Source organism: Maricaulis alexandrii (genome assembly GCF_005871165.1).
Taxonomy (GTDB): domain Bacteria; phylum Pseudomonadota; class Alphaproteobacteria; order Caulobacterales; family Maricaulaceae; genus Maricaulis; species Maricaulis alexandrii.
The window spans coordinates 447,408-562,750 of the sequence record NZ_SWKP01000005.1 but is presented as its reverse complement, the minus strand read 5'-3'; the positions used below and the strand labels follow the sequence as shown (position 1 = coordinate 562,750).

Annotated in this window: 95 protein-coding genes (2 of these 95 cut by a window edge); 33 read left to right on the top strand and 62 right to left on the bottom strand. The window is 63.7% G+C overall.

The features are described 5' to 3' along the window. The 3 genes from FCS99_RS05990 to FCS99_RS05980 form a co-directional block, all read left to right on the top strand. Positions 1 to 1,458 carry the end of a translocation/assembly module TamB domain-containing protein gene (locus tag FCS99_RS05990; protein ID WP_138511161.1) on the top strand. Its footprint begins 2,613 nt before the window's first position, so the window shows 1,458 of its 4,071 coding nt (coding positions 2,614-4,071); its start codon lies beyond the left edge, outside the window; it ends in the stop codon at positions 1,456 to 1,458. 83 nt (positions 1,459 to 1,541) lie between these two features. Then, on the top strand, positions 1,542 to 2,510 hold the full coding sequence (locus tag FCS99_RS05985; protein ID WP_138511160.1) for a mechanosensitive ion channel family protein: 969 nt from the start codon (positions 1,542 to 1,544) through the stop codon (positions 2,508 to 2,510). Further along, positions 2,503 to 3,480 (top strand): zinc transporter ZntB, encoded by a 978-nt coding sequence (locus FCS99_RS05980; protein ID WP_138511159.1) that lies wholly within the window; start codon positions 2,503 to 2,505, stop codon positions 3,478 to 3,480. The genes FCS99_RS05985 and FCS99_RS05980 overlap by 8 nt, the downstream gene beginning before the upstream one ends. A 57-nt stretch (positions 3,481 to 3,537) precedes the next feature. On the opposite strand, the gene FCS99_RS05975 is transcribed toward FCS99_RS05980, so the two are convergent. From FCS99_RS05975 to FCS99_RS05945, 7 genes are all read right to left on the bottom strand, one after another. Further along, positions 3,538 to 5,868, bottom strand: coding sequence for a putative bifunctional diguanylate cyclase/phosphodiesterase (locus FCS99_RS05975; RefSeq protein WP_138511158.1), 2,331 nt, complete (start codon positions 5,866 to 5,868; stop codon positions 3,538 to 3,540). Positions 5,869 to 5,875: 7 nt separating this feature from the next. Further along, entirely contained in the window at positions 5,876 to 6,460 is a 585-nt protein-coding gene (locus tag FCS99_RS05970; protein ID WP_138511157.1) for a cupredoxin domain-containing protein, read from the bottom strand. 40 nt (positions 6,461 to 6,500) lie between these two features. Continuing rightward, positions 6,501 to 7,013 (bottom strand): group I truncated hemoglobin, encoded by a 513-nt coding sequence (locus FCS99_RS05965; RefSeq protein WP_138511156.1) that lies wholly within the window; start codon positions 7,011 to 7,013, stop codon positions 6,501 to 6,503. A gap of 9 nt (positions 7,014 to 7,022) precedes the next feature. Next, on the bottom strand, positions 7,023 to 7,907 hold the full coding sequence (locus FCS99_RS05960; protein ID WP_138511155.1) for a DUF3034 family protein: 885 nt from the start codon (positions 7,905 to 7,907) through the stop codon (positions 7,023 to 7,025). A gap of 98 nt (positions 7,908 to 8,005) precedes the next feature. Next, complete coding sequence (locus tag FCS99_RS05955; RefSeq protein ID WP_138511154.1) at positions 8,006 to 9,973, bottom strand: BCCT family transporter; 1,968 nt, start codon at positions 9,971 to 9,973, stop codon at positions 8,006 to 8,008. 29 nt (positions 9,974 to 10,002) lie between these two features. Next, positions 10,003 to 11,949, bottom strand: coding sequence for a sulfotransferase (locus tag FCS99_RS05950; RefSeq protein ID WP_138511245.1), 1,947 nt, complete (start codon positions 11,947 to 11,949; stop codon positions 10,003 to 10,005). Between the two features lie 147 nt (positions 11,950 to 12,096). Next, positions 12,097 to 14,637 carry a TonB-dependent receptor gene (locus tag FCS99_RS05945; RefSeq protein WP_138511153.1) on the bottom strand — a complete coding sequence of 847 codons (2,541 nt, stop codon included), beginning with the start codon at positions 14,635 to 14,637 and terminating at the stop codon, positions 12,097 to 12,099. Between the two features lie 350 nt (positions 14,638 to 14,987). Between FCS99_RS05945 and FCS99_RS05940 the strand changes: the two genes are divergently transcribed. Further along, the gene (locus FCS99_RS05940) at positions 14,988 to 15,458 is read left to right on the top strand and encodes a MarR family winged helix-turn-helix transcriptional regulator (protein ID WP_138511152.1); all 471 of its coding nucleotides are present in this window, start codon (positions 14,988 to 14,990) and stop codon (positions 15,456 to 15,458) included. Beyond that, on the top strand, positions 15,455 to 16,621 hold the full coding sequence (locus tag FCS99_RS05935; protein ID WP_138511151.1) for a CaiB/BaiF CoA transferase family protein: 1,167 nt from the start codon (positions 15,455 to 15,457) through the stop codon (positions 16,619 to 16,621). Before FCS99_RS05940 ends, FCS99_RS05935 begins: the two co-directional genes overlap by 4 nt. Before the next feature lie 144 nt (positions 16,622 to 16,765). Here FCS99_RS05935 and FCS99_RS05930 read toward each other — a convergent pair whose 3' ends face one another. Continuing rightward, the gene (locus tag FCS99_RS05930; RefSeq protein ID WP_138511150.1) at positions 16,766 to 18,805 is read right to left on the bottom strand and encodes a 3-hydroxyacyl-CoA dehydrogenase NAD-binding domain-containing protein; all 2,040 of its coding nucleotides are present in this window, start codon (positions 18,803 to 18,805) and stop codon (positions 16,766 to 16,768) included. Positions 18,806 to 19,049: 244 nt separating this feature from the next. On the opposite strand from FCS99_RS05930, the gene FCS99_RS05925 reads away from it, so the two are divergent. Both FCS99_RS05925 and FCS99_RS05920 read left to right on the top strand, forming a co-directional pair. Further along, positions 19,050 to 20,837, top strand: a complete 1,788-nt coding sequence (locus FCS99_RS05925; protein ID WP_138511149.1) for a class I adenylate-forming enzyme family protein — start codon at positions 19,050 to 19,052, stop codon at positions 20,835 to 20,837. Positions 20,838 to 20,913: 76 nt separating this feature from the next. Further along, complete coding sequence (locus FCS99_RS05920; protein ID WP_138511148.1) at positions 20,914 to 22,065, top strand: DUF3089 domain-containing protein; 1,152 nt, start codon at positions 20,914 to 20,916, stop codon at positions 22,063 to 22,065. Between the two features lie 78 nt (positions 22,066 to 22,143). On the opposite strand, the gene FCS99_RS05915 is transcribed toward FCS99_RS05920, so the two are convergent. The 5 genes from FCS99_RS05915 to FCS99_RS05895 all read right to left on the bottom strand — a co-directional run bounded on the left by FCS99_RS05915 (position 22,144) and on the right by FCS99_RS05895 (position 26,622). Continuing rightward, the gene (locus FCS99_RS05915; RefSeq protein ID WP_233352675.1) at positions 22,144 to 22,920 is read right to left on the bottom strand and encodes a thioesterase family protein; all 777 of its coding nucleotides are present in this window, start codon (positions 22,918 to 22,920) and stop codon (positions 22,144 to 22,146) included. Then, entirely contained in the window at positions 22,917 to 23,864 is a 948-nt protein-coding gene (locus FCS99_RS05910; RefSeq protein ID WP_138511146.1) for an aldo/keto reductase family protein, read from the bottom strand. Before FCS99_RS05910 ends, FCS99_RS05915 begins: the two co-directional genes overlap by 4 nt. A 68-nt stretch (positions 23,865 to 23,932) precedes the next feature. Then, entirely contained in the window at positions 23,933 to 24,769 is an 837-nt protein-coding gene (locus tag FCS99_RS05905) for an SDR family NAD(P)-dependent oxidoreductase (RefSeq protein ID WP_233352674.1), read from the bottom strand. Then, entirely contained in the window at positions 24,766 to 25,527 is a 762-nt protein-coding gene (locus FCS99_RS05900) for an SDR family NAD(P)-dependent oxidoreductase (protein ID WP_138511145.1), read from the bottom strand. The genes FCS99_RS05905 and FCS99_RS05900 overlap by 4 nt, the downstream gene beginning before the upstream one ends. Positions 25,528 to 25,572: 45 nt before the next feature. Continuing rightward, positions 25,573 to 26,622, bottom strand: a complete 1,050-nt coding sequence (locus FCS99_RS05895) for a phosphotransferase family protein (protein WP_138511144.1) — start codon at positions 26,620 to 26,622, stop codon at positions 25,573 to 25,575. Between the two features lie 266 nt (positions 26,623 to 26,888). On the opposite strand from FCS99_RS05895, the gene FCS99_RS05890 reads away from it, so the two are divergent. After that, positions 26,889 to 28,145, top strand: a complete 1,257-nt coding sequence (locus tag FCS99_RS05890) for a TetR/AcrR family transcriptional regulator (protein WP_138511143.1) — start codon at positions 26,889 to 26,891, stop codon at positions 28,143 to 28,145. An 83-nt stretch (positions 28,146 to 28,228) separates the two neighbouring features. On the opposite strand, the gene FCS99_RS05885 is transcribed toward FCS99_RS05890, so the two are convergent. From FCS99_RS05885 to FCS99_RS05850, 8 genes are all read right to left on the bottom strand, one after another. Next, positions 28,229 to 31,144, bottom strand: a complete 2,916-nt coding sequence (locus tag FCS99_RS05885; RefSeq protein WP_171036252.1) for a TonB-dependent receptor plug domain-containing protein — start codon at positions 31,142 to 31,144, stop codon at positions 28,229 to 28,231. A 168-nt stretch (positions 31,145 to 31,312) separates the two neighbouring features. Next, a complete protein-coding gene (locus tag FCS99_RS05880) occupies positions 31,313 to 32,626 on the bottom strand; it encodes an MFS transporter (protein ID WP_233352673.1) in 1,314 nt (437 codons plus the stop codon). Continuing rightward, on the bottom strand, positions 32,623 to 33,738 hold the full coding sequence (locus FCS99_RS05875) for an acyl-CoA dehydrogenase family protein (protein ID WP_138511141.1): 1,116 nt from the start codon (positions 33,736 to 33,738) through the stop codon (positions 32,623 to 32,625). Before FCS99_RS05875 ends, FCS99_RS05880 begins: the two co-directional genes overlap by 4 nt. 14 nt (positions 33,739 to 33,752) lie before the next feature. Continuing rightward, on the bottom strand, positions 33,753 to 34,961 hold the full coding sequence (locus FCS99_RS05870; RefSeq protein ID WP_138511140.1) for an acyl-CoA dehydrogenase family protein: 1,209 nt from the start codon (positions 34,959 to 34,961) through the stop codon (positions 33,753 to 33,755). A 2-nt stretch (positions 34,962 to 34,963) separates the two neighbouring features. Continuing rightward, positions 34,964 to 35,362 (bottom strand): Zn-ribbon domain-containing OB-fold protein, encoded by a 399-nt coding sequence (locus FCS99_RS05865; RefSeq protein ID WP_138511139.1) that lies wholly within the window; start codon positions 35,360 to 35,362, stop codon positions 34,964 to 34,966. After that, positions 35,359 to 36,516 (bottom strand): thiolase domain-containing protein, encoded by a 1,158-nt coding sequence (locus FCS99_RS05860; protein WP_138511138.1) that lies wholly within the window; start codon positions 36,514 to 36,516, stop codon positions 35,359 to 35,361. Before FCS99_RS05860 ends, FCS99_RS05865 begins: the two co-directional genes overlap by 4 nt. A gap of 27 nt (positions 36,517 to 36,543) precedes the next feature. Further along, entirely contained in the window at positions 36,544 to 38,013 is a 1,470-nt protein-coding gene (locus tag FCS99_RS05855; RefSeq protein ID WP_138511137.1) for an MFS transporter, read from the bottom strand. Between the two features lie 143 nt (positions 38,014 to 38,156). After that, positions 38,157 to 39,470, bottom strand: a complete 1,314-nt coding sequence (locus FCS99_RS05850; RefSeq protein ID WP_138511136.1) for an acyl-CoA dehydrogenase family protein — start codon at positions 39,468 to 39,470, stop codon at positions 38,157 to 38,159. A gap of 359 nt (positions 39,471 to 39,829) precedes the next feature. Between FCS99_RS05850 and FCS99_RS05845 the strand changes: the two genes are divergently transcribed. Continuing rightward, a complete protein-coding gene (locus FCS99_RS05845) occupies positions 39,830 to 41,002 on the top strand; it encodes an acetyl-CoA C-acyltransferase (protein WP_138511135.1) in 1,173 nt (390 codons plus the stop codon). Positions 41,003 to 41,096: 94 nt separating this feature from the next. On the opposite strand, the gene FCS99_RS05840 is transcribed toward FCS99_RS05845, so the two are convergent. Further along, positions 41,097 to 42,008 (bottom strand): acyl-CoA thioesterase, encoded by a 912-nt coding sequence (locus FCS99_RS05840; protein WP_138511242.1) that lies wholly within the window; start codon positions 42,006 to 42,008, stop codon positions 41,097 to 41,099. A gap of 100 nt (positions 42,009 to 42,108) precedes the next feature. Continuing rightward, a complete protein-coding gene (gene proB / locus FCS99_RS05835; protein WP_138511134.1) occupies positions 42,109 to 43,266 on the bottom strand; it encodes a glutamate 5-kinase in 1,158 nt (385 codons plus the stop codon). 300 nt (positions 43,267 to 43,566) lie between these two features. On the opposite strand from proB, the gene FCS99_RS05830 reads away from it, so the two are divergent. The 3 genes from FCS99_RS05830 to FCS99_RS05820 are packed head-to-tail and all read left to right on the top strand — an operon-like array spanning position 43,567 to position 47,356. After that, a complete protein-coding gene (locus FCS99_RS05830; RefSeq protein ID WP_138511133.1) occupies positions 43,567 to 44,346 on the top strand; it encodes a pyrroline-5-carboxylate reductase family protein in 780 nt (259 codons plus the stop codon). 50 nt (positions 44,347 to 44,396) lie between these two features. Then, positions 44,397 to 45,653 carry a glutamate-5-semialdehyde dehydrogenase gene (locus tag FCS99_RS05825; protein WP_138511132.1) on the top strand — a complete coding sequence of 419 codons (1,257 nt, stop codon included), beginning with the start codon at positions 44,397 to 44,399 and terminating at the stop codon, positions 45,651 to 45,653. A gap of 53 nt (positions 45,654 to 45,706) precedes the next feature. After that, positions 45,707 to 47,356 carry a sodium:solute symporter family transporter gene (locus FCS99_RS05820; protein WP_138511131.1) on the top strand — a complete coding sequence of 550 codons (1,650 nt, stop codon included), beginning with the start codon at positions 45,707 to 45,709 and terminating at the stop codon, positions 47,354 to 47,356. A 70-nt stretch (positions 47,357 to 47,426) separates the two neighbouring features. Here the strand turns inward: FCS99_RS05820 and FCS99_RS05815 are convergent, their stop codons facing one another. Genes FCS99_RS05815 through FCS99_RS05805 form a run of 3 tightly spaced genes read right to left on the bottom strand, consistent with a single transcriptional unit; the run spans position 47,427 to position 50,003 of the window. Continuing rightward, positions 47,427 to 49,175, bottom strand: a complete 1,749-nt coding sequence (locus tag FCS99_RS05815) for a sensor histidine kinase (protein ID WP_138511130.1) — start codon at positions 49,173 to 49,175, stop codon at positions 47,427 to 47,429. After that, positions 49,157 to 49,765, bottom strand: a complete 609-nt coding sequence (locus FCS99_RS05810) for a sigma-70 family RNA polymerase sigma factor (RefSeq protein ID WP_138511129.1) — start codon at positions 49,763 to 49,765, stop codon at positions 49,157 to 49,159. The genes FCS99_RS05815 and FCS99_RS05810 overlap by 19 nt, the downstream gene beginning before the upstream one ends. Continuing rightward, positions 49,758 to 50,003 (bottom strand): NepR family anti-sigma factor, encoded by a 246-nt coding sequence (locus FCS99_RS05805; protein WP_233352671.1) that lies wholly within the window; start codon positions 50,001 to 50,003, stop codon positions 49,758 to 49,760. Before FCS99_RS05805 ends, FCS99_RS05810 begins: the two co-directional genes overlap by 8 nt. 179 nt (positions 50,004 to 50,182) lie before the next feature. Here FCS99_RS05805 and FCS99_RS05800 point away from each other — a divergent pair, with 179 nt between their 5' ends. Further along, positions 50,183 to 50,971, top strand: coding sequence for a response regulator (locus tag FCS99_RS05800; RefSeq protein ID WP_138511128.1), 789 nt, complete (start codon positions 50,183 to 50,185; stop codon positions 50,969 to 50,971). 234 nt (positions 50,972 to 51,205) lie between these two features. On the opposite strand, the gene FCS99_RS16090 is transcribed toward FCS99_RS05800, so the two are convergent. Then, positions 51,206 to 51,508, bottom strand: coding sequence for an EF-hand domain-containing protein (locus FCS99_RS16090; protein WP_171036251.1), 303 nt, complete (start codon positions 51,506 to 51,508; stop codon positions 51,206 to 51,208). A 202-nt stretch (positions 51,509 to 51,710) separates the two neighbouring features. On the opposite strand from FCS99_RS16090, the gene FCS99_RS05790 reads away from it, so the two are divergent. Beyond that, complete coding sequence (locus FCS99_RS05790; protein WP_138511126.1) at positions 51,711 to 51,947, top strand: hypothetical protein; 237 nt, start codon at positions 51,711 to 51,713, stop codon at positions 51,945 to 51,947. A gap of 45 nt (positions 51,948 to 51,992) precedes the next feature. On the opposite strand, the gene FCS99_RS05785 is transcribed toward FCS99_RS05790, so the two are convergent. Both FCS99_RS05785 and FCS99_RS05780 read right to left on the bottom strand, forming a co-directional pair. Further along, the gene (locus FCS99_RS05785) at positions 51,993 to 52,760 is read right to left on the bottom strand and encodes a LytR/AlgR family response regulator transcription factor (RefSeq protein WP_138511125.1); all 768 of its coding nucleotides are present in this window, start codon (positions 52,758 to 52,760) and stop codon (positions 51,993 to 51,995) included. Position 52,761: 1 nt separating this feature from the next. Then, positions 52,762 to 54,393 carry a sensor histidine kinase gene (locus tag FCS99_RS05780; RefSeq protein ID WP_171036250.1) on the bottom strand — a complete coding sequence of 544 codons (1,632 nt, stop codon included), beginning with the start codon at positions 54,391 to 54,393 and terminating at the stop codon, positions 52,762 to 52,764. A 272-nt stretch (positions 54,394 to 54,665) separates the two neighbouring features. Between FCS99_RS05780 and FCS99_RS05775 the strand changes: the two genes are divergently transcribed. Continuing rightward, positions 54,666 to 57,635: a TonB-dependent receptor plug domain-containing protein gene (locus FCS99_RS05775; RefSeq protein ID WP_138511123.1), complete on the top strand. Its 2,970-nt coding sequence runs from the start codon at positions 54,666 to 54,668 to the stop codon at positions 57,633 to 57,635. A gap of 75 nt (positions 57,636 to 57,710) precedes the next feature. Here the strand turns inward: FCS99_RS05775 and FCS99_RS05770 are convergent, their stop codons facing one another. Beyond that, the gene (locus FCS99_RS05770; RefSeq protein WP_199288119.1) at positions 57,711 to 58,502 is read right to left on the bottom strand and encodes a 2-keto-4-pentenoate hydratase; all 792 of its coding nucleotides are present in this window, start codon (positions 58,500 to 58,502) and stop codon (positions 57,711 to 57,713) included. Between the two features lie 248 nt (positions 58,503 to 58,750). On the opposite strand from FCS99_RS05770, the gene FCS99_RS05765 reads away from it, so the two are divergent. From FCS99_RS05765 to FCS99_RS05750, 4 genes are read left to right on the top strand one after another with little or no spacing between them, the layout of a single operon-like run. Next, positions 58,751 to 60,286 (top strand): pectate lyase family protein, encoded by a 1,536-nt coding sequence (locus FCS99_RS05765; protein WP_138511122.1) that lies wholly within the window; start codon positions 58,751 to 58,753, stop codon positions 60,284 to 60,286. 27 nt (positions 60,287 to 60,313) lie between these two features. Further along, positions 60,314 to 61,297, top strand: a complete 984-nt coding sequence (locus tag FCS99_RS05760; protein WP_138511121.1) for a TRAP transporter substrate-binding protein — start codon at positions 60,314 to 60,316, stop codon at positions 61,295 to 61,297. After that, entirely contained in the window at positions 61,297 to 61,791 is a 495-nt protein-coding gene (locus FCS99_RS05755) for a TRAP transporter small permease (protein WP_138511120.1), read from the top strand. The genes FCS99_RS05760 and FCS99_RS05755 overlap by 1 nt, the downstream gene beginning before the upstream one ends. Positions 61,792 to 61,794: 3 nt before the next feature. Further along, positions 61,795 to 63,075: a TRAP transporter large permease gene (locus FCS99_RS05750; RefSeq protein WP_138511119.1), complete on the top strand. Its 1,281-nt coding sequence runs from the start codon at positions 61,795 to 61,797 to the stop codon at positions 63,073 to 63,075. Here FCS99_RS05750 and FCS99_RS05745 read toward each other — a convergent pair. The 3 genes from FCS99_RS05745 to FCS99_RS05735 form a co-directional block, all read right to left on the bottom strand. Continuing rightward, positions 63,072 to 63,533 carry an XRE family transcriptional regulator gene (locus FCS99_RS05745; protein WP_138511118.1) on the bottom strand — a complete coding sequence of 154 codons (462 nt, stop codon included), beginning with the start codon at positions 63,531 to 63,533 and terminating at the stop codon, positions 63,072 to 63,074. The two genes, FCS99_RS05750 and FCS99_RS05745, sit on opposite strands and share 4 nt — an antisense overlap. Positions 63,534 to 63,708: 175 nt before the next feature. Continuing rightward, positions 63,709 to 64,377, bottom strand: a complete 669-nt coding sequence (locus FCS99_RS05740; RefSeq protein ID WP_138511117.1) for a DUF1013 domain-containing protein — start codon at positions 64,375 to 64,377, stop codon at positions 63,709 to 63,711. 155 nt (positions 64,378 to 64,532) lie between these two features. Then, complete coding sequence (locus FCS99_RS05735; protein WP_138511116.1) at positions 64,533 to 65,519, bottom strand: NAD(P)H-quinone oxidoreductase; 987 nt, start codon at positions 65,517 to 65,519, stop codon at positions 64,533 to 64,535. On the opposite strand from FCS99_RS05735, the gene FCS99_RS05730 reads away from it, so the two are divergent. Both FCS99_RS05730 and rcdA read left to right on the top strand, forming a co-directional pair. Beyond that, a complete protein-coding gene (locus tag FCS99_RS05730) occupies positions 65,499 to 65,774 on the top strand; it encodes a DUF1192 domain-containing protein (RefSeq protein WP_233352670.1) in 276 nt (91 codons plus the stop codon). The genes FCS99_RS05735 and FCS99_RS05730 overlap by 21 nt on opposite strands. 79 nt (positions 65,775 to 65,853) lie before the next feature. Beyond that, complete coding sequence (gene rcdA, locus FCS99_RS05725; RefSeq protein WP_138511115.1) at positions 65,854 to 66,378, top strand: protease adaptor protein RcdA; 525 nt, start codon at positions 65,854 to 65,856, stop codon at positions 66,376 to 66,378. A 5-nt stretch (positions 66,379 to 66,383) separates the two neighbouring features. Here rcdA and FCS99_RS05720 read toward each other — a convergent pair whose 3' ends face one another. From FCS99_RS05720 to rpmE, 4 genes are all read right to left on the bottom strand, one after another. Next, positions 66,384 to 67,004 carry a helix-turn-helix domain-containing protein gene (locus FCS99_RS05720; RefSeq protein WP_138511114.1) on the bottom strand — a complete coding sequence of 207 codons (621 nt, stop codon included), beginning with the start codon at positions 67,002 to 67,004 and terminating at the stop codon, positions 66,384 to 66,386. A gap of 55 nt (positions 67,005 to 67,059) precedes the next feature. Further along, positions 67,060 to 67,521 carry a BLUF domain-containing protein gene (locus FCS99_RS05715; protein WP_138511113.1) on the bottom strand — a complete coding sequence of 154 codons (462 nt, stop codon included), beginning with the start codon at positions 67,519 to 67,521 and terminating at the stop codon, positions 67,060 to 67,062. Then, entirely contained in the window at positions 67,521 to 68,879 is a 1,359-nt protein-coding gene (locus tag FCS99_RS05710) for a globin-coupled sensor protein (RefSeq protein WP_138511112.1), read from the bottom strand. The genes FCS99_RS05715 and FCS99_RS05710 overlap by 1 nt, the downstream gene beginning before the upstream one ends. A gap of 229 nt (positions 68,880 to 69,108) precedes the next feature. Then, complete coding sequence (gene rpmE / locus FCS99_RS05705; RefSeq protein ID WP_138511111.1) at positions 69,109 to 69,327, bottom strand: 50S ribosomal protein L31; 219 nt, start codon at positions 69,325 to 69,327, stop codon at positions 69,109 to 69,111. Positions 69,328 to 69,526: 199 nt separating this feature from the next. On the opposite strand from rpmE, the gene FCS99_RS05700 reads away from it, so the two are divergent. Next, positions 69,527 to 69,790, top strand: a complete 264-nt coding sequence (locus FCS99_RS05700) for a type II toxin-antitoxin system CcdA family antitoxin (protein WP_138511110.1) — start codon at positions 69,527 to 69,529, stop codon at positions 69,788 to 69,790. After that, on the top strand, positions 69,790 to 70,095 hold the full coding sequence (locus FCS99_RS05695; RefSeq protein WP_138511109.1) for a CcdB family protein: 306 nt from the start codon (positions 69,790 to 69,792) through the stop codon (positions 70,093 to 70,095). The genes FCS99_RS05700 and FCS99_RS05695 overlap by 1 nt, the downstream gene beginning before the upstream one ends. A 6-nt stretch (positions 70,096 to 70,101) precedes the next feature. Here FCS99_RS05695 and FCS99_RS05690 read toward each other — a convergent pair whose 3' ends face one another. Continuing rightward, the gene (locus FCS99_RS05690; protein ID WP_138511108.1) at positions 70,102 to 71,091 is read right to left on the bottom strand and encodes a peptidoglycan-binding protein; all 990 of its coding nucleotides are present in this window, start codon (positions 71,089 to 71,091) and stop codon (positions 70,102 to 70,104) included. Between the two features lie 3 nt (positions 71,092 to 71,094). Further along, positions 71,095 to 72,090 carry a hypothetical protein gene (locus tag FCS99_RS05685; protein WP_138511107.1) on the bottom strand — a complete coding sequence of 332 codons (996 nt, stop codon included), beginning with the start codon at positions 72,088 to 72,090 and terminating at the stop codon, positions 71,095 to 71,097. A 235-nt stretch (positions 72,091 to 72,325) separates the two neighbouring features. Here FCS99_RS05685 and FCS99_RS05680 point away from each other — a divergent pair, with 235 nt between their 5' ends. Next, positions 72,326 to 72,934, top strand: coding sequence for an FMN-dependent NADH-azoreductase (locus tag FCS99_RS05680; protein WP_138511106.1), 609 nt, complete (start codon positions 72,326 to 72,328; stop codon positions 72,932 to 72,934). Between the two features lie 6 nt (positions 72,935 to 72,940). Here FCS99_RS05680 and FCS99_RS05675 read toward each other — a convergent pair whose 3' ends face one another. From FCS99_RS05675 to thiE, 4 genes are all read right to left on the bottom strand, one after another. Further along, positions 72,941 to 73,735 carry an inositol monophosphatase family protein gene (locus FCS99_RS05675; RefSeq protein ID WP_138511105.1) on the bottom strand — a complete coding sequence of 265 codons (795 nt, stop codon included), beginning with the start codon at positions 73,733 to 73,735 and terminating at the stop codon, positions 72,941 to 72,943. Between the two features lie 6 nt (positions 73,736 to 73,741). Continuing rightward, on the bottom strand, positions 73,742 to 74,308 hold the full coding sequence (gene efp, locus FCS99_RS05670) for an elongation factor P (RefSeq protein WP_138511104.1): 567 nt from the start codon (positions 74,306 to 74,308) through the stop codon (positions 73,742 to 73,744). Positions 74,309 to 74,426: 118 nt separating this feature from the next. Then, on the bottom strand, positions 74,427 to 75,572 hold the full coding sequence (locus tag FCS99_RS05665; RefSeq protein ID WP_138511103.1) for a tetratricopeptide repeat protein: 1,146 nt from the start codon (positions 75,570 to 75,572) through the stop codon (positions 74,427 to 74,429). Positions 75,573 to 75,634: 62 nt separating this feature from the next. Beyond that, positions 75,635 to 76,252 carry a thiamine phosphate synthase gene (thiE, locus tag FCS99_RS05660; protein ID WP_138511102.1) on the bottom strand — a complete coding sequence of 206 codons (618 nt, stop codon included), beginning with the start codon at positions 76,250 to 76,252 and terminating at the stop codon, positions 75,635 to 75,637. A gap of 154 nt (positions 76,253 to 76,406) precedes the next feature. Between thiE and FCS99_RS05655 the strand changes: the two genes are divergently transcribed. Next, complete coding sequence (locus FCS99_RS05655; RefSeq protein ID WP_138511101.1) at positions 76,407 to 76,871, top strand: peptidase S1; 465 nt, start codon at positions 76,407 to 76,409, stop codon at positions 76,869 to 76,871. Positions 76,872 to 77,012: 141 nt separating this feature from the next. On the opposite strand, the gene FCS99_RS05650 is transcribed toward FCS99_RS05655, so the two are convergent. From FCS99_RS05650 to gap, 3 genes are all read right to left on the bottom strand, one after another. Further along, positions 77,013 to 78,050 carry a class I fructose-bisphosphate aldolase gene (locus FCS99_RS05650; protein WP_138511100.1) on the bottom strand — a complete coding sequence of 346 codons (1,038 nt, stop codon included), beginning with the start codon at positions 78,048 to 78,050 and terminating at the stop codon, positions 77,013 to 77,015. Positions 78,051 to 78,238: 188 nt separating this feature from the next. After that, positions 78,239 to 79,450, bottom strand: coding sequence for a phosphoglycerate kinase (locus FCS99_RS05645; RefSeq protein ID WP_138511099.1), 1,212 nt, complete (start codon positions 79,448 to 79,450; stop codon positions 78,239 to 78,241). A 24-nt stretch (positions 79,451 to 79,474) separates the two neighbouring features. Next, positions 79,475 to 80,488, bottom strand: a complete 1,014-nt coding sequence (gene gap, locus FCS99_RS05640) for a type I glyceraldehyde-3-phosphate dehydrogenase (protein ID WP_138511098.1) — start codon at positions 80,486 to 80,488, stop codon at positions 79,475 to 79,477. A 400-nt stretch (positions 80,489 to 80,888) separates the two neighbouring features. On the opposite strand from gap, the gene FCS99_RS05635 reads away from it, so the two are divergent. Next, on the top strand, positions 80,889 to 82,100 hold the full coding sequence (locus FCS99_RS05635) for an NAD-dependent epimerase/dehydratase family protein (RefSeq protein WP_138511097.1): 1,212 nt from the start codon (positions 80,889 to 80,891) through the stop codon (positions 82,098 to 82,100). A 61-nt stretch (positions 82,101 to 82,161) separates the two neighbouring features. Here FCS99_RS05635 and FCS99_RS05630 read toward each other — a convergent pair whose 3' ends face one another. The 5 genes from FCS99_RS05630 to FCS99_RS05610 all read right to left on the bottom strand — a co-directional run bounded on the left by FCS99_RS05630 (position 82,162) and on the right by FCS99_RS05610 (position 85,919). After that, positions 82,162 to 82,551, bottom strand: a complete 390-nt coding sequence (locus tag FCS99_RS05630) for a hypothetical protein (RefSeq protein ID WP_138511096.1) — start codon at positions 82,549 to 82,551, stop codon at positions 82,162 to 82,164. A gap of 3 nt (positions 82,552 to 82,554) precedes the next feature. Further along, entirely contained in the window at positions 82,555 to 83,715 is a 1,161-nt protein-coding gene (gene argE, locus FCS99_RS05625) for an acetylornithine deacetylase (protein WP_138511095.1), read from the bottom strand. 74 nt (positions 83,716 to 83,789) lie between these two features. Then, positions 83,790 to 84,203 (bottom strand): TadE/TadG family type IV pilus assembly protein, encoded by a 414-nt coding sequence (locus FCS99_RS05620; RefSeq protein ID WP_138511094.1) that lies wholly within the window; start codon positions 84,201 to 84,203, stop codon positions 83,790 to 83,792. After that, complete coding sequence (locus FCS99_RS05615) at positions 84,193 to 84,636, bottom strand: TadE family protein (RefSeq protein ID WP_138511093.1); 444 nt, start codon at positions 84,634 to 84,636, stop codon at positions 84,193 to 84,195. The genes FCS99_RS05620 and FCS99_RS05615 overlap by 11 nt, the downstream gene beginning before the upstream one ends. A gap of 5 nt (positions 84,637 to 84,641) precedes the next feature. Further along, the gene (locus FCS99_RS05610) at positions 84,642 to 85,919 is read right to left on the bottom strand and encodes a pilus assembly protein TadG-related protein (protein ID WP_138511092.1); all 1,278 of its coding nucleotides are present in this window, start codon (positions 85,917 to 85,919) and stop codon (positions 84,642 to 84,644) included. A 318-nt stretch (positions 85,920 to 86,237) separates the two neighbouring features. Here FCS99_RS05610 and FCS99_RS05605 point away from each other — a divergent pair, with 318 nt between their 5' ends. Both FCS99_RS05605 and FCS99_RS05600 read left to right on the top strand, forming a co-directional pair. Further along, positions 86,238 to 87,662: a TadE/TadG family type IV pilus assembly protein gene (locus FCS99_RS05605; RefSeq protein WP_233352669.1), complete on the top strand. Its 1,425-nt coding sequence runs from the start codon at positions 86,238 to 86,240 to the stop codon at positions 87,660 to 87,662. Between the two features lie 83 nt (positions 87,663 to 87,745). Continuing rightward, positions 87,746 to 89,299: a TadE/TadG family type IV pilus assembly protein gene (locus FCS99_RS05600; protein WP_138511090.1), complete on the top strand. Its 1,554-nt coding sequence runs from the start codon at positions 87,746 to 87,748 to the stop codon at positions 89,297 to 89,299. A gap of 9 nt (positions 89,300 to 89,308) precedes the next feature. On the opposite strand, the gene FCS99_RS05595 is transcribed toward FCS99_RS05600, so the two are convergent. From FCS99_RS05595 to FCS99_RS05585, 3 genes are all read right to left on the bottom strand, one after another. After that, positions 89,309 to 89,908 carry an FKBP-type peptidyl-prolyl cis-trans isomerase gene (locus FCS99_RS05595; protein ID WP_138511089.1) on the bottom strand — a complete coding sequence of 200 codons (600 nt, stop codon included), beginning with the start codon at positions 89,906 to 89,908 and terminating at the stop codon, positions 89,309 to 89,311. Positions 89,909 to 89,911: 3 nt separating this feature from the next. Next, positions 89,912 to 92,779: a M16 family metallopeptidase gene (locus tag FCS99_RS05590; protein WP_138511088.1), complete on the bottom strand. Its 2,868-nt coding sequence runs from the start codon at positions 92,777 to 92,779 to the stop codon at positions 89,912 to 89,914. 85 nt (positions 92,780 to 92,864) lie between these two features. Then, complete coding sequence (locus tag FCS99_RS05585) at positions 92,865 to 94,724, bottom strand: ABC transporter ATP-binding protein (RefSeq protein ID WP_138511087.1); 1,860 nt, start codon at positions 94,722 to 94,724, stop codon at positions 92,865 to 92,867. A 272-nt stretch (positions 94,725 to 94,996) separates the two neighbouring features. Between FCS99_RS05585 and FCS99_RS05580 the strand changes: the two genes are divergently transcribed. After that, positions 94,997 to 98,461 (top strand): PAS domain-containing protein, encoded by a 3,465-nt coding sequence (locus FCS99_RS05580; RefSeq protein ID WP_171036249.1) that lies wholly within the window; start codon positions 94,997 to 94,999, stop codon positions 98,459 to 98,461. Here FCS99_RS05580 and FCS99_RS05575 read toward each other — a convergent pair whose 3' ends face one another. The 3 genes from FCS99_RS05575 to FCS99_RS05565 are packed head-to-tail and all read right to left on the bottom strand — an operon-like array spanning position 98,462 to position 101,837. Then, positions 98,462 to 99,697, bottom strand: a complete 1,236-nt coding sequence (locus FCS99_RS05575; protein WP_138511085.1) for an ABC transporter permease — start codon at positions 99,695 to 99,697, stop codon at positions 98,462 to 98,464. Next, entirely contained in the window at positions 99,694 to 100,374 is a 681-nt protein-coding gene (locus FCS99_RS05570; protein ID WP_138511084.1) for an ABC transporter ATP-binding protein, read from the bottom strand. The genes FCS99_RS05575 and FCS99_RS05570 overlap by 4 nt, the downstream gene beginning before the upstream one ends. Then, positions 100,371 to 101,837 carry an efflux RND transporter periplasmic adaptor subunit gene (locus FCS99_RS05565; protein ID WP_138511083.1) on the bottom strand — a complete coding sequence of 489 codons (1,467 nt, stop codon included), beginning with the start codon at positions 101,835 to 101,837 and terminating at the stop codon, positions 100,371 to 100,373. The genes FCS99_RS05570 and FCS99_RS05565 overlap by 4 nt, the downstream gene beginning before the upstream one ends. 156 nt (positions 101,838 to 101,993) lie before the next feature. Between FCS99_RS05565 and FCS99_RS05560 the strand changes: the two genes are divergently transcribed. After that, on the top strand, positions 101,994 to 102,305 hold the full coding sequence (locus FCS99_RS05560; RefSeq protein ID WP_138511082.1) for a hypothetical protein: 312 nt from the start codon (positions 101,994 to 101,996) through the stop codon (positions 102,303 to 102,305). Here FCS99_RS05560 and FCS99_RS05555 read toward each other — a convergent pair. From FCS99_RS05555 to FCS99_RS05545, 3 genes are all read right to left on the bottom strand, one after another. Next, entirely contained in the window at positions 102,302 to 103,726 is a 1,425-nt protein-coding gene (locus tag FCS99_RS05555) for an efflux transporter outer membrane subunit (RefSeq protein WP_138511081.1), read from the bottom strand. The genes FCS99_RS05560 and FCS99_RS05555 overlap by 4 nt on opposite strands. Then, positions 103,723 to 106,920 (bottom strand): efflux RND transporter permease subunit, encoded by a 3,198-nt coding sequence (locus tag FCS99_RS05550; protein WP_138511080.1) that lies wholly within the window; start codon positions 106,918 to 106,920, stop codon positions 103,723 to 103,725. Before FCS99_RS05550 ends, FCS99_RS05555 begins: the two co-directional genes overlap by 4 nt. A gap of 121 nt (positions 106,921 to 107,041) precedes the next feature. Continuing rightward, on the bottom strand, positions 107,042 to 108,235 hold the full coding sequence (locus tag FCS99_RS05545; RefSeq protein WP_138511079.1) for an efflux RND transporter periplasmic adaptor subunit: 1,194 nt from the start codon (positions 108,233 to 108,235) through the stop codon (positions 107,042 to 107,044). Positions 108,236 to 108,379: 144 nt separating this feature from the next. Between FCS99_RS05545 and FCS99_RS05540 the strand changes: the two genes are divergently transcribed. Then, positions 108,380 to 108,952 (top strand): TetR/AcrR family transcriptional regulator, encoded by a 573-nt coding sequence (locus tag FCS99_RS05540; protein WP_171036248.1) that lies wholly within the window; start codon positions 108,380 to 108,382, stop codon positions 108,950 to 108,952. Here the strand turns inward: FCS99_RS05540 and FCS99_RS05535 are convergent. Further along, a complete protein-coding gene (locus tag FCS99_RS05535; RefSeq protein WP_138511077.1) occupies positions 108,949 to 109,725 on the bottom strand; it encodes an SDR family oxidoreductase in 777 nt (258 codons plus the stop codon). The two genes, FCS99_RS05540 and FCS99_RS05535, sit on opposite strands and share 4 nt — an antisense overlap. Positions 109,726 to 109,868: 143 nt before the next feature. Between FCS99_RS05535 and FCS99_RS05530 the strand changes: the two genes are divergently transcribed. Together FCS99_RS05530 and FCS99_RS05525 are read left to right on the top strand one after the other, a co-directional pair. Next, complete coding sequence (locus tag FCS99_RS05530) at positions 109,869 to 111,599, top strand: hypothetical protein (RefSeq protein ID WP_138511076.1); 1,731 nt, start codon at positions 109,869 to 109,871, stop codon at positions 111,597 to 111,599. Positions 111,600 to 111,696: 97 nt separating this feature from the next. Further along, positions 111,697 to 114,429: a M16 family metallopeptidase gene (locus tag FCS99_RS05525; RefSeq protein ID WP_138511075.1), complete on the top strand. Its 2,733-nt coding sequence runs from the start codon at positions 111,697 to 111,699 to the stop codon at positions 114,427 to 114,429. Between the two features lie 636 nt (positions 114,430 to 115,065). Here the strand turns inward: FCS99_RS05525 and typA are convergent. Beyond that, positions 115,066 to 115,343, bottom strand: the 3' portion of a protein-coding gene (typA, locus tag FCS99_RS05520) for a translational GTPase TypA (RefSeq protein ID WP_138511074.1). 1,549 nt of this gene lie beyond the right edge of the window; the window shows 278 of its 1,827 coding nt (coding positions 1,550-1,827); the start codon falls outside the window, past its right edge — the gene reads right to left on this strand; its stop codon occupies positions 115,066 to 115,068.

Sequence of the window (115,343 nt, the reverse complement as noted above, 5' to 3'; positions counted from 1 at the left end):
TGGCTGGAAGCGACCGAGCTGGTCGCGCTCACCGCCGACGAAATGGCCCCCGTCCGGATCCGTTCCGACATGACAATCACGCCGGAACGCCTGCGCGCGGAGACCCGGCTGACCGGGGCCGAACTGGAGACGACCAGCTGGTTGGAACGCGCCGGACCGACGCCGAGCCTCGCCGATCTGCTGGGCGCGGAGGATGCCGCCCTGACCGGACAATTGGAGACCCAGGGCGATCTGGCGACCATTGCCGCCCTCTTCCTGCCGGAGACCGTGATCCTGGAGCGGGCCCGGGTGGAGGGTGATGTCGATCTGACCGGGCAGCGCGGGGCGCCGGTGCTGGATGGCCGCATCGCCGTCAATGGCGGACAAACGCGCATCACCTCGACCCAAACGACCCTGCGCGGCATCCGCTTGCGCGCCCGGTTTGACGGCAACGGGTTCGACCTGGTCCGCTTCGAGGCCAATGATGGCCGCGATGGCGAGATCAGTGGCAGCGGACAATTGCGCCTGCCCGAAGAAGGCCCGCGCGGCGAGGCGAGCTTCACCTTCTCGCGCCTGCTGGCGACCCACCGCCCCGACATGACCATCCAGGCCAGTGGCGAGGCCGACCTGACCCTGGACGCTGCCGGACTGCTCATCTCCGGCGCCACCGAGCTGGACCAGTTGCGCGCCGAACCGGCGCTGAACGGGGCCGCCTCCATCCCGGAACTGGATGTGCGCGAGATCAATCTGCCCAAGAATCGCAGCGCCCAGACCCGCTCCGCCCTGCCCGTGCGGCTGGATTACGCCGTCACGGCGGACCGGAATGTCTATGTCAGCTCGCGCGCCTTTTCCTCCGAATGGGGTGTCGATTTGCGCGCCACCGGCCCTAGCGGAAAGCCGCAACTCAATGGCACGGCCAGCCTGGTCAGCGGCACCGCCTTCGTGCTCAATCGCCGCTTCACCCTGGATGAGGGCGAGCTGCGCTTTGACGGTTCGCCGGGCGATGCCCGGATCGACATCACCGCCTCGCACACCCGGACCGGGTTTGCCGCCCAGGCCCGCATCACCGGCCCGGTCGGCGCCCCGCGCATCACCCTGTCCTCCGAGCCCGCCCTGCCGGAAGACGAAATCCTGTCGCGTCTCCTGTTCGACGAATCCGTCAGCGAGCTGGGGGCCTTCGAAGCGGCCCAGCTGGCCGCGCAATTGTCCGGGCAGAACCTGCTCAACATTGTCGGCCAGCTGCGCGATTTCGCCGGTATAGACCGGCTCGACCTGTCGACCGACGAAGACGGCAATATCGCGGTGACCGGCGGACGGCGCTTTGGCGATGATGTCTATGTCGAGGTCGGCAGTTCCGGCGCATCCGCCCTGTCGCAGGCGCTGGTGGAATGGCAATTGACGCCGGAGCTGAGCCTGTTGTCGCGCATTTCCGCGGACACGAATGCCGAGGTCTCGCTGCGCTGGCGGCGAGACTATTAGACCGCCCCCGCTTGCCAGCTGCCGGGCAGCAGTCTACCCAGACTTACAAGATGTTGTGACATTCGGAGCCGCTGCAGACGCGCATGAAGTCCTTCCTGATCACCCTTATCAAGCCGACCGGCGCCTGGGCGCGCTGGCTGGTCTTCCTGATGCTGGCCGGCATCGTCGCCGCCGGGGTCACCGGTCATCTGGAAATTGCCCGGACCTATCTGGACACGGACAGCCTGACCTTCGAGGTCGGCAATGTGCGGATCAGTGCCTACACGGTGCTGCGGGCGCTGGCCGTTCTGGCGCTGGTCTTCTGGACCACGGCGATCATTGTCGATGTGGTCGACAGCCGGCTGGAAAAGCTGACCAAGATGCGGTCCACGACGCGCATCCTGGTGACCAAGGTCTTCCAGATTGCGATCTATGTCCTGGCCGGCCTGATCGCGCTGGACATGATCGGACTGGACCTGACCACGCTGACCGTGTTCGGCGGCGCGCTGGGTATCGGTCTGGGCTTCGGCCTGCAGAAGATCGCCTCCAACTTCATCTCCGGCCTGATCCTGCTGCTGGAACGTTCGGTGGAGCAGGATGATTTGATCGAACTGCCCGACGGGACCAGCGGTTTCGTGCGCCGCTCCTCGGCCCGCTACACGCTGATCGAGACCTTCGACGGCAAGGAAATCCTGATCCCGAACGAGGACTTCATCACCAATCGCGTCACCAACTGGACCCTGTCCTCCACCAAGGCCCGCATCCAGATCAATCTCGGCGTGGCCTACGGGTCGGACATCGAACAGGCGCAGGAGCTCATCCTGCAGGCCGCGCGCGAGCATCCGCGCTGTATCGACGATCCGGCGCCACAATGCTTCCTGCTGAATTTCGGCGACAGCTCGGTCGACTTCACCTTGCTCTTCTGGGTGGAGAATGTCGTGGATGGCCGCTGGGCGCCGCAGAGCGAGGTCATGTTCGCGATCTGGCGGAAATTCCGTGAGCACGGGATCGAGATCCCCTTCCCGCAGCGCGATCTGCATATCAAGTCCGGCGAGGTGAAGACCGATGCCTGACGCGACCGGCATTCTCTACGCCACCACGATTGACGGCCAGGGCGGCGGCGCTGCGCTGAGCCATGGCGATATAGCCGCGCACATCAAGGCGGACAGCCTGGCCTGGATCCATCTGGATGCGCTGCACGCGGATTCCCGCGACTGGATCAAGGAAGAGCTGGACTATCTCGATCCGCTGATCGTGGATGCCCTTCTGGCCGAGGAAACCCGGCCGCGCATGGTGGAGTTCGACCAGGGCGCGCTGATGATCCTGCGCGGCGTCAATCTCAACCAGGATGCCCAGCCGGAGGACATGGTCTCGATCCGGCTGTGGATCGATGCCCACCGGATCATCACGGTGCAGCGGCGTCCGCTCAAGGCGGTGAAGGACATCCAGGACCGCCTCGCCGCCGGCCAGGGCCCGAAGCATTCCGGCGATTTCATCGCCATGCTGTCGGCCCGCCTGTTCGAGCGGATGGAGCCGGTGATGACCGAGCTGCACACCGCCCTCGATGATGTCGAGGAAATGGTGATGGACGAGCCGAGCATCGAGGAACGCCAGACCATCAATACGCTGCGCCGCCAGGCCATCATTTTCCGCCGCTATTTCGCGCCCCAGCGCGATGTGATGGCGCAATTACGGACGATGGATTTCGTCTGGCTGGACCCGCCGGCCAAGCGTCGCCTGCAGGAAAATCTCGACCGGATCACGCGCTATCTGGAAGACCTGGACGCGATCCGCGAGCGGGCCCAGATCGTCAAGGACGAACTGGCCAATGGCCTGGCCGACCGGATGAACAAGAATCTCTACGTCCTGTCCCTGATCGCCGCCATCTTCCTGCCGCTGGGCTTCCTGACCGGCCTGTTGGGCATCAATGTCGGCGGTATTCCGGGCTCGGACCTGGGCAGCGCCTTCTGGTGGTTCGTCGGCATATTGACCGCGATCGGCATCGGCCAGGTCTGGCTGTTCCGGAAGATGAAATGGCTGTGACGGCGGCGGCCTGCGCCTGCTGATTGATCTGATCCGTGAATTGAAGCCGCTGGGGCTCTAGCTGGCCGCCCTGGAAGCCGGGCGCTGATCCGGGTCGCCGGACCGGCCCTTGAGCGAGGCGAGGAAGTCGCCCAGCGGGACGGGTCGTCCGATGTGATATCCTTGGGCATAGTCCGCGCCCATGCCCGCCAGCACGGCCACGGATTCCGCGGTTTCCACGCCTTCTGCCACCACTTTCAGCCCCAGCGAGTGCGCCAGGTCGATGGTGGACTTCACCAGCAGCCGGTCCTCGCGGGACTCATCGAGATTGAGCACAAAGGCCTTGTCGATCTTCAGCTCCTCGGCCGGGATCGAGCGCAGATAGGCCAGGGAGGACAGGCCGGAGCCATAATCATCGATGGCAATCACAATCCCCGCCTCCCGCAGACGCTCCATTTGCGCCAGCGCCTGGTCGGGATTGTCGATGACGGCGGTTTCGGTGATCTCGAAACAGATCCGGCCGGCGCGGCCGCGCAGACGGTCGAGCGCCGTGTCGATGAAGCGCGGATCGGAGATCAGGCGACCGGAGATATTGATTGCGATCTGGATGTCGAAACCCGCCGCTTTCAGGCGCACCTGGTCGGCAATGGCCCGGTCCAGCACCCATTCCGTCAGGGGCAGGATATGGCCGGTTTCCTCGGCCATGGGGATGAAGTCATCCGGACCGATGAAACCGCGCTCCGGGTCTTCCCAGCGGATCAGGGCCTCACAGGACCGGATGCTCCGGGTGCGAAAATCATATTTGGGCTGATAGCTCAGATAGAGATCCCCGGCGCTCAGACCGGCGGACATGCGGCTCATCAGGGAAAGCTTCCGGGTCGGATCGCCATAGGCGGTGCCGTCAAAACGGGCGAAACGCTGTTGCGCCTGGCGGGCCTGGTCGATGGCGACACCGGCGCACTCGATCACGGTCAGGCCAGCCTGCCGGGTATCCGCCAGCGAAGCGATTCCGATCGTGGCGTGCAGATCGACCGGCTCATCGCGCAGGGTGACCGGCGTATTGGCCAGGTCGACGATCTGGCGGGCGACGGCCTCCACGGTGGCAGCATGCTCGGCCCGCAGGACGAGACCGATGGAATCGGTGGCGACCCGGCCAAGGCAGACATCCGGACAGACCTGTTCCAGGCGCGCGGCCAGATCGACGATCATCTGGGAGGACAGGGCAAACCCGATCGCCCCGCGAACCTGGTGGAAACGGTCTATCCCCACCGCAATGGCGAAAACCTGCTCGGCCTCGCCCTGGTCGGACAGGTCGCGCACGGCCTGTTCCAGCGCCTGGAGGTTGGCCAGGCCGGTCTCCGGGTCATGCAGGGCCAGATGGGTGATGCGCTTTTCACGCGCGGCGATCTGTTCGCCCATCGTGTTGAAACTGTGGGCCAGGCGGGAAATCTCGTCCTGGCCGGGCGCGGCGACACTGGTGGCCTCGCCCTTGGCCAGACGGCCGGCGGCGGCCTCGAGCGCCTGCAGCGGCCGCGACAGGCCGCGGGCAATCAGCCAGCTGCCGACCAGGATGATGGCCAGTCCGGCCAGGCCGGCGGCGAGCAGACCCAGCATCATGGTGCGGAAAGGCGCCATGGCCTGGGCGACCGGGTATTGCAGGACAAGGACGGCCGACATCGTGTCGGAGAGACTGTCGACGGCAATGGCACTGACCAGATGCTCGCGATCCAGGGAATAGCCGACATCCTGTTCGCCGGGCGTCTCGCCCAAAAGGTTGCGCCAATCATCGCCATCGCTGCGTGAGGCCTGCCAGCCCGCATCGCCGGCAGACCAGAACAGGCGCGCCTCCAGCGGAATGGCAGACAGTTCCGTCAGGTCATTGAGGCCCTGGCTCGACAGGCTGTAGGCGAACACCACCCAGCCGACATGATCGGGCGCGCGTACCGGGCGGGCCACGGCATGAAAGGCTGATCCGTCCAGCACCACCACCCCGCCCGGCGTCTCGCGGGCTTCCAGGCTGGTCTCGATCAGGCGGATGGTCTCCCCCGACAGGATGTCGCCGGCACCGATGGCCTGGCCCTGCTGGTCGATAACGAAGGCAATGTCGAATTCAAAGCGCTGGCGCAGATTGTCCAGGGCCGACTCGATGGTCGGAACGTCGCGCGTCGCCACAGCAGCCCGGAAACCGAAATCCCGCGACAGGATGTCGGCGGCATCGCCCATCTGGCGGGCATTGAGGGCCCAGATCCGGTCGAACACGGCGGCCATGGCGGCCATCTCGTCCTGGACCAGCCGGGTCGCATTGCGCTGTACGGTATAGAAAGAGGCTGCTGCCGCCGCCAGCATGACGAGGGCGAACAGGCCCGCATAGATCACGGCGAGCTTGGTCCGGAGGGAGCGGAAGCGCATGGCGGACCTATCGCCGCCCGTGGACGTCGAGGGTCACATCCAGCGTGCTGCCATCGGCGGGCGCATCGAGGACGAGCCGATTGTTCTCGGCATTGGCATAAGGGTGCCAGACCGTGACGGGCCCGGCCGCCACACCCTCCAGAACCGCCACGCCGTCAGCATTCGTCACCACAGCGTGGGGCGTATCCACGACACGGATATAGGCGATCATATTGTCATGGATATTGCAGCCGATCGGGACATTGCCCTGGGCGTCGAAAACGACACTGCGTTCCTGCTCGCGGCCATAGAGTTCCAGCTCGAAGGCATTGTCGCGCGCGAAGGAATAGACGTGGTGCCGGACCCGGTCGCGATTGGGGAAGACCACTTCGGCCCCCTGCGGCACGACCAGGACAAAGGGATCAAACCGGAGGTCTTCCTGGGCCATTTCATGGACCACGTCCGCCGGCGAAGCGGGCAAGGCGCCCGGCAGGCTGACCACGGCATGGGCAACGGGCTCTCCGGCCGGCGTGGTGACCCGGACGGTCACGTCTTCGGCGGCGGCCTGACCGGACACAAGCAGCGCGGCCAAAAGGCTAAGCAAACGCATCATAGCCCCAATAGAGCAGAGCGGTCTTGAGATCGCGTAAAGCCTAACGGGTGACGACATCGCGATGCATCGGAGCAAGCCGGGCCAGAAGCCGGTTCTGGAGGGCGAAGGGAATGCCCTCGGCATCCATGGCATCCTGGAGATTCTCCACCAGCGCATTGAATTCGCGCGTGGTGATGCCGTGATCGCGGTGCACCGAGGCCATGTCACGACCGGTATAGGTGCAGGGCCCGCCGAGGATGTAGCAGAATTGCTCGATCAGGGTCCGGCGCAGGCGCGGCCAGTCGGAGGCCCGGAAAATGCCCTCGATCCGCTCATCCTCCCGGACCCGTTCCAGCAGGCCGTCGACCACGCGGGCAATCCCCGCCTCGCCGCCAAAGGCCACGAACACATCCGCATCCTCGATCGGATCGGCCCCGGCATTGGCGTCGGACACGGTATAGGGGTCCACTTCCAGCTCGCCCGGCTGGGCGTGGGGCGGATGCGACTGGGCCAGGGCAGCGGCAGACAGACCGGCGGAAAAAAGGCCCGCAAGCAACAGGGATCGGATCATCATCTCGGCCTCCTAGAAACCGGCCTGAATGGAAAAGTAGAGACCGCGCTGGTCCTCGAAGGTCACGATGGAGCCGAGGTCCACATAGGCGGCCGTCAGGGTGAGATGCTCATTCACGGCCCAGGCGGCAAAGACATCGAGCCAGTCATCCTCGCCGGCAAGGCCCAGATTGTCGGGCTTGAAGCGGTATTCCGCGCCGATCAGGAGACGGCGATTGACCAGATAGCCGGCGGAGAACTCGCCGGCCCACTGATAATCGTCCTCCAGATCCCCGCCGAAACCGAGAATGCCGAGCTGATTGGCACGGGTGGCCCGCACGGTGGCGTTCAGCAGGAGGGATCGATCAAGATAGAGCTTGGTCGCGGCCAGATAGAGATCGACGCCCTCATCATCCTGCGCCCCGATCGCGTTGAGGACAGCGGACTGGTTGTTGACCTTGTATTGCACGCCGGCGGCGATCTGGGGCAGCCAACTGTCCTGGTCATAAACCGCATCGCCGAACAGGCGCAGTTTCGCACCGAAGACATCCTGTTCGAAGGTGAAGCCCTGGCCGAGGCCGAGCGCAGCGCCCACGGCTTCGGTGTCGAAAGCCTGGCGCGTATAGGACAGTTCGAACCGGTCGTGGAAACCTAGGGCGACACCCTGGGCGGAAAAGCTGTAATCGGGCAGTTCGACCCAGCTGGCATGGGCGGTGCCGCCAATGCCGCGCTCGGTCTCATTGCCGGTGATCAGCGCCCAGCTCGCCAGGCCGCCGCCGCCCGCGCCCTCCACGGTGGAGATGCCGCGGGTCAGGAGCAGCTTGCCGCCCCACTCATCCGACCAGCCATTGGCCAGCGCAGACGGGCCGGCCAGCCCGGCCAGGACCAGAGCTGCGACCCATTGTTTTCGAAACGCCATGATTGCCCCTGCCCGGTTGCGGAACGGATGTCCCAATTCGGGCAGAGGCTAGATTGGTGCGCTTTAAAAACCCATTAATCCAGTCGGTTATTGCCGGATCAGGTATGCTCGATATGGTAGAGCCATTGCAGGTGACGCTCGAAATTGCGCAACACTTCGCGGATGATCTGCACTTTCGAGAATCCATAGACGCAATAGTGCTGCCCGCCATCGGAGAGGAAAACCTCGGCGCGAGCATAATCCTCGTCATTGTCGGCATTGGAACGCTCGTCATTCTCGACTTCCGGGGTCGAGAAATAGGGTGCGTCATAGAGGATGCGCTGGACCTTAAAGAGGAATTCCGGCTTCTCCGCATCCATCACCCGCAAGGAGGTCATGCCTTTCTCGCCCTCCTGCTCGACCTCATAGCCATAGGAGCGCAGCTCCTCGGCGACCTCGGTCAGCGCGTCGGTGGCGGTGCCGGCAATATACGCGTCGACCTCCTTGCCCGTGGGGCGGGAGAACATGTTCTTCAGCCGCGCCTTCCAGGGCATGGCCGCACCTTCGACCGGCAATTGGGCGGCCGTCTTGCGACCGGCCCGCCGCGCCGTTTCCAGCGACCAGGCCCGGATCAGACCGAAGAAGGAAAGGATGAGGACCAGGGTGAAGGGCAAGGCGGCGGCAATCGTCGCCGATTGCAGGGCCGCCAGGCCGCCGGTCACCAGAAGCACGGCTGCAACCACGCCTTCCAGCAGGGCCCAGAACAGGCGCTGGGAAACCGGCGGTTCCAGAGCCCCGCCGGAGGCCAGGGTCGATTTCACGAGCGAGCCGGAGTCCGAGGAGGTCACGAAGAAGGTGGCCACCAGGATCACGGCCACGGTCGAGATGATCGGCGTCAGCGGCAGGTGTTCGAAGAAGGCAAAGAGCGCCAGTTCACTGGTGCCATTGCGGACCGTGTCGAGCATGGCGTCGGCCTGTCCGGCCAGGGCCAGACGCAAGGCGCTGTCGCCATAGACCGTCATCCAGAAGAAGGTGAACAGGGTCGGGCCGATCAGAACGCCGAAGATGAATTCGCGCACCGTGCGGCCGCGCGAAATCCGCGCGATGAACATGCCGACAAAGGGCGACCAGGAAATCCACCAGCCCCAGTAGAACAGGGTCCATGATCCGACCCATTCCCCGTCACCATAGGCATCGAGATTGAAGGTCAGCGTGGCGAACTGGTCGAGATAATCACCGATATTCTGGACGAAGGCCGAGATCAGGAAGAGCGTCGGACCGACCAGGAAGACAAAGGCGATCAGGGCCACAGCCATGTAGAGGTTGAACTCGGAGAGGCGCTTGATGCCGGCATCCAGGCCCGCGACCACGGAAATCGTGGCCAGGCCGGTGATGATCGCAATCAGGATCAGCTGGACGGTTTCGGAGATCGGTATATCGAACAGCGTATTCAGACCGGCATTGATCTGCGTCACGCCGAAGCCCAGCGAAGTGGCAACACCGAAGAGCGTCCCGAGCACGGCGATCGTGTCGACCGTATGTCCCATCCAGCCATAGATCCGGTCCCCGATCAGCGGATACAGGGCGGAGCGGATGGTCAGGGGAAGGCCGTGGCGATAGGTGAAATAGGCCAGGCTGAGACCGACCACGACATAGATGCCCCAGGCATGCACACCCCAGTGGAAGAAGGTCAGGATGATCGCCTGGCGCGCGGCCTCCACCGTTTCCGGATCACCTTCCGGCGGGACCAGGAAGTGGGTCAGGGGTTCGGCGACCCCGAAGAACATGAGGCCGATCCCCATCCCGGCCGAGAACAGCATGGCGAACCAGGAGGCGAACCCGTATTCCGGCATGCTGTCGTCCGGCCCCAGCTTGATCCGCCCCCAGTCGGAGAAGGCGACGATCAGCAAGGCCACCAGGAAAAAGCCGACCCCGACCGTGTAGAGCCAGCCCGTGGTTTCGGTGATGGCGATCTGGATCTGGGAAAAGATGTGCTCGGCCTGCTCACCGGCGAGAACGGAATAGGCGACTCCCACAAACACAAGGATGGCAGCAGGGAAAAAGACGGCAGGTTCTATTCTTCGCATGGAGATCAATCCTCGCTTTCGCGTCGGTGTCAGGCGGGTGTGCGATAGGTCTCGAGCGCCGGGCCCAGCGCCTGTTTGAGCGGATCGAGATGCGCCTCGAAATGGCGCCATTGCTCGATCCCCTTCGTGTTGATGGGCTGGCGGACCTGTTCGGAACTGGCGGTGCGCACCGCCCGTTCGGTGGCGTGGAAATCCAGGCAGGCCTGTTCGAAGGGCAGGCCACAGAAATCCAGGATGCGGCGGACCTGGGTCTCCAGATCAGCCACGACATCCTCGTACTGCACGCGCAGGATCTCGCCGGGCAGGACCCGGTCCCAATGCTCCATCAGCTCGACATAGCCGCGGTAATAGCGGCCGACTTCCTCGAGCCCGTAGGTGAATTCCTGGCCCTCGGCGAAGAGCTGTTTGAAGCCGGAAAAGCAGCAGGCCATGGGCTCGCGGCGGGCATCAATGATCTTCGCATTGGGCAGGATCAGCTTGATCAGGCCGATATGCCGGAAATTGTTCGGCATCTTGTCGGTGAAGAAGGGCGCACCGGCGCGGTGGATGCGGGTATTCTCGATATAGTCCTCGCCCAGCTCGCGCAGCTGATCGGCCTCCAGCTCGTTCAGGATGCGCGGATAGCGCGTCCGGTCGGAGCGGTTGCGGCCACGCAGGCGGTGCGACAGGGCCAGGATGTTGGGCAATTCCAGCGTGCCATCGACCTGGCTGTGCGAGGCCAGGATCTGCTCCAGCAGGGTGGAGCCGGCCCGCGGCAGTCCGACAATGAAGATCGGGTCCGGCGCATCGCAGCCCTTGCCGCCCTGTTTGGCAAACAGGTCCGGCGTGCACAGGCTCGCCTGCGCCTCGAGCTCTTCGTCCATCTGCTCCGCCGTATAGCGGGTCTGGAGCTTTTTCAGCGCATTGCCGCGCTCGTAATAGGCAAAGGACGCGTCATAGTCCTTACGATCCTCGAAAGCCTTGCCCAGTGCAAAGCAGAGATGGATGCGATTGGCGAAGGTGAGATCGGGCGAGGCCTCCTGGGCCTGCATGCCGGCAATCTCCTCATCGGTGAAACGGTAGGTCTTCAGATTGGCGAGCCCGTACCAGGCATCGCCATAATCCGGCTGGGCGCTGTAGGCCCGGCGATAGGCCGCCACGGCTTCGTCCTGGCGGCCCAGCGTCTTGAGGGCATGACCGCGCGAGGTGTGCGTCGCCGGGTCCTGGGGCAGGCGTTCGAGCACCTGGTCGAACAGGTCCAGCGCGCGCTGGTAATGCCCGGTCTGCATGCTCTCGATGGCAAAGTGGGACTGGAAGAGCGGATTGTCCGGCTCGGTTTCGTAGAGATGCCGGGCTTGGGCCAGGGCGGCTTCGAACTTCTGCCGCTTGCGCAGGATCTGGATGTGGTCGAGCCGCAATTGCGGATTGTCCGGATCGAACTCGATCGCGCTTTCCAGCAGGAAATCCGCGTCCTCGAGCACGCCGAACCGGTTGCCCAGTTCCGCCAGGAGACGCATCCCCTCGACATGGTGCGGGGTTTTCTGGAGGAAGGCGCGGCAGAGCTTCTCCGCCTTGAGCAGCTTGCCCTCGTGCAGGAGATGGGTGACCGAGATCAGCTCGCGCGGCAGCGCGCTGACCCGATCAGCCTGGGCCGCAGCCAGCCGCGATTCCTCGGGACGGCCGGCAGCCTGGAGCAATTCGGCCTGGGCCCGCCAGCTGGCGATCAGGGCCGGATTGAACTGGCAGGCACGCTGATAGGCGGTCAGGGCACGACCGGTCTCGCCACGCTGGCGCAGGAGGTGCCCTTCTTCCTGGAAGGCGCGTCCGAAATCCGGTGCGGTCCGCTTGATCCGGTCAAGCGCCGCCTGGGCGGCATCGAATTGCTGGAGATAGCGGCAGCAAACCGCCTGCATGTAGAGTGCATCGGTATGATCCGGTTCTGCCTCGAGCACGGGCCGGAGCGTCTCCAGCGCGGCATCGAACCGGTTCTCATACATCTGTTTTTGCGCCGTATTCAGCGCCTGGACATGACTGTCCGTTTCCTCTGACACGCTATCGGGCTCCGCCGGTCTTGAAGAACGCAGAAAGCGTCCCCTTGCAGGGACGCTTTCCATTTTGGCTTTTGGCCAAGCTCTTGTCAGGGCCTAGTACTGCACCCCGACACGCACGCCGACGGTTCGCGGACGAATGATCGTCACCTGTTCGCGGTCGAAGACGAAATTGTTCGCCATCTCGCCACGCTCATTGGTGAGGTTGTCGGCGAAGACTTCGACCGACCAGTTGTCACCCGTCAGACCGGTGGAGAAGTTCAGCGAGGCATAGCCCTCGATCTCCGCCTTGTTGATCTCGATCACGTCGGACCAGCTGTCGTCGGTGATGGTGATCTGCGGCATCACGTGCGCCATCATGCCATTGTCCAGATACCACTCATAGCGGGCCCGGAGGTTGGCCTGATAGCTCGGCGCGAAGGCCAGCTCGGAACCGGCGACAACGTCATTGGTCGGCGTCAGGACTTCCGTGATCTCGGTGTCGAGAATGGAGAAGGCACCGACAACCGTCAGACCTTCAATGTCGGCCGGCGCCCAGGTCACGTCACCTTCGACACCGCGGATTTCGGCGTTGGCCGCATTATCCGAGAAGAAGAGGTTGGTGATGGACGGGTCGAAAATCGTGGTCTGCAGATTTTCGATCTCGACGAAGAAGGCGTTGCCGTTGAAGCGCAGCTGGTTGTCGAAGAGGTCAGTCTTCCAGCCAAATTCGTAATTGGTCACGTCATCCGTATCCAGGGCGTAGGGCACGGTGTAGCCACCGGGGCCTGCTGCGCCACCCGGACGGTTCAGGAGACCCGGACGGAAGCCTTCCGACACGGTCGCGTAGAAGAGCGTCGTATCGGTCGGGCGCCATTCCAGCGTCCCCTTGAAGATGAAGCCGTCAGTGGCGGCCGCATCCGGATTGCCGAACGGATTGTCCGAGGCATAGAGCGCGGAGATGTTCGTGCCGAACAGCTGGGCGTCCGTGGTCGCGCCGAAATTGCCAAAGGACGAGTTGGCGCTGCCCTGCAGGTCAACCTCGATGTCGTAATAGCGGGCGCCGACGGTCAGCGAGAACTGCTCGGTGATGTCGAACGTGGTCTCACCGAAGAAGCCGAACTGGGTGTCCGTGCGCAGCACGTCGTTCCGGAAGATCACACCGGCGGGGAACGGGCCCGGATCGGAGAAGTAGCCGTCCGAGGCGTCGCCGACAGGGCCGGTCGCGTCGATATTGGTCAGCGGATAGTTCGGACCGAAGCCGGTCGTCACGCCGTCAAAGGAAATGGCGTATTCGGACCCCGGATAGGTGAAGTCGTTCAGCTCCGCGATTTCCATGTCGGAGTAGAAACCACCGAAGGTCGCGCGGATGCGGCGATCTTCCGGCGTGTTGAAGCGCAGTTCCTGCGTGAACACGCTGGTATTCGTCCCGGAGTTCACGAACAGGTTCGGGGCCTGACACGTGCCCGACGGGGCGGCAGCGCCCGGATAGGTCACAGAGCCATCACAGATGTAATAGGGCAGGTACTGACCGACGAAGAGATAGTCGGTGTAGTCGACCCGCTGGTCGGTTTCACGGTCGGTGTAAGCACCGGTGTAGACCATTTCCAGGGCGCCGAGGCGGCCTTCCAGGGTCCAGCTCGTGTTGTGGAAGTAGTCGTCCAGCTCGTCTTCCTCGAAGCGCGAGACTTCCAGGTCGTCCAGGGTCGGATCGACGAAGAAGACGCCTTCGGAGTCCAGCTGCTGCTGCATGTGCATGACGGTCAGGGACCAGTCGGCATTGAAGTCATACAGCGCGCTGATGCGGAAGCCGGAATAGGTGGAATCGTTGAAGTTCTTTTCCAGCAGGTCCGAATTGTTGGCGTCCAGGAAGGTGACGCCGGACAGATCGGCGGTCGACTGGAAGCCGGCGCGCGTGGCGCTGACCGGAACGCCATTGGCGCGGACCGTGCCGGCCGGGCGGAAACGGGCCGATTCCGACGCGTTCACGACACCCGGGACATTGTCGATATAGCCGCCCTGCTGGTCGACATAGACGACACCGCGCAGTGCGAAATTGTCGGCGACCGGAACGTTCACGACGGCTTCGGCCTTGTTCGACATCTCACCGTCCTGCGTGAAGGACACGGCGAAGTTCGTGGAGGCGTAGAAGGCGGACGGATCCGGACGATTGGTGATCAGGCGGACCGTACCGGCCTGCGAGGATGCACCATAGAGCGTGCCCTGCGGTCCCGGCAGGACCTCGACGCGCGCCAGATCGGCGGCATAGACGTCCAGGTTACGGCCCGGCTGCGACACCGGCTGCTCGTCGAGATAGAGCGCCACGTTCGGGGCCAGACCGGCGACACCGGCCGTGGTCAGGTTCGGCGTGGTGGACGCGAGGCCGCGGATATAGATCGTGGACTGGCCGGGGCCGGAGCCGCCGGCGGTGACGCCCGGCAGTTGTTGCAGATAGTCGGTGAACACGTCGACGCCGAGTTCGTCCAGCGTCTCTTCATTCATCGCGTTGACGGCGAGCGGAATGTCCTGCGTGCTCGTTTCGCGCTTGGTCGCGGTGACGGTCACGACGTCGACCTGCGCATGAGCGGCAGCCGTCCCCAGGATGGAGAAAGCGGCGGCGGAGAGAATGGTGGTCGTCAGTGCTCTTTGCTTCAGCATGATGCGGATGCAGCCCCTGTTTTCACTGTTACGGTATGGAATTAACGACCGATCTAGCCAGTCCGGCCCGGCCTGACCAGACCTGCTTTGAGCTGGAAGCATTTCCGCACTTGCGAAAACTTAGATTTGATAACGAACCTCACGGGTTTTCCCGTTGATTTTGCTAAACTTTCCAGAAACCGTTACATGTATGCGACACCTAGTAACCAAATCACTGCTTCGACGCTGAAGGAAATTCGCATCGAAATATGCTGCGTGTTCGAAATATTTCCGGGCCTAGCGCGGTATGAGAGTTGGAAAGCCGGCAAAGCGGCGATAAAGGAAAAGAAAACAGGTTCAGCCAGGCAAGCATGAGCGATCACGACGAAATCCTAGTGGCCCTGCGCCGCATCACCCGCGCCATTGATCTCCAGTCCAAGCGCCTCGTGAAAGCGACCGGGCTGACGGCGCCGCAATTGGTGGTCATCGACACCCTGCACAAGCAGGGCGACATGTCGCCCAGCGCGATTGCGCGCGCCGTGTCGCTGAGCCAGGCGACCATCACTTCCATCCTGGACCGCCTGGTCCAGGCCGGTCTGGTGGAGCGGGTGAAGAGCGATACCGACAAGCGCGTCGTAATGGCCAAGCTGACGGCCAAGGGTATCGAGGCGAGCAAGAGTTCGCCCGAATTGCTGCAGGCCGGCTTCCTGCGCTCCTTCCGCACCCTGCAGCCCTGGGAGCAGAACATGCTGATCGCTTCGCTGCAGCGCATCGCCGAACTGATGGATGCCGAGGCGCTGGACGCGGCGCCCTTCCTGGAGCCGGGCGAGCTGCACCAATGAGCGGGACGCCGCTGGCGGGCCTGCGCGTCGTCGAACTGGCCCGCATCCTGGCCGGCCCGTGGATCGGCCAGACCCTGGCCGATCTGGGCGCCGATGTGATCAAGGTGGAGGCCCCCGCCGGCGACGATACCCGCACCTGGGGCCCGCCCTGGATCGAGCATGAAAGCGGGCGCTCGGCCGCCTATTTCCACTCCTGCAATCGCGGCAAGCGGTCCATGATCGCGGACTATCACGACGCGGAACAGCTGGAGACGGTGAAACGCCTGATCGACCATGCCGATGTGGTGATCGAGAATTTCAAGGTCGACGGGCTCGCCAAGTACGGGCTCGACTATGAGAGCCTCAAGGCCCGCAATCCGCGCCTGGTCTATTGTTCGGTGACCGGGTTCGGCCAGGACGGACCCTATGCACACCGGGCCGGCTATGACCTGGCCATCCAGGCCATGTCCGGCGTGATGGATCTGACCGGCGAGGCCGATGGCCCGCCCCAACGCCTCGGCGTCGCCTTCGCCGATGTCTTCACCGGGCTTTACGGCACGATCGCCATCCAGGCCGCCCTCGCCCAGCGCGAGCGGACCGGAAAGGGCCAGCATATCGACATGGCGCTGCTGGACACGATGATCGGTGTGCTGGGCAATCAGGCGATGAATTATCTCGCCACCGGCCGGACGCCGAAGCGCATCGGCAATGCCCACCCGTCCATCGTGCCCTATCAGGAATTTCCCTGCTCGGACGGACACATCATCATCGCCTGCGGCAATGACGGCCAGTTCGAACGCCTGGCGGACCTGCTGGAACTGGGCGAGGACGTCCTCGCGGCCAACCGCACCAATGCCCAGCGCGTGGAGAACCGGGCGGACATCACCGGCCGTATCGCGGATCTCATGCAGCACCGGACGCGCGAACACTGGCTGACCGCGCTGGAAGAGAAAGGCATTCCCGCCGGACCGATCAACACGGTCGAAGAGGCACTCCAGGACCCGCAGGCGGTTTATCGCGGACTGGTCATCGAGCGGGACGACATTCCCGGCATCCGCTCACCCATGCGCTTTTCCGATGCGCCGATTGGCGAAACCGGCCGCTGCCCGGGCCTGGGTGAACATACGGATGAGATTTTGGCGGAATTGGCGGCGCTGGAATCAAGCGCCCCACCTTCCCCTTGACGGGGAAGGTGGGTCGACACGAAGCGACGAGCCGGAAGGGGTGAAAGCGCAGAGCGCTTTCCAACTCTTTGACTGTCACCCACTCCACCGCGCATGCGCGCGGTCCCCCTCGCCCATCAAGGGCGAGGAGAAACCTCAGCAGTCCTAGTTGAACGTCTCGCCCTTGGCGGCCTTGTCTTCCAGGAGTTTGCAGACCTCGGCGCCCTGGGCCTTGAGGCCAGCGACAACCTTGTCGAGACCGATCGTGTCGGCCCAGAACATGGGACCACCCGTATAGGCCGGCCAGCCATAGCCATTGATCCAGACCGTATCGATGTCGGAGGCGCGCTGGGCCATGCCTTCTTCGAGAATCTTGGCGCCCTCATTGATCATCGGGAAGAGCAGGGCTTCGCGGATTTCATCCGGGGAGAAGCTGCGCTGTTCCAGACCGGACTTGGCGGCGAATTCCTTGATCACCTCGGCCACTTCATCGGACGGGATGGCGCGGCGGTTCTCGTCGTAATCATAGAAGCCCTTGCCGGTCTTCTGGCCACGGCGGTCGCGTTCGCAGAGCACGTCGCGAATGGTCTCGCTCTTGGAGTTGGCCTTGTCCCAGCCCAGGTCCAGACCGGCGAGGTCGGACATCTGGAAGGGGCCCATCGGCATGCCAAAATCGGTCAGCGCCTTGTCGACATCCCACGGCATGGCGCCCTGGAGCAGCATGGCCTGGGCGGCACGCTGGCGCGGGGAGAGCATGCGATTGCCGATGAAGCCGAAGCAGACCCCGGCCACGACGGCGACCTTGCCGATCTTCTTGGACAGATCCATCGCCGTCTTGAGCACGGCCGGCTCGGTCTTCTCGGCGCGGACAATCTCCAGCAGGCGCATGACATTGGCCGGCGAGAAGAAGTGCAGGCCGAGCACGGAGCCCGGACGTTTGGTCTCGGCGGCCATCTCGTCGACATTGAGATAGGAGGTGTTGGAGGCCAGGATCGCACCCTGTTTGACGATGCCGTCCAGCGTGCGGAAGACCTCTTTCTTCACATCCATGTTCTCGAACACGGCCTCGATGACCAGGTCGCAATCGGCCAGGTCATTATAGTCCAGCGTCGGGGTGAGCAGATCCATCGCGCCCTTGACCTGGGCCTCGGTGAAGCGGCCCTTGGCAGCCGAGCGCTCGTAATTCTTGCGGATGATGGCGACACCGCGGTCCAGCGCTTCCTGCTGCCGCTCGACAATGGTCACCGCATAGCCGGCGGTGAGGAAATTCATGGCGATGCCGCCCCCCATCGTGCCGGCACCGAGAATGCCGACCTTCTTGATCGGGATGAGCGGCGTATCCTTCGGGATATCGTCGATCTTGGCGGCCGCGCGCTCGGCAAAGAAGACATGGCGCAGGGCCTTGGACTGGGTGCCCGAGACCAGCTTGCCGAACAGTTCGCGCTCTTTCTTGACGCCCTCGGCATAGGGCAGGTCGATCGCGGCCTTCACGGCCTCGATGCAGGCTTCCGGAGCCTCGAACCCTTTCATGCGGCGCATCTGGGCCTTGCGGAACTCGTCGAAGAAATCGCTGTCGGACGGGATGTCCTTGATCTTGTCCGTGCGGGTGGAGGAGACCGGGTGATCACCCTTGTCCGCCACGGAGCGGGCGAAAGCGACGCCGGAACCAGCCAGGTCATCCTCGGCAACCAGTTTGTCGACCAGGCCGATGCCTTCGGCCTTGGACGCTGAAATCGGATTGCCGGTGACGATCATCGGCAGGGCGTCGGCGACACCGACCACGCGCGGCAGGCGCTGCGTTCCGCCGGCGCCCGGCAGGATGCCCAGCTTCACTTCCGGCAGGCCCAGCTTGGCCGAGGCTACAGCGATCCGGTAATGGCAGGCCAGCGCGACCTCGAGCCCGCCGCCCAGGGCGGTGCCGTGAATCGCCGCGACGACCGGCTTGGCGCTGGCTTCGATGGCGTCGACGACTTCCGGCAGGGAGGGGCCGACCGGCGGCTTGCCGAATTCGGTGATATCGGCGCCGGCGAAGAAGGTGCGGCCTTCGCAGGTGATCACGACCGCCTTGATGGCGTCATCGGCCGAGGCTTCCTGGATGGCCTCGGCGAGCCCGGCACGGACGGCCTGGCCCAGCGCATTGACCGGCGGATTGTTGGACGTAACGACCAGGACGTCCCCGTCCTTGCGAGTGGTGATCACGGACATGCCTGTCTCTCCCTCATCAATTCTTTTTCGACGGCGCAGCGCCTGAACTCAGCGGATAACGACCCCCAATATGGACGCGCAGGCGCGCCGGGGCCAATCAGCGAAGACGCATACCCTGTATTCGATACACAAAGCAAGCACCGACATTCATCGGCGTTGGGCATATTCCCTTGTAGGTTTTCAGGTCTCACCGTATTGTTTGCCCTACAAAGATAATAGCAAACCGAAAACAGGATTGCCGGGGATGGAAAAGACAGACGACGCGCCCGACGCGGCGCCAGCATACCAATTGCCCGAAGGTTGGCCCAAAGCCTCGCTGGACCAGATCCAGGACGCCTTGTGCGCACCGGAGATGCGGTTCGAGATGGAGACCGTGGAAATTCGCGGTGTTCCGACACGCACCTGGAAAAATGCGCTGCCTGCCCTGCCGGAACTGGCGCGCCATGGCGCCACGCATGGCGACCGGCTTTTCACCATCTATGAGGATGAGCGGGTCACCTATGCGGCCTGGTTCAAGGCCGTCGCGGCCCTGGCGCACGAGCTGCAGGAGCTGGGCGTCACCAAGGGCGACCGCGTCGCCCTGACGATGCGCAATCTGCCGGAATGGCCGGTCGTCTTCTTTGCCGTTACCAGCCTGGGCGCGATCATCGTGCCGCTGAATGCCTGGTGGACCGGCTCGGAACTAGCCTACGGGCTGAAGAATTCCGGTGCCAAAGTCCTGGTCTGCGATGCGGAACGCTGGGAGCGTATCGCCCCCAGCCTCACCGAACTGCCGGATCTGGAACAGGTCTTGGTCTCGCGCTCGGACGCGCCGCTGGCCGCACCGGCCCGCCGCCTGGAAGACGTGATCGGTGGCCCGAAGGATTATCCCGGCCTGAAAGACCAGGACCTGCCCCAGGTCGAGATCGCCCCGGATGATCCGGCGACGATCTTCTACACCTCGGGCACGACCGGAAATCCCAAGGGCGCGCTGGGCACACACCGCAATATCCTCACCAACATCCTGTCCTCGGGCTATGCCGCCGCACGCTCCTGCCTGCGCCGCGGCGAGATGCCGCCGGAACCGACGCCGAAAGTCTCCCTGACGGTGATCCCGCTCTTCCACGTCACGGCCTGCAATGCCGGACTGATGGGGACGATCTTCGCCGGGAATACGATGGTGTTCATGCACAAATGGGATGTGGTGAAGGCTTTCCAGATCATCGAGACGGAAAAGGTCAACACGACCGGCGGCGTCCCGACGATTGCCTGGCAATTGATCGAGCATCCGGACCGCGAGAAGTATGACCTCTCCTCGCTGGAAGCGATCGCCTATGGCGGCGCGCCCTCGGCGCCCGACCTGGTGCGCAAGATCAAGTCGGTCTTCGGCGCCCTGCCCGGCAATGGCTGGGGCATGACGGAAACCTCGGCCACGGTGACCAGCCATTCCTCCGAGGACTATCTCAACCGGCCCGACAGTTGCGGCCCGGCCGTCCCGGTGTCCGACCTCAAGATCATGAGTCCGGACGGATCGCGCGAATTGCCGGTCGGTGAAGTGGGCGAGCTGTGGGCCCGCGGGCCGCAGATCGTGGCGGGTTATTGGAACAATCCGGAGGCCACGGCAGAGACCTTTGTCGATGGCTGGATCAAGACCGGCGACCTGGCCAAGCTGGACGAGGAGGGCTTCTGCTTCATCGTCGACCGCGCCAAGGACATCATCATCCGCGGCGGCGAGAACATCTATTCCACCGAGGTGGAGAATGTTCTCTATGACCATCCCGCCGTGACCGATGCCGCCCTGATCGGCATCCCGCACCGCACGCTGGGCGAGGAACCCGCCGCCGTGGTCCACCTGGCCCCGGGCCAATCGGCGACCGAGGCGGAACTCCAGGCCTGGGTGCGCGAGCATCTGGCCGGATTCAAGGTGCCGGTGCGGATCCTCTTCTCCGAGGAGACCCTGCCGCGCAATGCCAATGGCAAGATCATGAAGAGCGACCTCAAACCCATGTTCGACGCCGAGATCGAGGCCCGCGAGGCCGCCGGGGTGGCCTGACCGCCTTTTCACACGAGAACGACCAGTCACCGGACCCGGAAAACCGGGCCGGTCTCATTCAAGGGGAGTGATACCAATGAGCCTGCTTGCCAGCCTTATGGCCGCCGGAGTGACCAGCCTGGCCCAACCGGCCGGATACATGCCGCCGGATTATGACGAAGCCAGCCACTGGCTGTGCCGCCCGGGCCGCGAAGATGCCTGCGCAGTGAATATCGATGCCACGGTGATCGAGGCCGATGGCAGCACCACCATCGAGCCGCACGTCATCGCCGAAGACCCGGCGATCGACTGTTTCTACGTCTATCCGACCGTCTCCAATGACGAGACACCGAACAGCGACCTCGTCGCCAATGACGAGGAAATGCGGGTGATCGAAGCCCAGTTCGCGCGCTTCAACTCGGTCTGCCGTCCCTTCGCGCCGATGTATCGCCAGGTCACGCTGACCGCGCTGCGCGCCATGATGGCGGGCAATACCGACACCGGCGCCGATGGCGTGATGGGCTATCTCGATGTTGCGGCGTCCTTCCGCCATTACATGGAAAACGACAATGATGGCCGGCCCTTCGTTCTGATCGGCCACTCCCAGGGCACGCGCATGCTGACCCAGCTGGTGGCCCGCGAGATCGACGGCACGCCGCTGCAGGACCAGATGCTGTCCGCCCTGCTGATCGGATTCAATGTGACCCAGCCGGTCGATGCGGCCACTGGTGGCTCCTTCCAGTCCGTCGCGCCCTGCACGGGTCCGGAAGATACCGGCTGCGTGATCGCCTATGTCAGTTTCCGCGCGGACGCGCCGCCGCCGGAAGGCTCGCGCTTTGCCAATTCCGGCGATCCGGACACCCGGGTGGTGTGCACCAATCCGGCCGACCTGCCGGGCACCGAGGGCAATGTGGAGTTCGACGCCTATCTCAACACGCGCAGCGCCTTCACCTCCTCCGGCGTGATGGGCGACTGGGTCGAGGGCGGTCCGGAGATCGAGACGCCCTTCGTCAAGGTCCCCGGCCTGCTCTCGGGCGAATGCCTGGACAATGAAAGCGGCCAGTATCTGGCGCTGACCGTCCACGGCGATCCGTCCGACCCGCGCACCGACACGATTGTCGGCGATGTGATGACTCCGGACGGAGCCATCCTGGCCGATTGGGGTCTGCACCTGATCGATTTCGGTATCGTCCAGGGCGATCTGATCGACTTCGTCGGTGCCCAGGCGGAGCTGCACGGCGCGGACTGATCCCTCCCCACGCCAAACAAGACGGGCGGCCCCTTGAAGGGACCGCCCGTTTTTTGTTGTTCGTCCGAGACGGTCGGGTCAGACGAAGATCGCGACGCTCTGCATGCCGGTGATGACCGGGGTGCGATCGGCATTCCAGACCTGCATGACCTGGCTGGAGGAGCCCTCCCGCGCCAGATCGGCCGTCGAACGGGTCAGCCACCAGCCATCCGTCGTCACCGGGTTCGGCGTGAGCAGATTGACCTGCCAGGTCATGGAACTGATCGGGCCGGGCTGTTTGAACAGGGCCATGGCCGCCGGCGGCATGGCGTCGCCAATGGCCATCATCTCGACCATGGGATGAAGCCCGTCGCGCTCTTTCAGCCGCACCCAGCGCATGAAGTCCGGCGCATGCCGTTCCTCGATCGGCAGGGCATGGCGGAATTCCATGTTGTTGGTGAAGAATTTCGGATCCGGATGGGTCGGCGCGGGAGCCGCGTCGGCAAAGTCCGGGGCCTCCGGCCGGGCCGTATCGGCATAGTCGATGGAAGACTCCAGCGCCGTCATGAAGACGAAGAGCGCTTTCAGACCCAGCTTGCCATCGCCATAGACATTGGCCTCGATGAAGGCCGCCGTCCGGCCGCGCCGGAGAAGCTCGGTCTTCACCTCGACCTCACCGGCCAGCGGCCCGACAAAAGCGATCTGTGCGGAGCGCAGGGGCGGCAAATCATCCTGGGAGCGCAAGGCCGCTTCCAAGGCGAGGGCTGCGCTGAGCCCGCCATAGGCCGTGCGGCCCTGCATCCAGTTATCGGGGATCCGCGCGGCCAGGCTGTTATCGCCGGTTTCCGCTGTGGACAGGATATCGACCAGGCTCACGATGCAGGTATCTCCTCTGCCAGGGCTTCGGCTTTTTCAAACAGGGCCGGATCGATCTTCAGGCCCGATGCCGCCGCATTCTGTTCCAATTGCTCGGGCCGGCTGACACCGACAATGGCGGCCGCAACATTCGGCTCGCGCAACACCCAGGCCAGGGCGAACTGTGCCAGGCTGACACCGGCTTCCTCGGCCAGGGGTTTCATCGCGTGGACCGCCTCGATCACTTCCGGCCGCAGCCAGTGCTCCATGCGCTCACCCATCGTGTCATGGGCCGCGCGGCTGTCGGCCGGCAGGGGCTGACCCGGCAGGTATTTGCCCGACAGTACGCCCTGGGCCAGCGGCGACCAGACGACCTGGGAAATCCCGTTGGCGGCGCACAGGGGAATGACCTTCTCCTCCGGCCGGCGCCAGAGCAGGGAGTATTGCGGCTGACTGGACACGAATTTCTCGACGCCGGCCAGGTCAAGGGCGGCCTGGATATTCGTGGGTGACCATTCGGAAAAGCCGATATAGCGCACCTTGCCGGATTTCACGGCGGCGGTGAGCGCCTCCATGGTCTCTTCCAGCGGCGTGTTCTTGTCATAGCGGTGGCACTGATAGAGATCGATGTAATCGGTGCCCAGGCGCTTGAGCGAGGCATCGAGCTGTTTCTCGATCTGCGCCCTGGACAGGCCGTACTCACCACCCTCCATCGGGAAAAAGACCTTGGTGCCCAGAACATAGCTGTCGCGGGCGCGGTCCTTCAGGGCCTCGCCGAGCAGGTTTTCCGCGGCGCCGGTTCCATAGACATTCGCCGTATCGATGAAATTGATGCCGAGATCGAAGGCCTTGTCGATACTGGCAATGGCCTGGTCGCGCTCGATGCCGACCCCGAAGGTCAGCCAGGTGCCCAGCGCGATCTCGGAAATCCTCAGATCACTGTCACCGAGTTGTCTGTACTGCATGGGTCAGACCTCCTGGGTCGGATTGGAAAGCAGGATGATGCCAGCGGGAGGGGTGATGATCCGGCCCCTCATGGTTCGCGCACCGTCTTCAGGCCCTCTTCCACCTCGCGCACCGTACCCGGCGCGACCGGGTGCGAGGATGACAGCCCGCCATCCACGGCAATCGCCTGTCCATTGAGATAGGAGGACGCATCGGAGGCCAGAAACAGCGCCATGGAGGCGATCTCCTCCGGCTGGCCGCCCCGGCGGAGCGGGTTGATCTGGCCGATCTTGTGTTCCTTGCCGGCGGCGCGGGCCATGTCATAGGCCGGCTTGGTCATGCCGGTCTCGGTCAGGCCGGGGCAGACCGCATTCACGCGCACCCCAGTGCCCGCCAGGCTCTGGCAGGCGGTCTGGACCAGATTGATCACGCCTGCCTTGGAGGCCGAATACTGGGCCGGGCCGGCGCCGAAGCGAAGGCCGGCCACCGAGGCCGTGCAGATGATGGAGCCACCACCGCGCTTCATGATTTCCGGTGCGCCATGCTTGATGGCCAGGAAGGGGCCGATCAGGTTGACCCGCAGCGTCTCGGCCCACACCTCCGGCGTGCCCTCGAAGAAACCCCGCAAACCACCGGTGATCCCGGCATTGGCGAACAGGACATCCAGTCCGCCATAGCTGTCGGTCGCGGCTTTCACGGCGGCGATGACATCGGGCTCTGATCCGGCATCCATGGTGACGGCCATGACTTCACCGCCGGCATCCCGGACCGCCTGTGCCGTCTCGTTCACGGCCTCGCTGAGATCGCAGGCGACGATCTTCGCGCCCGCCTCGGCGAACATCAGGCTGGCGGCCCGGCCAATGCCCGACGCCGCCCCGGTGATCAGGGCGACCTTGCCGTCCAGGCTCATCGCGGCGGCGCTCATATCGTGGAACCGCCGTCGACGACGATCATCTGGCCATTGACGTAGGAGCCGGCATCGGATGCCAGGAAGACCGCCGCGCCCGCCAGCTCGTCCGGCAGGCCGATCCGGCGCATCGGGTGACTGGAATTATAGGCTTTCTCGGCGGCGGGGTTGTCCCACAGCGCCTTGGCGAAATCGGTGCGGATCAGGCCCGGCGCGATGCAATTGGTGCGGACATTGTGCTGGCCGTATTCCACGGCGTAATTGCGCGCCAGCTGGAAGTCGGCGGCCTTGGAGACATTGTAGGCGCCAATCGTCGGCGAGCCGCGCAGACCGCCGATCGAGGAGACCACGATCAGCGATCCCTTCTTCTGCTCGATCATGTCGGGCAGACACATCTGCATGAGCCAGTGATTGGACAGGATGTTGTTGTCCAGGATCTTGCGGAACTGCTCGTCGGAAATTCCGCCGATCGGGCCGTAATAAGGGTTCGAGGCCGCATTGCAGACGCAGATGTCGATCTTGCCGAAGGCTTCGCGCGTCTTGGCGACCAGGGCTTCCAGCGCCTCCTTGTCCGAGATGCTGGCAGGGATGGGGATGGCCTTGCCCTGGCCCTTCTCATTGATGGCGTCGGCGACTTCCTCGCAGACCGGCCCCTTGCGGCTGGAGATCACGACATTGCCGCCCTGGGCCGCGAACTGTTCGGCGATGGCCCGGCCGATCCCGCGGGAGGAGCCGGTGATGATGGCGGTACGGCCTTCGAGGCTGAACAAGGACATGGAGGTCTCCCCTATCGATATTTTTTTGGATTTGGATCTGAGGCGCTATTTGGCGCCGGCCTGGCGGGCAAAATCCCAGGCGGCTTCGGCCAGCGGAACGACGCGGGCGGCGGCGGCCTCGGCCTGGTCGCTGGACGCATTGCCATCGATGATGCGCTTCTTGATGCCTTGGCAGATGCCGACCAGACGGAAGAGGTTGTAGCTGAAATACCATTCCAGCTGGGGCACGCCGTCGCGGCCGGTCAGGCCGCAATAGAGCTCCACCATCTCCTCCAGGGAGGGGATCCCGGTGGCAGCATGATCCACCCCGGCGAGCCCCGCCCCCTGACCGGAGGGCAGGAACCATTGCATGGCCAAATAGGTGAAGTCGGCAAGCGGGTCGCCCAGGGTCGACAATTCCCAGTCCAGCACGGCGCGGATATCGGTTCCGCCCGGGGCAAACATGGCATTGTCGATGCGGTAATCGCCATGGATGATGGAGACGCGCTCCTGCTCCGGCACGGTGTCGGGCAGGTATTCGATCAGCTTCTCCACTTCGGGAATATGGTCGGTTTCCGAGGCGCGGTACTGCTTGGTCCAGCGCCCGACCTGGCGGGCAAAGAAATTGCCCGGGCGCCCGTAATCGCCCAGCCCGATGGCCTCATGGTCGATAGTGTGCAGCTGGGCCAGGGTGGAGACGAGATTGCGATACATCGCCGTGCGCGCCTCGGGCGTCTCGTCGGGCAGGAGACCGTTGGCGAGCGAGCGGCCTTCGACCATTTCCATGACGTAGAACATGGAACCAATGACGCTGTCGTCCTCGCACAGGGCATGGGGCCGCGCCACCGGGAAACCGGTCGGGTGCAGGGCGGAAATGAGACGGTATTCGCGATCCACGGCATGGGCCGAAGGCAGGATCGGACCGAAGGGTTTGCGCCGCAGCACATAGTTGGCGGACCCGGCCTGCAGTCGATAGGTGGGATTGGACTGGCCACCGGGGAATTTGTGCAGGGAGACCGGACCGGAAAATCCGTCAATCCGGGTCGCCAGCCAGGCTTCCAGCTTGCCCACATCGATCTCGTCAGCCTGTAGCGGCGCTGCAGCATCCGATGCCATCGCCCCGTCCTCCCTTGTTCTTGTTCGCAAGTGCGGCGTATCGATGGGAGGCTACAGCATACCGGTTCCTCGGTAAACGATCAGAACCGGTATGCTGCACATGCGTTGTTGGGCGTTGAAACACCTAGGAACTCAGCTCTTTGACAGAAACTTTAAAGCGGGGAAGATTTCCATACCGTTTCTGCTATGATGACCAAAGCAAGGAATAGTCTAGAACAGTTCTCAGTTTACGTGACCGTCACGTCGAACTCTGCTAAGCGAATGATATGATTGCGACACCGAAAACCGCGGACAACGCGAAGACGCGCCGTTTCCAGGAAAAACGCGAACGGATTCTCGATGCAGCAGCCCTGCTGATCAACCGGCACGGCGTGCGCGGCATGACATTTGTCGACGTGGCGCAACTGGTCGATCTGAACACGACCAGCATCACCTATTATTTCAAGCGCAAGGAATTGCTCGCCGCAGCAGTGATGGAACGCTCGCTGCAGCGCATCGAAGCGCTGGTCGAGGAAGCCAGCCAGGGCAAGGACCCGCGCGAGCGGATTGCCCGCTATATCCGGCTCACCTTCGACCTGCAGGCCTCGATCGCCACGGACAATGACCGGCCGATCGCCTTCATCTCTGATATCCGCGCCCTCAATGAGCCGTTCAATTCCGACCTGACCCAGCGCTATATCCAGGTCTTCCGCAAGCTGCGCACCTTCTTCGAGCCGCCCAAGACGGAGACCGAGAAGACGCTGGGCACGATCCGGGCGCATGTCCTGGTGCAGAACATGTTCTGGCTGCCGGCCTGGATCTCGCAATACTCCACCGGTGACTATGAGCGCGTCTGCAACCGGATGATCGAGATTTTCGAGCATGGTTTCGCCAAGCCGGATTCGGCCTGGTCGCCGCGCCTGCTGCAGATCGATGAAAGCTCGCTGAAGGTCGGGATTGAAGGCATGCCGGGCAATTTTGCCCGCGCCGCCACCTTCCTGATCAATGAGCGCGGCTATCGGGGCGCCTCGGTGGAACAGATCGCTTCGGAGCTGAATGTCACGAAGGGCAGCTTCTATCACCATCTGGAAGCCAAGGATGATCTCGTCCTGGAATGCTTCAGCCGCTCCTATGGCCGGATTTCCCTGGTCCAGCGTGCGGCCGCCCGGGCCGATGGTGATCACTGGCAGCAGATCTCGTCCTCCATGGCGACCCTGCTGAACGCCCAGCTTTACTCGGAATTCCCGCTGCTGCGGACGACGGCCCTGCAGGCCCTGCCGACCCAGTTGCGCAATGATGTGATCGACAGCTCCAACCGCATGGCGCGCCGTTTTGCCGGCATGCTGATCGACGGCATCACCGAAGGCTCGATCCGCGCAATCGACCCGCTGGTCGCCTCGCAGCTAATCATGGGCTCGCTGAACTCCGCCTATGACCTGCGCAGCTGGGCCCAGCGGATCGCGCCGGAGAAGGCGCTCGCCCTGTACGGCTCGACGCTGGCCTATGGCCTGTTCGCCGACCCGGACACGATCTGCGCCGACTAGGTCCGGCTTCGCTTTTCTTGACCGCACAGAAAAAGGCCCCAGTCGGATGACCGGGGCCTTTCTCTTGGTCGGTTGGTGTTCGACTAGAACTCGGTGTTGAAGCCGACGCGGATCATCCGGCCGAGCGGATTACCCGTGAAGGGATCATAGTTGTAGTCGAGACGGGCCAGGGCCGGGTCTTCATCCGTGATGTTCAGCGCGGTGACCGAGAAGGTGGTCGCATCGCCGAAATTGTAGATCAGGTTGAAGTCCGTGGTGAACTGGCTGTCGATCGTCGCCCCCTGCATCAACACCGGATTGCCGGCGATGTAGGGGTTGGGTGCGAACGGACCGGTTCCCAGATCGGCACGCTGGTCACGATAGCTGTCGATATAGTTCATCGTCAGACGGGCATCGAAAGCCCCGACGGTGTACTCAACGAAGCCACGCAGCTTCCATTCCGGCACCGGATAAGCAGTGGTCTGGAAGTTGAGATAGCCAACGCCATCAAATCCATCCTGGACCTGGATGCCTTCGACCGTTTCCGGTCCCAGCTCATTGCCCAGCATGTAGGTCGCCGTGACACCGGCATTGAGCAGGCCGCCGGCCACATCACCGAAGTCATAGTTCAGGATGAAGTCGACACCGGAGCTGGTCAGGCTGCCGCCATTCACCCAATTGGTGCGAACGCGCGAGATGTTCGACGCCGCACAGGTACCCGCACCCGGGACACCGCCGCCATCATTGAACAGGAAGCGCTCGCGAAGGGCGTCAAAGGCTGCATCCGTGCAGTTCGCCGGATCGGCAAACAGGGTTTCCACCATGCCCGAGAGCGGTTCCACCGTGATGGTGTCTTCGATCTCATAGCGGAAATAGTCGACGCTGGCCGTGAACGGGCCGGTATCCACCAGGAAACCAACCGAATAGTTGGTCGCCGTTTCCGGGGCGAGGTTCGGATTGCCGTAGACATCGACCGGGCGGAAGCTCGATGCGATGACCTGCAGCGAGGTCACGTTGCGATCAGCCAGCTGTTGGGCCGGCGGGCCGCGGAAGGTCGTTGCCACCGAGCCGCGCAGGGCGAAGGTGTCATTGATCTGCCAACGGGCCGTGATCTTCGGGTCGAAGGTCGACCCCGTGCCACCGCCATAGTCTTCGAAACGGGCGGCCAGCTGGACGTTGAAGTCGTCCGTGATCGGCATCTGAAGCTCACCGAAGACGGCGTAGACATCATTGTCAGCCCGGGCGTTCGCATTGGACCCCAGGAAGGCCAGGGCACCATTGGCCGGGTTACAGGTCGTATTCCCGTAGACCGGCGTGTCGCGACACGGATTGACGGCGATATTGTTGTTGTCGCCATAGGTCGCCGCGAAGGTGTTCTGGCGGTATTGGGCGCCGACACCGAACATGACCGGACCACCGGCCAGTTCGAAACCGGTTTCACCGCTGAACGTGGCATCCAGCACGAAGAGTTCGGTCTCCAGCAGGGAGGTCGACTCGACGAAGAACCAGTTGATCAGCTCAGCGCTGTTCTGGTTCGGCTCGTCACCCGGACGGGCTTCACCGGTCACCGCATTGGTCGGTGCCTGGTTGCCGAACGGGTTGTACCACATACAGTCACCCGCCCCGGCCGGACCGGCAAACGGCGTACAGTTCGGACCACCATAGCCGAGCATGGCCAGCTGGACCCGGTCACCGAAGCTGTCATAGCCGGTGAAGTAGCGTTCGAAGCGGTGATAGGTTGCCGCCACGTCGAAATTGAGCGTGTCGCTCATTTCGAAGCTGAAGCCGGTCGACACGCGGAAACTGTCGTTTTCGCGGAAGCCGGTGGCCGATCCCATATCATTGTCGAAGGCCGGGTTGCCGCCTGCCAGCAGCGGGCGGAAGAGCAGGGTCGGGAACAGGGCCGCCACGGTCGTCGCCGGAACATAGCCCGGATTTTCCGTGACCATCTGGATGAAGCCCGGATTGTTGGCCGGCACGATGAAGCCACTCGGCGATCCACCGACAGACGCCGACGGCGGCTGGGTCAGCAGATACATCGGCGAGGTCCGGTATTCCGGAATCTCGTCATTGCCGTACAGGACGCTCAGATCCCAGGACACGGTGTCGGAAATGTCGACATTGTACTGGGCGTAGAGCTGGAAGCGGTCTTCTTCCTCAACCAGGTTGTCGAAGCCGGTGTACTGCGTGCGGCACCAACCGGCTGCCGTCACATAGCCGCCGAGGACGGCACAGTCCGGGTCGGCGCGAAGGCCGCCGATCGGAGCCACGCCGACGCCCGGGATGACACCGAGCGGCAGGAAGGTTGCGGGGTTGCCGCCACCGGTCCAGCCACCTTCCGGGTTTTCCTCGAAGGGGCGCACCGCGAAATCGCGGTCACGCGCCTGCAATTCGGACCGGTGCTGATAGCCGGCCGCCAGCAGAAGGTCCCAATTATCCCCGCCCTGGCCGAAGCTGGCCTGCACGGAATAATCGCCGTCACTATCGGAAATGAAGGTGTAGTCGCCGCCCACGCGGAAGCCATCCTGGCCCGTGCGGGTGATGAAGTTGACCACACCACCGACAGCATCAGACCCGTAAATGGCGGCGGCGCCGTCCTTCAGGATCTCGATCCGGCCGATCGCGGCATGTGGTAGCAGGTTCACGTCCACGAAGGGCGTGCCCGTGCCGGCCGAAACCAGGCGGCGATTGTTGAGCAGGACCAGGGTGCGCTGCGGGCTGAGGCCGCGCAGGTTGACCGAGGCCATGCCTTCCGTGGCCTGCGAGCGGCTGTCGAACTGATTCGTGTCCCCGATGACCCCGCTGGAAACCGGCAAGGCCTTGATGAGTTCGACGGGTGACGGGTTACCCAGACGGGCCAGTTCCTCGGCCGACAGTACGTCGACCGGAAGTGCCGCATCCTCGGGCGTACCCTGAATAACGGACCCTGTAACGATGATTACGTCTTCGTCTTGCGCGAGAGCAGTGGCACCAAGCCCCGCTGTCAACGCAAGGGCAGTCAGCGCGCTTGTCGCACGCATTAGACCCTTAACAGTCATTATCTCCTCCCAGACTGAGCGGTTGCTTGTTTTTTTGGCATACCGCACATTCGATTAGAGCAATGTGTTTTGGGCAAGTCAAGAAATCATAACGAGGTTTTCTTGATATAACTGGACGATCAGCCTAACGCTTCCGTAAACGTAAAGCGTCTACAGATGACGCGGCTCCCGTACTGCCAACACTAGAACGGCCAGCGCGACGGCCAGCGCCGCGATCGAAATCAGAAAGACCGGCACGAGGCCGAATACGCTTGCCACGACCCCGCCCATAATGGGTCCCAGGGTCGCGATACTGGTCTCCGCCGTGGTCGAGAAAGCCAGTCGCATCGGGATGTCATCCCGGTGACCGAACTCCAGAACCAGGGTCGTCACACTCATCATATTCCCGGACATGGCCGCACCCAATCCGAAAAAGGCGAGCAGGAAGTGCCAGGGTGCAGTGGCGAAAAGCATGCCGGTGAGGGAAATCAGCCACAGTGCGACCGTTCCGATGAAGGTGAGGCGGAAGCCATAACGGTCCCCCAGCGTGCCCCAGATCAGATTGGTCAGCGTATCCGCACCCAGAAAGGCGAGCGAGAGGAGGCCGATGGCCGTACCGTCGATATCCATCCGGCGCCCGGCCAGGATGATGCAGAAGGGGATGGCGATCCGGCCCATCGTCGCGAAAACCAGGGCAATCAGGAAATTGCGGTAGTCGCGATCCTCGAGCAGGACTGGAAACTCTTTCAGGCGCTCCATGAAGGGCATCTGCGCGCGCACCGTCGGACTGCTGGGCTCGCGCATGAAGACGTAAAGCGTCACCAGGCCGGCACTGGTCAGCAGGAAAGCCATCATGAAGGTGGTGGCATAGCCATTGCCGAAGACGTTCGGCCCGATGAGGTACACGCCCGCCCACCAGGACAGGCCGGCCGCGATCGCCCCGCCGGCGAGATTGCGCCAGGCCTGTAATCGACCCCGTAACCGGATCGGGATCACCTTGGCCAGAACGACCTGGAAGGCAACGCGCTGCGAGCCCAGGAAGAAACCGAACAGGAAGAGAAAGAGAAAGGTGGCGGCGAGCAGGAGCGAGCCGGTCAGGAACCAGCCGGCCAGCGCCAGGCCCAGCAATTGGACGCGCATCATCACGCCGATGGTCATGGCGGCCGGCATCACATGCCGGCGATGCTCGATCTGGGCCGCCCCCATGATCGGCGAGGCAATCGCCCCGGCCTGGATCAGCGCCTGGCCCATGCCGACCCAGAAGGCCGAGCCGGTCAGCATGTGCAGATAGGCCGGCACGAAGGTCGGTGCGAAGATCAGACGGAACCCCGTCATGCCCAGCATGCCGTGGGTGAAGTGCGCGAAATAATTCCGCCTCAGATTGCCTTCGACGAAGCGGTCATAGGCCCGTTCGCGATTTTCGACGCGGCCCGCCCGGCGCGCGGACGCGTCGGGCGGGAGCGTGGAAGACGGGTCTTGGCTCAATACCCACGCAGGCGCGCATAGCGCTCCCGATGGAAAGAGGCATTGCCCCAGGCATTCTCCAGGATGCGGGCCCGCTTGATGTAGAAGCCGGCATGATGCTCATCCGTCATGCCGATCCCGCCATGCAGCTGGATCATCTCGCGCGAGACCAGGTGGAGGGTGTCACAGGCCGTCGCCTTGGCCAGCGAGGCCAGCTGGGCGATATCATCCCGGCCGGCATCAATGGCCTCCAGCGCGCCTTCCACGGCCGAGCGCATCAGCTCGATCTGGGTGAATTGGTGCGCCATGCGGTGCTGAAGCGCCTGGAAGCGCGACAGGATCTCACCGAATTGCTCGCGGGTTTTCAGATAGGCCAGCGTGTCCTCGAAAGCCTGCACCGAAAGGCCCAGCATTTCGGCGGCCGTCCCGGCCCGGGCGCGGTCCAGGACCTGGTCGAGCAGGTCGGCGCCGTCGGCCGGACCGATCAGAGCATCGGCTCCCAGCTTGACCCCGTCAAAGGATACGGCGGCATGACTGCGGGCATCGACCATTTTGCGCGGCTTGCGCGTGACGCCGGACGCATCGCCCGGCACCAGGAAGAGGCCGACGCCGTCACCGGTCTGCGCGGCCACCACGAAGAGATGCGCGCTGTCGCCCTCGGCCACGAAGGCCTTTTCACCGCTGAGCGTCCAGCCATCGCCGGACTTGTCCGCCTTGGCTGCGATCTGGGTCGGATCATGGCGCGGACCTTCATCGACCGCGAGGGCGGCGATGACCTCACCGCTGGCGATCTTCGGCAGCCAGGCCTGTTTCTGGTCTTCCGAACCACCCAGCAGCAGGGCGCTGGTGGCCGCCAGGGCCGTCGTACCGAGCGGGCTGGCGGTCAGGGTACGACCGGTTTCCTCCAGCACGAGACCAAGGCTGAGATAGCCGAAATCGGACCCGCCATAGGCTTCCGGGATGATGACACCGGTCCAGCCCATCTCGGCCTGGGCGGCAAAGGCGGCCGGGTCGAACCCGATCGCTTCACCGGCATCGCGCACCTTGCGGAAGGCGGAGACCGGCGATTCATTCTTCGACCATTCGCGCGCCATGTCGCGCAGCATGGTCTGTTCTTCGTTCAGGACAGCCATTGTCTCAATCTCCCCTACTGGTGGTCCAGCATGCCAAGAATGCGCTTGGCCACGACATTGTTCTGGATCTCGGTGGTGCCGCCATAGATCGACACCGCCTTGCCCCAGAGCCAGCCGCGCGTAGCGCCGAGCTCGGCCGTATTAAAGCCGTCACCTTCCCAGCCCAGACCGTTCATCCCCATCATCTCCAGGGTCAGTTCGGCGCGTTCCTGGGTGATGCGGGCACCGACATTCTTCAGGATGGAAGAGGCCAGCGAGATATTCCCGCCCTTGGACTCCGCCATCACGCGGCGCGCCGTGAGCTGGAAGGATTTGGCTTCCATCTCATGCTTGATGATCTTGGTGCGCAGCTCGGAATCGGCGATCCGGCCTTCACTGTCGACGCCGACATAATGCTTGGCGATATCGGACAGGGACGGCCCCTGACCGCGGCTCATCGAGCCACCTCCAGAGAGATTGGTGCGCTCGTGCTGGAGCAGGCGCTTGCCGATCGTCCAGCCCTGGCCCAGCTCGCCGACCAGGTTTTCCTTGGGCACTTTCACATCGGTGAAGAAGGTCTCGCAGAAGGGCGAGGAGCCGGAAATCATGCGGATCGGCTTCACCTCGACGCCCGGCGTCTTCATGTCGAGCAGGATGAAGGAAATGCCTTCATGCTTCTTGGTGGTATCGGTCCGCACCAGGGCGAAGCACCAGTCGGCCCACTGACCACCGGAGGTCCAGGTCTTCTGGCCATTGATCAGGTAATGGTCGCCCTTGTCCTCGCACTTGGTCTGGAGGCTGGCCAGGTCGGAACCGGCACCCGGTTCCGAATAGCCCTGACACCAGCGGATCTCGCCGCGGCAGATCGGCGGGATGTGGCGCTGTTTCTGCTCTTCGGAGGCGAATTCCAGGAGCGTCGGCCCGAGCATCATGACGCCCATGCCACCGATCGGGTTCCAGGCGCCAATCTTGCCCATTTCTTCCTGCAAGACGCGGGCTTCCTTGAAGCTCAGCCCGCCGCCGCCATACGCTTTCGGCCAGGTCGGTGTGCCCCAGCCCTTGTCGCCCATGGCCTTCTTCCAGGCCTTGGCGTCGGGATCGGCCTTGGCCTCGCCCTCGACGGTGGCGAGGACGTTTTCCTTGCCGACCAGGGATTTCGGGAAATTCTCGGCCAGCCAGTCAGCGGCTTCCTTGCGGAAATCCTCCAGGGCATCAGCCGGGTTGGTGAGTTCTGCAGTCGCCATGACTAGCCTCCCCTTGGTGTGAACATGGGAACGGGTGGAGCCCCGTCTTCTGTCGGTGTGAAAACGACCTCGACGCGCTGGCCGATGGCCAGACTGTCGAGATCATCGGCCACGATATTGGTGAGCATGGCCGGACCCTCATCGAGGGTGACATAGGCCACCGCGAACGGGGCCCCTTCGCCACGGCGCATGACGGACACCGAGTAGATCTCGCCGCTCCCCGCGGTATCGATCCACCCGGTCTTCGCCGAGCCGCAATGCGGACAGATCGCCCGCGGATAATAGTGCGCCTGGTTGCAATCACCGCAGCGCTTGATCTTCAGCACACCGTTCGAAGCGGCGTCCCAGAAGGTTTCGGTTTCCGCATTGGGCTGCGGGGCCGGAAGCTTGCGATCGCTCATGACTGACGCTCCAGGATAACGGTGGCGGCGCCGTGACGGGCCCCCAGCGAACCACCAATGCCGGTGGCAACGGCCAGGTCGCAATTGGGCACCTGGACGGCGGGGTGGGCTTCACCGCGCAATTGGCGAACGGCCTCGATCACCTTGGTGATACCGCCGCGGAACATGGGGTGGTTACTGCACAGACCGCCGCCATCCGTGTTGAAGGGCAGCTTGCCCGTGCCGGATATCAGATTGCCGTCGGCGACGAACTTGCCGCCCTCGCCCTTGGCACAGAAGCCAAGGTCTTCCAGCTGGATCAGCACGGTGATGGTGAAGCTGTCATAGATGGAGGCGTATTTGATGTCGGCCGGCGTCACGCCCGCCTCGGCGAAAGCCGCCGGGCCCGAACGGGCCGCGGCGGACACCGTCAGGTCGAGCCCCAGCCCCCCGGACGGTCCTTTCGTCGCCTCGCCCGCCCCGCGCAGGGCGATCATCGGGCGATTGAGGGTTTTCGCGATCTCCGGCGCCACCACGACCAGCGCGCCGCCCCCATCCGTGGTCACGCAGCAATCGAGCCGGTGCAGCGGATCGGCGATCATCGGGCTTTCCAGCACGTCCTCCACCGTGACCACCTTGGGCAGCATGGCGTGTTCATTGTGCTGGGCGTGATGCGAAGCCGCGACCTTGATCCAGGCCAGTTGATCAGACGTCGTGCCGAACTCGTGCATGTGCCGGACCGCGCACATCCCGTAGGAAGTGTGATTGGTCAGACCGATCCATTGCTCGAACGCCTGTTCCGGCGCCCCCGGACGGAAGCGCATGACATTTTCTGACCGCGGACGCCCGGCCAGCGTGATCAGCGCCACCTTGCACTTGCCGGCCGCGATGGCCTCAGCGGCGTGGGCGACGTGCTGGATATAGGTACAGCCGCCCATCTCGGTGGAATCCGTGTGGCGCACCGTCAGGCCGAGATAATCCACCATGGAGATCGGACCGAAACCCGGCGCATCCGTGGCGCAGAAATACCCGTCCACATCCTCGATGGTGAGCCCGGCATCGGCGAGCGCTCCGGCCGCACATTCGGCGTGAAGCTGCGGCGTCGTCTTGTCGGGGGCCAGACGGGTGGGGTGTTCAAAGGCACCGGCAATATAGGCGGCGTTACGCAGGGACATTGTCGCTCCCATGGGTCGTTGCACAATTCATGACGTGGTGTTCTCGGTGATCTCGGCCGCTTCCTTGGCCCGGATCGAGGCCAGGTTTGCCTCATGGCTCGCCCGGTCGATCTTGTAAAAACGCAGGAAGAAGGCCCCGACCAGGTAGAGAACGGCGATCACCGGAATGTAGAGCTGGACCAGGTGCACGATCACATTCGGATCCACACCGGTATGGCGGGCGCCGTCCGGCATGCCGACCAAGGACAGCATGAGACCGGCGATGAACACGCCCAGACCGGACGAGCATTTCTGCATGAAGGAATTGGCCGCATAGAACAGGCCCTCGGCGCGGCGTCCCGTGCGCAAGGAACTGTCATCAATGACATCGCCGATCATGGCGTGCACCAGAATGGCGGAAGAGATCCCGCACATCGTGTAGATTGCCGACAGGAAGAAGAGGGCCGGCAGCAGGGCCGGGCTGGCATTCTCGAAGAACAGTCCGAGCAGGCGCAGCACATAGGGTGCGCAGGTGAACAGGATCGCCGTCAGCGCCAGCACGAAGGCCGCCCCCTTCTTGCCGAGCTTCTTGGACAGGCGCGGCGCAAGCGCCAGGGCCAGCGTGGCGCCCAAGGCCGCATCGGCAGCGAGAATGGCCAGCTGCCCCGAGGTCAGTTCCCAGAACAGGGAGCCGAAATAGAGGGCCAGCGCGGAGGTGATGCCCAGCCCGGTATATTTCAGGACACCGAAAGCCAGGATCGCCAGGAAGCCTTTGTGGGAAAAGGTCTGGCGCATCAGCATCAGGGTCTGAAGCGGGTTCCGGCGCTGCGGCGCCGAGAGCTGGCGCATGTATTTGATCCGGTGGTGCGTGCCCATGGTCGACAGGAGCACGGTCGAGATCATGATCACCGATCCCAGAATGCCGAAGGGCAGGTAACCGGCCGGATTGGTGATGCCGAACGGGTGTTCCGGCGTCGGCGGGAAGAGCAGGACCAGGGAGAGGACATAAAGGCCGATCCCACCGATATAGCCGAAGAAGAAGCGATAGCCGGCAATCGTGGTGCGCTCGTCATAATCGGTCGCCAATTCCGGCGCGAGCGCGGAGCTGGGGATTTCATAGAGCGTGATGAAAGTCCGCACCGCCGAGGCCAGCACGACGAGATAGATGAAGAGGGATGTGCCCTCCAGGCCCGCCGGCGGCACCCACAGGAAGAAGAAGGACAGCGAGGCCGGGATCGCCGACAGATACATCAGCGGATGCCGTCGCCCCCATTTGGTGCGCAAATTGTCGGAAATCTGCCCGACGATCGGGTCGGAGAAGGCGTCGATGACCAGGGCCACCATGATCGCCGCCGACACCAGGGCCGCGGGCGCTCCCACCACGAAATTGTAGTAGTAGAGCAGGAAAACACGGAAGGCCAAATCCTTGATTCCATAGGCCATTGAACCCAGGCCATAGAGGAATTTGGTGTGAAATTTCAGCGGTGGCGCATCCGTCGGCGAAGCCGTATCAGTCATGTGGTCTCCACAAATATTTTTGCGGAAGTGCGATCCCGTACGGCCCCGTCGCCGGCATCGCCCTCCTCCCCATTGTCATCAACGCGCCGGTTTTCCGGCGTCGTCTTCCGGGGCAGCCCAGCACCACCCCGGATCGTTCTGTGTCAGTCCGCGCCGACCTGTTCGGCCAGGTCACGGACGGTATCGGCGAGATCGCCGTATTTCTCGAGCGCGGCCTCTTTCATGTTCGGAATGGAATAGTCCGGGAAAATCGCGTCGGAGATATTCCGGTAATTGCGCAGATGCTGGCGCGCGACCGTGACCTTGTGGACCTCGGTCGGGCCATCGGCGATGCCCATCACGTAGGAGCCGATCACCTGGCCGGCAAAGGGCATTTCCGGCGAAACGCCCAACGAACCGTGCAGGTGCAGGGCGCGACCGGCAATGTCGCGATAGACTTTCGGCATCAGCGCCTTGATCGCGGCGATATCCTTGCGGACCTTCCGGTAGTCCTTGTACTTGTCGATCATCCAGGCCGTCTTCAGGACAAAGAGGCGGAATTGCTCCAGCTCGATATAGCTGTCGGCAATCTGCATCTGGACCATCTGCTTGTCGGCCATCACCCCGTCGCGCGTGCGGCGCGACATGGCGCGGCGGCACATCAGGTCGAGGGCGCGCTTGCAGGACCCGACCGTGCGCATGGCGTGGTGGATCCGGCCGCCGCCCAGACGGGTCTGGGAAATCACGAAGGCGCCGCCCCGCTCACCCAGAAGGTGATCCTTGGGCACGCGCACATCCGTATAGCGGACATAGCCCTCCGAGCCTTCCTGCTGACCGTAGACCGCCACATCGCGGACGATCTCCACGCCCGGCGTCTTGGTGGGCACGATGAACATGGACATGCGGCGATAGGGTTCACCATCCGGGTCGGTCACCGCCATCACGATCAGGAATTCGGACCATTTGGCATTGGTGGAGAACCATTTCTCGCCATTGATCACCCATTCATCGCCATCCTCGACGGCGGAACACGTGAAGAGAAGCGGGTCGGACCCGCCCTGCGGCTCGGTCATGGAAAAGGCCGAGACAATCTCATTGTTGAGCAGGGGCTCCAGATACTGGCGCTTCTGTTCCTCGGTGCCGTAGTGGGCGATGATCTCGGCATTGCCGGTATCCGGCGCCTGGCAGCCGAACACGGTCGGCGCAAAGGGCGAGCGCCCGAGAATCTCGTTCATCAGGCCCAGCTTGACCTGACCATAGCCCTTGCCGCCGAGATCGGGGCCGAGATGGCAGGCCCAAAGGCCCTTGGCCTTCACTTCCTCCTGCAGGGGCTTGATAATCGCCCGGTGTTTCGGGTTCTTCACATCGGCCGGATGAAAGCCGAGATGGGCAATCGGTTCGACCTTGTCGTGAACGAAGCCATCCATCCAGTCGAGCTTCTCCTGAAACTCCGGATCGGTCTCAAAATCCCAGGCCATTGCCTGCCTCCCAATGTATTCTTCGTATCTTTGGTATGAGCATACCTGTTTTTTGAAAACCGACAAGAGCCTGCCATGGCGTGCATACTTGGCATAACAATTTGAAGCGTCGCCCCGGTTCTGCGGAAATTTGAAGAAAGGGTCCGGTTTTCGCTTGCAGGCAACCGTGATCGGCGACTAAAACCTCCTCTCACCCTTGCCGGGGAAAAACCGGATCGAGACCCATGCTGACTGCCAGGACAAAACAGAACGCACGGCCAAGCCTGGTCTTCGAATACCGCCCCGCAAGCCGGGACCGCCGCCGGTCGACGGCGCGCCCCGCTCATCAATCCCGCTAGTGACAGAACGAGGGAAAACCCATGCGTGATGCCGTCATTGTTTCCACTGCCCGTACGCCGATCGGCAAAGCCTATCGCGGCGCCTTCAACGCCACGCCGTCGCCGACCCTGGCCGGCCACACGATTGCCGCAGCCGTCGAGCGCGCCGGCATTGATCCGGCCGAAGTCCAGGACGTGGTCTATGGCGCCGCCCTGCTGCAGGGCGTCCAGCACACGATCGGCCGCACCGCCGCCCTGCGCGCCGGCCTGCCGACCTCGGTCGCCGGCATGTCGATGGATCGTCAGTGCTCCTCCGGCCTGATGTCGATCGCCACCGCCGCCAAACAGGTCATCGTCGACCGCATGGATGTCGTTGTCGCCGGCGGCGTGGAATCCATCTCCATGGTCCAGACCAAGGAAATGCGCGTGCAGCCCGACCCGGAACTGGTCGCCATGCACAAGGATATCTACATGCCGATGCTGCAGACGGCGGAAGTCGTCGCCAAGCGCTATGGCATCTCGCGCGACCGCATGGACGAATACGGCCTGCAATCGCAGCAGCGTACGGCTGCCGCCCAGGCCGCCGGCAAGTTCAACGATGAAATCGTGCCGATGAAGTCGACCAAATATGTCGTCGACAAGGAAACCGGCGAGACCTCCATGCAGGAAGTCACACTGGAAAAGGATGAGGGCAATCGCCCGGAGACGGCGCTGGAAGGCCTGCAGGGCCTGAAGACCGTCATCGAAGGCGGCACGATCACCGCCGGCAATGCCTCGCAGCTCTCCGACGGCGCCTCGTCCTGCGTGGTCATGGAAGCCGAACTGGCTGCCAAGCGCGGTCTCGCTCCGCTGGGCCGTTACATGGGCATGGCCGTTGCCGGCACCGAGCCGGACGAAATGGGTATCGGTCCGGTCTTCGCCGTTCCGAAACTGCTCGAGCGCTTCGGCCTCACCGTCGACGATATCGGCCTGTGGGAACTCAACGAAGCCTTCGCCGTCCAGGTCCTCTACTGCCAGGACAAGCTGGGCATTCCGGGCGACAAGCTGAACGTCAATGGCGGCGCGATCTCGATCGGTCACCCCTATGGCATGTCCGGCGCCCGCATGGTGGGCCACGCCCTCATCGAAGGTAAGCGCCAGGGCGCCAAATACGTCGTCATCACCATGTGTGTGGGCGGCGGCATGGGCGCAGCCGGCCTGCTCGAAGTCCTGTAGGACCTCACAGCCGACGCCCGCACAGAAGAGCCGCGCTCCGTCCGGAGCGCGGCTTTTTCTTTGCGGATCCAGGTCTGCCGGAACGGCGCGCGGATCAGTCCTTGACCCGGATCAGGCCTTCCTGGGCCGTCGAGGCGACCAGCTTGCCCTCGCGATTGAAGATCGAACCGCGATTATAGCCACGCCCGCCGCCCGACCAGGGACTGTCGGTGGAATAGAGCAGCCATTCATCCATGCGGACATCATCGTGGAACCAGACCGCGTGATCGAGGCTGGCCGATTGCATCTTGCGGGTCATCCAGGACACGCCATGCGGCTGCATGCAGGTCGACAGGAGCGCCATGTCCGAGGCAAAGGCCAGCACGGCGCGGTGCATCAGCTTGTCATCGCCGATATCGCCCCCGACACGGAACCAGATATTGCGGACCGGATCGCGCGGATCCGGGTCGATCGGGTTCCAGACCTCGACCGGGCGCAGCTCCAACGGGCGGGCGCGGGTCAGGAATTTGTAGAGGCGGTCATCGATCTGGCCCTTCAGCCCGGCGAAGATTTCCGCTTCGGTGCGCAGCTCTTCCGGGCCGACGACCTTGGGCATTTCGAACTGGTGCTCCAGCCCCTTCTCATGGCGGTGGAAGGAACAGGTCATGTTCAGGATCGGCTTGCCGCGCTGCATGGCGATGACGCGGCGGTTTGAGAAACTGCCGCCGTCATAGTCGCGCTCGACGCGATAGATGATCGGGAAATCCTCGTCCCCCGGCCGCATGAAATAGGCGTGCAGGGAATGGGCGACCCGGTCGGCCTCGACCGAGCGCACCGCCGCCTGCAGGGCCTGGGCGATCACCTGGCCACCGAACACCCGCCCCTTGCCGCCCGGATTGCGGGCGCCGCGATACAGGTCGACATCCAGCTCCTCGACATCGAGGAGATGGACCAGGCCGGTCGCCAGTTCCTGCGGTGTCGGCCGGCGCCGCTTTTTCGGAGTCTCAGCGTGTTCAGCCCCATCCATGGCGAGCCCGCCCCCTTCTGCCATTACGTTTCATGACAAATGTGGACCGGCCCGTCACAAATTTCCAGCTTTCGGTACGGTGATCGCTGAATGGCCGCTATCAGGACGCGACGAGGCGAAGCTCCTGGGTCGGCGCATCCCACAGGATGTGCTTGTCTTCCAGGATGACCATGTTGTCCCGATTGATGATTTCCGGCCGCGCCTGATAGCCCAGAAGATCCTGGACATCCTGACCGGCATTGCGGGCCAGCACCATGGTCTCGTCGGACGAGAAATTGGTCAGGCCGCGGGCAATCTCGTCACCGCTCTCGTCATAGACGTGCAGGACGTCGCCCTTGTGGAAGTCGCCGTGAATCTTGAGCACGTCGGCATGGCACACGCCCGCCTTGTTGCTTCTGAGCGCGTCCGCCGCATCCTGGCGCAGGACCAGACCCCCGGCCTGGTGCAGGCGGTTGGTCAGCCAGACCGCCCAGGACGACGCCGGGGTGCCCTTGGCGACGCAGGTCGTGTGGCGACGCTCATTCTTGAGCAGGGCCGAGACCGGACGGTCGATATGACCTTCACCGATCAGCGTCGTGACACCGGCATTCTGGGCCATATTGGCCGCCTGCATCTTGGTCAGCATGCCGCCGGAGCCCAGCGAGGAGGTCCCACCGGTCACTTCCAGATAGGCGCTGACATCCTCGACCGTTTCGATGAATTCGGCATTCGGGTCGGTCGGATTGCGGTCATACAGGCCGTCGATATTGGTCAGCAGGACGAGATGGTCGGCCTGCAGCATCTGGGCGACCTTGGCCGCGAGACGGTCATTGTCGCCGACGCGGATTTCCTCGGTCGTGATCGTGTCATTCTCGTTCACGATCGGCATGATGCCGCGCTCGAACAGGCGCTGGATCGTATTCTTGGTATTGAGGAAGCGGCGACGGTCCTCGAGATCGTCCAGGGTCACCAGAATCTGGGCGATATCGAAGCCGTGCTCATGCGCCACCTGTTTGTAGGCGTTCAGCAGGAGCGGCTGGCCACAGGCCGCCGCGGCCTGCTTGTCGAGCACGCCGGCTTCTTCCGGCGAGGCGTTGATCGCGTTCAGGCCGAGCGCCACCGAGCCGGAGGAGGCCAGGAGGACGTCATGGCCTTCTTCACGCAATTGCGCGATGTCTGCGAGAAGTCCGTGCATGAAGGCATAGCGCAGGGTCAGCTTCCCATCCGTGGCAAGCAGGCTGGACCCGATCTTCACGACAATACGTTTTTTCTCACTCACAAAGAGCTCCTGGTGTGGCGCAAGGGCTGGACCCCCGCTGAAATGTTGAGCGCAAAATATTTCGGGTTCTAAGAAATTCAACCCCCTTCGACCTGTTTTGCACTGCGTTGACCCTCTAAATGCCTCACAAAATATGGCTGAAAGATGAATAATGGCAGGGAAATTGCTTTTTTCTCGCAACCGCAAAACTTATTTGAATTCGAAATACATTCTGCTATATCCCCCTCCAACGCGGCTCGGCGCACTCATTCGGTGTGTCGAGCGCATTGTATGTGGACACAGCAAACCCAAGGATGCGCGATGGAAATTCTGATGGTCGGATGCGGGAAAATGGGCGGCGCCATGCTGCGTCGCTGGCTGGATGAGGTTCCGGCGCGCTTCACAGCGGTGAACCGGACTCCCTCCGCCATCCCGGACGGTGCCCAGCATGCGGGATCCCCCGAAGCGCTGGACGGCCGCCGTTTCGATGCCATCATCATCGCCGTGAAGCCGCAGCAGATCGCCGAGATCATGCCGGCCTACACGCCCTTCCTGAAGGAGGGCGGCTGCCTGATTTCCATTGCGGCCGGTTTTTCCATCGCCTCGATCCAGCGCGAACTGGGCGATAATCCGGTGATCCGGATCATGCCGAACCTGCCGGCCCTGATCGGCCGAAGCGTCAACGGTCTCTACGCCGATCCGGCCTGCACGCAGGCCCATCGCGATCTGGCCACCCAGCTGGCCGAAACCACCGGCACCGCGATCTGGGTGGACACCGAGGACGAGATCGACCGGATCACGGCCATTGCCGGGTCCGGTTCGGGCTATGTCTTCGAAATCGCCCGCTCCTACACCGCCGCCGCTGAGGAAATGGGCTTCGCGCCCGACACGGCCCGCGCCCTGGTGCTGGAAACCCTGTCCGGTGCCATCGAAATGGCCCGGCAATCCGACCTCAGCCTCGAGGAGTTGCGCAATTCCGTGATGAGCAAGAAGGGCACGACCGAAGCCGGCATCAACGCGTTGCGGCGCGATGGCTGGCTCGACCAGTTGCTGCTCGAGACCACCGGCGCCGCTTATCAGCGCGCCGTCGAATTGCGCTAGTTGCCGTCGCGGCAAAACTCCCCAACAATCCCCACGCAAACGGACACGACATGTCAGATCGAATGCAAGCCTATATCGAACAACTCGGCCGTCAGGGCCAGGACGCGGCGCGTCAGCTCGCGACAGCGTCCACGGAACGCAAGAATGCCGCGCTTGTCGCTGCCGCGGCCGCTCTGCGCATGCGGGCCAATGACCTGATCGAGGCCAACAAGCAGGACGTGGACAGCGTCCGCGAAGCCGGCAAGCCGGACGCCTTCATCGACCGGCTCATGCTGGACAGTGACCGCATCGAGGGTGTCGCCAAGGCCCTGGAACAGATCGCCGAATTGCCCGACCCGGTCGGCCGCCAGCTGGCCGTGACGGAACGCCCCAACGGTCTGCGCATCGAACGCGTCGCCGTGCCGCTGGGCGTGATCGGCATGATCTATGAGAGCCGTCCCAATGTCGGCGCCGATGCCGGTGCCCTCTGCCTGAAATCGGGCAATGCCGTCATCCTGCGCGGCGGTTCGGAAAGCCTGAACTCCACCCGCATCATCGTGGAGTGCATGAAGGAAGGCCTGCGCGAGGCGGACCTGCCGGAAAACGCGATCCAGATGGTCGATACGACCAATCGCGCGGCGGTCCAGCACCTTCTGCAATGCACGGAATACGTCGACCTGGTCATCCCGCGGGGCGGCAAGGGGCTCGTCTCCCTGGTCCGCGACCAGGCCCGCGTGCCGACCCTGCTGCACCTGGACGGCAATTGTCACACCTATATCCATGAGAGCGCCGACCTGACCAAGGCCCGCGCCATCGTGCGCAATGCCAAGCTGCGCCGGACCGGTATCTGCGGTGCCACGGAAAGCCTCGTCATCGACCAGGCCGTCGCCGAGGACTTCCTGCCGGGCCTGCTCGACGAAATGGATGATTGTGAATTCCGCGGTGATGAAACCGCCACCGCGATCGACAGCCGCATCAAGCCGGCTGATGAAGAGGATTGGGGCACGGAATATCTGGACAGCATCCTGTCGGTGAAGATCGTCGCCGACCTGCAGGACGCGCTGAACTGGATCACCCACCATTCCTCCGCCCACACCGACGCCATCGTGACCGAGGATGCCGATATCGCGGCAGTTTTCCTGAACACGATCGACAGCGCCGTGGTCATGCACAATGCCTCGACGCAATTCTCCGATGGTGGCGAGTTCGGCATGGGCGCCGAGATCGGCATTGCGACGGGCAAGATGCACGCGCGCGGTCCGGTCGGCCTGGAACAGCTGACCTCGTTCAAATACCTCGTTCACGGCAATGGCCAGACCCGACCCTAGGGGCCGGCCGTCTCCGCTTTCACTCCTGACGCGTACCAATTCAAGGCAGGTTCATGGATATTGAAGCTCTGATTTCCCTTGCGCTGTACTTCATCCTGATGATGGGGATCGGCCTATACGCCTATCGCAAGTCGACGGATGACGTGTCCGGCTACATGCTGGGCGGACGTCAGCTGAACCCGGCGGTTGCCTCGCTCTCGGCGGGCGCCTCCGACATGTCCGGCTGGATGCTGATGGGCCTGCCCGGCGCGATCTTTGCGACCGGCTTTTCCGAAGCCTGGATCGCGATCGGCCTGATCATCGGGGCGTATTTCAACTATCGCCTCGTGGCCCCGCGCCTGCGCGTCTACACGGAGATCGCCGACGACGCGATCACCATTCCGGACTATTTCGAGAAGCGCTTCAACGACACCTCGCGCACGCTGCGCGTCCTGTCGGCGGTGGTGATCATCATCTTCTTCACCCTCTACACCTCCGCCGGTGTGGTTTCGGGCGGCAAGCTGTTCGAGGCCTCCTTCGGCCTGAACTACCAACTCGGACTGTTCCTGACCGCCGGTGTGGTGGTGGCCTACACCCTGTTCGGCGGCTTCCTCGCCGTCTCCCTGACCGACTTCGTGCAGGGCTGCATCATGTTCGTGGCCCTGGTCCTGGTACCGGTGGTGACCATCATGCAGCTGGGCGGGTTCGGCCCGACCACGGACGCGCTGAGCACGCTGAGCGTGGATGTCGGCGGATGGGAGAAACCCTATCTGTCCATGATCCCGCAGGAGAGTCTGGGGCTCGCCGTGATCGGCATCATTTCCACCATGTCCTGGGGTCTGGGCTATTTCGGCCAGCCGCACATTATCGTGCGCTTCATGGCCGTTAAGACGCTCAAGGACGTCGCCACGATGCGCCGCATCGGCATGAGCTGGATGATCATCACCGTGATCGGTGCCGTGCTGACCGGTGCTGCCGGCCTGGCCTATGTGAAGAGCCAGGACATCCCGGTGGCCGATGACGTCAATGTTGCCCGCGTGGTCGACGCGCCGGCGGAAGCCACCAGCTTCTCCGAACTGGAAAACATCGACACGACCGGGGCCTTCTCGGAAGGCGAACAGGTCATGCTGAGCGACCAGGAAACCATCTTCATCCTGCTCTCCCAAGTGATCTTCCACCCGTATATCGCCGGCTTCCTGCTGGCCGCCATCCTGGCCGCCATCATGTCGACGATCTCGTCTCAGCTGCTGGTCTCGTCCTCTTCGCTGACGGAGGATTTCTACAAGATCTTCCTGCGACGGGGGGCCAGCCAGAAGGAACTCGTCCTGGTCGGCCGGATCTCGGTTTTCGCGGTCTCGCTGGTCGCGATTGCCCTGGCCTTCGATCCGGACAGCAACATCCTGTCCCTGGTCTCCAATGCCTGGGCCGGTTTCGGCGCGGCCTTCGGTCCGCTGATCCTGATCAGCCTGTTCTGGCGCGGCATGACCCGGGCCGGCGCTGTGGCCGGCATGGTGGTCGGTGCGGCCACGGTCCTGATCTGGATCTATGTGCTGAACCTGTCGGGTGTGATGTATGAAATGGTGCCGGGCTTCATCGCCGCGACCATTGCCATCTTCCTGGTCTCCAACATGACCCGGAAACCCGATGCCTCCGTCACCGATCATTTCGACTCGATGACCGGCATTCTCAAGGACGGCAAACTGCCCAGCGAAAGCCAGGGCTAGGCGTCACCCGGACGGACATGAAGAGGACCGGCTCCGGAAAGGGCCGGTCCTTTTTCATGGGTGCTGCCATTCAGGAAATGAGCGTATCAGACGGGAATTCCGGCATGAAGCGCAGCCAGACCTGGGTGCCGCCCGCCTCGACCTTGTACCGCTCCATCTCGCCATTCACGCGCCGGGCCATGGCCTGCATGATGGAGGAGCCCATCCCGTCAGCACTGTCCGCGCCCAGTCCCTGGCCGGTATCGCGCACCGACACGCCGACGCGGCCATCCTCCCGCATCTGCACGCTCACCCGCACCTCGCCGGAGGCTCCGTCGGGAAAGGCGTGTTTGAAGGCATTGGTGACGGCCTCGGTCACAAAGAGCGCAACCGGAATGGCCTGTTCCGGATCCAGCGACACATCCGCCTCATCCACCCGCAGGAGAATGTCGGACTGAAGCTCACCGGAGGCCTGGCCGAGATAGTGGAGCAATTGCTCCAGGAAGGCGTGCATCTCGACGGTGCGCAGATCATCATTCTCGTAGAGCGTCCGGTGGACCAGGGCGAGCGCATTGATCCGCCCGCGGGCCTCGATGAGGACCCGCCGCGCCTCGTCATCGGTCGCCCGGCGGGCCTGGATGTTGAGCAGGCTCATCGTGACCTGGAGATTGTTCTTCACCCGGTGGTGGATTTCCCGCAGCAGGGCCCCGCGCTGGTCGGCGACGGTCTCCAGCTCCTCGGTCCGCGCATTCAGGTCACGGGCCATGGACTCCATCGTGTCGGCCAGGGTGCGGATCTCGACCGGGGCATGCCGGGCCAGCACCGGCTGCACATCCAGTCGCCCGGCCCCGTAGAGGCGCGCCACCCGGCCCAGATAGGCCAGCCAGCGCAGCACGAAGAAGCCGACAGCCAAGGACACGCAGGTCAGGGCCAGCAACCACATGAGCGACGGCACGAGCACGGTGCCGACAATGTCGAACCCGGCCCAGCTTCCCATGAGAAGCGCGGGCGAGATCAGGGCCAGCTGCACGCCCCGCCCGGTCAGGGGAGCGATCAGGATGACCTTGCCCGGCGCGCCGGAAATCTGTTCCAGCACCACCGGCTCACCGGTCTCGCGCACATTCGCCAACGCATCGCCCGGCAAGCGGGCCATGCGGTCCCCCTCTCCGGCTTCGGAGACATAGGCAAGATTGCCCTCATCATCACTCAGGGCCAGGCTCATTTCCTCGGGGAGATCCTGGGTCCGCAACAGGGCCAGTGCCGAGCGGACATCCAGGTCGACCGCCACCGCGCCGGCAAACATGTCGCTCGACGGAAGACGGTGCGCCGCCGTCATCACCGGCCGGTGCAGGAGCCAGTCGAGATAGACCCCGCTGAAACTCTCATCCTGCCCCCCGGCCAGGCGGGCGAACCAGACATGCCGGGCGGCATCGATCACCGGCTCGGACTCGGCCGCCGAACACACCACCTCGCCATGCTCATTGATGAGTTTGAGATTGGCGAAGAGCGGCTGGGCCGTCTGCAAGGCCTGCAGCGTCTCCACACATTGTTCCGCCGGCATGTCGAACAGGCCGGGATAGCTGGCAAGGCCCGCCACGAAGCCCGCCGTCCGCTCCAGCTCGGTATCCAGCTCGGCGGTGGCCTCGACCAGTTCGGCATGGAAGCGGGCGAGCTGCTCCTGCCGCTCCTCGCGGAACTCGATCACGCCCTGGGCGACGGACAGGACCAGAAGCGGGCTCAGGCTGAGCGTCAGAACAGCCAGCAATTGGAGACGCAGGCCACGGCCCGTCTGCCCCCACCCGCGGGAATTCAGAAAGGCCCTCAGCCCGATGAACGGCATGCAGACATCTGTTCGAGGTCGCCCAGAAGGCTGTCCAGCGCATCCACGGCGGAGACGCCGTCATCGCCCCGACCGATCTTCGGCCCGGCCTTGAGAACCTCCAGCAGACGGGCGCGGGCCCGGTTTACCCGGCTTTTCATGGTGCCGACCGCGCAGCCGCAGATTTCAGCGGCCTCCTGGTAGGCATAACCGCCCGCCCCGACCAGGATCAGGGCCTCGCGGTGTTCCTCGGACAGTTCGGACAGGGCGCGGCGGACATCATCGAGCGCCATGACGTCATCCTGATCCACGGCCGCCGGCAGGGTTTCGCGGGCATGGTCATCATCCAGCTGGACCTGGCGCCAGGAGCGGCGCTTGTCCGAGTAGAACTGGTTGCGGACAATGGTCATCACCCAGGCCTTGAAATTGGTGTTGGCCCGGAACTGGGCACGGCGATCCCAGGCCCGCAGCAGAGCGTCCTGCGCCAGGTCATCCGCCGCCGTCGCGTCCTGGGTCAGACCGCGGGCAAAGGCCCGCATGTGGGGAATCGCGTCGTGCAGCAAAGTCTTGAATGCGGCATCGTCCAGGCGGGTCGGGGTTGGATCAGTCATGATCGCCTCCCGTTTTCGCGACCGGTGCGGGTGCGTCTGTTCCTTCTTCGCCGTCGAGGGCGGCAAGAAGGTCCTCGAACGCGTCCGGCACGCCTTCCTCCAGAACCCCGTCATACAGGTCGCGCAGGCGCTGCCCGATCAATTGCTGCCGGGACCGGGCCGTATCCGCATCAACCAGTTTGGGGTGGCGGCTTATTCCACTTTCATCGCGCATGGTCTGCCAATCGCTCGGGCTCATCGCCCCGTTGAGTGTAACATGGACCGTGTCAAAATCACGGCAGGCTGAGCCTGCAACGCCCGGAACGGCCAAAGGTTCCAAAAAAATTCACACCGGCGGGAACCGCTCGCCGAATTGCGCGTTAGAGAAGAGATAGAGTCCGGCCTGCCCGGACGGACAGAACAGGATTGATGAGGCTCATGGCGTTTTCCGACAGCTTCAAACCGCACATTCCCTACCTGCGCCGTCATGCCCGGCTTCTGACCGGGGACCAGGCACGCGGGGACGCCGCCGTGCGCGATGCCCTGCAGGCCGCCGTCGCCGGCCAGGCCAGCATCGAGACCGACTGGCCGCCCCGGGTGGCGCTCTACCGGCTGTTTCACGCCTGCTGGAAGCCGGAGGCCGCGTCTCCCGTCTCGGACGATACGACCCAGGCCCAGCTGGACCGGATTCCGGCCTTGGCCCGGCGCGCCCTCCTGCTGACTGCCGTGGAAGGTTTCCCGGCGCGCGATGCGGCCCGCATCCTCGGCCTCAATGCCGGTGATATCGACCACCTCCTCGTCGACGCCCAGAACACGATCGAGGCGGGCTTGCGGACCCGCGTCCTGATCATCGAGGACGAACCCATCGTCGCCCTGGATATCGAAGCCATCATCGCCGATGCCGGCCATGATGTGGAGGGCGTGGCCCGGACCCGGCGCGAAGCCATCGACCTGTTCCGCTCCAGCGAGATCGGCCTTGTTCTGGCCGACATCCAGCTGGCCGATGGCTCCTCCGGCATTGATGCGGTGAACGACATCCTGGCCGATCAGGACGTGCCGGTTGTCTTCATCACGGCCTATCCGGAGCGCCTTTTGACCGGAGAACGGCCCGAACCGGCCTATCTGATCACCAAACCCTTCATGCCCGAGACCATTGCGGCCACGATCAGCCAGGTTCTCTTCTTCGCCGACGCCAAGCCGGCCGAGCCGGCGCCGCTCATCGGCTGAGCCCGGCACGCGCTAGGTCAACTGGACCAGAAGCAACAGGACCGACGCCGTCATCAGGGCGATGTATGCGAGGACCCGCGACGGGGTTTCTTGCGGTTTCATACCGGCCTCCCAATAAGTTGGCGTGAGTTCAATCAACGCACTGGCCGGCAAAGCGTTCCCGAATTCGCGACCGGACACGAAAACGCCCGCTCCAGAAGGAGCGGGCGCTCTTTTCGGGATGAACCGGCCGGATCAGGCCTGGGGTTCGTCCATCATCGTTTCGGCGTCGGTTTCCACCTCGGCCTCGGCTTCGGGCTCACCCGGCAAGGACATCGTCCAGACCCGGAATTCGGTCTCGCTCAGAGCACCGTCATCATCATGGTCGAACGTGTCGAACCGGTCCTCGGTCACATCCGGCGCAACGGCCTGGATTTCGGTGAGGCTGACTTCGCCATTACTGTCGGCATCCACCTCTTCGAAGGTGATGGTGGCGGCCATGGCCGGGGTCGCGGCACCAAAAAGCGTAGCGGCCGCAATCAGAAGGGTCTTTTTCATCGGGTCTCTCCCATGTCTTTGACCAATGTGGCCGCCAGAGCAGCGGCACACCTCATCAACGCGCACCCGCCCGGTTCGATCCGTCCGCAAATGGGGCCATTCCGTGGCAATCCGGCTTTCAAGAGATCGGGTGTCCAAAGACGGGAACTCAGCTATCCTTGCGTGCGTTCCATAGGGGGACGTCACTTGAGAGGAGACTGCCATGAAACTGAAACTCTGGATTCTGGCCCTCAGCGCCGCCGGTCTGGTGGCCTGTTCCGACGGTCCGGCTGAAGATGCCGGCGAAGAAGTCGATGAAGCCGTCGAAGAGATGACCGGCGAAGACTCCGGGACGATGGAAGAAATGGGCGAAGCCATGGACGACATGGCCGACGACGTCCAGGACGCGGCCGAAGACATGGAAGAGGCCGTCGAAGACGCCGACGACGAACCGCAGTAAGCGGATCAAGCCTGGCACCTGGCCCCCAACCGGCCGATGCGCCTGTCAGGACATCGGCCGTGCCAGCAATTCATTGACCCGGGATTCAAATGCCCGGCCCACCCGGACTTCCGTTCCGTCCTCCAGACGCAGCGTCTTGCATCCGGTCGACGTGGCCGCAGTCCGCGCAATACGGCGCAGATTGACGATCGCCGACCGGTGCACCCGGGCGAATTGATGGTCATCGAGCCGTTTTTCCATTGACCCCATGGTCGCCCGCATCAGCCAGGACCGGGCCCCGGAATGGATGCGGACATAATCGCCTTCCGCCTCCACCCAGTCGATCCGCGTCTTTTCCAGCCGCACGCGGCCGCGCCGGTCCCGGATCCACAAATCCGGGTGCCGGTCGCCGTCATGGCCGCGCAGGGTGTGGACCAGGGCTTCCAGTTCATCGGCCCGGGCATTGGCGTCACGGCTGGCCAGATGGGTCCGCACGCGCCCCAAGGCCTCGTCCAGCCGTTCCATCTCCACCGGCTTCAGCAGATAATCGATGGCCGCCGCTTCGAAGGCACGGACGGCATGGGTCTCATAGGCCGTCACAAAGATGATCTCCGGACGGCTGCCCTCGCTCAGCAAGGCCGCCACCTCGAACCCGTCCAGCTGCGGCATCTGGATATCAAGAAACACCACATCCGGGTTGAGCTCCCGCGCGGCCCGGATCGCGGCCTGCCCGTCCCGGACCGCCGCCACCACATCCACCCAGGGGCGCCGCGACAGCAGGATTTCCAGCCGGCGCAGGGCCAGGGGCTCATCATCGACCAAGAGTACGCGCATCCTATTCCTCCCCGCTCTTTCGTATCGTCTCCATCGGCAGATCCATCACGACCTCGAACCCGCCTTCCCCGGTCGGACCGGCCTCAAGACTGGCCCGGTGTCCGTAGAGAACGTCCAGCCGCGACCGGATATTCGCCAATCCCACGCCGGCGCCCGCCGCCGGAACCGCGCCGTACCCCCCGCCCGAATCCCGCACCGAGATCTGCAGCCGACCGGGCTCCGACAGGGTCGCCCGCACCTCGACCCGGACGGGTTCGATGGTTCGCGAGACCGCGTATTTCACCGCGTTTTCCAGGACCGGCTGCAGGATCAGGGTCGGCACAAGCGCCATTTCGACCCGCGGATCGACATCGATATCAACCTGCAAACGGTCCCCGAACCGGGTGGCCTCGATATCCAGATACAGGCGCTGGGCATCCAGTTCCTGGTTCAGCGGCAATTGATCGTCCGGCGCCACATCCAGGGTGAAGCGCAGGAAGCGGGACAGGCGCGTCAGCATCGCGTCGGCCTCGTCATTGCGCTTGTCCAGCAAGAGGGAGGAAATGGCGTTGAGCGTGTTGAACAGGAAATGCGGATTGAGCTGGAAGCGCAGCATTTTCAACTGCGATTCCTGGGCCAGCATGATCGAATTGTAGAGCTGGCGTTCCTGGATGCGAAGACGCCGGGTGGTGTCCAGGGCCAGGTAGAAGCCGGACCAGCCCACGAAGACCGGGAAGTTCAGGAAGATCCAGCGCGGCGCCGCATAGAGCAGGAAGCTGAAGCCGATATTGATCGGCTCGCCATTGCGCAGCGGTGCCTCGACGGGAAAGACCACGTAATAGGCGGCCCAGATCGCCGTGATATAGCCCAGTGTCAGCACGATCGCGCAGGCCAGCGCCAGCGCCGCCCGCCGATAGAGCGGCCAGTGTCGGGTCGGTTTCAGGAAGACATAATGCGCCAGGGCGGTCAGGATCAGACCGGAGCTCTCGGCCACACCGATCCGCCAGATATTGAGGGGACTCTCCCCGGAATTGATCGCATTGGCTGACGAGAAGACCAGCATCGCCCCCCAGAACACGCTCTGGAAGGTCCAGAACCAGCGCGCATCCATGCCCGGAACCGCCTCATCCTGACCCAGAATGGCGGTGCGGACCGCATGATAGCGGGCCGTCGCCGCCTGTTCGGCAGGCGGGGCGGGACGGTCCTGGTCCAGAAGCAGGAAGAAACCGGCATGGGCTATGAAGATCCAGTAGTGCTTGAACATCATCTGGAGGACGTGGATGCCCGCCGCGACCCCGTCGAGCCGATCCGGCCGCATCGGTGCGATCAGAAACGCGGCCAGCCCGGCATAGAGGGTGACCGCGACCAGGGAGAGCGTGGCCGCCAGAAGCAGGCGGGTCGGCGCATTCCAGTGACGGACTTCCGAAAGGCGCCAGGCGATGCCGATCGACAGAAACGCCCCGATCACATCCGCCAGGATGAAACGCCACAGCATGTCCAGATGCGCACTGACCGGCTCCCAATTGGCCGCCAGCGACAGAACGGAGAAAATCCCCCAGAAGCCGAAGGACAGGGCCACCAGGGTGACAACACCCCAGGGAGCCCGCCACCTTCTCAGTCCCCAGCGCGACGGGTCGCCCCCGAGACGGGTCATGTCTGTGCCCATGGTCATGCGTCAGTATAGGCCCAGCACCCCCGGTGCTGGAAATCGCTCCGCGACCACTTTGTCGTGAAAATCCTGTCGTTTGTCTCATGTTTGGCCGGAATTCGTCGGCGCCAAACCCGTTAACCGCGTTTCCTGGCCTGATCGCCGCTTTGCTGGCGAAGTGTGTGTCAGCCCCATGACAGCGTGATCAGTGACGAGCGGGGGGACCGCGCGTCGATGGCGCCTGCGCGCCTTCAGAACCCCAAGTCTATGAGGGAAAAATGAGTCGCGAATTCAAGTCACACCCGTCTCTGCGGGACGTTCTTCTGTCCGGTGCGGCCCTGGCCGGGCTGGTCCTGGCCGGCACGTCAGCCGCCCAGGCCCAGGACAATGACGTCGTCGTGGTCACGGGCACCCGGATCCAGTCACCCAATGTGGTGTCGTCCAGCCCCGTGAACACGGTCGATGAGGTCGAGCTGGAATTCCAGCAGGAAGCCAATATCGAACGGGTCTTCCGCAATCTGCCGTCGACCATTCCCGGTGACGGCCAGAATGTGAACAACGGGACGGCGGGTGCCGCCTCCATCAACCTGCGCGGCCTGGGCACCAACCGGTCCCTCGTCATGGTCGATGGCAAGCGCCTCACCCCCTATGCCCTGACCGGTATTGTCGACACCCAGACCATCCCGGCCAACATGATCGAACGGATTGATGTTGTGACGGGTGGTGCGTCGGCCGTGTACGGCTCCGATGCCATGTCCGGCGCTGTGAACTTCATCCTGAAGGATGATTTCGAAGGCGTGGAGATCAGCTATGAGGGTCGCGCTTCGGAAGAATCCGATGGCGAACAGCACGCCATTTCCGTGCTTCTGGGCACCAATCTGAATGATGGCAGCGGCAATGTGACGGCCAGCCTGGGCTATACCCAGCGCTTTGGCGTCCAGTTCGGCGACCGGCCCTTCGGTGCCGTCGGCGTGTCCTCCACCAATGGCTCCGGCCTCGGTGGCACCCCGGTCCTGCCGGGCGAACCGGACTGTCAAAGCCCCGGCGGTGTTGATGAAACGGCCTCCGGTTCCACCACGGCCATCCCGACCGCTCTGGACCTGCCCGGCATGACCCTGCAGATCCGCGATGACGGCTCGCTCGGTCCGCGCTGCTCGCGCTTCAACTTCAACCCGTTCAACTACTACCAGACGCCGCAGGAGCGGTTTAACCTGGACGTGAACGGCCGCTACGAGATCAACCGTCACTTCGAGATCTATGGCCGGGGCAATTTCACCTCAACCAATGTGACCCAGCAAGTCGCGCCGTCCGGCGTGTTCGGCAATGTCTTCGAAGTGCCCCTGATGAACCCCTTCCTGACGGCCCAGGCGCGTCAGGCGATCATCGACCAGGTCAACACCTTCGCCACCGGCGCCGGCCTGGGCGTGTTCGACCCGGTCACCGGGGCGATCGACAACAACAATAACGGCGTGTTCGACCTCGCCGACTCCATTGATGTTCCGATCCGCCGCCGCACACTGGAACTGGGGACGCGGTCCGAAGCCTTCGATGCCAACCAGTTCCACTTCGTGCTCGGCCTGCGGGGCGACCTGATGGGCGACTGGATCTATGATCTGTCCTTCCAGCATGGCGCTTCCGACCGGACCCGCGTCCGCGCCGGCTACACCAATGTCTCCAACATCGCGATTGCCCTGAACACGGTGGATCCGGACACGTGTATCACCCCGAGCGGTGATACCGGTCCGTCGACCTGTGTGCCGCTGGACCTGTTCTCCACCGGCTTCGGTTCGATCACCGACGACATGGCAGGCTTCTCGTCCGTCACGGCGCTGCTGCAGGAGAAGACCACCCAGACCATCGTGTCCGGCTCGGTCAGCGGCCCGATCAGCGGCTGGCAATCGCCCTTCGCCGACAGCCCGGTCGATACGGCCTTCGGTTTCGAATATCGCGACGAGACGGCGTCATCCCTGCCGGATGATTGTCTGCAAACCCCGCCGACGAGCTGTCAGGGCGGTGCCGGGGGCAATATCCTGCCCGTTTCCGGTGGCTATGACGTCTATGAGGCCTTCGGTGAGATGTACATTCCGCTGGTCCAGAGCCGTCCCGGCTTCGAGGACCTGAATGTCGAGCTGGGCTATCGCCTGTCCGACTTCTCGCTGTCCGGTCAGTCCACGACCTGGAAGGCGGGTGTGAACTGGTCGCCGGTGGAAAGCCTGCGTTTCCGCGCCATGCTGCAGCAGGCCAACCGGGCCCCGAACATCTCCGAACTGTTCAGCCCGATCACGACCGGCCTGTCGAACGCAACCTATGACCCGTGCTCCAACGGCAATCCGAATGCGATCGACGCCTCGCTGCGCGCCCTGTGCGAATCCACCGGCGTCCCCGCCGCCCTGGTCGGTGTGGTCGGTGACATCGTTGCCGGTCAGGTCAACCAGTTCGCCGGCACGGTCCCGACCGATCTGCCCGATCCGGAAAGCGCCAACACGCTGACCCTCGGCATGGTCTGGTCGCCGAGCCTGAACATCGCCAACCTGACCGACCCGATCGTCTCGATCGACTATTACGACATCGAGATCGAAGACTTCATCGGCACCTTCTCGGGCCAGGAAGCCATGGATGCCTGTTATGTCCTGGCCGATCCGGACGCCTGTGCCGGTATTGTCCGCATCAACGGGTCGCTGGCCACGTCCGGCGCCGGCCTGCCGGGCTACAACACCAATCTGGCCTTCCGCCGTGCCGAAGGCATCGAGATCAGCGCCAATACCGGCTATGACCTCGGCGATTGGGGCATGCTCGATTTCTCGGTGAACGCCAACTACTACCTCACCAACGAGCTGCAATCGGCACCCTTCTCTGATGTCGTCGACTGTAACGGCTATTACGGCACCACCTGTGACCCGGTCCCGCAATTGCGCATCGCGCAACGCACGACCTGGTCCATGGGCGATGTCGAACTGTCCTATCTGTGGCGCCACATGTCCGGCATGGACGCCCAGGTGGAAGAGGCCGCGAACCTCTTCCCGGCCTTCCGCTCGATCGATGCCTACAACTATTTCGATCTGTCCGGAGCCTATACGGTCAATGACAATGTCCGTTTCGTCGCGACGGTGGACAATATCTTCAACGAAGATCCGCCGGTCATCGGCAACTCGACGGGCACCACGGCCTTCAACTCGGGCAATACCTATCCGAGCCTGTATGACGTGCTCGGACGGGTCTACACGGTGGGTGTGACGGTCAACTTCTAGGCCCCTGAACCCGAAACACCCATAGGCGGCGGCCCGGCAACGGGCCGCCGTCTTGCTTTTGCGGTTGATGCCGGATCAGGCGCTGGCGGCGGTGCTGCCGGTATCGGCCATCGGGGCGAGGGCACTGAGAACGAGGTCGAACGCCCCGTCCTGGCCGAAACTGACCCGGCTCTTCGACCCGACTTCGGCCTGGTGGACCCCGGTCACGGCGCCTGTGGAGATCAGGGTTCCTGCGGGAAGCGCAATGCCGCGCTCCTGCATCAGGCGCAGGATGAATTCGAGCGCGCCCAACGGCCCGCCGGGCAGGGACGCGGCCGTGGTCTCACCCACGGTTTCCCCGTCGATTTCCACCTTGGCCGGCAGGTCGGTCAGCGGGCGGTCGCGCCAGCCATCGATTTCCGGCCCGAGGATGAGGCCGTAATTATTGCCGAAATCGGTGATGACGCAGATCGGACCCAGATCATTGATGCCCGGGAAGGGGCTGGAGGCGATCTCGACGCCGACATGCAGCGAAGCCGCGACCTCACGGGCCAGTTCCGGCGTGATCGCCGTTCCGACCGGCACATCCCGACCCAGCTTGATGATGAATTCCGCTTCGACCGCTGCAAACCCGTCGGCAAAGACCGGCATGTCGTGGACCTGGCCATCGGCATGGTCATGAACGAGGCGGCTGAACACCGGTCCGACCAGCCGCTCCGCGCCCACAGCCTCGCGGAAGGCGGGCGGGACCAGGCCGATTTTCCAGCCGGCCACTGTGTCGGGCCAGAGCGAGATCGAATAATCCTGGATCTCGTAGCCCTCGGCCATGCTGGCCGGAAGAATACCGGGATAATCCGGCAAGCCAGCCGCCTTGCGGCGTGCCGACACGAAAGCCTCCGAGATGGATTTCTGATTGGGCGTCAAAGCGTATATTCCCCGGTTTTCCTCGCCTTGTTCTGTGGCGGGTTAGTCTGACGAAGGGGCTTGAACCGCCTTCGATTTGGGTTACGGTTCCAAAAAAGGAAACCGGTGTCATTTTTCACGGTATTCCCCCAAGATCAAGCCGCAAGCTCAAATCTGCGGCCAGCAAACGGGGCGCTGCAGGGGTATTGAGGCAGGCCCGGGAGGAGACGGACATGTTCAGGAGCGCTTTGCTCATTGGCGTTTGCGCCATCGCGACCGGTTGCAGCGATGTGCCGCAGGCCGACACTGCACAAAACACCGCCGAAGACACGACACCGGCGCCGGCTCCGGAGCCGGCCGAGGCGGCACCGGCCAGCCCGCAATTGATCGCCTTCCCGGGCGCCGACGGATTCGGCCGCTATTCGGTCGGCGGACGCGGCGGCACGGTCTATACGGTCACCAATCTCAATGACAGCGGCCCCGGCTCCCTGCGTGAAGCGGTCGAAGCGGACGGGCCGCGCACCGTGGTCTTTGCCGTTTCCGGCACGATCCAGCTGGAGGACCGGCTGACCATCGAGAACGACAATATCACCATCGCCGGACAGACCGCGCCGGGCGCCGGGATTGCGCTGCGCGACTATCCGCTGCGCATCAACGCCAACAATGTCATCGTACGCTATATCCGCTCACGCATTGGCGGCGAGAGCCTGGTCGAGGATGACAGCATCTCGATCGTGGGCGGGTCCGACATCATCGTCGACCATGTCTCCACGAGCTGGGCGATCGATGAAGTCCTGTCCTCCTCGCAGAGCTATCGCGGCCTGCCGGGACAAAAGCACCTGACCAATCTGACGGTGCAATGGTCGATCATTTCCGAAGGCCTGTACGATGCCGGCCATGAAAAGGGTGATCGCGCCTATGGCAGCCTGATCCGCGGCAATGACGGGGCCCGCTATTCCTGGCACCACAATCTGTGGGCCAACAATCATTCCCGCATGCCGCGCATCGGCAATTATGCGACGCCGTTTGAGGATCCGGACGGGCTGCTGATCGATTTCCGCAATAATGTTTTCTACAATTGGGGCCATGGCGCACAGACCGATTTCTGGGACTGGATCCCCGAAAGCGCCGATTTCGATCCCAGCCAGCACATGGGCCTGAACCAGCCGCCGCTCTATGGTCGCGAAGGGACGGACTACCACTATGCCGCCGGCACGGATCTCGATCCGGCCTCGGTGGCGCAGTACAATTTCGTCAATAATGCCTATGTCCAGGGACCCGACACGCTCGGCCCGATCATCTTCTACATGCGCAATGCCACGGGCCGGGCCTATTTCGCCGGCAATACGATGGATGGCGAGCTGGGCGAGCAATTGCCCATGCTGCGCTCGGCCGCACACGAGCTGAGCTGGGTGGACGAGCCCTATGATGTTGTCTTCGGCGACACGCAGACGGCTCTGGAGGCCTATGAAGCCGTGCTCGACGGCGCCGGCGCCTCGCTGTGGCGCGATGCCGTCGACGAGCGCGTGGTCAATGATGTGCGCAATGGCACGGGCGGGATCATCTCCTCGGAAGCTGAAGTGGGTGGCTGGCCGGACCTGCCGGGTGGCGATCCGCGCCCGGACAGCGATGGCGACGGCATGCCGGATGCCTGGGAAGAGGCCAACGGCCTTGACGCATCCGACCCGTCCGACGGCGCTCTGGATCGTGATGGCGACGGCTACACAAATCTGGAAGACTGGCTGAACAGCTTGGTACCGGCGAACTAGACAAGCCGCGGATCAGGGGGGAGAGCCATGATCAATCGACGCCATCTGATTGCCTCGGGGGCGGCCCTGGCCGTCGCCGGATGCGGCCGCAAAGAGCGGGCCCTCAACTCGGCCGACGCCCATGCCTCGGACTATCCGACCGTGCAGGGCGTGCAGGCCATGGCCGACATGATCGCCGAACGCTCCGGCGGCCGCCTGTCGATGAAGATCTTCGCCGGCGGCCAGCTCGGTTCGGAACGCGACACGCTGGAACTGACCGTGTTCGGCGCGCTCGACCTGAACCGGGTCAATCTCGCCCCGCTCAACTCCATCGCCTCCGAAACCGTGGTGCCGGCCCTGCCTTTCCTGTTCAACTCGATCGGCCATATGCGCCGCTCGCTGGACGGAGCCCCGGGCCAGGCCATTCTGGATTCGCTGGAACCGCACGGCCTGGTCGGCCTGTGCTTCTATGACAGCGGCGCGCGCAGTTTCTACAATACGCGCGGCCCGATCATGGAACCGTCCGACCTGCGCGGGCTGAAGATCCGGGTTCCCAATTCCGACGTCTATGTCTCCATGGTCGGCGCGCTGGGTGCCAATGCCACGCCGATGTCCTTCGGCGAGGTCTATCAGGGCCTGGTCCAGGGCGTGATCGACGGCGCAGAGAACAACTGGCCCTCCTATGAAGCCACCCGGCATTTCGAGGCCGCCCGGTATTATTCCCTGTCGCGCCATGTCATGGCCCCGGAAGCCCTGGTCATGTCCAAGCGCAGCTGGGACCGGCTCTCGCCGGACGATCAGGACCTGTTCCGGCAGGCCGCGCGCGACAGCGTGCCCGTGATGCGGGCGCTGTGGGATGCGCGCGTCGACGCCTCGCGGCAACGGGTTCTGGACGCCGGCATCCAGGCCAACGAAATCCCGGATATCGGCGCCTTCTCCGAACGCATGGGCGATGTCTGGGACCGGTATGTCACGACGGATATCCAGCGCCGCCTGGTCGAGGATATCCGCAATATGGGGGCTGAAGCCTGATGTCTGCCCTGGCCCATTTCCTGCGCCTCGCCAGCCGCAGCCTCCTGGTTGTCGGCGGTATCGGCCTGACCGTGATGACGCTGATCATCGGCTGGCAGGTCTTCGCGCGCTACGTCCTCAATGCCAGCCCGTCCTGGTCCGAACAGGCCTCGCTGGTCCTGATGATCTGGTATGTCTCCTTTGCGGCCGCCGCCGGCGTGAAGGAAGGCTTCCACATCCGCATTTCCGCCCTGGTGAATGCCCTGCCCGGCGGGCCGCGCAAACTGGTCGATACCGGCGCCCAGCTCGTGGTCGCCCTGGTCGGCATCGCCATGGCGGTGTGGGGCGGTGAGCTGATCATGCGGACCTGGGAGCATGTCATTCCGACCCTCGGCATTCCGCGCGGTGCGGCCTATCTGCCCCTACCCATTTCCGGCGCGCTAATGACGCTGTTCGCCCTGGAAAACATCCTGGAAATCCACAACCCGGCCGCCGCCGGCGAACCGGAGGCGTAAGGCATGGAACTCGCCATTCTCCTGGGCGTGCTGACGCTGCTGCTGGTCTGCGGTGTCCCGGTCGCCTTCTCCCTTCTGGGCGCGACGCTCGTCACCTTCTTCTTCATGGACCTGCCGGCCATCGGCGTGTTCCAGCGCATGGCGGGTGGCATGAGCGTATTCTCGCTCATGGCCATTCCCTTCTTCGTCTTTGCCGGGGAACTCATGCACCGGTCCGGCATTGCCGAAAGGCTTGTCAGGGTCGCCGAAGCGGCCTTCGGCCAGGCCCGCGGTGGTCTCGGCCAGGTCGATGTCGGCGCGTCCATGCTGTTCGGAGCCGTGTCCGGTTCCGCCATCGCCTCGGTCTCGGCCATGGGCTCCACCCTGATGCCGATGATGAAGTCACGCGGCTATGATGCGGACTATGCCGTGAACGTCACCTCGACCTCGGCCATCTGCGGCCTGCTCATTCCGCCGTCGCACAACATGATCATCTACGCGGCCGCCGCCGGCGTCGGCGTGTCGATCGGCGAGCTGTTCGTCGCCGGCATCGTGCCGGGCTTGCTCACCGGGGGCGCCCTGATGGTGGCCGCCTGGGCCGTCGCCGTGAAGCGCGGCTATCCGCGCGGCGAGTTTCCCGGTTGGATGGTCTTCCTGCGCGCCCTGATCATGGCCCTGCCGGGCCTGATGACCGCCATCATCATTGTCGGCGGCGTACTCGGCGGCCTGTTCACGGCCACGGAAAGCTCCGCCATCGCGGTCATCTACACGGTCGCCGTCGCAGCCCTGCTGTATCGCTCCATGGGCGCGAAAGCCTTCCTCGAAGCCGCGGTCCAGGCCGTGCGCACCACGGCCATGGTCCTGCTCATCATCGGCTCCGCCTCCGCCTTCGGCTGGACGCTGGCCCTGCTGGAAGCACCGGCCCAGCTGGCCAATCTGATCACCACGCTGACCGACAATCCGATCCTGATCCTGCTGATCATCAATGTGATCCTGCTGGTCCTGGGCACTTTCATGGACATGTCGCCCCTGATCGTGATCACCACGCCCATCTTCCTGCCGATCGTGACAGGGCTGGGCATGGATCCGGTCCAGTTCGGTGTTGTGATGATGCTCAATCTGGGGATCGGCCTGGTGACGCCGCCCGTCGGCTCCGTCCTCTTCGTCGGTTCGGCCATCGGCAAGGTGCCGGTGGAGGAGACCGTGAAGACGATCTGGCCCTTCTATGGAGCGCTCTTCGTGGCCCTGATGGCGGTGACCTATTTCCCCGCCATCTCCATGAGCCTCGTCAATTTCATGCGCTAGCTCCAGCGGGCCTGGGCCTGCCGGGTCCGCGCCACGAGTTCGACAATGCCCAGCGTTGCGGCATGGGCCACCATGCCGACGCTCCACCACAGGGTGGGCCATTTCATGATCCAGTAGCCGGATGTGTCACCCAGGCTGATGGCGGCAAAGACCGCCATGCCAATCACATAGCCGGCAAAATGGATGCCCACGGACAGGCGCAGCCCGGCCACGGCCTTTTGATCCTTCTTGCGGATGATCTCGGCCGCCTCGGCTTCCGGATCGATGCACAGCGCCAGAACCTCCACCCCGAAGGCGGCCGCCAGGGCCATGAGCGTGTCCTTGGAGGCGGGTTCGCCCTTTTCGATCCGCTGCAGGGTGCGCAGACCGATCCCGGCCAGTTCGGCCAGGTGTTCCTGCGACCAGTGCCGCTCTTCGCGCCAACGTTTGATCTTTGCCGCGTCTGCCTTGAAAGCCATGATTTTCTCCTCGGGAGCTGTTGTAATCGGATGACCCCGAAAGACCAGCTCCCTCGCCAATCCGCCACGTCAGGCTTGCGTCAGATACCCGCCAGTGGCCCGCCACGAACACGTCAGCACGAAAAAGGGCGGCTCGTCGGAGCCGCCCTCTTCATCATTCCGTGTCGGTCAGACCCTAGTCCTTGGAACCGCCGAACAGGGTTTCCAGGTCGATGTCATCATTGGACTTGAAGTCATCATCCTGGTCCGCCTGAAGCTCGTCCTGGGCTTTCAGCGTGTCGGCCAGCATTTCCGGATTTTCCTCTTCCAGCTTGCGGCGGCGGGCCGAAGCCTTCTTCACCTGCTCGTCGAGGTCAATCTGGGTGCACAGGCCAAGCGAGACCGGGTCGGTCGGCTTGATATTGGCGGAGTTCCAGTGGGTGCGGTCGCGCACGGCCCCGATCGTCGTCTTGGTCGTGCCGATCAGTTTGGAAATCTGCGCGTCGGACAGTTCCGGGTGGTTGCGGACCAGCCAGGCAATCGCATCCGGACGGTTCTGGCGGCGCGACAGCGGCGTGTAGCGCGGGCCGCGACGCTTGGACGGGGAGTGCAGGTCCGCATATTTCGGCTTCACCACGGTCATCTGGTAGTCCGAATTGTTTTCGGCCTTCTCGATTTCCTCGCGGGTGAGCTGACCGTTGGAGATCGGGTCGGCACCGCGCACGCCCACAGCCACATCACCGTCCGCGATCCCCTTCACCTCCAGCGGGTGCAGGCCGCAGAAGCCGGCGATCTGGTCAAAGGTCAGCGACGTGTTGTCGACGAGCCAGACAGCCGTGGCTTTCGGCATCAGGATCTCGGTCATGGATTCCCTCTTCGTTGGGGAGAAACAAAAAAAGCCCGACACGGCGGCCGGGCTTGGGCTTCCGACGCTCTGCAAGGATGACACCTGATACAAAGCGATTTGACGCTTTTATACCGCGTTTTCGCCGCCCTGCAAAGCGGTTGCGCCGGAGATTGTCAGCAGGTCAGAAGGATCTTGCCGGAGTGCTCGCCACTGTCGAGCCGCTCATGGGCTGACACGGCCTCGGTCAGGGCAAACCGGCTGTCGATCACGGGGCGGACCTTGCCGGCCTCGATCCAGGGCCAGACCGTGTCCTTGATGGCGGCAGCCAGGCGCGCCTTTTCCGCCACCGGACGGGCGCGCAGGGTGGAACCGGTCAGCGTGATCCGCTTGAGCATGACCCGCATCAGATCCAGCTCGCACCGGCTGCCCTGCAGGAAGGCGATCGAAACCAGGCGCGCGCCGGCCCGAGCGCAGTTGATATTCTTCTGGACGTAGGGACCGCCCACCATGTCGAGGATGACATCCGCCCCGCCGGCCTCGGTGACGACGGCTTCGAAATCCTCCTCGCGGTAGTTGATCGCGATGTCCGCCCCCAGCTTGCGGCACAGCTCGACCTTCTCCGGCGTGCCGGCGGTCGCGATTACGCGGGCGCCATGGGCCTTGGCCATCTGGATCGCCGTCGTGCCGATCCCGCTTGTCCCACCGTGAACCAGAAAGGTTTCGTCCGGCGACAATGCGCCGATTTCAAACACATTGGCCCAGACGGTGAAGACGGTCTCCGGAAGGCCCGCTGCGTCCACCAGGTCCAGCCCTTTCGGTGCCGGCAGGACCGAGCCCTCCGGGGCCACGACAAATTCCGAATACCCACCTCCGGCGACCAGGGCGACCACGGCCTCGCCGACGTCCAGGCCGGTCACACCCTCGCCCAGTTCAGCCACATGCCCGGACACTTCCAGGCCGAGGCCTTCAGGCGCACCAGGCGGTGCCGGGTAGAAGCCCAAGCGCTCGATCTGGTCGGGCCGATTGACCCCGCAAGCGGTGTTCCGGATCAGCACTTCGCCCGGACCGGGAACCGGCCGGGGGCGCTCCACACAGGCCAGAACGTCCGGGCCGCCAGGCTCCTGGGCGATCACGATGTGATGGATCTGGGGCTCGGACATGGGAAACACTCCGTTCTCGCGCTATGTTCGACATCAGGGAAACAGAAGGTGGTCCACATGTTTCATGGTGACGACAGCGCGGCAAGCGCCAAGGCCAAAACCAGCATCATCCCCGGCGAAGACCTGTCGGGCCTCTCCCTGGAAGATCTGGCCGAGCGCCGCGCCTTGCTCGAGGCGGAATTGGTGCGTATCGACGCGATGACTGAGAAAAAACAGGCCGGATTATCCGCTGCGGACGCCGTGTTTAAGTTTTGATCAAGTCTTTTCGGCAAGCTGGCCCGCGTATTGCTTTGATTCGCTCGTATTCTCAGATCGACCGAAAAACGGACGCGAAATGACTGACCAAACGCCGACCCTCTTCCCCGCCGGAGGCGCACCTGCCGCCCGCGCCCAGGATTTTGCCAATTCGGAGATGTTCCAGAAACTCTTCCGGGAAGGCATGGATCTGGTGGAAGAAACAGCGGCCTATCTGGACGGTCCGGGTCGCGACGACTCCAAATCGCTCGACCGGGCAGGCGCTCTGTCCTACGCGACGGAGAGCATGAAGCTCACCACCCGCCTGATGCAGGCCGCCTCCTGGCTGCTGGCCCAGCGGGCCGTGTCCGAAGGCGAAATGAGCGCCGAGGATGCCACGGACGGCAAATACCGTCTCAATGCCGACCGTCCCACCGACGGTCTCTGGCCGGAAGGCGAGACCGCGCCGGCCGTGCTGATGGAATTGGTCACGCGCTCGCGCCGCCTCTATGAGCGGCTGAAGCGGATCGACGACAATCTCTACATTGATGGCCTGGTCGATACGGACGCCAATCCGGTTGCCGACCAGATGGCGATGCTGCGCGGCGCGTTCGGCGACCGCTGAAACCCTCAGGCTTCCAGTTCGCGCTTCTGGTGCGGCACCAGGATCAGTTCGGACTCAACCTTGTGGAGTTCCGCTTCCGGCGCCACCGGGAAGCGGACCTCGGCCCGCACGACATAATCCGTATCGCTGTTTTCGACCCGGAAAGGGATCATGCCGACCGTTACCGGACGGGCCTGGCCATTCCTGTGCAGCATGGCAGTCCCCCGGGCGGATTCCAGCTTGCCCTCGAACAGGCCCTCGCGCTCCAGCTCGTCCAGATGGCTATCGACCACCGGCCCGAAACGGCCGCGCAAGGGTTGGCCGACATCGTCATGGGACAGAAAATTGGTCAGTTGGGCCGCACCGTCACTGATCATCTCGATCAGGACGACACCGTCACGGCGCACCATGAGAATTGCCACATTGGGGCTGGACCGCACGCTGACCTTGAGAGCCTGCAGGAAGCGTTCAGGCGGCGTCTGGGCCAGACGGCGCAGCAAACGGCGTTGCGCCTCCTCGGGCGGTTCCGCGACGCCGCGCTCCCACTGACTCACACTCGCTTGACTGACGCCCAGTTGACGCGCCAGCACATCCTGTTTCAGATCTTCAAAATAGCGAAGCTCTTTGATTTTCTTCGCCCAATCCATTCCCAAAACACATACTTTTATTGTGGCTAATCAGCGCACCCTTGTGCCGACATGTCTACGCGAAATCCAGCGTTATTTTACTATTCAGGGACGATAACGCGGTGATTTCACCGTCGGCGCATAATAGGCGTTCCACGCTCACAAGAAACGCTTCAAAAGTTGTAACATCGGGGCTCGCGAACCAAGCCGGGCGAGTGGTCTGCCCCGGACCGCGGCGGACATAGACATTCCAGCCGTCAAACTGCCGGTCGCCGACCTCGGTCAGGCCTGCCAGCACCACATTCTCGTGACGCGGATCCTTCTGGATCCGGCCGAATGTACGGGTCAGGCTCGATCGCGGTCCCTCCAATACCTGGACGAACAGATCATCATCCACGATCAGCACGCCGCTCAACCCGTCCCGCGGATTGTTGCGGCGACCGGCCTGGAGAATTTGCTCCAGAACGGCCTCCGCTTCTGACGGGTCCTCCTTGGACCAGTTCCGGCGACTGTAATAAAGCAAGCGGGACAGCAGCATCAGGCCGCACCCTCGGCCCGGGTCTGTTCCAGGAAGCCGTGCACCTTCTCGCGCAGTTCAGCGACCGCCTTGCGCACGGCCGTCGCCTCCTCCTTCACGAAGCCGGAGGACTGTGAGCATTCCCGCACGCCGGTTTCCAGCTTGGCCGCCGATTCCGCGCCGGCCGTATTGCCGCTGGCAGCCTCATTGGCACTCCGGACGATCTCGCGGATCGCCGAGGACTGCTCCTCAATGGCCGCATTGATGCTGACCGAGGCCTCGTTCACGGCTTCGATCGTCCCATGGATGTTCTGAATGGCAGTGCCCGCCGTCGATGCGCCTTGCTGGACAGCCCCGATCTGCTGACTGATCCGGTCCGTCGCACTGGCGGTCTGCTGGGCCAAGTGCTTCACCTCGCCGGCCACCACGGCAAAACCGGCCCCGGCTTCACCGGCCCGCGCCGCCTCGATCGTGGCATTCAGGGCCAGGAGATTGGTCTGTTCCGCAATATCCTGGATCAGGCCGACGATATTGCCGATCTCGGACGCCGCCGAATTAAGCGTATCCATGACCTGGGCCGCGGCGCCGACCTGGTCGACCGCCTCGCGGGCCCGGTCGCTGGTCTGGTTGACCTGGCCGGAAATCTCGTCGACCGCGCCGCGCATCTGCTCGGCGGCGACCACGACGGACTGGACATTCTGGGAAGCCGACTGCGCCTCGCGGGCTGTGGTGGCGGCATCGGTGAGGGTTGCATCCACCGAGGATCCGACCCGGCCCGCCAGCTCATCCAGCCGGTCCGACGTTTCCGCCAACCCGGCCAGCGTTGCGGACACATTGGCTTCCAGCGTGTCGGCAACGCGGTTCCGAGCTTCCCGGGCGCGAGCTTCACCGGCTTCGAGATAGGTGGACAGGGCCAGTTCCATATCCAGGAAGACAGCGCGCACAAGCGCATCGACCCAGGCCTCTGCCTTTTCATCCTGCCCGTTGGCAAACAGCCCCTTGCGGCCTGCCGCCTTCATGGCACCACGGATCAGATTGGACGCAATGCCGGCATAGCCTGCGACATAGATCCGCGGTTCCAGACCAATCTCGCAATGCACCTCGCCGATGCGTCGCACATTCTGGAAATACTGGTCGTCGAATTCGCCCGAGAGGATCGAGTCCCAGTGGGCAATCTGGTGCTTCTTGGCGTGATCGCGGTGTGCGTCATCCCGGAAAAAATGGGCGACACCCTCGGCGCGGGACAAGGTCGCATAGAATTCGGTCAGCGCGCCTTCCAGCACGCCCGGCAGGACGCTCTGCATCTGGCGCAGGCTGTCGCGCGTTTTGGCTGTGATCGCAAAATCGGCAATCCGCTCGGATTTGAGCTGTTCCGACATGGCCTCCCCCTTACGTGGTTCATTGAAACCGACGGTGGGGAAGCTGCGGTAAACAAGTCCTTAAACACTTCCAGATTACTAAAATAATTCAATGACTTACTATTAAAATACTAGTATCGTTACGCAACCCAGGCAGATTTTCTCAAGACCGGAATCAAAAAAGCGCAACACCATGTGGTGCTGCGCTTTTCTGTGATGAAACTTATTCGCGCGGTGTCGCGCGTCAGCCTCAGACGAAGCCCTTGAACTTGTCCTTGAAGCGGGACACGCGGCCGCCGCGGTCCATCAGCTGCTGGTTGCCGCCGGTCCAGGCCGGGTGCGAGGTCGGATCGATGTCCAGGGTCAGGACGTCGCCTTCCTTGCCCCAGGTCGACTTGGTCTGAAATTCGCTCCCGTTCGTCATCTTCACGGTGATGACGTGGTAATCGGGATGGGTATCCTTTTTCATCGGTCCGGCTTTCTTTCATCCGCCGCGCCACACCGATCCACAGCCGGGCACGCAGCTCAATAAACTCAGGAGCGGGGCTGATACAGGATGCGCGCGAAAAGGGCAAGCAGGCTTGTGAGTCTGGCGCAATACGCCGGCCGCCGCGTTGAGATGGGCCGAAGATGTATGTATAACAATACATACCTTCAGGAGCCCGGCTATGCGTGAACCGGATTACCGTCAGCCAGAACGCCGAAAACGCACCAGTCTCACCGTGCGGGAAGACATCATGGCCGAAGCCAAGGCCCTCGGCCTGAATACGTCTCGCGCCGCCGAGGCGGGCATCGCCGCAGCAGTAAAAGCCGAGAAAGAACGCCGCTGGCTGGAAGACAATGCCGACGCGATCAAGGCCCACAATGAGCGCATAGAACGCGAGGGCATGTTGCTGCCAACGCCTTGGTGGGCCATCCCCAAAGACGACTGATGGCACGGTTCGACCTCTACAGGGTGCCGGCCTGGCCCATTCCGTTACTGGTCGATGTTCAAGCGGACTTTCTCACCAGCCTGTCCAGCCGGGTCGTGATTCCGCTTCAGTCACTGGCCGAAACATCAGGCCCCGAACTTCCCCGGCTCACACCCACGCTTGTGATCGAGGACAAGCCTTACCGGCTCTTGGTCAGCGAGATCGGCGCCCAACCCGTGCGGTGGCTTGGCCAGCCCGTCGGCAATGTCGGCCAACACCGCGACACGATCACCGCAGCGATGGATTTCCTGTTTCAGGGATTTTGAAACCGGCTATCTCGACGTCAGCTTCAGCTCGATACGGCGATTGCGGGCATTGGCCTCAGCCGTACGTCCCTCCACGATCGGGTAGTGTTCACCGAAACCGGCCGCCACGAGACGGTCGGACGGCACGCCGAGATCCTCGAACCAGTTCACCACCGAGATCGCTCGCGCGGCGGAGAGGTGCCAGTTGGACGGATACGTCGTGCGGATCGGCACCGGGTCGGTATGGCCGTCAATGCGGATCACCCATTCCAGGTCATCGGGGATTTCGTCGGTCAGCTGGATGATGGCGGCGGCGATGGGGCGCAGGCTTTCGCGTCCCTCGCTGGACAGGGCCGCCGAACCGGACGGGAAAAGAACATCGGTCTCGAAAACAAATCGGTCGCCCACCACCCGCACACCGGTCCGGTTGCCCAGGATTTCACTGAGGCGCCCGAAGAAGTCGGAGCGGTAGGCGGCCAGTTCGGCCGCCCGTTCGGCCAGGGCTGCGTTCAGGCGCCGTCCCATATTGATGACCTGGGCCTCGGCTTCCTCGGCGCGTTGCTCGGCCGCATCCAGGGCCGCATTGAGTGAGGCGATCTGGTCCCGCAGCACCTGCATCTGCTGGTTCAGCAGGGCGAGGGCGCGCCGGCTCTCCTCGGACATTTCCTGTTCGGCCGTGAGTTCGGCCTGCAGATCGGCGGCCTGGTTGCTGGCCAGGGTGAGGGCGCCCTGCAGGGCGTCGCGCTCTTCCTCCAGCCCGGTGATCCGGACTTCCAGCGCCGCATTCTCGTCCCGCGCAATATTCAGCTCATCGGCCAGCTGGGCGAGTTGGGCATTGAGGTCGGCCAGCTGGTCATCGCGATTGGTCAGCGCGCGCGAAAGCGCGAACTGGCCGGCCACGAAAATGGCGAGCAGGAAGATGATGACGAGCAGAAGCGTGGCCAGGGCATCAACGAAGCCGGGCCAGTGATCGCCAGTATCGGCTTCCTGGAAACGCGCGAACCGGGGCGAAGACATGGCTTACTCCCCTCCCCGCTCCCGCTGTTGCAGGGTTCGGATCAGGACCCGGATTTCATCGCGCAGGGCGCGCGCCGCTTCCTCATTGGAGGCGCGGCTGTCATCGGCAAAGCGCTGCAGCGTTGTATCGAGCTGACGGGTATGCCGCTCCAGCGTATGGGCCAGGCGGTCCAGCGTCTCCGCCGTCTGTTCCAGCAGTGCGCCGACATAGGCCGACGAGACCTCGCCATCACCGTCCGTGGCCGGACCGGCCGCGGCCAGACGCGAGATGGAGGACAGCCATTCCTCGATCTCGTTGTAGAAGCGGTTCTGAGCGCGACCGGCCTGCAGATCGAGAAAGCCGATCACCAGGGAGCCGGCCAGACCGAAGAGCGAAGAGGCAAAGGCCGTGCCCATGCCCTGGATCGGCTCTTCAATGGCGGACATGAGGCGCATCACATCGGCCTCGCCCCCGGTGGAGCTTTCGGTGACGGCCCGGACGGCCTCACCGACATCACCGACGACCTGGAGCAGGCCCCAGAACGTACCCAGAAGGCCAAGGAAGATCAGCAATCGTCCGAAATAGCGGGTGAAGGCGCCGGCTTCCGCCATGCGGGCGGCGACCGAGTCCAGCACGGTGCGCACGGACCCGGCGGACAGGGAGACCTTCTTGCCGGTGGCACCGATCATGGAGGCCATGGGTGCGATCAGGGCCGGCGGGCGGCCCAGCGCGGCCGGATCTTCGGACGAGCGGAAACGCATCAGCCAGCGCGCGGCCGGCCCGATCCCCAGCGCTTGCGCATAGGTGTAAAGCACGCCGATCACGAGCACGCCGATGATCAGGCCATTGATCGCCGGATTGGCCAGGAAGGCGGCTTCCAGCGGGCCGATCAGGAAAATGGCGAGGGCCAGCACCACCGCCGTGAACATCGCCATCCAGATGATGTAGCGCCAGGGCCCCGTGAAGCGCACCTCCGGTGCCGTATCGCGCAGCTCATCATTCCGGTCCAGTCCAGGCATGCCTTCCCCTTACTCGCAGCGTACGACCTTCCTCACCCCCGATTGGGACATTTTGGAGGCGAGGTCAAAGCCTTCCTCCCCAGCGCACAGCCCGCACCGTGGAAAGGCGCGCCCAATATCATCCGAAATGGAAACAATAAGCTTCCAGAGCCCGGTCTTTATCCGTTGACCCGGCAGAACCATTTTCCGCGCATCGAATTTTCGCCCGCAACCGGGCTGAGCCAGGAGTTTCGCCATGTCCGATCAAAACCAAGCCCGCGTTCTTCGCGTCGATGCCAGCATGCGCCATGCCGGCTCCCAGTCGCGCGCCCTGACCGACCAGGTCATCGAGCGCCTGCGCCGCGACCGCCCCGACCTTCACGTCCAGGTCCGCGACCTGGCCGAACCCGGCCTGCGCTTCATCGACGAAGCCTGGATCAGTGCCAATTTCACGGATCCGGCCGAGCGCAATGACGACCAGAAGGCCGCGCTGGCCCGCTCCGATGCGCTGGTGGAGGAATTGCGCCAGGCCGACACGATCGTGATCGGCGCACCGGTCTACAACTACACCATCCCGGCGGCCCTGAAGGCCTGGATCGACATGGTGGTGCGGGCGCGTGAGACTTTCCGCTATACCGAAGACGGTCCGGAAGGTTTCCTGAAGGGCAAGCGCGCGATCATCGTCTTCACCTCCGGCGGGACGGATCTGGGCGGCGACAATGATTTCGCGTCGGACTATCTGCGCTACATTCTCGGCTTCATCGGCATCACCGACATCGAGTTCATCAATGCCGGCGGCCTGGCCTTCGGCGCCGAAGAGCGCGTGGCGGCCGCGAGCGAAACCATCGAAACGCTCGCGGCGTAAGCCGGGTTACTTGGCGGCAGTGAGGCGCTTGTTGAGTTCGCCCATCATGGCCTCATTGCCGGCCACGATATTGCCGGTGCGCAGGATGTCCTCGCCACCGTCAATCTCGCCGACAAAACCGCCCGCTTCCTTCACCAGGACGATGCCCGCGGCGATATCCCAGGATTTCAGATTGCGTTCCCAGAACCCGTCATAGCGGCCCGCGGCGACCCAGGCGAGGTCGAGTGCGGCCGATCCCATGCGGCGAATGCCGGCACAATGCGGCATGATCTGGTGCAATTCCTTCAGGAAGGACGCATGCCCCGTCTTGCCCAGGAAGGGCATGCCGGTGGCAAACACGGCTTCGTCGAAATGCTTGCGGTCGGCGACGCGCAGGCGGCGGTCGGCCAGCCAGGCACCCCGGCCCTTTTCCGCGTGGAACATCTCGTCGGTCGCCGGATTGTAGATGACCCCGGCCACCAGCTCGCCCTCGCGCTCCAGCGCGATGGAGATGGCGAAGTGCGGCATGCCGTGCAGGAAGTTCAGCGTGCCGTCCAGCGGATCGACGATCCAGCGGTGGGAACGGTCCGACCCTTCCACAATGCCGCGCTCTTCCATCAGGAAGCCATAGCCCGGACGGGCCGTGGTCAGGCGGTCATAGATGATGTCCTCGGCCTTCTTGTCGGCCACCGACACAAAGTCCGCCGGACCCTTGCGGGAGACCTGCAAGTGTTCGATGTCGCGGAAGTCCCGGTTCAGTGACCGCCCGGCGCGGGCTGCCACTTCGGTCATCACGGTGAGGAGGGGAGAGAGCGCACCCATGTCGGATCAATCCGCGCGGCGGACGTAGGAACCGTCCTCGGTCGCCACGATGATCTTCTCGCCCTGGCCCACGAAAGGCGGCACGGACGAGCGCACACCATTGGACAGGATGGCCGGCTTGTAGGAGTTGGCAGCCGTCTGGCCCTTCACGACCGGCTCGGTCTCGGCCACTTCCAGCGTCACGTGCTGCGGCAGGGAAATGCCGATCGGGCGCTCTTCGTGGAACTCCACGACCACGGTCATGCCTTCCTGCAGATAGGCGGCGCGGTCTTCGCCGACGAAATCCTTCTGCAGCTCGATCTGCTCGTAACTCTCGCTATCCATGAAGGTCAGCATGTCGCCACTGTCGAACAGGAAGGTGTGGTCCTTCTGCTCCAGGCGCACGCGCTCGACCTTGTCGGCGGCGCGGAAACGTTCGTTCAGCTTGCGGCCGTCGAGCAGGTTTTTCAGCTCGACCTGGGCGAAAGCGCCGCCCTTGCCCGGTTTGACGTGATCGGTCTTCACTGCCACCCAGAGCGTGTCCTGGTGCATCAGCACATTGCCGGGACGGATTTCATTGCCGTTGATTTTCATGAACTCACCTGTCGAGCCTGGAGCGTGTCGCGCCGGCCCCTGCCGCGCGCTGCCGCCAAATTTGGCGCTCTCCTATCAGTGAGGACACGGAACGGCAAGCGACGGGGGCCAATTCCGCTCAGTCAGCGGACCCCAATTCGCGCATGCGCGCCTGGACATCCAGCGGCAGGACGCGTTCCAGGGCCGCCTGCAGGCGGTCCCGGTCCTGATTGTGGACCGGAGCGCCCAGATTGTCGGTTCCGGCCGCCACGACCCAGCGATAGGCGGTTTCCAGATCGCGGGCCACACCATCGCCCTGGGCCAGGACGAAAGCGTAGAGATACTGGCTTTCCGCATCGCCACCGCGCGCGCCCTCGCCGAACCAGTAGGCGGCCGCCTCGCGATCCATCTCGCCGCCACGCCCCTGATAGAGCATCAGGCCGTACTGGCCCTGGCCCGGCGCGTAGCCGCTCTCCGCGGCAATGCGCAGCCAGCGCCGCGCTTCGACATCACCGGCCGGACCGCCTTCGCCATCCGCCCACATCATGCCGGCCTGGAAGGCGCCCTCGGCGATATTGGCTTCCGCCGAACGCTCGAACCAGACACGGGCACCCTCGGCATCCCGCGGACCGCCGACGCCTTCATCCAGCATCATGGCCAGTTGGTATTTCGCTTCCGCCGATCCCTGCTGCGCGGCCCGTTCGGCCCATTCGCGGGCGAGTACTGCTTCCTGGGGAATGCCCGATGCGCGCAGGGCGAGCGCATAGGCCACCATGGCATCGATATGCCCGGCACGGGCGGCCCGGTCGAACCAGTGGCGCGGCGTGCCCAGACCCAGGCTTTCATCACCGAGACGGGCCAGCAGGCCAAGCTGGTAGAGGGCGACCGGATGACGGGACTCTGCGGCGCGCCGGAACCAGTCCACAGCGGCCGGAATGTTGCGCTCCTGCGCGATCCCGTCACGCGCCATGATGCCGGCCAGGGCGGCGGCGTCAGCATGACCGGCAACAGCTGCGTTTTCCGCATAGCGCCGCGCCGGGAACCAGTCTCCGCCCAGATAGGCGATCTGGGCCCGGTACCAGGCCTCGTCCACCGGCGTCAGGTCGGACGGCACCTCCGCTTCCTCGGCATCCAGACCGTCATTGGCCGCATCCTGGACCGATTGGGGCAGGAGAATGAGTTCGGACGGGAAAGCCGGTGGCGCCTCCTCATCCGGCAGGGATTGCGCCCCCGCAAACGGAGCCGACAGAAGCAGGGCGAAACAGACAGAAAAACGTACCAGCATGCGTGCCTTTGAGCGCTCAGAGCCCGGCCGGGTCAAGTGACAAGGCCGTCATTCGGCGACAGCTATTCTTCACACAGGGCGTTGAAGGCCCGCACCGCCGCCGCCGGCCCGTCCGGATACTGCCACACCCCGCCGCTGACGGCGAGGAAGTCGGCACCGGCCGCGATCAGGGGGGCGGCATTGTCCGGCGTGATCCCGCCAATGGCGACACAGGGCAGTTCAAAAATCTCGGTCCACCAGGTCAGCACGTCCGGTGTCGCCTGGTGCTCCACCGTCTTGGTGCCGGTCGGATAGAAGGCACCGAAGGCAACATAATCGGCTCCGGCTTCGCCAGCGACCATGGCGAGGTGGCGGCTGTCATGACAGGTCACGCCCACCGTCCGGTCCTTGCCCATGATCGCCCGCGCGGCTTTCACTGTTCCGTCCGACTGTCCGATATGGACGCCGTCACAACCCAGCTCATCCGCCAGTTGAGGGTCATCATTGAGAATGGCCGCGACACCGCGGGACTGGGCCATGCGGATCAGGTCCGGCGCCAGCTGGCGAACCTCGTCCGGGGTGTGATCCTTCAGCCGGATCTGCAGGGCGGCCACATCGCCGGCGTCCAGCGTGTCGGCAAGGCTCACGGCGAAATCGGCGTCGATCCGGGGCGGTGTAATCAGGTAGAGCTGGCTGGTCATGTCGGCGCTTTTGGCAGCTAGCCTCCGGTGTGACAACGCTTTTCGCGGAAAATTCGCCCGCGTTCATCAGTGCTTCATGTTCAACATTACAGTGTGCATTCCAGATCGATCACTGTAGGCTCGATTGCCCATAACGTCTGAGGGGATATTCCACATGATGAAGACCATTATCGCCGCCACCGTTGCGGTTGCCGCCTGTGCCGGCGCTTCCTTTGCCCAGAACTATTCGCTGAACCCGACTTTCGGTTCCACGAACCTGTCGGCCGGTTTCGCACCGGACCCGTACACCGTGTCGATCACGGCGGGCGGCAATATCGACGCCGGTTCCGCCCTCGGTGGGTCCTGCCGCGGCATGATCGCCAACGCGCCGGATTATCGCCTCAACTACAATGCCGGCAGCCTGCCGCTCTATATCGGTGCCCGCTCCAATTCAGACACGACCATCGTCGTGAACGCCCCGGACGGCCGCTGGTACTGCAATGACGACGCCAATGGCCTGAACCCGCAGGTCTGGTGGTCCAACCCGATGTCCGGTCAGTACGACATCTGGATCGGCACCTATGGTTCCGGTTCCGGCATGGCGTCCTCGACGCTGACCATTTCCGAGCTCGGCCACTAGTCGTCGGATTGCCAGCGGAAGTGGGCACCGGTTTCGCGGTTCGGCAAGCCGACCACCAAGAAACCAGCCCGCTGCTCAGCTGAAACGAGAACGGGGCCCCGCGGGGCCCCGTTTTTTTGTGCGTGGAATTGGAAGATCGCCTTACGCGAACTCTTTTTCCATCTCCGGCTCATATTCGCCGAGGGCGGCGAGGCCGTTCATCTTGGCGCGGTGATTGAAGGCGGCCTGACCGGCAGCCACATTCTCCGCCTTGCCACCCCAGACCTGGAGCGGAGCCGCCTGCAGGGCGCGGCCATAGGAGAAGGTCAGCGGCCAGGGCAGGTCGTAGGAACCGTTCATCAGGGACAGGTGATGCGTGGCTTCCTCGTCGGACTGACCGCCCGACAGGAAGGCAATGCCCGGAACTGCCGCCGGCACGCAATTGGCCAGGCACTGGACGGTCATGTCGGCGACTTCTTCCGGACCGGCACGATCAGCGGCCTGGGTGCCGGAGATCACCATGTTCGGCTTCAGGATCGTGCCTTCCAGCACGACGCCCTGGTCGAAGAGTTCGCGATACAGCGTCTTCAGCGAGAATTCGGTCACTTCATAGCAGCGCTCGATCGAGTGATCGCCATCCATGATGACTTCCGGCTCGACGATCGGAACGATATTGGCTTCCTGGCAGAGCGCGGCATAGCGGGCCAGGGCGTGCATGTTCGTGTTGATGCAATACTGGGAGGGGACGGCTTCATCACCCTTGGCGCCGATATTGATCACGGCGCGCCATTTGGCGAAGCGGGCACCCAGTTCGTAATAATCGGCGAGGCGGTCCCGCAGGCCGTCGAGGCCCTCGGTGATGGTTTCGCCCTCGGCGCCGGCCAGCGGCTTGGCACCGGTATCGACCTTGATGCCCGGAATGGAACCGGCATCCGTGATCAGCTTGGTCAGCGGCGTGCCGTCCTGGGCCGACTGGCGGATGGTTTCATCATACAGGATGACGCCGGAAATCCGGTCGGACATGGCCGGCTCGGTGCGGAACAGCATCTCGCGCCAGTCACGGCGGCTGTCCGGCGTGGAGTCCAGATTGATCGAGGCAAAGCGCTTGCCGATCGTGCCGGTGGATTCATCCGCGGCCAGGATACCCTTGCCCGGAGCCACCATGGCGCACGCGATTTCGTTGAGTTGATCGAGATCCATCACATCTACCCCAGTTCGTGATCTGCTTTCGCGGCAGGCCCCCAGGCCCGCCCGAACCATCGTCCGGACCGTTGTAATACGGCACGGCCCACTTGCCCACCGGGGGACAGCGAATAGACGCCACCCGGCCCGGCAGAATTCATGTTATCGTTACCATCGGCCTCGCGCGGAGGCAATCCGGCCCCGTGTCAGGCGTCCACGCCTTCCACTTCCATCAGAACGGACACGCCCGGCAAATCCTTGCCTTCCATCCATTCCAGGAAGGCGCCGCCCGCCGTCGAAATGAAGGTGAAATCGTCGGCAACACCGGCCTGGTTCAGCGCGGCCACCGTATCGCCGCCGCCGGCCACTGCGACCAGTTCACCGGCCTTGGCCATCTTGGCCGCCTGTTCCGCCGCGGCCACGGTTGCCGTTTCGAAGGGCGGCGTTTCGAACGCGCCCAGCGGACCGTTCCAGATCAGCGTCTTGGCGTCTTCCATGGCGAGCGACAGGGCCACTACCGTGGCCGGGCCGCAATCCAGGATCATCTCGTCCTCAGCGACGTCAGTGACGGCGGCCAGACGCGTGTCCGGGTTCGGCTTGAATTCCTTGGCGAGAACGACATCGCTCGGCAGCATCAGCTTGCAGCCGGCCTCTTCAGCCGCGGCCAGGATGGCCCGGGCCGTATCGACCAGATCCTTTTCACACAGGCTGGCCCCGACCTTCACGCCCTGGGCATGCAGGAGCGTATTGGCCATGCCGCCACCGACGAAAAGGATGTCGACCTTCTTCACCAGGTTCTGCAGCAGATCGATCTTGGTGGAGACCTTGGCGCCGCCCACCAGGGCGATCACCGGGCGCTGCGGCGCTTCCAGGGCGGCAACCAAATGGTCGATCTCGCGCTGCATGGCCAGGCCGGCAAAGGCCGGCAGAAGCTGCGCCACACCCTCGGTGGAGGCATGGGCGCGGTGAGCCGCCGAGAAGGCATCATCAACATAGAGATCGCCCAGTTCAGCCAGGAGCTGGGAGAAGGCCGGATCATTCTTCTCTTCGCCCGGATGGAAACGCGTGTTTTCCATCAGCATGATGTCGCCATCTTCCAGGTCGGCCACGGCCGAGGCCGCATGCTCGCCCACCGTCTCCGTGCAGAAGCTGATCGCTTCGCCCAGCAGATCGGCCAGCGGCTGGCAGACCGGTTCCAGCGACATCTCCGGCACGACCTGGCCTTTCGGACGGCCGAAATGGGCCAGCAGGACCACTTTCGCGCCAGCTTCGGCCAGGTGTTCGATGGTCGGCAGGGCGGCGCGCAGACGCGTATCGTCCGTCACTTCGCCATCCTTCATCGGCACGTTGAAATCGACGCGGACAAGCACGCGCTTGCCGGCGACGTCAGCATCCTGGATGCGGCGGATCTCGGTCATGTCGGACGGCCCTGTCTGTGTCGCTTAGAGGTATTTGCCCATGGCGACCGCGGTATCGATCATGCGGCAGGCGAAGCCCCACTCATTGTCGTACCAGGTCATCACGCGGGCGAGGCGCTCATCGATCACCTTGATCTTGTCGATGGCGACGATCGAGGAGCGGCTGTCATGATTGTAGTCGATGGAGACGAGCGGGATGCTGTCATAGCCCAGCACACCCTTCATCGGGCCGTCGGCTGCGGCTTTCACCGCTTCGGCCAGTTCCGCCTCGGTCGTGGCGCGGCCTGGCGTGAAGACCAGGTCGATCAGCGACACATTCGGGGTCGGCACGCGCACGGCGGCACCGTCCAGCTTGCCCACCAGTTCCGGCAGGACCAGGCCGACCGCCTTGGCAGCACCGGTCGAGGTCGGGATCATCGACATGGCGGCCGCACGGGCGCGGTGCAGGTCCTTGTGGTTCCGGTCCAGGGTCGGCTGGTCACCGGTATAGGCGTGGATCGTGGTCATGTGACCGCGTTCGATACCCACGGCGTCGTTGAGCACCTTGGCAACCGGCGCCAGGCCGTTCGTGGTGCACGAGGCGTTGGAGACGACCAGATCATCGGCAGAGAGCTGATCATGGTTCACGCCATAGACGATGGTCTTGTCGGCATTCTTGGCCGGAGCCGAGCACAGCACCTTCTTGGCGCCGGAACCTTCGATGTGCGCCATCGAGGCTTCCTTGGAGTTGAACTTGCCGGTGCACTCCAGAACGATGTCGATGCCCATCTCTTTCCAGGGCAGCTGGCTGGGGTCGCGGTTGGAGACTTTCTGGATCTTGCCGAAACCGGCATCGATCCAGTCATCGCCGACCTTGATCTCGCCCGGATAGCGCCCGTGCACGCTGTCATAGGTCAGCAGGTGTGCATTCGTCTCCGGCGTCGAGCTGTCATTGATCGCGACAACTTCAATCTCGTCCCAGCGCTTTTCTTCCAGGACGGCACGCAGTGCCAGGCGGCCGATACGGCCAAATCCGGTAATTGCGACGCGAAGAGCCATGCTTTTCATCTCCTTGACGGCCACCGGATCGCCTTGTCGACCCGGCAAATCTGGCGCGGATTTAGCGGCCTTTCCCGCCCCCGTCCACCGATGGAGTGCGACGAAATCCCGGAAAACGGAAATTTTTCATTTTCTGGTGCAGGCGCGCCAATCATTCGAGCACAGCAAAAGTGGCGCAAAATATAGATCGCAAAATGCCACAAGTGCGCGAAATAATATCCATGATAACGCTACCGCGGCATGCCCCCGACCAACGGCTGCGCGGATCGCAGTCACAATATGCTGTTTTGATTTTGAAACCGCCGGAGCACAGCCCGTCGCGCAGACCGGGACTTGAATTGTATCGCCCCCCTTGCGAGAACCCTTCGACACTAGGACAACACGTCGAGGGCAGACGTACATGAAAGTAATCGTTCTTGGTGGAGACGGCTTCTGCGGATGGCCGACGGCGCTCCACCTTTCCAATCTGGGCCACGACGTGGTCATCGTGGACAATCTGTCCCGTCGCAAGATCGATGTGGAGCTCGAAGTCGAGAGCCTCACCCCGATCCGTCCGATGTCGGAGCGTCTGGCCGCCTGGAAAGAGGTTTCCGGCCGCGACATCAAGTTCGTGAACATGAATATCGGCAAGGACTACCAGGAACTGGTCGACCTCATTGCCGACGAACAGCCGGACACGATCGTTCACTTCGCCGAGCAGCGCGCCGCGCCGTACTCCATGAAGTCGGCCCGCCACAAGCGCTACACGGTGGACAATAATCTCAACGCCACCAATGACGTGCTCGCCGCCATCGTCGACAGCGGCAAGGACATCCATCTCGTCCACCTGGGCACGATGGGCGTCTATGGCTATGGCACGGCCGGGATGAAAATCCCCGAGGGCTATCTGAAGGTGAAGATCGAGACCGATGAAGGCCTCAAGGACCAGGAAATCCTGTATCCGGCCAATCCGGGTTCGATCTACCACATGACCAAGACCCAGGATCAGCTCTTCTTCCATTTCTACAACAAGAACGACAAGGTGAAGATCACCGATCTCCACCAGGGCATCGTCTGGGGTACGCAGACGGAAGAAACCAAGCGTGATGAGCGCCTGATCAACCGCTTCGACTATGACGGCGATTACGGCACGGTGCTGAACCGCTTCCTGATGCAGGCCGCCGTGGGCTATCCGATGACCGTGCACGGCACGGGCGGCCAGACCCGCGCCTTCATCCACATCCAGGACACGGTGCGCTGCGTCCAGCTGGCGGTCGAGAACCCGCCGCTCGATGGCGAGAAGGTCCGCATCATGAACCAGATGACCGAGACGCACCGCGTCCGCGATCTGGCCAAGATGATCGCCGACCTGGCCGGCGCCGAAATGCAGCTGGTCCCGAACCCGCGCAATGAAGCGGACGAAAACGACCTGCACGTCGAAAACGACACCTTCCTGCAAATGGGCCTGAAGCCCACCACGCTGGCCGACGGCCTGATGGAAGAAGTCACCGACATCGCCCGCAAATATGCCGGGCGCTGCGACAAGACGAAAATCCCCTGCATCTCCTATTGGGGCAAGGGCCGCGAAGAGGCCGCCGCCAAGCCGGCCGCCACGACGACGGCCGCCGAGTAGGCGTTCGCTGGATCGAATGAGAAAAGGGCGCCCGTTGCGGCGCCCTTTTTTGTTGTCGGGGTCAGTCGGCGAGCAACCAGGCCAGGGCATCCGCCTCGGATTCAAACACACCGAAATCATGCAGGGCTTCCGTCTGCGGCAAGTGCTGCCAGACTTGGATGATCGGCGACTTCCAGCGCTCTGGGATGACCCAGGCCTCTCTGGTTCCCTCACCGCGCTGCCCCTGCGTGCGCTCCATGTAGGGCATGGCGGTTTCGAGATACTGCTCGACCGTCAATGAGCTCAGATCCGTGCCCGGGGCCAGCGTGGTCAGGATGCGCCGGGACCGGGGCCAATCGGGCTCCGCAATCAGATCGGCATCCGAGCGCAGGATTTCCGCCATGTCGACTTCACCCTCGAACCGGATGCGGAAGACTTTCAATTCCCGGTCATACCGGTAGGTGTAGCTCATCGATCAGGCCTGCAATGCGCCGACCATCCGGTCGAGAAAGGCACAGCATTCCTCGAGCTGGTCAATCGCCACAAACTCGTCCGGCTGGTGGGCCTGGCTGATCGAACCGGGCCCGCAGACGACGACGGACAGGCCGGCCTTCTGGAACTGGCCGGCTTCGGTGCCATAACTGACCACGCGGGTCGAGTTATCCCCGGTGAGCTGGCGCGCCAGCCGCTCGGCCAGGCCATTGTCTTCCGGCGCGAAGGCCGGGACGTCGGAGCGGATGGAAATCTCGATCCGGGCTTCCGGCGCCGCCTTGCGCATCTCCGCCTCGATCCCGGCCGCCTTCTCCCGCAGCCGTTCGGCCAGACCGTGGGGATCATCCCAGGGACAGGGCCGCATCAGCGTGCCGAACTCGCAATCCAGCGCCAGGATGTTCAGCGCCGTGCCGCCCTTCACCTCACCAATGGTCAGCGTTCCATAGGGCGGGTTGAACGGGCTGTCGGCCGGGGCCGCCGCTTCCATCTTCGCCGCTTCCTCGACGAGGAAATTCATCAAGGGCACAGCATGGGTCACCGCACAGGCCCCGTCCTTGACCAAGGAGGAATGCGCCTCCCGGCCACGCACCTTCACCACCATGGAGAACAGGCCCTTGTGCGCCGTGACCACTTTCATGTCGGTCGGCTCGCCCACCACGACCATGGCCGGCTGGATCGGGCCCTCCATGATCCGGTCGATCAGGGCCGGCGCCCCCAGACAGCCCACTTCCTCATCATAGGAAAGAGCAATGTGGACAGGCTTCTTGAGATCGGCCGCGGCCATCTTGGGCGCCAGGGCGAGAATGCAGGCTGAAAAGCCTTTCATGTCGCACGTGCCACGACCGTAGAGCTTGCCATCGCCCTTGTCGGTCAGCGCCCAGGGATCGGACGTCCAGGGCTGGCCATCAACCGGCACCACATCCGTATGACCGGACAGGATCACACCACCGGGCACGGCCGGACCGAAACGGGCATGCAGATTGGCCTTCTTCCCGTCCGCGGACGGGATGCGTTCACACACCGCCCCCAGCGCAAGCAGCTTGGCCTCGACATGATCGATCAGCGGGAGATTCGTGTTGCGGGACGTGGTGTCAAACGCGACCAGGTCACGCAATTCGTCAATGGCGGTATCGAGATGGCTCATCTCACCCGTCTGACAAGGCCAAGGCCCGGCGTCAACGGGTTTTGCGGTCCCGGCCGCCCCGGTACGGGCACCGCTCAGACCTGCGGCATGGGCACGACACTGTCGACCGAGAATGTGGCGTAGAAGGTCTCCACCAGCGGCAGGGCCACCGGATAGGCATAGTCCACCTGGATCCGGCCGATCGGCACCGCGCCGGTATCATCGATCTGGAAGGCCACCTGGACCTGCAGGTCCTCGCCCATTTCCGCCAGATCGCTTTCGATCAGCTGGGTCAAGGCGGCGGCATCCACGCTGGCATCGATCATCGCCGTGCGAACGGCACGTTCCGCGATCCATTGCACGGTCGAGCCCTTGTACAGGGCCAGAGAGATCTGGATCACACCGATGATCAGGAAGATCAGGGCCGGCGAGATCAGGGCGAATTCCAGCGCCCCCGCACCGGAGCGATCGCGGCCGAACCGCCGCCAGATGTGTCGATCAGCGCGCACGGACCACCTCCTCGACGCTCACTTCATATTCGCCGAACACGCCGGTGAAGTAAGCCGTGGCCTCCAGCTCGTGCATGATGTCGGGAACGCTGCCATCCGGGCAGAGCTGGCCGCAGGGCGCGTCGGCCTCGGCGCATTTGCAGCACTTAACGACCGTGACCTGGGCGTTTTCCGGACGATTGGTCCAGGACCGGTTCACGATCGAGACCGCTTCATCGATATCCTCGCCACCGGCCATGAAGTACTGGGCCCCGCCCCGCACGGCCGAATGCAGATCGGTGCGGTCATAGGTCATCCGTCCCAGATCGAACACGCCCAGAAGGAGCGCGGCGAGAACCGGCACGATCAGCGAGAATTCCACGGCCGCCGTTCCGGCCCGGGAGGCCCGGAAATCCGACAGGGTCTGCATCACACTCTGGAACAAACGGGTCATGAGGATCACTCCACCAAACGGACATCGCCAGGGATTTTCGGAAAGGTCAGGCCCACGCCTGTGCAGTCGGTCGTGATGCTGGCATTGCCGCCGATCTCGACCGTGTAGCCAACCAGCTGCATGCAGCCCTCCTGGCCGGAGAAATCGCCCAGGAAGCTGATATCGCTGGACGGTGTGTAGATGGCTCCGGTGATCAGGCTGTCAGCCGTGCCGTTGAACACGTGATCGACGCCATGATCATCCCGGTCACCGAAGAAAACGAGGCCGGAATAGTCCCCGGTATTCGGCGCCGTCAGCTGGACCGTGGCACCACCATTGAAGCGGGCGCGGGCTCCGTCCGTGAAGTAGAAGGTCACGCCGTCGCCGACGACGGTGGCCTGGGCCCCGATCCGGAAGTCGCCGCCATCAATGACATAGACACCGGGCTCGAACTCATACTCACCGGTCAGGTTGAGACCATTGCAGAAGCGCTTGACGCCCGAGGGACCCGCGCTGACCGAAACGAGGCCGGCATTCGGACCGCCACCCCCACTATTGATGTTGGAACAGGAGGACGGCAGCGTCGGCGGCTCGACATCCGCATAGGGGTCCTGCGCCCGCGGCAGATTGGTCCGCGGCTCACGGCAATCGGTCAGCGTATAGCTCGCACTGCCGCCCCCGACCACGAAACCGCCCACCGAATTGATGCAGGGCGTTTCCACATCCGTCGAGCCACGCAAGGTAACCGCATCATCGGCAATCGAGTTGGACATGATCTCGCACTCGATCATCGCGACATTGGACGAACCGAACAGATCGATCGCGGCCCCGTCATCATGGCTCAGCGCCAGCAGGCAGGCATCGCTTTCTTCCTGGTAGGTCGCAACGGCCCGGACCGAAATCAGCAGGGGTTCCTGCGACATGATCGAGGAGAAGAAGCGCGGCAGGTTCTGGGTCAGGACCACTTCCATGGACCGGTTATCCTGGTAATTGCCCGTTTGCGGCGGCGACATCGCATTGATGATACCGGCCGTCGCCTCGAAACCGTGAAGACGCGCCTCGGCCGCCGCTTCCTCGCGCGCCTGGGCGACGCTTTCATGATTGCGCAGCGACACGGCGCCGGCATAGGCAGCCAGGTCGGCGGCCGTCTGGGCCTCGCGCTGGCGGTATTGCCAGAACCCCACTTCCACACCCAGTCCCGCACACCCCATCACCACCGGGAGGCAGAGGGCGAATACAACAGTGGTATTGCCGCGGCGATTGGACAGCCAGTTGGAGAACATTTCGAAGCCCCAGTGATTCATGGCGCCATTATCGCGATGATTCCTTCGCCGGACGTGAAACCGGACGCAGGATTTTTCGAAAAGATTTCAAGGGTTTTTGGTAAAAGTCGAACTATTTTAAACGGCTGATTTATCAGGCCTTTTCCAAGCTGGCCTGATGCGCAAAACAAGTTCGCTTCCCGCGTTATTCTCGCCTTTACCCAAGCCGCAGATTGACGTTTCAACCTCACGCAACCGGTGGAAGCATGCCGCCCGTCTTGTGCGTAAAAAGGAAGTCCGATGCGCGTCCTGGGGCGTGTTCTTGTCCGGTTTGCAGGTGACAGATCCGGCAATGTTGCCATGATCTTCTCCCTGCTGCTTGTTTCGCTGGCCGTCCTGGCCGGTGGTGCCGTCGACCTGAACCAGGCGATGAATGCCCGCACGCGCCTGTCCCAGGCGCTGGATGCGGCCGCGCTGGCCATCGGCGTGCAGACGAGTATCGGCCAGGACAGTGCCACCGAACTCGCCGGCAATTTCCTCGCCGCCAATTATCCCGACCGCGAAATCGGCACGGTCCGCAATATCGCCGTCACCCTGGACAATGAGAATGACCGGGTGCGCGTTCAGGCCGAGGCGGCGGTCGACACGATGTTCCTCGGCCTGATCGGGATCGAGGAGCTGACCGTCCATTGGGAAAGCGAGGTCCAGCGGGCCCGGCGCGGGCTGGAACTGGTCATGGTGCTGGACAATACCGGGTCGATGGGCGGTTCCAAGATCGCGAGCCTGCGCGAGGCGGGCCTCCTGCTGACCGACATCCTGTTCGAAAGCTCGGACCCGGAACGCCTGGCCATCGGTCTGGTCCCCTTTTCCTCAACCGTGAATGTCGGCACGCAGTACGCGCGCGAATGGTGGCTCGATCCGGACGGGCTGAACCCGCTGCACAGCGAGAATTTTGTCCCGGCGGCCAATCGCTGGGACCTGTTCGATGCCATCGACAACCGCGCTTGGGCAGGCTGCGTGGAGGCCCGCGCCATCCCGCACGACATCGAGGACACACTGCCGGACCCGAACCGGCCGGAAACCCTCTTCCTGCCCTATTTCGCGCCGGACGAGTCGGACCGGGGCTATTATTCCAATGACTATATGGACGACCGGATGGGCGGTTATGACGAACGGGCCCGCATGCGCAACAGCGCCAAATACGCCGGGCGGGATGCCAGTGGGGCCGGTCCGAACTGGGGCTGTTCCGCCCGCCCGATCACGCCGCTGACCAATCGCCGCGCCACCATTGATGACGCCATCGAGGACATGATCGCGAGCGGCACGACCAATATCCCGATCGGGGTGAGCTGGGGAGTGCGTGTCCTGTCCCCCCAAGCCCCGTTCTCGGAAGGCAGTGCCTTCGGTGATGAGGATGTCATCAAGGCCATGGTCATCCTGACCGATGGCGACAATGTCATGACCGGCCGGTCGAACCAGAACTATTCCGACTATTCCGGCTATGGCTATTCGCGCGATGGCCGGCTGGGCCTTGTCTCGTCCAGTTCCACAACCCTGGCCGATACGCTGGATGATCGCCTGGCAGACGCCTGCGAATACGCCCGCTCCCTGGATATCCGCGTCTACACGATCACCTTCCAGGTTTCCTCGAACTCGACCCGCAATCTGATGCGGGACTGCGCGACCACGCCCTGGCTCTACTATGACAGCCCCTCGGAAGAGGCGCTGCGCACCGCGTTCGAGATGATCGCGGGCGATCTGACCAATCTGCGGCTCTCGCGCTGATTAAGTTTCCGGAAACCCTGCGCCATAACGGGACCTTAATCCACAACCGCTAGAATTTTACCGAATAGCGGTGGGACTCTGCCATGGCCTTCAAGCGGCTGGTTTCAAAATTCATCGACATGCTCGGCAATCGCCGGGGCAATGTCGCCATGATCTTTTCGCTCTCCCTGCTGCCGGTGACGCTTCTGTCCGGCGGTGCCGTGGATCTGAGCCAGGCCATGAATGCGCGTTCGCGCCTGTCCCAGGCGCTGGATGCCGCCGCCCTCGCTGTCGGTGTGAACACATCCCTGTCCAATGAAGACGCGATGGAAATCGCGAACAATTTCATCGCGGCCAATTATCCGGGCCGCGAGCTGGGCACCGTCGTGGACGTCGTCGTCCAGCAGGATGACGAGAATGATACGGTCACCGTGTCCGGCGCGGCCCGCGTTCGCACAACCATGCTGGGTCTGGCCGGGATCGATTTCATCACCGTGCACTGGGAAAGCCAGGTACAGCGTGCCCGCAGCCGGCTGGAACTCGTCATGGTTCTGGACAATACCGGCTCGATGGGCGGCTCGAAGATCCGCTCCCTGCGCGACAGCGCCGAACTGCTGACCGAAATCCTCTATGACGCCGCCGACGAGACCGGTGACGTCCAGATTGGCCTGGTCCCTTTCGCGGCCACGGTGAATGTCGGCACGCAGTATGAGCGCGACTGGTGGCTCGACCCGGAAGCCCGCTCTCCGCAGCATGGCGAATGGGGTGGCAATACGGTCGAGGTGGAGACCTGTACCGGCTGGGGCTGGCGCCGTCGCTGCACCACCGAGGAATACCGGATCAATCACTGGGATCTGTTCGACCAGATCCGGAATTCATCCTGGCAGGGCTGTGTCGAAGCGCGCGCGATCCCGCATGACATCGAGGACACGCCCCCGTCCAACAGCCGACCGGAAACCCTTTTCGTCCCCTATTTCTCGCCGGACGAGCCGGACAATGGCCGCTATTCCAACTCCTATCTGGATGACCAGACATCGGGCGGCGTCAATGAACGCCTGACCTACATGCCCAAATATGACGGCGCCTCGGCCTGGAGCAGCTATACCAACCGCTCCTGCACCACGACGCCGATCACCCCGCTGACCACGAATGAACGCACCGTCCAGAATGCCATCGACGCCATGGACGCCAGCGGCACCACCAATATCCCCAACGGGATCGGCTGGGGCGTACGGGTCATTTCTCCGGGCGAGCCTTTCACCCAGGGCGTCAGCTGGAATGATGATGAAGTCATCAAGGCGATGGTCATCCTGACCGATGGCGACAATGTCATGAGCGGCCGGAATACCGATCTCATGTCCGACTACGAGGCCTATGGCTATGCCGTGGACGGCCGCCTGGGCCGGCGCAGCTCCAGCGGCAATGTCTTGTCGCGTGAACTGGATGATCGTACCGAAGCCGCATGCGACTACGCCAAGTCCCTGGGCATTCGCATTTACACGATCACCTTCCAGGTGAACTCGTCCTCAACACGGGAGCTGATGGAAGGCTGTGCGACCCATCCGAGCCTTTATTTCGACTCGCCGTCGGACGAGGCGCTGGAAGCAGCCTTCGAGACCATCGCCTCGGACCTGACCAATCTGCGGATTTCGCGCTAGGCCGCGCGGTTACTCCGCGCCGTCCCCGGCGTCCGCTTCGTCCTCATCCTCTGCACCCGGCAGGTCGATCAGTTCCAGATCGAAAACCAGGGCCTGGTTCGGCCCGATCGGTCCCGTGCCGCGCGACCCGTAGGCCAGATCGCCCGGAATGTAGAGTTCCCAACGCTCGCCCTCGCGCATCAGCGGCAGGGCCTCGACCCAGCCCGCAATCAGGCGATCGGACGGGAAGGTGGCCGGTTCACCGCGGGTTCGGGAACTGTCGAACACCTCACCATTGGGGAACTGCCCCGTATAATGGACCGTCACCAGGTCACCGCGCTCCGGTGACGCCGCGTCGTCCACCGACTGGCGGATCCGGATGATCAGGCCGGACGGCAGTTCATAGACACAGCGCTCTTCCAGAACAGCCGCCAGATAAGCCTCAGAGGCTTCGGTATTGGCGATGCCGACACGACTGGAGGCCGGGCCTTCCACGGTCGGGATCACAGCCTCATCCGGCGTATTGCAGGACCGGGCCGCGGCCAGGATCTCTTCCGGCGTTTCCGGTGTACCGGCACAGGCGGCCAGAACCAGGGCGGGGGCCGCGAACAGGGCGATCCGTTTCATCATGGCTTACTCCTCGGAGGTTTCAGGCTCGCGCGGCAGGATGGTGACCCGCCAGCTGCGCTCGGCTTGCAGGTATTCGCTCGCCAATGCCACCAATTCTTCCCGCGTGATGCTCTCATAGTCAGCCGTCAGGGCTCGCACCCGGTCCAGGCGCTCCGGATGCGCCCAGGACTGCGACAGCCAGCTCATCCAGGCGCCATTATTCTCGAAGGCATTCTCGATCTGCTCCAGCAACGGCCTGCGGGCCCGCAGCAATTCGTCCTCGGAAATCGCCCCGCCGGCCAGATCCGCGGCCAGCTCATCAATGGCGGCATAGGTCGCATCCACATCGTCCAGACGCACATCCGCCCCGACATAGAGATAGCCATAATCCGGATAGACATCGGACGCGGTGTCATTGTTGAAGGCGGAATAGGTGAAGCCCTCCTGTTCGCGCAGGCGTTCGGTCAGTTTCAGGTCGAACACGGCCCGCAACAGGGACAGGGCCCGCGTCCGGTGCGGATCACTGTCATCAAAGGTCGGCCAGTAGACATTCGCCATGGCCTGGTAGTCGGGCCCATTGTGATAGAGCACGACCGGTTCGCTGACCGGGTCGGGGAAACGGATCGTTCGGGCCTCGTCATAATCCGGCCAGTCCTCCGCCCGCGGCGGCAGGGCGCCGAGCGTCGGCGCCATGGCGGCCACCAATTCCTCTTCGGTGATATCACCCACCACGGTCACTTCGATTGGCGCTTCGCTCAGGGCCGGGGTGAGGAAGGCGCGGACCGCGTCCATGTCGATCGCCGCCACCTGTTCTGCATCGGGCAGTCCATAGCGCGGATCGCCGGACCGGATCATCCGGGTGACATCGGCCTGCAGGACCCCGCTCGGCGAGGAATAGAGATTGCGTCGGATTTCCGGGATCACGGCCCGGAACTGGTCCAGCCCTTCCTGGCGCCAGCCCGGATCGGTGAGATAGGCTGCCAGCAGATCGAACTGGACACGCAGATCGGACGGCGTCGTGCTGCCCTGCAGGATGAAACTGTCATCCCCGACCGCGAACCCGCCACTGACATTGCGCCCGGCCAGGACCCGGCCCAACTCGTCGTCGCTGTGCGCGCCGAGCCCGGAGGAGGTGAAGACCGATCCGGCGATGATATCGACACCGTCCTGGGCCCGCGGTTCGAGTTCACCGCGCCCGAAATCGGCCCGGATCCGCACCGAACGGTCCTCGAAATCGGTCTGTTTGAAGGTCACTGCGACACCATTCTCAAAGCGGAACCGCACCAGGCCGAGATCCTCGACCTCGTCGCGCTCCACCACGGTGCCGGCGGGACCGAAATCACCATAGGCAAACTCGGTCGCTCCGCCCTCTTCCGGCGGCGAAACCGGTTCCTGCGCACTGGATTCCCAGGCTTCGCGGATCGCGGTTTCCGCCTCCGGCAGGGCCAGCGGCGTGGCCAGGAAGAGGAGCGGCGCACCGCCGTCCCACTGGTCGCGGAAGGCGGCATTGACCGCCTCCACCGTGACGTCATCCAGCGAGGCCTCGAAACGCTCGAGCATGGAGGCCGGCGTCGTCATGACCTGGTCCTGGCGCCAGTTCGACCAGATCTGGTCGGACAGGCCGGCACTGGTCCGGGTCCCGGCCTGGTCGGCGGCATCGCGCAGCGAGGTGTGCATATTGGCCAATTGCTCGGCCAGTTCCGCTTCGGTGAAGCCGTGCTCCAGGGCCCGGCGCAATTCCTGTTCGACGCTGGCCACGGCCTCGCGCCATTGGTCCGGTCGTGCCACGGCCAGGACACTGGCCCGGTCGGCCAATTCGAAATCGGAGGAATGGGCCGCCGAGGCCTGGATCAGGGGCGAATTGCCCGAACTGGTCAGCGTCGCAAAGCGGCGCGACAGGATGCGGTCCCCCAGCGAAGCCAGATTGTTCCGGAACCGCGCCTCGGCCGTATCCAGTTGCGGCTCATGGGGCTGCATCACGTCGACGGTGAAAATGGTGTAGATTTCCGGGTCGTTGAAATAACCCACCGACATCGGCCGGTCCGGATCGAAGGTCCCGATGTCCGGATCGCCGCGCGGATCCTCGATCGAGGTCCAGCTGGCAAAGCCGTCCCGGATCTTCGCCTCGGTCGTGTCCGGATCAATATCGCCGGTGACCACGAGCAGGGCGCGCTGCGGCACGTAATAATTCTCGTAATAGTCCACGAATTGTTCGCGCCCGGCGGTCTCGATCACTTCGACCGTGCCGATGGCATCGCGGTCGGCGACCCGGGTTTCGGGCAGGCGGAAACGCCAGAGCGCATTGTTCCAGCGGCGGATTGGCGTATTACGGAAACGTTCCTCCGACAGGATCACGCCGCGCTCACGGTCGATCGCATCCGGGTCCATCAACAGCTCGCTGGCGGTCTGGCGCATCAGGAAGAGCGCGGTATCCACGGTCTCCGGGTCCACCTCGGGAATGTCGAGCTGATAGCCCACCGTGTCCCGGCCGGTGAAAGCATTGGTATCGGGACCGAATTGTAGGCCGAAACGCTCCAGCAAGGGCACCATTTCGCCTTCCGGCACTTCGGTGGAGCCATTGAAGGCCATGTGTTCGATGAAGTGGGCCAGGCCGCGCTGGTCCTCGGCTTCGGCCAGGGAGCCGACATTGAACACCAGGCGGACCGCCGCCGTGTTCGGCGGGGTCTGGTTGGCCAGGATGGCATAGCGCATCCCGTTTTCCAGCTCGCCATAGCGGATCGCCGGATCGGCCGGCAGATCGGAGACCTCATGCACGAAGCTGTAGTCCGCGACGGGTTCAGGCGTCTCGGCAGGCTGACAGGCGGGCAGGACCAGCAGGGCCAGACCGGCCACGGCGCCGCCGAGCCACTTCATTTCGCGCGCAAAGGTCATTCACGTCTCCCGGTTCGTGTTACCCCGAAACCTAGAGAGGCATGGCGATGTGTCGAGTAAATAAGCGGAAAGGCCTGCAATTGCTTCAGGCAGCATCCTCGGCTTCAGGGTCGTGCTCCGCGACCCAATGCCCGGTTTCCACCTCGATCAGCTGGGGCCGGTATTGTTCGGCATCCGGGTCATCGACCAATTTGGACTTCATGAAGCGCAGCTGGGCACGCGTATCCATCGGCGAGGGCAATTCGCCATCCAGCTTGACCCGCACCTTGGCCTTCTCGATCGCCGGATCGGGCACCGGAACCGCCGAGATCAGCGCCTTGGTATAAGGGTGGCGGGCATCTTCATAGATCTGCTCGCGATTGGCCATTTCCACCACACGGCCCAGATAGAGAACCATCACGCGGTGGGAGATTTCCCGCACGACCGACAGGTCGTGGGAAATGAAGATCATCGACAGGTCCAGCTCCTGCTGAAGCTCGATCAGCAGGCGCACAATCTGGGCCTGGATCGACACATCGAGCGCGGACACCGCCTCGTCGCAGATCACCAATTTGGGGTTCAGGATCATCGCCCGGGCAATGCCGACGCGCTGGTTCTGGCCGCCGGAGAGCTCGTGCGGGTAGCGGTTGATCATGTCCGGGTCGAGGCCGACCTTTTCCATCATCGCGCGCACCGCTTCGGTCCGTGCCTTCTTCTTCATCGACTTGCGGAAGGTCAGCATCGGTTCCTCGATGGAGGCGCCAATCGTCATGCGCGGATTGAGCGAGGCCATGGGGTCCTGGAACACGATCTGCAGGTCTTCGCGGGACTTGCGCAGCTCGTTCGACTTCATGCCGAGCAAATCCTTGCCGATCCAGGACACCGTCCCGGCGGTCGACGGCACCAGCCGCAGCACGGCACGCGCCAGGGTCGACTTGCCGCAACCGGATTCGCCGACGACACCGAGCGTCTCGCCCGGTTTGAGGTCAAAGCTGATCCCGTCGACGGCGCGCAGTGTCTTGTATTGCGGCTTGAACCCGCCGGAGACCCGGATCGGGAACTGGACCTTCACATCATCCACTTTGAGCAGGGGCTCAGCCGTCTCCGCATCCGGCACGGCTTTCAGCGGCGTGTGGCCCGGACGGTCCGGCTGGTCCAGACGCGGCATCGCGTCCAGCAGCATGCGGGTATAGTCATCCTTCGGGGCGTTGAAGATATCCTCGATATCACCGCCCTCGACATAGACACCATTCTTCATCACCTGGGCCCGGTCGGCCATCCGCGCAACAACGCCCATATCGTGGGTGATCAGGGCCAGGGCGGCCCCGGTTTCGCGCTTCAGCTCGTCCATGATGTCCAGGACTTCCGCCTGCACGGTCACGTCCAGCGCCGTGGTCGGCTCATCACAGATCAAAAGGTCCGGTTCGCACAGCATGGACATGGCGATCATGACACGCTGGCGCATGCCGCCGGAGAGTTCGTGCGGGAATTGCTGCAAGCGCCGGGCGGCCTCGGGAATGCGCACACGGTTGAGCCATTCCAGGGCGCGTTGCTCGGCGGCCTTGCCCTTGAGCTTCATGTGAATGCCCAGGACTTCTTCCATCTGGGCACCGATGCGCATGTGCGGGGTCAGCGAGGTCAGCGGGTCCTGGAAGATCATGGTCATCTTCCGGCCGCGCACCGTATTGAGTTTCTTCGGGGGCAGGCCGAGGATTTCCTGGCCGCGATACTTGATCGAGCCCTCCGCCTTGCCGTTGGAGGCCAGGAGACCCATTGCAGCGAGGAAGGTCTGGCTCTTGCCCGAACCGGATTCGCCGACGACAGCGAGGCATTCCCCGGCGCTGATATCCAGGGACACGCCCTTGACCGCATTCACATCGCCATCAGGCGTGCTGAAGGTCACGGACAGGTCGGAGACCTGAAGGATCGGATCCTTATCGGATTCGGCGTTACCGCTGGTCGTCAATTCACTACTCCTCCACCCCGGGGTCAGCGCAGAGCATATCGGCGGATTTCGCCATGACCAGTCCTCGCCTCAGGCCTGCCGCAGCGCGCTGCCACGACCTGTTGCGGCAAAGAAGCGCCCCTCGCGCGTCTTTCCCGTCAAAACAAGGAATTGCAGTATGCGACGAGAAATCTTTTCCAACCGGGCCCGCTTGATGCAAGATGACGCCAACCACACAAAAACTGCGGGAGAATGGGACTGAGAACCCGGCGGAAACACATCCGGAGGCCTGCGTGACCCGACGTTCTGACGACCGTCTGCGCGCGCTGTATCAAAGCACTCCGAATGCCGTCATCCTGATTGATGACGATCTGCAACTGCGCTCATTCAACCCGGCCGCCCAACGCCTCTTCGGTCCCGCCATCACCGAGATGGCCGGCCGGACGGCGCAGGTCCTGTTTGCCTATCCCAAGGATTTCGAGCGCCTGTCCGAAGCCGGTTTCGGCCTGCACCATGACCGGATGGAGCACAGCTTTACGGCCCGATACCGCTCCCTGCCCGGCCGCGTCTTCGATGGCGAGACCGTGGCGGTCCGGATCGAGGCGGAAGATCCGGCCAAAGCGCCGGAAATCATGCTGATCATTCGCGATGCGTCTTCCGAACTGACACTCAAGGCCAAGCTGGAAGCCAGCGACATTCAGCTGCGCGCAGCCCTCGCCTCGGCCAATGAAGGCGCCTTCTCGCTCAACCTGGTCACCGGCCTCGGGTCGACGCGCGGCTTCATCAATGAATTCCTCGGCATCGGCACCACGGACGCGACAATCAGCCTGGAACGCTGGCTGGATGTCGTCGAGCCGGGCATGCGAAACCGGGTCGAGGCCGCGATCCAGCATCTGCGCACCCATCCCACCGAAGCCCTCGACTCCGTCTTCCAGGCCCAGCGGGCGGATGGCGAATGGCGCTGGCTGCACATGCGCGGCCGGGTGACCGAATTCATGCGGGACGGCACGTCTTTGCGGGTGTCCGGTGTGGTCTCCGATGTCACCGACCGCCAGGCGCTGGAAGAGAAGCTGGCCGAACGGGAACGCCAGCTGGCCAATGCCATCGAGGCCGGTTCCTGCGGTGTCTGGGAATTCCGTCCCGACACACGCCGCATCGCACCGTTCGGCGAAATCCGGGACATGCTGGGACTGGACGAGGATGAAGACACGATCGAGGCCGACCGCTGGACGGAACAGACCCATCCGGACCACAAGGCGATTGTCTCCCAGCGCATCCGCGACCTCGTCAATGGAGACGCGGACACGATGGATCTGGAATACCAGTTCCTGGACAAGCGCACGAATATGTGGGTCTGGCTCCGGTCGCGTGGCCGGCTGATCAACCCGCCCGCCAGCCAACCGGTAGTGGCTGGCGTGCTGACCGATGTCACCGAGCGCAAGGCCATGGAAGCCGTCATCGCCGAAAGCGAAGACATGCTTCGGGAGGCGGTGGACTCGGCCAATGCCGGGACCTGGAACTGGGACGTCCAGGACGACAGGCTCCGGGTCTCCGGTTTTGCGGTCTCCCTGCTGGGCCTGGGCGATCTGGATGCCGAGCTGAGTTTCGACGCCTGGATGAAGAATGCCCCCGGATATGACCGGACCCGGGTCTACCAGCACCACACCGAACTGAAGTCCGCGACGCGACAATCCCCTCAGTCGGTTCTGGATGCGATGTTCGGGGACTTCCCGATGGTGGCCGCCGATGGCAGCGAGGTCTGGCTGCGCAGCCAGGGCCGGATCGTGGAGTGGACACCGGAGGGCCATCCCAAACGCCTGACCGGCGTCTTGACCAATATCTCCGAGGAACACCGCCTGGCTGAAGCCCTGCGGCAGAGCGAATCCCGCCTGCGGGACGCCTTGCGGGCCGCCAATGAGGGCGCCTGGCGTCTCGACCTGCGCCAGCGCATCACCGAGATCACCGCCGTGATTTCCGAAATGGTCGGATTGCCACCGCGCGATGCCCGCATCAGCTATGATGACTGGCTGGAACGGGTCCATCCGGAAGACCGCAAGATCTGCAACAAAAGCCTGAACGACCTCATCCGCGGCCGCAGCGAAACCATCGATTACGTCGTCCGCTACCGGTCCGACCGTGCCGGCTGGATCCATATCCACAATCGCGGCCGGGTATCCGAGCGCGGCGATGACGGAAAGCCCCTTAATGCAACGGGCTTTATCACCGATGTGACCGAACGCATCGAGGCCGAAAGGCGCCTGTCCGAGCGCGACCTGCAGATTTCCGAAGCCGTGGATGCCGCGGCCCTGGGCACCTGGCGGCATGATTATGCCCGGGGCACGATTTCTCTGAGCGGTTCGGTTGTTGCGGCCCTGACAGGCGACCGGACGCACATCGATCTGGATGTGGTTGAATGGGTCAGCTTCATCCATCCGGACGACCTGCCCAACCTGTCGGAAATGATGAATGACACACTGTCCGGCAAGCGCACCCGGTCGGACGCGGAATACCGTCTCAAACACCCCGATGGAAACTGGTACTGGTATCGCGTCACCGGCGGCGTGGTCGAACATGACAACCAGGGCAAACCCTGTGTCGGCAGCGGCGTGATCTGGAATATCGATGCCGCCCGACGCGCCGAGCTGGACCTGGCGGAACGGCAGCAGCGCTTCGAGCGCATCTACCGGGCCTCGCCGGCCATGATGCACACGATCGACGCCGATGGTTACATCGTCGAGGTATCGGACTACTGGCTGGCCCAGCTGGGCTATGAACGCCAGGAAGTGATCGGCCGCAAATCCGTGGAATTCCTCGATCCGGAGTCACGCGAACAGGCGCTCTCGGAAAGCCTGCCCTACCTGTTCGAGCACGGCTATAATGCTGATATCGCCTATCGTTTCGTTCGCAAGAACGGCACGATCATGCACGGCCTGCTGTCTTCCTTCCTGGAGCGGGATGAAGCCGGCAAGCCTCTGCGCTCTTACGCCGTGATCACCAATGTCACGGCCCTGTTCAAAGCGAATGAGGACCTGGCGCGGACCAATCGCGAGCTCGACCGCTTTGCGACGGTCGCCTCGCATGACCTGCAGGAACCGCTACGCAAGATCGCCGCCTTCTCCAGCCTGGTCCAACGCCGTTATGCCGACCAATTGGACGAGGACGGAGTCCGCCATCTGGACTTCCTGGTGGATGCCGCGCACCGCATGCAGCGCCTGATCGATGATCTGCTGGCCTATTCCCGCCTCGCCAGCCAATCCATCGAGCCGCGCCCGGTCGATGTTCGCCGGGCCGTCAATGATGTGCTGGAAAATCTCGATGCCTCGATCACGGAAAGCGGGGCCCGCCTGATGATCGGCGACCTGCCCATGGTCCAGGCAGACCCGACCTTGCTCGACCAGATCCTGCAGAACCTGATTTCCAATGCGATCAAGTATCGCGCCGACGCGGTGCCGGAAGTCACCATCGATGCCCATCCCCATGAAAAGGGCTGGGTCATTAGCGTCACGGATAACGGGATCGGGCTCGACGTGAAGTTCGCGGAAAAGATTTTCGCGCCCTTCCAGCGCCTGCACTCCCGGGAAGCCTACAAAGGGACGGGAATCGGACTGGCCATCGTCCGCCAGGCCGTGGAACGCCATAACGGTCAGATCTGGGTGGAAAGCGAGGAAGGCAAGGGCGCGAAATTCTCCGTGCTCTTCCCCGGCAAGGTCCGCCAGGCAACACCGGCGGACACCGACGCGGACCTGGCGGCCAAATAGCTATTCGAAGCGCAACGCGTCGATCGGATCGAGCCGCGACGCCCGGTGCGCCGGATACAGGCCGAAAAAGACGCCGACCAGGGCCGACGCCCCGATCGCGATGCCGACAATCATCGGATCGATCGCGATGTCCAGCTGTCCGACCTGGGCATAGATCAGCGTCCCGCCGACCCCCGTGACCAGGCCCGCCAGCCCGCCGATCAGGCACAGGACGATACTCTCGATCAGGAACTGGTTGCGCACGTCGCGGCGCTTGGCACCGACGGCAAGGCGCAGCCCGATCTCCCGGGTCCGCTCGGTCACCGAGACGAGCATGATGTTCATGATCCCGATCCCGCCGACCAGCAACACGATGGCCGCCCCCACAGCGAGCAGGAGGCCCAACTGGCTCTCTGTCTCATTGCGGGCGCGGATGAATTCGGCCAGCGAACCGACCGCGAAATCATCTTCCGCTCCGGGCGGCACATCCCGCCGGATTCGCAACAGGTCCTGAATGTCCGCGATCACGCGACCGGTGGATTCCCCCGGCGCGATATCGGCATAGATGGTCTGCACCGCATCGCGCTGCGTCCCGCGGATACCGGCCCCGAAGCGCTGGCGGATCGTGTTGAGGGGGGCGAAGATGATGTCGTCCTGGTCCATGCCCCAGGAGTTTTCGCCCTTGGGTGCGACGGTCCCGATCACCTCGAAGGGCTGCCCGCCGATCCGGATCGCCTGGCCGACCGGGTCAGCCCCGTCGAACAATTCATTGATGATGGTCTGACCGACAACCACATAGCGCCGGCCGGACTGGTCCTCGGCCCCGGAAAAAGTCCGGCCCTCGGCGATGGTCCAGTCCCGGGCGGAGAAATAGTCCGGGTTCACGCCCTGGATCCGGGTCGACCAATTGACCCCGCCGAATACCACGGTCGAGGACGCATTCACCTCACCCGACACGCCGGCCAGGCCCGCGACCTCGTTGCGGATGGCTTCGACATCACTGTCGGTCAGCGGATCCGCCGTGCCGGCACCGCCATGCCGGCCGCCGAACATGGAGGAGCCGGGACGGATGATGAGGAGATTGGCGCCGAAACTGGCGATCTGTTCCTCGACGGCCCGCTTGGTTCCTTCGCTGATGGAGACCAGGACGATCACCGAGGCGACACCGATGATGACGCCCAGCATGGCCAGGGCACTGCGCAGGGCATTCACGCGCAGGGCGATCAGGGCGATGCGAAGCGAGGAAATCAGATTCATGACCGGTCCTCCAGGATCTGGCCGTCGCGAAACACGATCTGGCGGCGCGCATGCTCGGCCACTTCCTGTTCGTGAGTCACGAGAATAATCGTGATGCCTTCGCGGTTCAGCGTGTCGAAAATCCGCATGATGTCTTCGGAGGTCTGGCTGTCGAGCGCCCCGGTCGGTTCATCGGCGAGCAGGATTTTGGGATCATTGACCAGGGAGCGGGCGATCGCGACGCGCTGTTGCTGGCCGCCGGACAATTGCGAGGGGTGGTGGTCGACGCGCTCGCCCAGGCCGACCTGTTCCAGGCGCGACAGGGCCCGGCGGCGGCGTTCCTCCGCCGGAACGCCGGCATAGACCAGCGGCAGGGCCGCATTCTCCAACGCCGTGGTGCGGGGCAGGAGATTGAATTGCTGGAACACAAAACCGATCGTCCGGTTCCGGAAGGCTGCCAGCCGGTCGGCATCCAGGCCGGCGAGTTCCTCACCGGCAATGCGTAGGGAGCCGGCGGTGGGCCGGTCCAGCGCGCCCATCAAATTCATCAGGGTCGACTTGCCGGACCCGGACGCCCCCATGATGGCGACATAGTCACCCGCCTCGATGTCCAGGCTGACCCCGTCCAGGGCGCGGACCGTCTGGTCCCCCATCGTGTAGGTCTTGACCAGGTCACGGCATTCGATCAGTGCGCTCATTCGCGCACCTCGCGGGCGCGGGTGACCACCGCCTCGCCCGGTTCCAGATCACCGCCCACCACTTCCGTGGTCTGGCTGTCGGAAATGCCCAGGCGGACCCGGCGCTCTTCCAGCAGGCCATCCTCCGTCTGGACCCAGAGCGTCGCCAGCCGGGTCTCGCGCATTTCCCGCATCATCGTGCGATAGCGCTCCAACTGATCGGCATCGAGAATGGCTTCCATGCCGCGCGCAATATCCGCCTGCATGCCTTCGCGATCGAACTCGCCGCCCGCCTGAGCTGCGGCACGGGCCCGCCCCATGGCCTGCATGAAGACGCTGCGCGCCTGTTCCTGCTGGCTCTCGCTGAGGCCGAGCTGTTCGGCCATGCGGGCCATCGGATCACCGCCCGGGCCACCGCGTTGCGGTCCGCCTCCGGCACCGAGGGCTTCCAGCGGACGCGAGCGGTCTTCCAGGGCCGGGGACGGGCGGAAACGCAGCGCGCCATTCCCCACGACCAGCACATCGCTGCGCTCACCCGTGATGATGTCCATATTGGCTGTCATGCCCGGCAGCAGGCGCTGACCCGGATTGGCCGCCGAGACGACCACCGTATAGGTCACGACATTGTTCAGGGTTTCCGGCGCCAGACGGATCTGCTCGACCTGCCCGGTCAGCTCCGTATCGGGATGGGCGTCCACGGTGAAGCGCACGGTCTGGCCCTGCTGGATCTGGCCGATATCCGCCTCATCCACCTGGGCATCGATCTGCACCTGGCCCAGATCCTGGGCGATGGTGAACAGGATGGGCGCTGACAGGGAGGCCGCCACGGTCTGTCCGACATCCACGGCGCGGTCGACCACCACGCCATGGATCGGCGCCCGGATCGTGGTCCGCTCCAGGTCAATCCGCGCACCTTCCAGGGTCGCATCGCGCTGGGCCAGGACGGCTTCGGCATTGGTGATCTGGGCCCGGGCCACGCCCATCTCCGCCTGCGCGGCCGCCAGGGCGGTCTCCGCCGTGTCGAGCGCCGACTGGGCCACGGTTCCGCGGGCCTGCAGGGTCGACATGCGGTCATATTCCAGCTGGGCTTCGCGCAGATTGGCCTGGACCCGGGCCAGCGAGGCGCGCTGGAGCTCCAGGCTGGCAGCGGCCGTGGCGCGGGAAGCTTCCGCTTCGCGCACCCGGGTCTCATAGGTTTGCGGGTCAAGCCGGGCAATCACCTGGCCGGCTTCCACCAGGTCATTGAAATCGGCCGTCAGTTCGGAAATCTGTCCGGACAATTGCGACCCGACCTCGACCGTGACCAGGGCGCGAACAGCCCCCGAGGCGGCCACGATGCGCCGGACATCCCCGTTCGCCGCCACTTCCGTCTCGATGACGATCTCGCCCGAACCGCCGCCGGACCGCCCGAACAACCACCAGCCCGCGGCCACCAGAATGATCACGGCTGCAATCGCCGCCCACAAACGCTTGTTCTCAAGCATGCAAATCCCCTTTGGCGGATGCCCCCGCAATCCGGATCAAACCCGTTGAACGGGTCAGGCCGGACAATCCGTCGAACACGGTGTGTTTTCGTGGATGTAGCGCGCAGTCCGCGGAAAGGCTATGCAAAGACAGCCTCCTGAAGAGAGAGTTTTTGCGTGGACGAGTTTCGAGCCCTTCTCGACGTGCCGGGTATGGGCCTGGCCCTGAAGGCATCGCCCTTTGCCGGCGGCCTGGTCTGGCTGTTGATCACGGTCTGCCTGTGGCGCGGCGGTTTCCGCGACCTGACCGAACGCATGACACGGCCACGCTGGTCGGCCCGGGAAAAGCTGCACGCGGCGATGATGCTGCCGGTCCGCGCCCTGGTCCTGGCTGGGGTGGCCGCGATCGCTGCCGTGATGAGCCTGCTCGGCCTGATGTTCAATGTGGCGGTCGTCCTCAACCTGATCAATCTCGTGAAGGCCGGCTAGCCCGTCTCCGTCATCGGCCAACCGCCGCCCAGTGCCAGGAAGATATCCACCTGGGCGCTGGCGACCGCGGCCTGCGAGCGCACCAGGGCGGTCTGGGCACTGGCCAGCGTCCGCTCGGCATCCAGCACCACCACAAAACTGTCCGCTCCGGCGCGATAGCGCACCCGGGCCAGTTCTGCCGCTTCGCGCGCCGCATCCCGGGCAATCTCCAGCGAGCGCTGGCGTTCGCGTTCGGAGACGAAAGCGGCCAGGGCCGTTTCGGTTTCCTGCAACGCCGTCAGCACGGTGAGGTCAAAGCGGGCCAGCGCTGCATCAGCCCCGGCTTCCGCACTGGCCAGTCGCGCCCGCGAGGCCGTCAGATTGGGGAAGGACCAGCTCATCACCGGACCGAGCGAGATCGTCAGCCCGTCATCATCCCCCAGATCGCCGATATCCAGCGCAGTGGACGAGACGGAGCCACCCAGAACCACGCTGGGATAGAGCCCCGCCGTGGCCACATTGACCCGCGCCGCGGCACCGGCCAGGGCATGCTCGGCCTGGCGGACATCGGGACGCCGGGCGATTAGTGAACCGGCATCACCGGCCGCGATGGGCTGGGCCAGCACCGGAATGCCGTCACAGGACGGAATGGCCGCGCGCATCTGCGCCGGCGTCCGGCCAGTCAGCGTGCCCAGACGGAAAAAGGCCGAGGCCTGTGCCGCCTGGAGATTGGGCAGTTCCGCCGCGGCGGTTTCCAGGGCCGAACGGGCTTGGACCACATCCAGCCGCAGGCCGCGTCCCGCCTCGTAGAGACGCTCGGTCAGCTGGTAGGATTGGCGCGCGATCTCGACATTTTCCGTGGCAACATCGATCAGGGCCGCACTGGCACAATAATCCGACCAGGCACGCACCGTATTGGCGATCACAAGAATATGCGCCGCATCCCGGGCCGCTTCGGCTTCCAGAACGCTTTCCTGCGCTGCGTTCACCGAACCCCGGACCCGGCCGAAAAAGTCCAGCTCATAACTGACATCCAGCCCGGCGGAATAGGCATCACTCTCCACCGGCGACCCGCCGGTCTGGGACGGTTGACGGACATACCCGCCCGAGGCCGAGACCCCGGTCTGCGGCAGGAGCGCCGACCGGGCCTCGCCCAGCCCGGCGCGGGCCTGCTCCAGATTGGCGCGGGCGATGGCCAGTGACGGATTGGACGCGAGGGCATCGCCGACCAATTGCTCGATCGCCGGGCTCTCATAGAGCGACCACCAGGCCGCATCCGGCGCCTCGGTCGTCAGAAGCGCGGCCTGCGTGGCCAGCAGGCCCTCGCCGGACAGGTCCGCCAGGGCAGACGGATTGTCATAACCCGGGCCGGTCGTCGCACAGGCAGTCAGAACGGTCGTGCCCAGCAGGAGGGGAAGCAGGGGTTTCAGGATACGGGTCATGCTTGGTCTCCATGCGAACCATCGGTCGCGTCCGAAGACGGGCCCTGGGGCAAGAGGCGGGAGATGATACGGCCGATCACATAGAAGACCGGCGTGAAGAGAAGGCCGAACAGGGTCACCCCGATCATGCCGGAGAAGACCGCGATCCCGATGGCCTGGCGCATTTCCGCACCGGCACCATGGGCAAAGGCCAGCGGCATCACCCCGAAGATGAAGGCAAATGACGTCATCAGGATCGGGCGCAGGCGGATGCGCGCCCCCTCGACCGCCGCTTTTGACGGGGTCAGACCCTGTTTCTCCTCGGCCTGTTTGGAGAACTCCACCAGGAGGATGGCATTCTTGGCCGCCAGGGCGATCAGGACCACCAGACCGACCTGGGTCAGGATATTATTGTCCAGACCGGCCAGATTGATGCCGAGCATGGCGGCCAGCACACACATGGGCACGATGAAGATCACCGCCCAGGGCAGGGTGAAGGCCTCATACTGGGCCGCCAGGACCAGGAAGACGAAGACCACGGCAAAGACGAAGACGATCATGCCGGAATTGCCCGCCGCCTTCTGCTGATAGGCGATCTCGGTCCATTCATAGCTGACCCCTTCCGGCAGGATCTGGGCGGCCAGCTCCTCCATCGCGGCCAGCGCTTCGCCGGTCGAGACGCCCGGCGGGGTCTGGCCCTGGAGTTCGATGGCCGGGAAGAGGTTGTGACGCACCACCCGCACCGGACCCGTATCGTCGATGATCCGGGCCACGGCAGACAGCGGCACCATCTCGCCGGAACTGGACCGGACCTGCAACTGGCCGACATCGGCCGCCTCATCGCGGAAGGGCGCGTCGGCCTGGGCCGTCACCCGGACCGTACGGCCCAGGAAGTTGAAGTCGTTGACATAGGTCGAGCCGAGATAGGTGCCGAGCGTGGCGTAGATTTCCGATGGGGCGACGCCGAGCTGGAAGGCCCGCTCCCGGTCGACATCCACCCGCAGGCGCGGCGAGGAGGTGTCGAATGTGGTGTAGACTTGGCTCACCCGGCTTTCCTGGGCCGCCGCCCCCATCATGGCATAGGCGACCTGCTGCAGCTCCTCGAAACTGCGCCCGTCCCGGGCCTGCAGCATCATCTTGAAACCGCCCCCCTGGCCAAGACCGCGCACGGCCGGCGGCGCAATAATGAAGCCGCTACCTTCCGGGATGGCCTGGTTGATGACACCGGTCAGACGACCCGCCAGTGCCGTGGCGCTCATGCCGGGCTGGCCTTCGCGCTCCTCGAAACTGTCCAGACGGATGAACATCAAACCGGCATTCGAGGCCGGGGAGAAGGTCGCCCCGTTCATGCCCGCCAGCGCCACCAGCGTGTCGACACCCTCGGTTTCCAGCAGCGTGTTCATCGCCGTGGTCACCACCGTATCGGTCCGCGCCAGGGACGCGCCGGGCTGCAGCTGGATCACCCCGATCAGAAAGCCCTGATCCTGCTCCGGAATGAAGCCGGTGGGCGTGTCGGTCAAGCGCCAGCCGGTCACCGCCAGGAGGCCGGCATAGGCAATCAGCATCATGACCAGCACCCGCAGGAGGCGTGCGACCAGCAGGGAATATTTCTCCGAAATCCAGTCAAAACCGGAATTGAAGGCACGCGAGAAGATGCGGATCGGGGCCAGCCAGGCCGGACCCGGCTGGTCGTCTTCATCCTTGTGCGGCTTCAGCATCAGCGCGCAGAGGGCCGGCGACAGGGTCAGCGACACGATCAGCGAGATCAGCGCGGCCGAGGCAATGGCGACGGCAAACTGGCGATAGAAAATCCCCGGAATGCCCGGAATGAAGGCCGTCGGAATGAAGACCGAGACCAGGACGAGCGTCATGGCGATCAGGGCACCGGACACTTCCGTCATGGATTCCCGGGCCGCCTCGCGGGGGGACCGCCCCTCGCGCATCAGGCGTTCGACATTCTCCACCACGATGATGGCGTCATCGACCACGATGCCGACAGCCAGGACCAGGGCGAAGAGCGACAGGGAATTGATCGAGAAGCCCAGCGCCAGCTGCACCGCGAACACACCCACGATCGACACCGGAATGGCCACGATCGGGATGAAGGCGGCGCGCCAGTTCTGCAGGAAGATCACGACAACCAGCACGACCAGGAAGACCGCCTCGATCAGCGTGTGCTGCACGGCAGACACGGATTCCTCGACGAATTCGGTCGGATTGTAGGGGATCATGTAGTCGACACCGGCCGGGAAGTTCTCCGACGCCGCCTCCACAGCATCCAGCACGGCGGAGGCCGCTTCCAGCGCATTGGCGCCCGGTTGCTGCACGATCGCCATGCCGACACCCGGCTGGCCCCCGAAATAGCCATTCACCGAGAAGTCCTCTCCGGTGATCTCCACCCGCGCAACATCGCGCAGGCGGGTGACCTGGCCATCCGTGCCGCGCTTGATGACGACGTTCTCGAACTCGTCTTCCGCAATCAGGCGGCCCTGGACGGAGATCGGGATTTCGAACGGGGCGGGCGAAGCGTCGGTGAAGGGCGGACGGCCCAGGCTGCCACCGGCCGCCTGGATGTTCTGGGCGCGCAGGGCGGCCACGATGTCACTGGCCGTCATGTCATTCGCGGCGGCCCGTTCCGGATCGATCCACACGCGCATGGAATAATTGCCGCTGCCGAAAATCTGGACATTGCCGACGCCTTCCAGGCGCAGCAATTGGTCCCGCAGCACAGAGTTGGCGTAATTGCCCAGATAGGCGCGGTCGACACTGCCATCATCGGAGCGCAGGGCAACGATGAGCAGGAAGCCGGCGGATTCCTGGTTCACGCTCACCCCGGTCTGTCGCACCTGTTCCGGCAGGCGCGGCTCGGCACGATTGACGCGGTTCTGGACCAGGACCTGGGCGGTATCCAGATCGGTGCCCGGCGCGAAGGTCACGGTGAGATTGACCAGGCCCGAAGCGGTCGCGGAGGAGGTCATGTACAACATGTCCTCGACGCCGTTGATCTCCTGCTCCAGCGGCGCGGCAATCTGTTCGGCCAGGTCTTCCGCGGTGGCACCGGGATAGGATGCGGTCACCGAAATCGTCGGCGGGGCAATCTCCGGATACTGGGCCAGCGGCAGGGACGGGTAGGAGAACACACCCATCAGCGTGATGAAGATCGCCACGACCCCGGCAAAGATCGGTCGGTCGATGAAGAAGTGGGAAAACCGCATGGGCGGAACTCTTTTCTCGGTCGGAATGCGGAAAAAGTGGCCCGGACCCTAAGGGCATTGGGTCCGGGCCGAACGGTCGATCGGTTCCGGGGGGCAGGCTGGGCCGATCGCCGTGTTCGGTTCAGTCGGTGACGCGGGCGGTTCCCGCCGGACGGTTGAGGGAGGCCGTGACGTCAGTCGCCGCGGCTTCGCGCTGGATCTGACCCGGTCGCGTGGTCACGGTGACACCGGGCCGCACGGCCTGGAGACCGCCGACAATGACCCGGTCGGACGGGCTCAGCCCGCTCTGGATGACCTGGAGATTGTCGCTCGTCGGCCCCAGCGTGACCTGGCGCGGCGTGACGGTGTCACCCTCACCCACGACATAGACCAGGCGCCGTGTCGCATCCGCGACAATGGCCGTGCGCGGCACCAGGAGGGCGTCATAGGGTTCGGACCCGCGCACCCGTATCGTGCCGATCATGCCCGGGCGGATGAAACCGTCCGGATTGGCGATCTCGGCCCGCATCAGGATCGTGCCGGAGCCCGGCTGGATCTGGTTGTCGACAAAGACGATCTCGCCAGAGCGCGAGAAATCCGCCTCATCCTGCAGGCGCACCTCGACCGGCGCGCCTTGGCCGGTGCCGCTGGACCGCTGATAGCGCAGCAGCACGCTTTCCGACGCATAGAAAGGGAAGTAGAGCGGGTCGGAACTGACAATCGTGATCAGCGGATCACCCTGGGCGGTACTGCCCTGGACCAGATCGCCGGGATCCACCGTCCGCGCCGAAAGCTGGCCAGCGATGGGGGCCCGGATTTCCGTGAACTCCAGGTTCAGGCGCGCCGCTTCGGCATCGGCCTGGGCCGTGGCGAGGGAGGCGCGCGCATTGGCCAGGGCCGTCTGCGCCTGTTCCAAATTCTCCTCGGAGACCGCATCCACGGCGCGCAGTTCTTCGGCGCGCTGCAGATCGGCTTCCGCCTGGCTGGCCGTGGCCCGCGCCATCTGGGCGCGGCCGCGGGCGGCCTGGTAGGCCGCCTCGTAGGGGCGGCGATCAAGGGTGAACAGAAGCGCGCCAGCCTCGACGGTGTCGCCATCGCGGACATGAACCTCTTCCAGATATCCGCTCACGCGGGCCCGGATGGAGACATGTTGCGGCGACTCGAAACGGCCGGTGAATTCGTCCCAGTCCGCCACTTCCTGAACAAGCGGATTGGCGACTTCAACACTGGGCAGGCGCTGCTGGGGGGCAGCCGGCTCGGCATCGCCCGCGCTGCACGCGGACAAGGCGATGGACGCAAAAAAAGCGCCGCAGAGTGCGGCGAGGCGGTAAGGCATGGGGAGGAGCCCTTATCTGGAAGTCCGGTCAGTGATGACGGGGCCTTTGGCCTCTATGTCATCGCTGGATGACTTGTATTTGACATTCGCTCGCACGGATGTCAACACTTGATGACAAAGAAAGATCACAAAAGATTTCGGTCGATGAAAACACAACCGGCGACAGCCCGGGCGAGGAATGCAGAGGCGACACGCTGCGCCATTCTGGAAGCGGCCAGAGACCGCTTCGCCCATGACGGATATGACCAGATCGGCATCCGCGAGATCGCGGCCCTGGCCGGCGTGGATTCAGCGCTGATCTCGCGCTATTTCGGCTCCAAGGCGGAGCTGTTCGAGCGCGTGCTCGAAACGTCCAAGAAGTCCGACCTGCTGGAAGGCGGCGCGGACGGGCTGGCCCGCCGCACGGCGGAGCACCTGGTCGATGAAGGCGGCGCGGACAAGCCCTTGGACGACCTGCTCCTCCTGCTCAATTCCGCCGCCTCGCCGATAGCCGGAGACATGGTCCGGCGCTCGATCAACCAGCGCTATAACGAGCCCATGGCCAACATGATCGGCGGACGCGACCCGCTCTTGCGGGCCCGCCTGTTCGGATCCGTGCTGATGGGCCTGATCATCTCGACGAAGATCCACGGCGATGCCTTCATCAAGGCGCTGCCGCGCGACGCCATGATCGCGCGGCTGACCCGTCTGATCGAGGAAGCGATCGCGGAGACCTAGCCGCCGCGCGTATGCACCACGCCGCCATCCACGGTGAGCGTCGAGCCCACGACATAATCCCCGGCCCGCGAGGCCAGGAAGATGGCCGCCCCGGCCATGTCCTCCGGCGCCCCGATCCGGCGCGAGGGAATGTGCTCGGCCACGGCGTCGGCATGATCGCGGGCCACCTTGTTCATCTTGGACGCAAACGCCCCCGGCGCGATCGCCGAGACGATGATGTTCTGCGGCGCCAGCTCCAGCGCCATCCGCTTGGTCAGATGGATCAGGCCGGACTTGGAGGCCGCATAGGAATAGGTCTGCATCATCGAGACCGACTGGCCGTCGATCGAGGCGATATTGATGATCTTGGCCGGCTGCTCCGGCGACGAGGCCGCCTTCAGCGCACCGAGCAGGGCCTGAGCCAGGAAGAAGGGCGATTTCACATTGAGATCCATCACCTTGTCCCAGCCGCTCTCCGGAAACTCCTCCAGCGGCGCGCCCCAGGCGGCCCCGGCATTGTTCACCAGGATGTCCAACTTGCTCTCATGGGAGAGGAATTTCTCGGCCAGACGCTTGGCGCCATCGGCCCCGGACACATCCTCCGGCAGGGCAATGCACTCACCGAACTGCGCCAGACGCTCTGCCGTCGCAAAGCAGTCCTCCGCCTTGCGCGACGAGATATAGACCTTCGCTCCGGCCCGCAGATACCCCTCGGCGATCATCTCCCCGATGCCCCTCGACCCACCCGTGATCAGGGCTGTGCGACCTTCGAGCGAAAACAGATTATCGAGCATGGGAACTCCCCCGGAAAAGATTATGAATTGATGCGAGGCTTAGCCTCTGCCGGAGCCCCTGTCGAGGTCGCGGTATTGTGACAACGCAGGCTTGCACACAAGACCACCCGCGCTAGCATGACCGCTTCGATCCGGGGGAATCTGTGTCCGATACGCGTTCGCTTCCGCGCTGGCTAGGCCGCGCGCTTGTCCTGTCACTGGTCGTACTGGTGGCCTTGCTGGCCAGTATGAGCCTGATCCCCGCCGCCCGGGACGCGATGGGCATTCCGTCGGGGTCGCTCTGGTTGGTCCAGGGGTTTCTGGGCGTGCAGGTCGCGGCCATTCTTGTCGGTGTCCTTTACTCCCGTATCCCGCGTGACAAAGCGCGCGTCCGCGCCCTCTGCATGCCGGTCACGACTTTTCTGGTTTATGGGTCCGCAATTCTTGATCTCTTCCTGATCGGGAAAACCGTGATCTCTGCAGCCATCGCCCTGGCCTGGTTCGGCCTACTCCTGATACCGGCCCTCAGCCTGTTGTGGCTCTGGATCAAGGCCACCGAAAAACACGCTCCCACCGAGGCGGAACCCGAAGCGTCGGCGGGTACGGATAAACTGACCCAGCCACCGTCCACGCAAAGCATGCTCCGTTCTGTCCTGGGCTCGCTCTGGTTGATCGTCTTCGTCCTGCTCTGGCTCGGCCTGCTGGGCTTCGGCTTTCTTGTCGGCGGGATCGCCTTTGATCTCCTTCAGCGCGTCTTGTTCGAACAAGCTGTCTTTTCTCCCGACATCCTGCCCGCCATTACACGGACCAACGTGTGGTCAGAAGGGCTGGCCAAGGTCGCAATAACGGCAAGCGTCGGGGCAGGCGTCATGGGTCTCTATCTGATCGGCCAGGCACTCTTCCTTTCACTCAGCAGGCCCAAGTCCGAACGCTTCAGGCGCGCGTTGAATACAAGAGAGACAGACTTTATCGAAGCCGCGACGTCGGCTCTGGACGAGTACAATCAGGCCCAGACATATCCCGGGATCTGGGCCTGGTCTCCGGGCGTTCTGGGCGTGGGCGGAGTCATGGTGGGCATGCTGCTCTGCATGGCTGCTGGATACGGTGTCACCTACGCCCTGCACCAGATCATCATCCCCAATCCGCCGGAAGCCGACTGGTTGATCCGTCCGGAAAATATCGGCCCGGGGACGGTGCTGGCCGTGTTCGCGGGCATCATTCTGGTTTGGCCGGCTTGGCAGATTGCATTCGCGCGCAGCCGCCGCTTTGCCGAATATCTCTATCTGCGCCAGGGCTGGAACACGATGAGCGGCGGGCCTCGGGACGCCACCGATTTCAAGTACGGTCTGACCCAGGACATCCGTCTGGACCGGATTTCCGCGCTCTCCAAATTCGACCCCGCCAGCTATATCCAGTCCGCTTTCCAGCGCGCCACCCCGACCAGCCGCAAGCTTGGTGCTCTGGCGATTGCGATCACGGCTGCGTTCGTGGTTCTGGACGGGCTGTCCTATCAGGCCGTCACCCGCGACCACATCTATCAGTCCGGCTACCTCAGCCTCGCCCGAAACACCTTCATTTTCGAAGACGCCGAACGGATCGAGACAAGTTGCTTCGTCGGACACCGGGACGGACGGCAAGTCCTCAATACGCGCTACGCCCTGATCATGCCGAATGGGGCTCACATCCGGCTCAATGATCTCATGACCCCTTCCCGTCTGGACATTCTGGAAGAGATCGACCGCCGCGCCTTGGCCGGCGGTGCCGAGGCGGCCTACGCCCAGGATACGCGGACTTCGGCCGAAGAGGCCGCCACGCCCGGCTCGGACTGCCTCGACCAGATTCGGCTGCGCTTCGGCGATGACGAGGCCCGTGTGCGAGCACTGCTGCGCTTCTGAGTCCGCCCTTCCACCGAACATTACAGGTATTTTACTTCCCCCCCATGCACCGCTCGTTGCACTTTGCGGCCACACGCATGCGAGGTGGGAGAAACCAATGACCCGTGTCTTTACCGCGGCGCTCACCGCTGCGCTGGCCTTTACCGGCCTGGCGACAGCGCAAGTGCCCGATGTCGATATTCCCTATGAGAGCTTCCAGCTCGAGAACGGCCTGACGGTGGTGGTCCATGAGGACCGCAAGGCACCGATCGTGGCCGTGTCGATCTGGTATGGCGTCGGTTCGGCCAATGAGCCGGCCGGCCGCACCGGTTTTGCGCACCTGTTCGAACACCTGATGTTCAACGGGTCGGAGAATTACAACGATGATTATTTCGGGCCCTTCGAACAGGTCGGCGCGACCGGCATGAACGGCACGACCTGGTTTGATCGCACGAACTACTTCCAGACCGTGCCGACCCCGGCCCTGGACATGGCGCTGTGGATGGAATCCGACCGGATGACCCATTTGCTCGGCGCCGTCGACCAGGAACGCCTGGATGAGCAGCGCGGCGTGGTCCAGAACGAGAAGCGCCAGGGCGACAACCAGCCCTACGGTATGGTGGAATATTCCCAGCTGCGCGCCCTCTTCCCGGAAGGCCATCCCTACGCCCACTCCACGATCGGCTCGATGGAAGATCTGGACAATGCCTCCTTGGAGGATGTCCAGGAATGGTTCCGCCAGTATTACGGCGCTTCCAATGCCGTCCTGGTCCTGGCCGGTGACATTGATGCCGAGGAAGCCCGCCCGCTGGTCGAGCGCTATTTCGGCGACGCCCCGGTGGGCCCGCCGCTGACCCGCATGGACCAGTGGATCCCGGAACGCGAATACGACACCACCGAAGTGATGTATGATGATGTGCCTCAGCCGCGCATCTACCGCACCTGGGTGGTGCCCGGCCGCATCACGCAGGAGCGCGCCGAACTGGAAGTCTTTGCGACGGTTCTGGGTGGCGGCCGCACCTCGCGCCTCTATCGCGATTTCGTCTTCGACCGTCAGGTCGCGACCCGCGCCGTGGCCTATGTCGAGGAACACCAGCTGGCCAGCCAGTTCCACATCGAAGTGACGCTGAACCCGGGCGAGGATGTCGCCGCGGCCTCGGCCCGCATTGATGAAATCCTGGGCGAGCTGCTCGAAGAGGGCCCGACCGAGGACGAGCTGGAAGCCGCACGCACGCGCATGAACGCCTCCACCATTCGCGGCCTTGAACAGATCGGCGGTTTTGGCGGCAAGGCCGTGGCACTGGCCGAAGGTCAGCTCTATGCCGGTGATCCGGGCTTCTGGCGTACCAATCTGGAGCGCATGAACAATGCCAGCGCCGACGCCATGACGGCGACGGCAAATGAATGGCTCACCACCGGGTCGCACCAGATCAATGTCCTGCCCTTTGGCGATTATGCCTCGGTCGAGACTGATGCCGACCGCTCGGCCCTGCCCGTCGTGGACACCACGCCGGACCTGGTCTGGCCGGAGGTTCAGACGGCTGAACTGTCCAATGGCGTCGACATTGTCTTCGTGCGCCGTGACGCGGTTCCGGTGGTCGAGATGCAGATGGTCTTCGATGCCGGCTATGCCGCTGACAGTGCCGAAGGCGGTGCCCTGGGCCTGAACTCCTTCATGATGGACATGCTGGATGAAGGCGCCGGCCGCATGGATGCGCTGGAAATTTCCGCCGAGGCCGAGCGCCTGGGCGCCAATCTGTCGACCGGGGCCAATCTGGACCTGTCAACGGTGACCCTCTCCGCCCTGTCCTCCAACCTGCAGGATTCGCTGAACCTGATGGCGACCGTGATCACCGATCCGACGTTCGCCGATGCGGATATCGAGCGTGTGCGCGAGCAGACCCTCAACGGCATCCGCCAGGAAATGGCCAATCCGATCGCCATCGCCCTGCGCACCCTGCCGCCGGAAATGTATGGTGATGACCATGCCTATTCGGTGCCCTTCACGGGCTCGGGCACGCCGGAAGCGGTGCAAGGCTTTACCCGTGAAGCCCTGGTGGCCCACCAGCAGACCTGGCTGCGTCCGGACAATGCCACCCTCTTCATCGTCGGTGACACGACGCTGGAGGCGATCACGCCGATGCTGGAACGCGCCTTCCGCCGCTGGGATGCGCCGTCCACACCGCTTCCGGTCAAGAATATGGGCGAAGCGTCCAATTCCGGTCAGCCGCGCGTGATCATCGTGGACCGTCCGAACTCGCCGCAATCGCTGATCCTAGCCGGCCTGATCGGTCCGGAGGGCAATGTCGACAATCCGGAGGTCTACTCCGCGATGAATGACGCCATCGGCGGGTCCTTTACGGCCCGGGTCAACATGAACCTGCGTGAGGACAAGGGTTGGTCCTACGGGGCGCAAACCCTGCTCTGGGGCGCTCGCGGCCAGCGGCCGTGGATCGTCTATGCGCCGGTCCAGACCGACCGCACCGCCGACAGCCTGTCGGAACTGCTGCGCGAATTCCATGAATTCACCAGCACCAATCCGGCCACCGAAGCCGAGCTGGAGCGCTCCGTGAACAATTCCACGCGCTCCCTGCCCGGCCAGTTCGAAACCGCCGCTGCCGTCCGCAGCTCGCTGGTGTCGAGCTATAATTACGGTCGTGACTGGAACTATCCGGCCACGCTGACCGAGCGCTATCGCGCCCTGGAACTCGGCCCGATCCACGAGGCCGCCGAGGACGTCGTCAACACCGACAACCTCGTCTGGCTCATCGTCGGCGACGCCGCCGTCATCGAGGACAGCATCCGCGACCTCGACATGGGCGAAATCGAGATCCGCACACTGGGCCAGTAAGGCTCAGCGACAGGATGAAACAAGAAAGGGCGCTCCGACCGGGGCGCCCTTTTTCTTTGTCCGCGAAGCGGCCCACCAAAACTTATCCCCACCCCCACAACTTGTGAGAGACTCTTCCTCGACTTTCGGGAAGAGAGGCGCGAGCTCAGTCCCTTGTGCCCGGAAGTGTGCGGAGCCTGTCCGCGCGAGGGGGTGACAGCCTGAGCACCGGCAGGGCCATCGTTCAGGGCACACGGCACAAGGTCACGACCGTGTTTGAAACCCTGGCGGTTTCGGTGCGTCGCCCGCAAGGGAAGACGATCAAATCTCCGCGTGCGGGAGACCTGTCAGGTCACTCACACTCACTACGAAATCCGACCCGTCAGGTCTCCCGCACACCTTTCATACCGCCAGGCGGAAACGCCGTGGCGCTATACCCCCTTCTTCAATCACATCCCCTTGTCATCCCTGACGGATGCCCCGCGAAGGCGGGGCGCAGATCAGGGACCCATACAAGCAGGATCAGCCCGAAAGCAGACGCCACCATTTCCGATCGCTGGATTCAAACCGGGATTATGGGTCCCGGATTTGCGCCCGGCTCAAGGCCGGGCATCCATCCGGGATGACACAAGGGTGATGGAGGCCTCAGCGCTCGCCCTAGCCGGCGGCGCGGGACGCCTTCTTGCGTTCGTGCTCTTTCAGCCAGATCTTGCGGATGCGGATCGACTGGGGGGTCACTTCGACGAGTTCGTCGTCATCGATGAATTCCAGCGCGTATTCCAGGGTCAGCTTGATCGGCGGGGTCAGGACGATGTTCTCGTCCGTGCCCGAGGCGCGCATATTGGTCAGCTTCTTGCCCTTGGTCGGGTTGGCGATCATGTCCTCTTCGCGGGCATTCACGCCGATGATCATGCCTTCATAGACCTCGACACCGT

What these genes read in the sequence shown, in the direction of transcription:
- FCS99_RS05985 (WP_138511160.1), top strand. Translation starts at nt 1,542, where the DNA reads ATGAAGTCCTTCCTGATCACCCTTATCAAGCCGACCGGCGCCTGGGCG.
- FCS99_RS05980 (WP_138511159.1), top strand. Translation starts at nt 2,503, where the DNA reads ATGCCTGACGCGACCGGCATTCTCTACGCCACCACGATTGACGGCCAG.
- FCS99_RS05975 (WP_138511158.1), bottom strand. Translation starts at nt 5,868, where the DNA reads ATGCGCTTCCGCTCCCTCCGGACCAAGCTCGCCGTGATCTATGCGGGC.
- FCS99_RS05970 (WP_138511157.1), bottom strand. Translation starts at nt 6,460, where the DNA reads ATGATGCGTTTGCTTAGCCTTTTGGCCGCGCTGCTTGTGTCCGGTCAG.
- FCS99_RS05965 (WP_138511156.1), bottom strand. Translation starts at nt 7,013, where the DNA reads ATGATGATCCGATCCCTGTTGCTTGCGGGCCTTTTTTCCGCCGGTCTG.
- FCS99_RS05960 (WP_138511155.1), bottom strand. Translation starts at nt 7,907, where the DNA reads ATGGCGTTTCGAAAACAATGGGTCGCAGCTCTGGTCCTGGCCGGGCTG.
- FCS99_RS05955 (WP_138511154.1), bottom strand. Translation starts at nt 9,973, where the DNA reads ATGCGAAGAATAGAACCTGCCGTCTTTTTCCCTGCTGCCATCCTTGTG.
- FCS99_RS05950 (WP_138511245.1), bottom strand. Translation starts at nt 11,949, where the DNA reads ATGTATGAGAACCGGTTCGATGCCGCGCTGGAGACGCTCCGGCCCGTG.
- FCS99_RS05945 (WP_138511153.1), bottom strand. Translation starts at nt 14,637, where the DNA reads ATGCTGAAGCAAAGAGCACTGACGACCACCATTCTCTCCGCCGCCGCT.
- FCS99_RS05940 (WP_138511152.1), top strand. Translation starts at nt 14,988, where the DNA reads ATGAGCGATCACGACGAAATCCTAGTGGCCCTGCGCCGCATCACCCGC.
- FCS99_RS05935 (WP_138511151.1), top strand. Translation starts at nt 15,455, where the DNA reads ATGAGCGGGACGCCGCTGGCGGGCCTGCGCGTCGTCGAACTGGCCCGC.
- FCS99_RS05930 (WP_138511150.1), bottom strand. Translation starts at nt 18,805, where the DNA reads ATGTCCGTGATCACCACTCGCAAGGACGGGGACGTCCTGGTCGTTACG.
- FCS99_RS05925 (WP_138511149.1), top strand. Translation starts at nt 19,050, where the DNA reads ATGGAAAAGACAGACGACGCGCCCGACGCGGCGCCAGCATACCAATTG.
- FCS99_RS05920 (WP_138511148.1), top strand. Translation starts at nt 20,914, where the DNA reads ATGAGCCTGCTTGCCAGCCTTATGGCCGCCGGAGTGACCAGCCTGGCC.
- FCS99_RS05910 (WP_138511146.1), bottom strand. Translation starts at nt 23,864, where the DNA reads ATGCAGTACAGACAACTCGGTGACAGTGATCTGAGGATTTCCGAGATC.
- FCS99_RS05905 (WP_233352674.1), bottom strand. Translation starts at nt 24,769, where the DNA reads ATGAGCGCCGCCGCGATGAGCCTGGACGGCAAGGTCGCCCTGATCACC.
- FCS99_RS05900 (WP_138511145.1), bottom strand. Translation starts at nt 25,527, where the DNA reads ATGTCCTTGTTCAGCCTCGAAGGCCGTACCGCCATCATCACCGGCTCC.
- FCS99_RS05895 (WP_138511144.1), bottom strand. Translation starts at nt 26,622, where the DNA reads ATGGCATCGGATGCTGCAGCGCCGCTACAGGCTGACGAGATCGATGTG.
- FCS99_RS05890 (WP_138511143.1), top strand. Translation starts at nt 26,889, where the DNA reads ATGATTGCGACACCGAAAACCGCGGACAACGCGAAGACGCGCCGTTTC.
- FCS99_RS05885 (WP_171036252.1), bottom strand. Translation starts at nt 31,144, where the DNA reads ATGCGTGCGACAAGCGCGCTGACTGCCCTTGCGTTGACAGCGGGGCTT.
- FCS99_RS05875 (WP_138511141.1), bottom strand. Translation starts at nt 33,738, where the DNA reads ATGGCTGTCCTGAACGAAGAACAGACCATGCTGCGCGACATGGCGCGC.
- FCS99_RS05870 (WP_138511140.1), bottom strand. Translation starts at nt 34,961, where the DNA reads ATGGCGACTGCAGAACTCACCAACCCGGCTGATGCCCTGGAGGATTTC.
- FCS99_RS05865 (WP_138511139.1), bottom strand. Translation starts at nt 35,362, where the DNA reads ATGAGCGATCGCAAGCTTCCGGCCCCGCAGCCCAATGCGGAAACCGAA.
- FCS99_RS05860 (WP_138511138.1), bottom strand. Translation starts at nt 36,516, where the DNA reads ATGTCCCTGCGTAACGCCGCCTATATTGCCGGTGCCTTTGAACACCCC.
- FCS99_RS05855 (WP_138511137.1), bottom strand. Translation starts at nt 38,013, where the DNA reads ATGACTGATACGGCTTCGCCGACGGATGCGCCACCGCTGAAATTTCAC.
- FCS99_RS05850 (WP_138511136.1), bottom strand. Translation starts at nt 39,470, where the DNA reads ATGGCCTGGGATTTTGAGACCGATCCGGAGTTTCAGGAGAAGCTCGAC.
- FCS99_RS05845 (WP_138511135.1), top strand. Translation starts at nt 39,830, where the DNA reads ATGCGTGATGCCGTCATTGTTTCCACTGCCCGTACGCCGATCGGCAAA.
- FCS99_RS05840 (WP_138511242.1), bottom strand. Translation starts at nt 42,008, where the DNA reads ATGGATGGGGCTGAACACGCTGAGACTCCGAAAAAGCGGCGCCGGCCG.
- FCS99_RS05830 (WP_138511133.1), top strand. Translation starts at nt 43,567, where the DNA reads ATGGAAATTCTGATGGTCGGATGCGGGAAAATGGGCGGCGCCATGCTG.
- FCS99_RS05825 (WP_138511132.1), top strand. Translation starts at nt 44,397, where the DNA reads ATGTCAGATCGAATGCAAGCCTATATCGAACAACTCGGCCGTCAGGGC.
- FCS99_RS05820 (WP_138511131.1), top strand. Translation starts at nt 45,707, where the DNA reads ATGGATATTGAAGCTCTGATTTCCCTTGCGCTGTACTTCATCCTGATG.
- FCS99_RS05815 (WP_138511130.1), bottom strand. Translation starts at nt 49,175, where the DNA reads ATGCCGTTCATCGGGCTGAGGGCCTTTCTGAATTCCCGCGGGTGGGGG.
- FCS99_RS05810 (WP_138511129.1), bottom strand. Translation starts at nt 49,765, where the DNA reads ATGACTGATCCAACCCCGACCCGCCTGGACGATGCCGCATTCAAGACT.
- FCS99_RS05805 (WP_233352671.1), bottom strand. Translation starts at nt 50,003, where the DNA reads ATGAGCCCGAGCGATTGGCAGACCATGCGCGATGAAAGTGGAATAAGC.
- FCS99_RS05800 (WP_138511128.1), top strand. Translation starts at nt 50,183, where the DNA reads ATGGCGTTTTCCGACAGCTTCAAACCGCACATTCCCTACCTGCGCCGT.
- FCS99_RS16090 (WP_171036251.1), bottom strand. Translation starts at nt 51,508, where the DNA reads ATGAAAAAGACCCTTCTGATTGCGGCCGCTACGCTTTTTGGTGCCGCG.
- FCS99_RS05790 (WP_138511126.1), top strand. Translation starts at nt 51,711, where the DNA reads ATGAAACTGAAACTCTGGATTCTGGCCCTCAGCGCCGCCGGTCTGGTG.
- FCS99_RS05785 (WP_138511125.1), bottom strand. Translation starts at nt 52,760, where the DNA reads ATGCGCGTACTCTTGGTCGATGATGAGCCCCTGGCCCTGCGCCGGCTG.
- FCS99_RS05780 (WP_171036250.1), bottom strand. Translation starts at nt 54,393, where the DNA reads ATGACCCGTCTCGGGGGCGACCCGTCGCGCTGGGGACTGAGAAGGTGG.
- FCS99_RS05775 (WP_138511123.1), top strand. Translation starts at nt 54,666, where the DNA reads ATGAGTCGCGAATTCAAGTCACACCCGTCTCTGCGGGACGTTCTTCTG.
- FCS99_RS05765 (WP_138511122.1), top strand. Translation starts at nt 58,751, where the DNA reads ATGTTCAGGAGCGCTTTGCTCATTGGCGTTTGCGCCATCGCGACCGGT.
- FCS99_RS05760 (WP_138511121.1), top strand. Translation starts at nt 60,314, where the DNA reads ATGATCAATCGACGCCATCTGATTGCCTCGGGGGCGGCCCTGGCCGTC.
- FCS99_RS05755 (WP_138511120.1), top strand. Translation starts at nt 61,297, where the DNA reads ATGTCTGCCCTGGCCCATTTCCTGCGCCTCGCCAGCCGCAGCCTCCTG.
- FCS99_RS05750 (WP_138511119.1), top strand. Translation starts at nt 61,795, where the DNA reads ATGGAACTCGCCATTCTCCTGGGCGTGCTGACGCTGCTGCTGGTCTGC.
- FCS99_RS05745 (WP_138511118.1), bottom strand. Translation starts at nt 63,533, where the DNA reads ATGGCTTTCAAGGCAGACGCGGCAAAGATCAAACGTTGGCGCGAAGAG.
- FCS99_RS05740 (WP_138511117.1), bottom strand. Translation starts at nt 64,377, where the DNA reads ATGACCGAGATCCTGATGCCGAAAGCCACGGCTGTCTGGCTCGTCGAC.
- FCS99_RS05730 (WP_233352670.1), top strand. Translation starts at nt 65,499, where the DNA reads ATGGATCTGGGGCTCGGACATGGGAAACACTCCGTTCTCGCGCTATGT.
- FCS99_RS05735 (WP_138511116.1), bottom strand. Translation starts at nt 65,519, where the DNA reads ATGTCCGAGCCCCAGATCCATCACATCGTGATCGCCCAGGAGCCTGGC.
- rcdA (WP_138511115.1), top strand. Translation starts at nt 65,854, where the DNA reads ATGACTGACCAAACGCCGACCCTCTTCCCCGCCGGAGGCGCACCTGCC.
- FCS99_RS05720 (WP_138511114.1), bottom strand. Translation starts at nt 67,004, where the DNA reads ATGGATTGGGCGAAGAAAATCAAAGAGCTTCGCTATTTTGAAGATCTG.
- FCS99_RS05715 (WP_138511113.1), bottom strand. Translation starts at nt 67,521, where the DNA reads ATGCTGCTGTCCCGCTTGCTTTATTACAGTCGCCGGAACTGGTCCAAG.
- FCS99_RS05710 (WP_138511112.1), bottom strand. Translation starts at nt 68,879, where the DNA reads ATGTCGGAACAGCTCAAATCCGAGCGGATTGCCGATTTTGCGATCACA.
- rpmE (WP_138511111.1), bottom strand. Translation starts at nt 69,327, where the DNA reads ATGAAAAAGGATACCCATCCCGATTACCACGTCATCACCGTGAAGATG.
- FCS99_RS05700 (WP_138511110.1), top strand. Translation starts at nt 69,527, where the DNA reads ATGCGTGAACCGGATTACCGTCAGCCAGAACGCCGAAAACGCACCAGT.
- FCS99_RS05695 (WP_138511109.1), top strand. Translation starts at nt 69,790, where the DNA reads ATGGCACGGTTCGACCTCTACAGGGTGCCGGCCTGGCCCATTCCGTTA.
- FCS99_RS05690 (WP_138511108.1), bottom strand. Translation starts at nt 71,091, where the DNA reads ATGTCTTCGCCCCGGTTCGCGCGTTTCCAGGAAGCCGATACTGGCGAT.
- FCS99_RS05685 (WP_138511107.1), bottom strand. Translation starts at nt 72,090, where the DNA reads ATGCCTGGACTGGACCGGAATGATGAGCTGCGCGATACGGCACCGGAG.
- FCS99_RS05680 (WP_138511106.1), top strand. Translation starts at nt 72,326, where the DNA reads ATGTCCGATCAAAACCAAGCCCGCGTTCTTCGCGTCGATGCCAGCATG.
- FCS99_RS05675 (WP_138511105.1), bottom strand. Translation starts at nt 73,735, where the DNA reads ATGGGTGCGCTCTCTCCCCTCCTCACCGTGATGACCGAAGTGGCAGCC.
- efp (WP_138511104.1), bottom strand. Translation starts at nt 74,308, where the DNA reads ATGAAAATCAACGGCAATGAAATCCGTCCCGGCAATGTGCTGATGCAC.
- FCS99_RS05665 (WP_138511103.1), bottom strand. Translation starts at nt 75,572, where the DNA reads ATGCTGGTACGTTTTTCTGTCTGTTTCGCCCTGCTTCTGTCGGCTCCG.
- thiE (WP_138511102.1), bottom strand. Translation starts at nt 76,252, where the DNA reads ATGACCAGCCAGCTCTACCTGATTACACCGCCCCGGATCGACGCCGAT.
- FCS99_RS05655 (WP_138511101.1), top strand. Translation starts at nt 76,407, where the DNA reads ATGATGAAGACCATTATCGCCGCCACCGTTGCGGTTGCCGCCTGTGCC.
- FCS99_RS05650 (WP_138511100.1), bottom strand. Translation starts at nt 78,050, where the DNA reads ATGGATCTCGATCAACTCAACGAAATCGCGTGCGCCATGGTGGCTCCG.
- FCS99_RS05645 (WP_138511099.1), bottom strand. Translation starts at nt 79,450, where the DNA reads ATGACCGAGATCCGCCGCATCCAGGATGCTGACGTCGCCGGCAAGCGC.
- gap (WP_138511098.1), bottom strand. Translation starts at nt 80,488, where the DNA reads ATGGCTCTTCGCGTCGCAATTACCGGATTTGGCCGTATCGGCCGCCTG.
- FCS99_RS05635 (WP_138511097.1), top strand. Translation starts at nt 80,889, where the DNA reads ATGAAAGTAATCGTTCTTGGTGGAGACGGCTTCTGCGGATGGCCGACG.
- FCS99_RS05630 (WP_138511096.1), bottom strand. Translation starts at nt 82,551, where the DNA reads ATGAGCTACACCTACCGGTATGACCGGGAATTGAAAGTCTTCCGCATC.
- argE (WP_138511095.1), bottom strand. Translation starts at nt 83,715, where the DNA reads ATGAGCCATCTCGATACCGCCATTGACGAATTGCGTGACCTGGTCGCG.
- FCS99_RS05615 (WP_138511093.1), bottom strand. Translation starts at nt 84,636, where the DNA reads ATGACCCGTTTGTTCCAGAGTGTGATGCAGACCCTGTCGGATTTCCGG.
- FCS99_RS05610 (WP_138511092.1), bottom strand. Translation starts at nt 85,919, where the DNA reads ATGAATCACTGGGGCTTCGAAATGTTCTCCAACTGGCTGTCCAATCGC.
- FCS99_RS05605 (WP_233352669.1), top strand. Translation starts at nt 86,238, where the DNA reads ATGATCTTCTCCCTGCTGCTTGTTTCGCTGGCCGTCCTGGCCGGTGGT.
- FCS99_RS05600 (WP_138511090.1), top strand. Translation starts at nt 87,746, where the DNA reads ATGGCCTTCAAGCGGCTGGTTTCAAAATTCATCGACATGCTCGGCAAT.
- FCS99_RS05595 (WP_138511089.1), bottom strand. Translation starts at nt 89,908, where the DNA reads ATGATGAAACGGATCGCCCTGTTCGCGGCCCCCGCCCTGGTTCTGGCC.
- FCS99_RS05590 (WP_138511088.1), bottom strand. Translation starts at nt 92,779, where the DNA reads ATGACCTTTGCGCGCGAAATGAAGTGGCTCGGCGGCGCCGTGGCCGGT.
- FCS99_RS05575 (WP_138511085.1), bottom strand. Translation starts at nt 99,697, where the DNA reads ATGAATCTGATTTCCTCGCTTCGCATCGCCCTGATCGCCCTGCGCGTG.
- FCS99_RS05570 (WP_138511084.1), bottom strand. Translation starts at nt 100,374, where the DNA reads ATGAGCGCACTGATCGAATGCCGTGACCTGGTCAAGACCTACACGATG.
- FCS99_RS05565 (WP_138511083.1), bottom strand. Translation starts at nt 101,837, where the DNA reads ATGCTTGAGAACAAGCGTTTGTGGGCGGCGATTGCAGCCGTGATCATT.
- FCS99_RS05555 (WP_138511081.1), bottom strand. Translation starts at nt 103,726, where the DNA reads ATGACCCGTATCCTGAAACCCCTGCTTCCCCTCCTGCTGGGCACGACC.
- FCS99_RS05550 (WP_138511080.1), bottom strand. Translation starts at nt 106,920, where the DNA reads ATGCGGTTTTCCCACTTCTTCATCGACCGACCGATCTTTGCCGGGGTC.
- FCS99_RS05545 (WP_138511079.1), bottom strand. Translation starts at nt 108,235, where the DNA reads ATGCCTTACCGCCTCGCCGCACTCTGCGGCGCTTTTTTTGCGTCCATC.
- FCS99_RS05540 (WP_171036248.1), top strand. Translation starts at nt 108,380, where the DNA reads ATGAAAACACAACCGGCGACAGCCCGGGCGAGGAATGCAGAGGCGACA.
- FCS99_RS05535 (WP_138511077.1), bottom strand. Translation starts at nt 109,725, where the DNA reads ATGCTCGATAATCTGTTTTCGCTCGAAGGTCGCACAGCCCTGATCACG.
- FCS99_RS05525 (WP_138511075.1), top strand. Translation starts at nt 111,697, where the DNA reads ATGACCCGTGTCTTTACCGCGGCGCTCACCGCTGCGCTGGCCTTTACC.